At 39.2% G+C, this 115,343-nt stretch carries 121 protein-coding genes, 3 rRNA genes, 6 pseudogenes and 2 other annotated features (2 of these 132 cut by a window edge); of the genes and pseudogenes, 116 read left to right on the top strand and 14 right to left on the bottom strand.

Annotated elements, in window-relative coordinates:
• From LO754_RS22990 to LO754_RS22970, 5 genes and pseudogenes are all read left to right on the top strand, one after another.
• Positions 1 to 434, top strand: partial view of an amino acid ABC transporter permease gene (locus LO754_RS22990; RefSeq protein WP_227665391.1) — the 3' portion only. Its footprint begins 271 nt before the window's first position; only the last 434 of its 705 coding nucleotides appear in the window; its start codon lies beyond the left edge, outside the window; it ends in the stop codon at positions 432 to 434.
• A gap of 13 nt (positions 435 to 447) precedes the next feature.
• A complete protein-coding gene (locus LO754_RS22985) occupies positions 448 to 1,203 on the top strand; it encodes an amino acid ABC transporter ATP-binding protein (RefSeq protein ID WP_231785323.1) in 756 nt (251 codons plus the stop codon).
• A 243-nt stretch (positions 1,204 to 1,446) separates the two neighbouring features.
• Positions 1,447 to 2,184 (top strand): annotated as a pseudogene (locus LO754_RS22980) (DUF4184 family protein).
• Between the two features lie 293 nt (positions 2,185 to 2,477).
• Positions 2,478 to 3,890 carry a TIGR00366 family protein gene (locus LO754_RS22975; RefSeq protein WP_231785322.1) on the top strand — a complete coding sequence of 471 codons (1,413 nt, stop codon included), beginning with the start codon at positions 2,478 to 2,480 and terminating at the stop codon, positions 3,888 to 3,890.
• A gap of 27 nt (positions 3,891 to 3,917) precedes the next feature.
• Positions 3,918 to 5,087 carry a M20 metallopeptidase family protein gene (locus tag LO754_RS22970; RefSeq protein ID WP_025220870.1) on the top strand — a complete coding sequence of 390 codons (1,170 nt, stop codon included), beginning with the start codon at positions 3,918 to 3,920 and terminating at the stop codon, positions 5,085 to 5,087.
• Between the two features lie 175 nt (positions 5,088 to 5,262).
• Here LO754_RS22970 and LO754_RS22965 read toward each other — a convergent pair whose 3' ends face one another.
• Entirely contained in the window at positions 5,263 to 6,453 is a 1,191-nt protein-coding gene (locus tag LO754_RS22965; protein ID WP_231785321.1) for a coenzyme F420-0:L-glutamate ligase, read from the bottom strand.
• Between the two features lie 135 nt (positions 6,454 to 6,588).
• Here LO754_RS22965 and LO754_RS22960 point away from each other — a divergent pair, with 135 nt between their 5' ends.
• On the top strand, positions 6,589 to 7,509 hold the full coding sequence (locus tag LO754_RS22960) for a LysR family transcriptional regulator (RefSeq protein WP_029747416.1): 921 nt from the start codon (positions 6,589 to 6,591) through the stop codon (positions 7,507 to 7,509).
• Between the two features lie 36 nt (positions 7,510 to 7,545).
• Here LO754_RS22960 and LO754_RS22955 read toward each other — a convergent pair whose 3' ends face one another.
• Complete coding sequence (locus LO754_RS22955) at positions 7,546 to 8,433, bottom strand: LysR family transcriptional regulator (protein WP_231785320.1); 888 nt, start codon at positions 8,431 to 8,433, stop codon at positions 7,546 to 7,548.
• 113 nt (positions 8,434 to 8,546) lie between these two features.
• Here LO754_RS22955 and LO754_RS22950 point away from each other — a divergent pair, with 113 nt between their 5' ends.
• The gene (locus tag LO754_RS22950; RefSeq protein ID WP_231785319.1) at positions 8,547 to 9,563 is read left to right on the top strand and encodes a YeiH family protein; all 1,017 of its coding nucleotides are present in this window, start codon (positions 8,547 to 8,549) and stop codon (positions 9,561 to 9,563) included.
• Positions 9,564 to 9,688: 125 nt separating this feature from the next.
• Here the strand turns inward: LO754_RS22950 and LO754_RS22945 are convergent, their stop codons facing one another.
• Complete coding sequence (locus LO754_RS22945) at positions 9,689 to 10,024, bottom strand: heme oxygenase (protein WP_024364429.1); 336 nt, start codon at positions 10,022 to 10,024, stop codon at positions 9,689 to 9,691.
• A 327-nt stretch (positions 10,025 to 10,351) separates the two neighbouring features.
• Between LO754_RS22945 and LO754_RS22940 the strand changes: the two genes are divergently transcribed.
• The 7 genes from LO754_RS22940 (at position 10,352) to LO754_RS22910 (ending at position 17,399) form a co-directional block, all read left to right on the top strand.
• Positions 10,352 to 11,038, top strand: coding sequence for a response regulator transcription factor (locus LO754_RS22940; protein ID WP_231785318.1), 687 nt, complete (start codon positions 10,352 to 10,354; stop codon positions 11,036 to 11,038).
• Complete coding sequence (locus tag LO754_RS22935; protein ID WP_231785317.1) at positions 11,022 to 12,452, top strand: sensor histidine kinase; 1,431 nt, start codon at positions 11,022 to 11,024, stop codon at positions 12,450 to 12,452. Before LO754_RS22940 ends, LO754_RS22935 begins: the two co-directional genes overlap by 17 nt.
• A gap of 152 nt (positions 12,453 to 12,604) precedes the next feature.
• Positions 12,605 to 13,468: a peptidylprolyl isomerase gene (locus LO754_RS22930; protein WP_029747415.1), complete on the top strand. Its 864-nt coding sequence runs from the start codon at positions 12,605 to 12,607 to the stop codon at positions 13,466 to 13,468.
• Positions 13,469 to 13,485: 17 nt separating this feature from the next.
• Entirely contained in the window at positions 13,486 to 14,187 is a 702-nt protein-coding gene (locus LO754_RS22925; protein ID WP_024364426.1) for a polyphosphate polymerase domain-containing protein, read from the top strand.
• A gap of 17 nt (positions 14,188 to 14,204) precedes the next feature.
• Positions 14,205 to 14,888, top strand: coding sequence for a DUF4956 domain-containing protein (locus LO754_RS22920; protein WP_024364425.1), 684 nt, complete (start codon positions 14,205 to 14,207; stop codon positions 14,886 to 14,888).
• 35 nt (positions 14,889 to 14,923) lie between these two features.
• Positions 14,924 to 16,711, top strand: coding sequence for a CotH kinase family protein (locus LO754_RS22915; RefSeq protein WP_231785316.1), 1,788 nt, complete (start codon positions 14,924 to 14,926; stop codon positions 16,709 to 16,711).
• A gap of 91 nt (positions 16,712 to 16,802) precedes the next feature.
• A complete protein-coding gene (locus tag LO754_RS22910; RefSeq protein WP_025220862.1) occupies positions 16,803 to 17,399 on the top strand; it encodes an SAM-dependent methyltransferase in 597 nt (198 codons plus the stop codon).
• 217 nt (positions 17,400 to 17,616) lie between these two features.
• Here LO754_RS22910 and LO754_RS22905 read toward each other — a convergent pair whose 3' ends face one another.
• A complete protein-coding gene (locus tag LO754_RS22905; RefSeq protein WP_231785315.1) occupies positions 17,617 to 19,044 on the bottom strand; it encodes a cryptochrome/photolyase family protein in 1,428 nt (475 codons plus the stop codon).
• Between the two features lie 74 nt (positions 19,045 to 19,118).
• On the opposite strand from LO754_RS22905, the gene LO754_RS22900 reads away from it, so the two are divergent.
• The 7 genes from LO754_RS22900 (at position 19,119) to LO754_RS22870 (ending at position 25,223) form a co-directional block, all read left to right on the top strand.
• Complete coding sequence (locus tag LO754_RS22900) at positions 19,119 to 19,547, top strand: hypothetical protein (protein WP_231785314.1); 429 nt, start codon at positions 19,119 to 19,121, stop codon at positions 19,545 to 19,547.
• Between the two features lie 317 nt (positions 19,548 to 19,864).
• The gene (locus tag LO754_RS22895; RefSeq protein WP_024364420.1) at positions 19,865 to 21,085 is read left to right on the top strand and encodes an ABC transporter substrate-binding protein; all 1,221 of its coding nucleotides are present in this window, start codon (positions 19,865 to 19,867) and stop codon (positions 21,083 to 21,085) included.
• A 205-nt stretch (positions 21,086 to 21,290) separates the two neighbouring features.
• A complete protein-coding gene (locus tag LO754_RS22890) occupies positions 21,291 to 22,166 on the top strand; it encodes a branched-chain amino acid ABC transporter permease (RefSeq protein WP_024364419.1) in 876 nt (291 codons plus the stop codon).
• Positions 22,167 to 22,179: 13 nt separating this feature from the next.
• Complete coding sequence (locus LO754_RS22885; RefSeq protein ID WP_024364418.1) at positions 22,180 to 23,115, top strand: branched-chain amino acid ABC transporter permease; 936 nt, start codon at positions 22,180 to 22,182, stop codon at positions 23,113 to 23,115.
• Complete coding sequence (locus tag LO754_RS22880; RefSeq protein ID WP_024364417.1) at positions 23,115 to 23,894, top strand: ABC transporter ATP-binding protein; 780 nt, start codon at positions 23,115 to 23,117, stop codon at positions 23,892 to 23,894. The genes LO754_RS22885 and LO754_RS22880 overlap by 1 nt, the downstream gene beginning before the upstream one ends.
• Positions 23,894 to 24,601 (top strand): ABC transporter ATP-binding protein, encoded by a 708-nt coding sequence (locus LO754_RS22875; protein WP_024364416.1) that lies wholly within the window; start codon positions 23,894 to 23,896, stop codon positions 24,599 to 24,601. Before LO754_RS22880 ends, LO754_RS22875 begins: the two co-directional genes overlap by 1 nt.
• Before the next feature lie 124 nt (positions 24,602 to 24,725).
• Entirely contained in the window at positions 24,726 to 25,223 is a 498-nt protein-coding gene (locus tag LO754_RS22870) for a cupin domain-containing protein (protein WP_024364415.1), read from the top strand.
• Here LO754_RS22870 and LO754_RS22865 read toward each other — a convergent pair.
• The 4 genes from LO754_RS22865 to rluF are packed head-to-tail and all read right to left on the bottom strand — an operon-like array spanning position 25,216 to position 26,997.
• Positions 25,216 to 25,524, bottom strand: a complete 309-nt coding sequence (locus LO754_RS22865) for a hypothetical protein (protein ID WP_231785313.1) — start codon at positions 25,522 to 25,524, stop codon at positions 25,216 to 25,218. The two genes, LO754_RS22870 and LO754_RS22865, sit on opposite strands and share 8 nt — an antisense overlap.
• A gap of 31 nt (positions 25,525 to 25,555) precedes the next feature.
• A complete protein-coding gene (locus tag LO754_RS22860; RefSeq protein ID WP_231785312.1) occupies positions 25,556 to 26,032 on the bottom strand; it encodes a DUF6904 family protein in 477 nt (158 codons plus the stop codon).
• Positions 25,947 to 26,273 carry a DUF6904 family protein gene (locus LO754_RS22855; protein ID WP_231785311.1) on the bottom strand — a complete coding sequence of 109 codons (327 nt, stop codon included), beginning with the start codon at positions 26,271 to 26,273 and terminating at the stop codon, positions 25,947 to 25,949. Before LO754_RS22855 ends, LO754_RS22860 begins: the two co-directional genes overlap by 86 nt.
• 22 nt (positions 26,274 to 26,295) lie before the next feature.
• Complete coding sequence (gene rluF / locus LO754_RS22850; RefSeq protein ID WP_069514256.1) at positions 26,296 to 26,997, bottom strand: 23S rRNA pseudouridine(2604) synthase RluF; 702 nt, start codon at positions 26,995 to 26,997, stop codon at positions 26,296 to 26,298.
• Positions 26,998 to 27,239: 242 nt separating this feature from the next.
• Here rluF and adh point away from each other — a divergent pair, with 242 nt between their 5' ends.
• From adh to LO754_RS22815, 7 genes are all read left to right on the top strand, one after another.
• A complete protein-coding gene (gene adh, locus LO754_RS22845) occupies positions 27,240 to 28,760 on the top strand; it encodes an aldehyde dehydrogenase (protein WP_024364412.1) in 1,521 nt (506 codons plus the stop codon).
• A 21-nt stretch (positions 28,761 to 28,781) separates the two neighbouring features.
• On the top strand, positions 28,782 to 29,144 hold the full coding sequence (locus LO754_RS22840; RefSeq protein ID WP_024364411.1) for a DUF779 domain-containing protein: 363 nt from the start codon (positions 28,782 to 28,784) through the stop codon (positions 29,142 to 29,144).
• 326 nt (positions 29,145 to 29,470) lie between these two features.
• A complete protein-coding gene (locus tag LO754_RS22835; RefSeq protein ID WP_231785310.1) occupies positions 29,471 to 29,686 on the top strand; it encodes a hypothetical protein in 216 nt (71 codons plus the stop codon).
• 194 nt (positions 29,687 to 29,880) lie between these two features.
• Positions 29,881 to 30,225 carry a DUF3969 family protein gene (locus LO754_RS22830; RefSeq protein ID WP_024364409.1) on the top strand — a complete coding sequence of 115 codons (345 nt, stop codon included), beginning with the start codon at positions 29,881 to 29,883 and terminating at the stop codon, positions 30,223 to 30,225.
• A 37-nt stretch (positions 30,226 to 30,262) separates the two neighbouring features.
• Positions 30,263 to 30,598, top strand: coding sequence for a hypothetical protein (locus LO754_RS22825; protein WP_024364408.1), 336 nt, complete (start codon positions 30,263 to 30,265; stop codon positions 30,596 to 30,598).
• Between the two features lie 40 nt (positions 30,599 to 30,638).
• Positions 30,639 to 32,066 carry an aldehyde dehydrogenase family protein gene (locus LO754_RS22820; RefSeq protein ID WP_108031062.1) on the top strand — a complete coding sequence of 476 codons (1,428 nt, stop codon included), beginning with the start codon at positions 30,639 to 30,641 and terminating at the stop codon, positions 32,064 to 32,066.
• 69 nt (positions 32,067 to 32,135) lie between these two features.
• Positions 32,136 to 32,615: an acyl-CoA thioesterase gene (locus LO754_RS22815; RefSeq protein ID WP_024364406.1), complete on the top strand. Its 480-nt coding sequence runs from the start codon at positions 32,136 to 32,138 to the stop codon at positions 32,613 to 32,615.
• 49 nt (positions 32,616 to 32,664) lie between these two features.
• Here the strand turns inward: LO754_RS22815 and LO754_RS22810 are convergent, their stop codons facing one another.
• Positions 32,665 to 33,975, bottom strand: a complete 1,311-nt coding sequence (locus tag LO754_RS22810) for a globin-coupled sensor protein (RefSeq protein ID WP_024364405.1) — start codon at positions 33,973 to 33,975, stop codon at positions 32,665 to 32,667.
• A gap of 320 nt (positions 33,976 to 34,295) precedes the next feature.
• Here LO754_RS22810 and LO754_RS22805 point away from each other — a divergent pair, with 320 nt between their 5' ends.
• Entirely contained in the window at positions 34,296 to 34,505 is a 210-nt protein-coding gene (locus LO754_RS22805) for a hypothetical protein (RefSeq protein ID WP_024364404.1), read from the top strand.
• Between the two features lie 198 nt (positions 34,506 to 34,703).
• Here LO754_RS22805 and corA read toward each other — a convergent pair whose 3' ends face one another.
• Both corA and LO754_RS22795 read right to left on the bottom strand, forming a co-directional pair.
• Positions 34,704 to 35,666, bottom strand: a complete 963-nt coding sequence (gene corA / locus LO754_RS22800; RefSeq protein ID WP_024364403.1) for a magnesium/cobalt transporter CorA — start codon at positions 35,664 to 35,666, stop codon at positions 34,704 to 34,706.
• A 160-nt stretch (positions 35,667 to 35,826) separates the two neighbouring features.
• On the bottom strand, positions 35,827 to 36,504 hold the full coding sequence (locus tag LO754_RS22795) for a class I SAM-dependent methyltransferase (protein WP_231785309.1): 678 nt from the start codon (positions 36,502 to 36,504) through the stop codon (positions 35,827 to 35,829).
• 124 nt (positions 36,505 to 36,628) lie between these two features.
• On the opposite strand from LO754_RS22795, the gene LO754_RS22790 reads away from it, so the two are divergent.
• The 83 genes and pseudogenes from LO754_RS22790 (at position 36,629) to LO754_RS22380 (ending at position 106,265) form a co-directional block, all read left to right on the top strand.
• A complete protein-coding gene (locus LO754_RS22790) occupies positions 36,629 to 36,934 on the top strand; it encodes a DUF4870 domain-containing protein (RefSeq protein ID WP_024364401.1) in 306 nt (101 codons plus the stop codon).
• A gap of 248 nt (positions 36,935 to 37,182) precedes the next feature.
• Entirely contained in the window at positions 37,183 to 37,653 is a 471-nt protein-coding gene (locus tag LO754_RS22785; RefSeq protein WP_024364400.1) for a CtsR family transcriptional regulator, read from the top strand.
• Between the two features lie 13 nt (positions 37,654 to 37,666).
• On the top strand, positions 37,667 to 38,209 hold the full coding sequence (locus LO754_RS22780) for a UvrB/UvrC motif-containing protein (RefSeq protein WP_024364399.1): 543 nt from the start codon (positions 37,667 to 37,669) through the stop codon (positions 38,207 to 38,209).
• Entirely contained in the window at positions 38,206 to 39,315 is a 1,110-nt protein-coding gene (mcsB, locus tag LO754_RS22775; protein WP_024364398.1) for a protein-arginine kinase McsB, read from the top strand. The genes LO754_RS22780 and mcsB overlap by 4 nt, the downstream gene beginning before the upstream one ends.
• Positions 39,305 to 41,749, top strand: coding sequence for an ATP-dependent Clp protease ATP-binding subunit (locus LO754_RS22770; protein WP_231785308.1), 2,445 nt, complete (start codon positions 39,305 to 39,307; stop codon positions 41,747 to 41,749). The genes mcsB and LO754_RS22770 overlap by 11 nt, the downstream gene beginning before the upstream one ends.
• Before the next feature lie 110 nt (positions 41,750 to 41,859).
• The gene (gene radA / locus LO754_RS22765) at positions 41,860 to 43,236 is read left to right on the top strand and encodes a DNA repair protein RadA (protein WP_231786375.1); all 1,377 of its coding nucleotides are present in this window, start codon (positions 41,860 to 41,862) and stop codon (positions 43,234 to 43,236) included.
• A gap of 301 nt (positions 43,237 to 43,537) precedes the next feature.
• The gene (locus tag LO754_RS22760; protein ID WP_024364395.1) at positions 43,538 to 44,623 is read left to right on the top strand and encodes a PIN/TRAM domain-containing protein; all 1,086 of its coding nucleotides are present in this window, start codon (positions 43,538 to 43,540) and stop codon (positions 44,621 to 44,623) included.
• Positions 44,624 to 44,635: 12 nt separating this feature from the next.
• The gene (gene ispD, locus LO754_RS22755; protein WP_024364394.1) at positions 44,636 to 45,331 is read left to right on the top strand and encodes a 2-C-methyl-D-erythritol 4-phosphate cytidylyltransferase; all 696 of its coding nucleotides are present in this window, start codon (positions 44,636 to 44,638) and stop codon (positions 45,329 to 45,331) included.
• Between the two features lie 194 nt (positions 45,332 to 45,525).
• Entirely contained in the window at positions 45,526 to 46,002 is a 477-nt protein-coding gene (gene ispF / locus LO754_RS22750) for a 2-C-methyl-D-erythritol 2,4-cyclodiphosphate synthase (RefSeq protein ID WP_024364393.1), read from the top strand.
• Between the two features lie 124 nt (positions 46,003 to 46,126).
• A complete protein-coding gene (gltX, locus tag LO754_RS22745; RefSeq protein WP_231785307.1) occupies positions 46,127 to 47,587 on the top strand; it encodes a glutamate--tRNA ligase in 1,461 nt (486 codons plus the stop codon).
• Between the two features lie 49 nt (positions 47,588 to 47,636).
• Positions 47,637 to 47,855, top strand: a binding site (T-box leader).
• A gap of 182 nt (positions 47,856 to 48,037) precedes the next feature.
• Positions 48,038 to 48,688, top strand: coding sequence for a serine O-acetyltransferase EpsC (gene epsC, locus LO754_RS22740; protein ID WP_024364391.1), 651 nt, complete (start codon positions 48,038 to 48,040; stop codon positions 48,686 to 48,688).
• Positions 48,685 to 50,085, top strand: a complete 1,401-nt coding sequence (cysS, locus tag LO754_RS22735) for a cysteine--tRNA ligase (RefSeq protein ID WP_025220848.1) — start codon at positions 48,685 to 48,687, stop codon at positions 50,083 to 50,085. The genes epsC and cysS overlap by 4 nt, the downstream gene beginning before the upstream one ends.
• A gap of 5 nt (positions 50,086 to 50,090) precedes the next feature.
• On the top strand, positions 50,091 to 50,510 hold the full coding sequence (locus tag LO754_RS22730; RefSeq protein WP_024364389.1) for a Mini-ribonuclease 3: 420 nt from the start codon (positions 50,091 to 50,093) through the stop codon (positions 50,508 to 50,510).
• Positions 50,510 to 51,262 (top strand): 23S rRNA (guanosine(2251)-2'-O)-methyltransferase RlmB, encoded by a 753-nt coding sequence (rlmB, locus tag LO754_RS22725; RefSeq protein WP_024364388.1) that lies wholly within the window; start codon positions 50,510 to 50,512, stop codon positions 51,260 to 51,262. The genes LO754_RS22730 and rlmB overlap by 1 nt, the downstream gene beginning before the upstream one ends.
• A gap of 2 nt (positions 51,263 to 51,264) precedes the next feature.
• Positions 51,265 to 51,777, top strand: coding sequence for an NYN domain-containing protein (locus tag LO754_RS22720; protein ID WP_024364387.1), 513 nt, complete (start codon positions 51,265 to 51,267; stop codon positions 51,775 to 51,777).
• 68 nt (positions 51,778 to 51,845) lie between these two features.
• On the top strand, positions 51,846 to 52,493 hold the full coding sequence (sigH, locus tag LO754_RS22715; RefSeq protein ID WP_024364386.1) for an RNA polymerase sporulation sigma factor SigH: 648 nt from the start codon (positions 51,846 to 51,848) through the stop codon (positions 52,491 to 52,493).
• Between the two features lie 77 nt (positions 52,494 to 52,570).
• The gene (gene rpmG / locus LO754_RS22710) at positions 52,571 to 52,717 is read left to right on the top strand and encodes a 50S ribosomal protein L33 (protein ID WP_080653390.1); all 147 of its coding nucleotides are present in this window, start codon (positions 52,571 to 52,573) and stop codon (positions 52,715 to 52,717) included.
• A gap of 48 nt (positions 52,718 to 52,765) precedes the next feature.
• The gene (gene secE / locus LO754_RS22705) at positions 52,766 to 52,951 is read left to right on the top strand and encodes a preprotein translocase subunit SecE (RefSeq protein ID WP_004233589.1); all 186 of its coding nucleotides are present in this window, start codon (positions 52,766 to 52,768) and stop codon (positions 52,949 to 52,951) included.
• 311 nt (positions 52,952 to 53,262) lie between these two features.
• A complete protein-coding gene (gene nusG, locus LO754_RS22700; protein ID WP_024364385.1) occupies positions 53,263 to 53,796 on the top strand; it encodes a transcription termination/antitermination protein NusG in 534 nt (177 codons plus the stop codon).
• A gap of 231 nt (positions 53,797 to 54,027) precedes the next feature.
• Complete coding sequence (gene rplK / locus LO754_RS22695; RefSeq protein WP_004233593.1) at positions 54,028 to 54,453, top strand: 50S ribosomal protein L11; 426 nt, start codon at positions 54,028 to 54,030, stop codon at positions 54,451 to 54,453.
• Between the two features lie 118 nt (positions 54,454 to 54,571).
• Positions 54,572 to 55,270 (top strand): 50S ribosomal protein L1, encoded by a 699-nt coding sequence (rplA, locus tag LO754_RS22690; RefSeq protein WP_024364384.1) that lies wholly within the window; start codon positions 54,572 to 54,574, stop codon positions 55,268 to 55,270.
• 57 nt (positions 55,271 to 55,327) lie between these two features.
• Positions 55,328 to 55,474 (top strand) — a sequence feature (ribosomal protein L10 leader region).
• A gap of 32 nt (positions 55,475 to 55,506) precedes the next feature.
• Positions 55,507 to 56,007, top strand: coding sequence for a 50S ribosomal protein L10 (rplJ, locus tag LO754_RS22685; RefSeq protein WP_024364383.1), 501 nt, complete (start codon positions 55,507 to 55,509; stop codon positions 56,005 to 56,007).
• A 72-nt stretch (positions 56,008 to 56,079) separates the two neighbouring features.
• Complete coding sequence (rplL, locus tag LO754_RS22680) at positions 56,080 to 56,439, top strand: 50S ribosomal protein L7/L12 (RefSeq protein WP_010860618.1); 360 nt, start codon at positions 56,080 to 56,082, stop codon at positions 56,437 to 56,439.
• 74 nt (positions 56,440 to 56,513) lie between these two features.
• Positions 56,514 to 57,116, top strand: a complete 603-nt coding sequence (locus LO754_RS22675) for a class I SAM-dependent methyltransferase (protein WP_024364382.1) — start codon at positions 56,514 to 56,516, stop codon at positions 57,114 to 57,116.
• A 241-nt stretch (positions 57,117 to 57,357) separates the two neighbouring features.
• Positions 57,358 to 60,933: a DNA-directed RNA polymerase subunit beta gene (gene rpoB / locus LO754_RS22670; RefSeq protein ID WP_172583030.1), complete on the top strand. Its 3,576-nt coding sequence runs from the start codon at positions 57,358 to 57,360 to the stop codon at positions 60,931 to 60,933.
• Positions 60,934 to 61,133: 200 nt separating this feature from the next.
• Complete coding sequence (gene rpoC / locus LO754_RS22665; protein WP_305068877.1) at positions 61,134 to 64,820, top strand: DNA-directed RNA polymerase subunit beta'; 3,687 nt, start codon at positions 61,134 to 61,136, stop codon at positions 64,818 to 64,820.
• A gap of 137 nt (positions 64,821 to 64,957) precedes the next feature.
• On the top strand, positions 64,958 to 65,206 hold the full coding sequence (locus LO754_RS22660) for a ribosomal L7Ae/L30e/S12e/Gadd45 family protein (RefSeq protein ID WP_024364379.1): 249 nt from the start codon (positions 64,958 to 64,960) through the stop codon (positions 65,204 to 65,206).
• A gap of 98 nt (positions 65,207 to 65,304) precedes the next feature.
• Positions 65,305 to 65,724, top strand: coding sequence for a 30S ribosomal protein S12 (gene rpsL / locus LO754_RS22655; RefSeq protein ID WP_010860613.1), 420 nt, complete (start codon positions 65,305 to 65,307; stop codon positions 65,722 to 65,724).
• A 149-nt stretch (positions 65,725 to 65,873) separates the two neighbouring features.
• Positions 65,874 to 66,344 (top strand): 30S ribosomal protein S7, encoded by a 471-nt coding sequence (rpsG, locus tag LO754_RS22650; RefSeq protein ID WP_024364378.1) that lies wholly within the window; start codon positions 65,874 to 65,876, stop codon positions 66,342 to 66,344.
• Between the two features lie 42 nt (positions 66,345 to 66,386).
• Positions 66,387 to 68,465 (top strand): elongation factor G, encoded by a 2,079-nt coding sequence (fusA, locus tag LO754_RS22645; RefSeq protein WP_024364377.1) that lies wholly within the window; start codon positions 66,387 to 66,389, stop codon positions 68,463 to 68,465.
• Positions 68,466 to 68,600: 135 nt separating this feature from the next.
• Positions 68,601 to 69,787: pseudogene (gene tuf / locus LO754_RS22640) on the top strand (elongation factor Tu).
• Between the two features lie 100 nt (positions 69,788 to 69,887).
• Complete coding sequence (locus LO754_RS22635; RefSeq protein ID WP_025220844.1) at positions 69,888 to 70,571, top strand: response regulator transcription factor; 684 nt, start codon at positions 69,888 to 69,890, stop codon at positions 70,569 to 70,571.
• Positions 70,572 to 70,577: 6 nt separating this feature from the next.
• Positions 70,578 to 71,594 carry a sensor histidine kinase gene (locus LO754_RS22630; RefSeq protein WP_229389902.1) on the top strand — a complete coding sequence of 339 codons (1,017 nt, stop codon included), beginning with the start codon at positions 70,578 to 70,580 and terminating at the stop codon, positions 71,592 to 71,594.
• A gap of 96 nt (positions 71,595 to 71,690) precedes the next feature.
• Complete coding sequence (locus LO754_RS22625; protein WP_024364373.1) at positions 71,691 to 72,452, top strand: ABC transporter ATP-binding protein; 762 nt, start codon at positions 71,691 to 71,693, stop codon at positions 72,450 to 72,452.
• Positions 72,442 to 74,421: an ABC transporter permease gene (locus LO754_RS22620; protein ID WP_231785306.1), complete on the top strand. Its 1,980-nt coding sequence runs from the start codon at positions 72,442 to 72,444 to the stop codon at positions 74,419 to 74,421. Before LO754_RS22625 ends, LO754_RS22620 begins: the two co-directional genes overlap by 11 nt.
• A gap of 166 nt (positions 74,422 to 74,587) precedes the next feature.
• Complete coding sequence (locus LO754_RS22615; protein WP_231785305.1) at positions 74,588 to 75,904, top strand: Na+/H+ antiporter NhaC family protein; 1,317 nt, start codon at positions 74,588 to 74,590, stop codon at positions 75,902 to 75,904.
• Positions 75,905 to 76,254: 350 nt separating this feature from the next.
• Entirely contained in the window at positions 76,255 to 76,563 is a 309-nt protein-coding gene (rpsJ, locus tag LO754_RS22610; RefSeq protein ID WP_004233624.1) for a 30S ribosomal protein S10, read from the top strand.
• Between the two features lie 49 nt (positions 76,564 to 76,612).
• Positions 76,613 to 77,241 (top strand): annotated as a pseudogene (gene rplC, locus LO754_RS22605) (50S ribosomal protein L3).
• Positions 77,242 to 77,267: 26 nt separating this feature from the next.
• Positions 77,268 to 77,891 carry a 50S ribosomal protein L4 gene (gene rplD, locus LO754_RS22600; protein ID WP_010860604.1) on the top strand — a complete coding sequence of 208 codons (624 nt, stop codon included), beginning with the start codon at positions 77,268 to 77,270 and terminating at the stop codon, positions 77,889 to 77,891.
• A complete protein-coding gene (gene rplW / locus LO754_RS22595) occupies positions 77,891 to 78,175 on the top strand; it encodes a 50S ribosomal protein L23 (protein ID WP_036205532.1) in 285 nt (94 codons plus the stop codon). Before rplD ends, rplW begins: the two co-directional genes overlap by 1 nt.
• A gap of 47 nt (positions 78,176 to 78,222) precedes the next feature.
• The gene (rplB, locus tag LO754_RS22590) at positions 78,223 to 79,053 is read left to right on the top strand and encodes a 50S ribosomal protein L2 (protein WP_024364368.1); all 831 of its coding nucleotides are present in this window, start codon (positions 78,223 to 78,225) and stop codon (positions 79,051 to 79,053) included.
• 60 nt (positions 79,054 to 79,113) lie between these two features.
• On the top strand, positions 79,114 to 79,392 hold the full coding sequence (rpsS, locus tag LO754_RS22585; RefSeq protein WP_231785303.1) for a 30S ribosomal protein S19: 279 nt from the start codon (positions 79,114 to 79,116) through the stop codon (positions 79,390 to 79,392).
• Positions 79,393 to 79,414: 22 nt separating this feature from the next.
• Entirely contained in the window at positions 79,415 to 79,759 is a 345-nt protein-coding gene (gene rplV, locus LO754_RS22580; protein WP_004233639.1) for a 50S ribosomal protein L22, read from the top strand.
• Between the two features lie 3 nt (positions 79,760 to 79,762).
• Positions 79,763 to 80,416: a 30S ribosomal protein S3 gene (rpsC, locus tag LO754_RS22575; protein ID WP_024364367.1), complete on the top strand. Its 654-nt coding sequence runs from the start codon at positions 79,763 to 79,765 to the stop codon at positions 80,414 to 80,416.
• A 1-nt stretch (position 80,417) separates the two neighbouring features.
• A pseudogene (gene rplP, locus LO754_RS22570) lies at positions 80,418 to 80,851 on the top strand (50S ribosomal protein L16).
• The gene (gene rpmC, locus LO754_RS22565; RefSeq protein WP_004233646.1) at positions 80,841 to 81,041 is read left to right on the top strand and encodes a 50S ribosomal protein L29; all 201 of its coding nucleotides are present in this window, start codon (positions 80,841 to 80,843) and stop codon (positions 81,039 to 81,041) included. Before rplP ends, rpmC begins: the two are co-directional and overlap by 11 nt.
• A gap of 18 nt (positions 81,042 to 81,059) precedes the next feature.
• Positions 81,060 to 81,323, top strand: a complete 264-nt coding sequence (rpsQ, locus tag LO754_RS22560; RefSeq protein WP_024364366.1) for a 30S ribosomal protein S17 — start codon at positions 81,060 to 81,062, stop codon at positions 81,321 to 81,323.
• Between the two features lie 43 nt (positions 81,324 to 81,366).
• Positions 81,367 to 81,735, top strand: coding sequence for a 50S ribosomal protein L14 (gene rplN / locus LO754_RS22555; RefSeq protein WP_004233650.1), 369 nt, complete (start codon positions 81,367 to 81,369; stop codon positions 81,733 to 81,735).
• A gap of 35 nt (positions 81,736 to 81,770) precedes the next feature.
• The gene (gene rplX / locus LO754_RS22550) at positions 81,771 to 82,079 is read left to right on the top strand and encodes a 50S ribosomal protein L24 (protein WP_004233652.1); all 309 of its coding nucleotides are present in this window, start codon (positions 81,771 to 81,773) and stop codon (positions 82,077 to 82,079) included.
• A gap of 29 nt (positions 82,080 to 82,108) precedes the next feature.
• Entirely contained in the window at positions 82,109 to 82,648 is a 540-nt protein-coding gene (gene rplE / locus LO754_RS22545; RefSeq protein ID WP_024364365.1) for a 50S ribosomal protein L5, read from the top strand.
• 21 nt (positions 82,649 to 82,669) lie between these two features.
• The gene (locus LO754_RS22540) at positions 82,670 to 82,855 is read left to right on the top strand and encodes a type Z 30S ribosomal protein S14 (protein WP_004233656.1); all 186 of its coding nucleotides are present in this window, start codon (positions 82,670 to 82,672) and stop codon (positions 82,853 to 82,855) included.
• A 29-nt stretch (positions 82,856 to 82,884) separates the two neighbouring features.
• Positions 82,885 to 83,283, top strand: coding sequence for a 30S ribosomal protein S8 (gene rpsH, locus LO754_RS22535; protein ID WP_231785302.1), 399 nt, complete (start codon positions 82,885 to 82,887; stop codon positions 83,281 to 83,283).
• A 30-nt stretch (positions 83,284 to 83,313) separates the two neighbouring features.
• Entirely contained in the window at positions 83,314 to 83,853 is a 540-nt protein-coding gene (gene rplF / locus LO754_RS22530) for a 50S ribosomal protein L6 (RefSeq protein ID WP_024364364.1), read from the top strand.
• 32 nt (positions 83,854 to 83,885) lie between these two features.
• Positions 83,886 to 84,245, top strand: coding sequence for a 50S ribosomal protein L18 (gene rplR, locus LO754_RS22525; RefSeq protein ID WP_024364363.1), 360 nt, complete (start codon positions 83,886 to 83,888; stop codon positions 84,243 to 84,245).
• 21 nt (positions 84,246 to 84,266) lie between these two features.
• The gene (rpsE, locus tag LO754_RS22520) at positions 84,267 to 84,770 is read left to right on the top strand and encodes a 30S ribosomal protein S5 (protein WP_024364362.1); all 504 of its coding nucleotides are present in this window, start codon (positions 84,267 to 84,269) and stop codon (positions 84,768 to 84,770) included.
• A gap of 13 nt (positions 84,771 to 84,783) precedes the next feature.
• Complete coding sequence (rpmD, locus tag LO754_RS22515; protein WP_024364361.1) at positions 84,784 to 84,966, top strand: 50S ribosomal protein L30; 183 nt, start codon at positions 84,784 to 84,786, stop codon at positions 84,964 to 84,966.
• 34 nt (positions 84,967 to 85,000) lie between these two features.
• Complete coding sequence (gene rplO / locus LO754_RS22510) at positions 85,001 to 85,441, top strand: 50S ribosomal protein L15 (RefSeq protein ID WP_024364360.1); 441 nt, start codon at positions 85,001 to 85,003, stop codon at positions 85,439 to 85,441.
• Positions 85,441 to 86,736: a preprotein translocase subunit SecY gene (gene secY, locus LO754_RS22505; RefSeq protein WP_024364359.1), complete on the top strand. Its 1,296-nt coding sequence runs from the start codon at positions 85,441 to 85,443 to the stop codon at positions 86,734 to 86,736. Before rplO ends, secY begins: the two co-directional genes overlap by 1 nt.
• A 68-nt stretch (positions 86,737 to 86,804) precedes the next feature.
• Positions 86,805 to 87,458 (top strand): adenylate kinase, encoded by a 654-nt coding sequence (locus tag LO754_RS22500; protein ID WP_069514342.1) that lies wholly within the window; start codon positions 86,805 to 86,807, stop codon positions 87,456 to 87,458.
• Between the two features lie 250 nt (positions 87,459 to 87,708).
• A pseudogene (locus tag LO754_RS22495) lies at positions 87,709 to 87,786 on the top strand (type I methionyl aminopeptidase); the annotation flags it as partial.
• Between the two features lie 88 nt (positions 87,787 to 87,874).
• On the top strand, positions 87,875 to 88,093 hold the full coding sequence (infA, locus tag LO754_RS22490) for a translation initiation factor IF-1 (protein ID WP_004233690.1): 219 nt from the start codon (positions 87,875 to 87,877) through the stop codon (positions 88,091 to 88,093).
• A gap of 37 nt (positions 88,094 to 88,130) precedes the next feature.
• A complete protein-coding gene (rpmJ, locus tag LO754_RS22485) occupies positions 88,131 to 88,244 on the top strand; it encodes a 50S ribosomal protein L36 (protein WP_000868344.1) in 114 nt (37 codons plus the stop codon).
• Positions 88,245 to 88,268: 24 nt separating this feature from the next.
• On the top strand, positions 88,269 to 88,634 hold the full coding sequence (gene rpsM / locus LO754_RS22480) for a 30S ribosomal protein S13 (RefSeq protein ID WP_024364357.1): 366 nt from the start codon (positions 88,269 to 88,271) through the stop codon (positions 88,632 to 88,634).
• A gap of 25 nt (positions 88,635 to 88,659) precedes the next feature.
• On the top strand, positions 88,660 to 89,049 hold the full coding sequence (gene rpsK / locus LO754_RS22475; RefSeq protein ID WP_004233731.1) for a 30S ribosomal protein S11: 390 nt from the start codon (positions 88,660 to 88,662) through the stop codon (positions 89,047 to 89,049).
• A gap of 139 nt (positions 89,050 to 89,188) precedes the next feature.
• Positions 89,189 to 90,133 (top strand): DNA-directed RNA polymerase subunit alpha, encoded by a 945-nt coding sequence (locus LO754_RS22470; protein ID WP_004233733.1) that lies wholly within the window; start codon positions 89,189 to 89,191, stop codon positions 90,131 to 90,133.
• A gap of 56 nt (positions 90,134 to 90,189) precedes the next feature.
• Positions 90,190 to 90,570, top strand: a complete 381-nt coding sequence (gene rplQ / locus LO754_RS22465; RefSeq protein WP_010860588.1) for a 50S ribosomal protein L17 — start codon at positions 90,190 to 90,192, stop codon at positions 90,568 to 90,570.
• 398 nt (positions 90,571 to 90,968) lie between these two features.
• Positions 90,969 to 91,803, top strand: a pseudogene (locus tag LO754_RS22460) (energy-coupling factor ABC transporter ATP-binding protein).
• Positions 91,779 to 92,651, top strand: a complete 873-nt coding sequence (locus LO754_RS22455) for an energy-coupling factor ABC transporter ATP-binding protein (protein WP_231785301.1) — start codon at positions 91,779 to 91,781, stop codon at positions 92,649 to 92,651. The pseudogene LO754_RS22460 and the gene LO754_RS22455 overlap by 25 nt, the downstream one beginning before the upstream one ends.
• Complete coding sequence (locus tag LO754_RS22450; RefSeq protein ID WP_231785300.1) at positions 92,648 to 93,445, top strand: energy-coupling factor transporter transmembrane component T family protein; 798 nt, start codon at positions 92,648 to 92,650, stop codon at positions 93,443 to 93,445. The genes LO754_RS22455 and LO754_RS22450 overlap by 4 nt, the downstream gene beginning before the upstream one ends.
• 12 nt (positions 93,446 to 93,457) lie before the next feature.
• Complete coding sequence (truA, locus tag LO754_RS22445) at positions 93,458 to 94,198, top strand: tRNA pseudouridine(38-40) synthase TruA (protein ID WP_024364353.1); 741 nt, start codon at positions 93,458 to 93,460, stop codon at positions 94,196 to 94,198.
• 268 nt (positions 94,199 to 94,466) lie between these two features.
• Positions 94,467 to 94,904 (top strand): 50S ribosomal protein L13, encoded by a 438-nt coding sequence (gene rplM / locus LO754_RS22440; protein ID WP_024364352.1) that lies wholly within the window; start codon positions 94,467 to 94,469, stop codon positions 94,902 to 94,904.
• A gap of 25 nt (positions 94,905 to 94,929) precedes the next feature.
• Positions 94,930 to 95,322, top strand: a complete 393-nt coding sequence (rpsI, locus tag LO754_RS22435) for a 30S ribosomal protein S9 (RefSeq protein WP_004233744.1) — start codon at positions 94,930 to 94,932, stop codon at positions 95,320 to 95,322.
• A gap of 928 nt (positions 95,323 to 96,250) precedes the next feature.
• Positions 96,251 to 96,505: a MurR/RpiR family transcriptional regulator gene (locus LO754_RS22430; RefSeq protein WP_231785299.1), complete on the top strand. Its 255-nt coding sequence runs from the start codon at positions 96,251 to 96,253 to the stop codon at positions 96,503 to 96,505.
• A gap of 140 nt (positions 96,506 to 96,645) precedes the next feature.
• Positions 96,646 to 98,001, top strand: coding sequence for an ABC transporter substrate-binding protein (locus LO754_RS22425; protein WP_229388027.1), 1,356 nt, complete (start codon positions 96,646 to 96,648; stop codon positions 97,999 to 98,001).
• A 216-nt stretch (positions 98,002 to 98,217) separates the two neighbouring features.
• Positions 98,218 to 99,102: a carbohydrate ABC transporter permease gene (locus tag LO754_RS22420; protein WP_029747412.1), complete on the top strand. Its 885-nt coding sequence runs from the start codon at positions 98,218 to 98,220 to the stop codon at positions 99,100 to 99,102.
• Position 99,103: 1 nt separating this feature from the next.
• Positions 99,104 to 99,940 carry a carbohydrate ABC transporter permease gene (locus LO754_RS22415; RefSeq protein ID WP_024364346.1) on the top strand — a complete coding sequence of 279 codons (837 nt, stop codon included), beginning with the start codon at positions 99,104 to 99,106 and terminating at the stop codon, positions 99,938 to 99,940.
• A 21-nt stretch (positions 99,941 to 99,961) separates the two neighbouring features.
• Positions 99,962 to 102,043, top strand: coding sequence for a sialidase family protein (locus LO754_RS22410; protein WP_024364345.1), 2,082 nt, complete (start codon positions 99,962 to 99,964; stop codon positions 102,041 to 102,043).
• A gap of 19 nt (positions 102,044 to 102,062) precedes the next feature.
• A complete protein-coding gene (locus LO754_RS22405; protein ID WP_231785298.1) occupies positions 102,063 to 103,166 on the top strand; it encodes a Gfo/Idh/MocA family protein in 1,104 nt (367 codons plus the stop codon).
• A gap of 194 nt (positions 103,167 to 103,360) precedes the next feature.
• Positions 103,361 to 103,753, top strand: coding sequence for a YxiG family protein (locus tag LO754_RS22400; protein WP_488209315.1), 393 nt, complete (start codon positions 103,361 to 103,363; stop codon positions 103,751 to 103,753).
• A gap of 33 nt (positions 103,754 to 103,786) precedes the next feature.
• Complete coding sequence (locus tag LO754_RS22395; RefSeq protein ID WP_231785296.1) at positions 103,787 to 103,993, top strand: hypothetical protein; 207 nt, start codon at positions 103,787 to 103,789, stop codon at positions 103,991 to 103,993.
• Positions 103,994 to 104,015: 22 nt separating this feature from the next.
• Positions 104,016 to 104,246, top strand: a complete 231-nt coding sequence (locus LO754_RS22390) for a YxiG family protein (RefSeq protein ID WP_231785295.1) — start codon at positions 104,016 to 104,018, stop codon at positions 104,244 to 104,246.
• Between the two features lie 177 nt (positions 104,247 to 104,423).
• Positions 104,424 to 105,137, top strand: coding sequence for an N-acetylmuramoyl-L-alanine amidase (locus tag LO754_RS22385; protein WP_024364341.1), 714 nt, complete (start codon positions 104,424 to 104,426; stop codon positions 105,135 to 105,137).
• A gap of 72 nt (positions 105,138 to 105,209) precedes the next feature.
• Positions 105,210 to 106,265, top strand: a complete 1,056-nt coding sequence (locus LO754_RS22380; protein ID WP_024364340.1) for a P-loop NTPase — start codon at positions 105,210 to 105,212, stop codon at positions 106,263 to 106,265.
• Between the two features lie 51 nt (positions 106,266 to 106,316).
• Here the strand turns inward: LO754_RS22380 and gerD are convergent, their stop codons facing one another.
• The gene (gerD, locus tag LO754_RS22375) at positions 106,317 to 106,928 is read right to left on the bottom strand and encodes a spore germination lipoprotein GerD (protein WP_024364339.1); all 612 of its coding nucleotides are present in this window, start codon (positions 106,926 to 106,928) and stop codon (positions 106,317 to 106,319) included.
• A gap of 151 nt (positions 106,929 to 107,079) precedes the next feature.
• Here gerD and LO754_RS22370 point away from each other — a divergent pair, with 151 nt between their 5' ends.
• Positions 107,080 to 107,754, top strand: a complete 675-nt coding sequence (locus LO754_RS22370) for a KinB-signaling pathway activation protein (RefSeq protein WP_024364338.1) — start codon at positions 107,080 to 107,082, stop codon at positions 107,752 to 107,754.
• Positions 107,755 to 107,799: 45 nt separating this feature from the next.
• Here the strand turns inward: LO754_RS22370 and LO754_RS22365 are convergent, their stop codons facing one another.
• Positions 107,800 to 108,456, bottom strand: coding sequence for a hypothetical protein (locus LO754_RS22365; protein ID WP_229388017.1), 657 nt, complete (start codon positions 108,454 to 108,456; stop codon positions 107,800 to 107,802).
• 270 nt (positions 108,457 to 108,726) lie between these two features.
• Here LO754_RS22365 and LO754_RS22360 point away from each other — a divergent pair.
• The 3 genes from LO754_RS22360 to rrf all read left to right on the top strand — a co-directional run bounded on the left by LO754_RS22360 (position 108,727) and on the right by rrf (position 113,668).
• Positions 108,727 to 110,263 (top strand): 16S ribosomal RNA (locus LO754_RS22360).
• Positions 110,264 to 110,570: 307 nt separating this feature from the next.
• A 23S ribosomal RNA gene (locus tag LO754_RS22355) occupies positions 110,571 to 113,487 on the top strand.
• Between the two features lie 66 nt (positions 113,488 to 113,553).
• Positions 113,554 to 113,668 (top strand): 5S ribosomal RNA (rrf, locus tag LO754_RS22350).
• Together the 16S, 23S and 5S rRNA genes form the textbook arrangement of a ribosomal RNA operon.
• Positions 113,669 to 113,821: 153 nt before the next feature.
• Here the strand turns inward: rrf and mbcS are convergent.
• Positions 113,822 to 115,343, bottom strand: partial view of an acyl-CoA synthetase MbcS gene (gene mbcS / locus LO754_RS22345; RefSeq protein ID WP_024364065.1) — the 3' portion only. The gene runs 56 nt beyond the window's last position; only the last 1,522 of its 1,578 coding nucleotides appear in the window; its start codon lies beyond the right edge, outside the window — the gene reads right to left on this strand; it ends in the stop codon at positions 113,822 to 113,824.

Below are 115,343 nucleotides of genomic sequence, written 5' to 3'. Positions count from 1 at the left end.
CCTATGACATTTATAAAATCAATCCAATTTGGTATGCATTTATCGTGTTTGCTTTTAGTACAACAGCTATTTTAATAGAGGTATTCCGTTCGGCACTTGGTACTATTGAAAAGGGTCAGCTAGAGGCGGCACATGCAGTGGGTTTAACGACATTTCAAGCTTATCGCCGAATTATTATTCCACAAGCATTAGTAGTGGCGATGCCGAATATTTGTACAGCAACAGTAAACCTAATAAAAGCGACGTCATTGGGATATGCGATGTCCTTACCAGAAATTACATTGAAGGCAAAAGTTGCTGCAAATGTGGGCTACAATTATGTGGAAGCATATCTTGATATATTCATCGTGTATTTAATTTTATGCAGTACGGTTGAATACTTGTTTAAGCGATACGAGCAACATTTGAGCAAATACAAAGTGGCAAATGCCTAAGGGGTGAATCTTTATGTTAACAATCAAAAATATTCATAAATCATTTGGCGATAATGAAATTTTAAAAGGTGTAGATTTATCGATTGATAAAGGTGATGTAGTTGTTATTTTATACTCGAGTGGCTCAGGTAAAACGACTTTATTGCGTTGCATTAACTTTTTAGAAAAGGCAGACCAAGGGCATGCGACATTCGGTACAATCGATGTGGATTTTCAAAATGTCAAAAAGAAGGACGTCCATGCTATTCGTCAACGTGTAGCGTTTGTATTCCAAAATTATAATCTTTTTACGAATAAAACAGCTTTAGAAAATGTGACAGAAGGACTTGTTATTGGCCGAAAAATAGCAAAGGCTGAAGCGATTGAAATCGGTAAAAAAGCGCTTGATAAAGTAGGGCTGTCAGAAAAATATGATGCTTATCCAAGTCAGTTATCTGGCGGTCAACAGCAGCGTGTTGGTATTGCCCGTGCAGTGGCCTTGAACCCAGATATTATTTTATTTGATGAGCCGACTTCTGCCCTTGACCCAGAACTAGTGGGAGAAGTATTGACGGTTATGAAGAACATTGCGAAAGAGGGCACGACAATGCTTGTTGTAACGCATGAGATGGGCTTTGCAAAGGATGTAGCTAACCGCGTTATTTTTATGGATGGTGGGGTTGTTGTCGAAGAAGGAAGCCCACATGATATATTCGTTAGCCCGAAAGAAGAACGGACGAAAAAGTTTTTAAAGCGTGTGATACCAGAGGATTATACATTTTATATTTAAGGTTTTCATTGGAACTAGTGAAACGTTATTAGTTGCAGGGATGTAGCTCTAGTTGTTGTAATATCTTTCTTCGGACAGATGATTTACGTTTTTATTTGTCATTGCGTCCTATAGAATTTATACTTTTACTTGAAAAAAGGTTCAATTCTTGTAGGCATAACAAGGAGTTGAGCAACAGTTTTATTCGGAAAGTTTTTGAGAACTTACAGTAAAAGCTAAATTTTCAAAAAGGGGTTTACAACAATGCCACTTACTTTTGCACATCCCGCTGCCGTATTACCGTTCTCAAGAAAAAGTAAGTATATTCATTTTTCTGCCATGGTTATCGGTAGTATGGCGCCAGACTTTGAGTATTTTCTAAGAGGCTAACCTAAGGGTGAAATAGGTCATACTTTTATGGGGTTTATTACGTTCAATCTACCGTTAGTAGCTTTCATCTACTTTATCTATCATTTCTTTATACACCAAACCTTCGTTCATTATTTGCCTAATATACTACAAGATACTTCTACAAATAGAGTAGATTCCAATAAATTGTTGAAATTAGTCGTGTTTATTTATTCTGCCTTGTTTGGCATGCTTACTCATGTCGTATGGGATTCCTTTACACATATAAATGGTTATATGGTGCTTACTTTCCCTACAGTATTTACTAAAATCTATCGTATTTATGGTTTTGATCTACCTTTGTATAAGTTTTTGCAACATGGTAGTACATTACTGGGATTCATTTTGATATTTGGTTATATGTATTTCAGAGCATTATCTCAGAGACATAGAAATGCTACCGTTGGTGTTACACATAAAATTATTTATTGGTCATCCTTATTCGTAATGACATGTTCATTAGTAATTAGTTGGTATGTCATTGACCATGTTCCTTTTTTAAATTATGGCATTCTTGTTGTAAGAATAATCGATTCTTTTTTTATTAGTTTATTCGTCATATCAATCTACTTAAAATATTGGCTAAAAAGGTAAAGTACTGAGATTTATCTTTAAAGAGACTGTTCTGGTAAATGGGACAGTCTTTTTTGTTGCTGAAAGGAGCGTGGGATTTTGGCTATATGAAGGGAGCATCTTTCAATTTTTTATTAAACAGAATTATCAAAAAATATTGACATTTAAGTTTTCTTTTTTTATATTTTTACTAATATATTTCCGTTTATCGGAATTAATTTCCGTATAGTGGAAATGTATATGGTGGATTTTTTGTCTTATGTAGCAAGTTGCTACTTTAAGGTTTTGTACTACGAATGCAAAGGGGAGAGAGGATGGCAAATCTACAAGAGAATCATAATGTTGAAGAGCCGAAAATCAAGGGGATTAATGCGTTTGTTTTAATGTTTATTATTATTTTAGTTATGAGTGTCCTTACGTATATTATTCCAGCTGGTCAGTATGATCGAGTTGAAATAAACGGGCGTATGGTTGTAGACCCTGAATCATTTCACTATATAGATTCGAGTCCAGTCGGTTTCCTTGAAATATTCAATAGTGTCCATTTAGGGATGCTAGAAGGTGCTTCCATTATTTTATTTGTTTTCTTATTTGGGGGAGCGCTTGGTATTATGCAAAAAACGGGAGCGATCGATTCATTTATTAAAGTAATGGCTTCTAAATTTGGTCAGAAGGAGTACGTGTTAATTCCAATTCTGATATTAATCTTTGGTAGTTTAGGAACATTAATCGGTTCAGCAGAGGATACACTTGTGTATATTGCCATCATTATTCCATTAACGATGGCTCTAGGAATGGATGCCATTACAGGCTTTGCAATTGTCATGTTAGGGACATTAGCAACTGGTTTTACATCTGGCATTACCAATCCATTTAACATCGGCGTTGCTCAAACGATAGCTGAATTGCCAATGTATTCAGGTATGTCTTATCGCATTATTGTATTTGTTGTGTTCTATCTTTTAACAGTAATTTATATTATTCGGCATGCAAAAAAAGTGAAAGAAGACCCAGCGAAAGGAATCTACGGAAAGTTTAAGAGAGAAGAAACGGTGGAACTATCTTTAGACTTTAAAATGAGCGGTCGTCATTTATTGGCTTTGCTGGTGTTGTTAGCGAATTTTGTTGCATTAATTGTCGGGGTTATTAAGTTTCAATGGTATATCAGTGAAATTGGTGGCGTATTCTTATTAAGCAGCATTATTATGTCGGTAATTTGTAAAATGAGTCCAAATCAAATGGCTGAAGGCTTTATTTCAGGAGCGCGAGATATGGTGGAGGGTGCTTTAATTATTGGCTTTGCTCAAACAATCCTCGTTATTACGACATCGGGTGGCTTAATTGATACTATTTTACATTTTGTAGCGAATGCAGTCAGTGTACTACCTGCTTCTATTAATGCAGTAGGCATGTTCTTGCTACAACTGTGTTTAAATTTCTTAGTGCCATCAGGTAGTGGACAAGCTGCTTTAACAATGCCCATTATGACACCATTAGCTGATTTAATTGGTGTAACAAGACAGACAGCCGTATTGGCTTTCCAATTTGGAGACGGTATATCGAATATGGTCATTCCTACAAGTGGTGTTTTGTTAGCAGGTTTAGCAATCGCAGGTATTCCATTTTCCAAATGGTTTAAATGGGTTTTCCCATACTTCGTTATTCAAACGACGTTAGCCATTATTTTATTAGTTATTGCGCACGTTATGAATTACGGCTCGTTTTAATTTAGAGAATGATAGGAGGATTTACAAATGATAAAAACAAAAGATTTACATCAACAGGTCATTGCTTGGAGACAGCATTTACATATGTATCCTGAATTATCACATCAAGAGCATCAAACAGCACAGTTTATCTATGAGCAATTAATAACATTCCCACATTTAGAAGTAAAACGGTTAACAGAAACGAGTGTTTATGCATGTTTAAAAGGGACGAAGACGGAGGGGCAGGGTCATACGATTTTATTGCGTGCAGATATTGATGCATTGCCAATTGAAGAAGAGACCGATTTGCCATTTAAATCAAAAAATCCAGGGGTGATGCATGCTTGTGGGCATGATGCACACCCAGCGATGTTATTAGGTGCTGCGAAAGTATTAGCTGAACGGGGTACAGATTTCAATGGTGAAATCCGTTTTATTTTCCAGCATGCTGAGGAGGTAACGCCAGGGGGAGCTGCTCAACTTGTGTCATTAGGTGTTGCGGATAATGTAGATTATGCATTTGCATTACATGTAAGCCCGGATTATCAAGTCGGTCAATTTGCCATGAAGGATGGAAAGTTTACGGCAGCTGCAGATGATTTTGAGATTAAGATTTACGGTCGAGGTGGACATGCTTCGACGCCAGAGGTTGCAATTGATCCGTTATTGATTGGGTCAGAAATGGTTGTGGCATTGCAAACTATTGTGTCGCGTAAAGTACCAAGCATTCATGCTCCGGTTTTAACGGTAGCAAAATTTCATTGTGGTACAGCTTTAAATATTATTGCGGATACGGCTGAGCTTGGTGGTACAATTCGTTCGCTTGATGCGACAGTACGTGTGGAGGCTCGTCACCATTTAGAGAAGATTGTCAATGGTATAGCGTCCATGCATGGGGCTAGAGTAGATATTAAATGGGAACTTGGTTGTCCTTCTGTAACCAATGACAAGGAGCTTACAGCTTTATCTCGTCAAATAGCGGGGGATATTGTAGGGGCAGAAGGTGTACAGGAATTACCTGCACCAATGTTTGGAACAGAAGATTTTGCCGATTTTTCAGAGATTGTTCCTTCTTCAATGCAGTATATAGGGGTGCATAATGAGGATTTTGGTGAAGCCTATCCTTTGCATCACCCTCGCTTTAAAATTGATGAGGATGCCTTGATTTATGGTGTTCGCTATTTTGAAAAAATCGCACGGACATTATGCCCTTAAAACCATCACCAGTGTGGGTGTTTGAGTGTATTGGTGTAAAGTATCTAGTAGTTAATTGGAGTGATGTATGGAGACGCCCGCGGAAAGCGCCCGCAGCGGAAATCAACGGCAGTAACTATCTACAACAATAAACACCCACCTTATGCAGGCGGGTGTTTATCGTTGTTATCGCGTATTATTTTGTATAGTTATCAAAATAACCTTGAATATAAATCATTGGTGTTCCTTTATCGCCTGAGCCTGAAGTTAGGTCAGAAAGAGAACCGATTAAGTCTGTTAATTTACGAGGTGTTGTACCTTGAGCGGCCATTTGACCAGTTAAATCTTCGTCTTTATTTTGAATATATTCAGAGATAGCTGTTTTTAATTCTTCTCCGCGAAGATCAGCAAAATCATTATCTGCTAAGTATTTTAATTTTACTTCATTCGGTGTACCGTCTAAGCCTGCAGTGTAGGCAGGTGAAACAACAGGGTCAGCAAGCTCCCAAATTTTACCCACTGGATCTTTGAATGCACCATCTCCATAAACCATTACCTCTACTGTTTTACCAGTAGCTTCTTTGATTTTTGCTTGGATGCCATCAACGATTGGTTGGCAAGTATGTGGGAATAGTTTTACACTTTCCTCAGTTGCTTTGTTTGAGCCAAGTAGACCGTATTCTGCATTAAAGCCAGAACCATTAATAGATTCAGCTAAAATATTATCTAACGAAAATACCTTTTCAGCACCATTCGTTGTTAAAATACGTTTTGTACGGAAGCGAGTGTGAATATCGCAAGTTAGTACACTTTTTGTATAGGCTAAAATTGTTTTTGGATTGTTTGAGAAGATGACTTCACAAGCTGCACCTTCAGCTTCGATTAATTCTTTGTAGTATTGAATATAATCTACACCTGTAAATGTGTGTTTTTTATAGCCGAAATGCTCGCGGAACTCAGCTTCTGTTAAGGTATCAGTCCAAGGATTAATACCTTTAACATCTAGTTCGTCGATATCAACTAAGTGGTTGCCAACTTCATCCGATGGGTAGCTTAGCATTAAAACGACTTTTTTTACCCCTTTCGCAATACCACGTAAGCAGTTTGCAAAGCGATTACGGCTTAAAATTGGGAAGATCACACCAATTGTATCATCACCAAACTTAGCAGCTACATCCGTTGCAATGTCATCGATTGATGCATAGTTACCTTGTGCACGGGCTACAACAGATTCTGTTACTGTCACAATATCTCGATCCTCAATTGAATAGCCTTCCACTTTAGCAGCGTTTAGTACTGTATCGACAACGATTTGTTCGATGTTATCGCCTTCGTTAATAATCGGACCACGAAGACCTCTTACCACTGTTCCAACTACACGTTCCAAAATAATCTCTCCTTATTAAATAGCTATATGTTAATTTTTAATGAGATGAATAAAACCAATATGATTTTACTATACGCTCAGTTAATGATATAAGTAAAATTAATAGTTTAAATAATAGCTATAAGGAGAGCTTATATGATAGGGAAATTAGATTTATATCGTGTTTTTAGTGTCGTTGCAAAAAATAGTAGCTTTTCTAGGGCGGCTAAAGATTTATTTATGACACAACCCGCCGTTAGCCAAGCCATGATGCAGCTCGAAAGGGAGCTAGGCACTAGACTCTTCAACCGAACACCAAAGGGCGTCACATTAACGACAGAAGGAAAGTTGCTATTTGAATATACTAACTCGGCATTAGGTCTTTTAGATGCAGGGGAAGAAAAGCTGCTAGAATTTAAAAATTTAACGACAGGCCAATTGAAAATAGGGGTAGGAGATACAATTTCCCGCTTCTTTTTAATGCCATATCTTGAATCTTTTCATACGATGTATCCAAATATAAAATTGCAAATGTTAAATGGCACTACTTCGGAAATATGTAACTTTATAAAATCGGGTGAGGCTGATGTCGGGCTTTGCAATTTCCCGATAGAAGATGTCAGTTTACAATTAACCGCGTGCACGGAAGTTCAAGATATTTTCGTCTGTGGAGAGAAATATAAAACGCTCAAGTCAAAAAGCTTAAGTTTTGCGGATTTATTAAAGTTCCCCCTTATTTTTCTTGAGAAGAAATCGAACTCGAGAAACTATGTTGAAACTTATTTAATGTCAAAAGGTATTCAAATTGCACCGGAGTTTGAGCTCGGTTCACATGATTTAGTGCTTGAATTCGCACGTAGTAATTTAGGAATCGCATGTGTAACAAAGGAATTTTCAAAGGATTATTTACAGCGAGGGCTACTTTATGAATTACCACTTGTAGAAAGCATTCCAAATCGTAGTATTGGGATGTGTTATTTAAAAAGTGTTCCATTGTCCCGTGCTGCTACAAAATTTATCGAGATTATTGAACGTAAACAAGCTCGGAAGCAGATAAACCCCCGAACTTTAAAATAAGCTTAGCGACTAGATGATAGCCTGCTAAGCCTTTTTTTATGCTTCGCTTTTCTTTGTAATCAATTCAATCAGTGCATCAACATTTCGTTTGTTTTTCATTGTAGGAGAGTGTAGATAGGAAAATGTCCGGATAAATCGTTGTTCAGCAAGTGGCAAAATAGCAAGATCACCATTTCGAAGGTCGCGCTCAATTACACTGCCAGATAGTAAAGATAGGCCTAGTCCTTCAATCACACTTTCTTTCACACCTTGGTTGCTACTAATGGTTAAGAGTGATTGCACTTGAAGTCCGTTTGTTCTAAATAGATGATCTAAATAATTACGTGTACCTGAACCAACTTCACGTGCAACCCAATTTTGCCGTTGTAATTGTGGGATCGTGATAGCAGATTGTTGAACAAGAGGGTGGTCGTTTGCGCTAACTATAAATAACTCATCTTCCATAAAAGGATGAATAATAAGCTCGTTGTCATGTGCCTGACCTTCAATAAGCCCTATATCTACTTGTAATAGTTTAGTAAATCGAATAATTTCATCGGTATTGCCAATAATAACTTGTAGCTCTAATTGAGGGAATTTGTTCTGAAGTTTCGATAACATGACAGGCAATATATTTTCTCCAATTGTAAAGCTAGCCCCTATTACGAGCGTGCCTTGAATCGAATGATGATAAGCTAATATATCTTCCTTCGCTGCCTCAGCAATAGCCATAATTTGTTTGGCACGCTTATATAAAATCTCACCAGTTGGTGTAATTTGCACAGACTTTGGCGAGCGGATAAATAAAGTAGTTTGCAACGCTTGTTCAAGGTTTTTAATATGCAGACTGACACTAGGTTGGGAAATATGGAGAATTTCTGAGGCTTTCGTAAAGTTATTGACTTCAACTAATGTAACGAACGTTTTTAACGCATCGTATTGCATCGTATCACCCCTTATTATTAGAAAAATTAATAATTGTAATTATATATATGTATTTTACTGATGATTAACTTTTTTATAAAGTATAATCATCAAGAATGAAAGAAGTGGACAGCATGAATCAACAACAGGGGATAAAGAATTTACTAGCGCCACCATTTATGAAGGGGATTATCTTGACATTAGGTCTTGCCTTAGTGGCTAAGTATATTTCGACATTTCCTTTTTTCTCAATATTAGGTAAGCTTGTAATAGCAATCATACTTGGGATGGTATGGCGAGCAATATTTACTGTACCTGATGTCTGGCAAACAGGTATATCTTTTTCGAGTAAAAAACTATTGCGATTAGGTATTATTTTGCTGGGGATGCGCTTGAATTTAGCTGATATTTATCATGCAGGAGCGAGCGTCTTTTTGATTGCCTTTCTCAATTTAGTATTTGCTTTCTTTGTTGTTTACTGGTTAACTAAGGTATTTCATGTCGATAAAAAGCTCGGCATTTTAACGGCTTGTGGAACAGCTATTTGTGGAGCTGCGGCTGTTGTAGCGATTGCCCCTCAAATTAAGGCGAATGAAAAGGAAACTGCTGTAGGTGCAGCGATTGTCGCCTTGCTTGGCACAGTATTTACACTTATTTATACAGTGGTGTATTCACTTATTGGCTTAACACCGACACAATATGGCATTTTTGCAGGAGGTACATTGCATGAAATAGCTCACGTTATTGCAGCAGCGGCGGCGGGTGGCGATGAGGCTGTAGATATGGCGGTCATTGTAAAATTAACGCGTGTCGCTTTGCTCGTACCAGTAGCGATTGTAATTGGAATTATGTATCAAAGAAGAAACAAAGAACAAGGAAACAAAGCATTTTCGTTATCTATAATTCCTTGGTTTATTCTAGGTTTTTTAGTTATGAGCGCTATTAATTCGTTAGGAATAGTACCACCAGCATTTGCACAAACAGTCGTAAATTGCGCATATATTTTAATTGCTATGGCGATGGCAGGCTTAGGATTGAATGTAGAAATGAAAACATTTAAGCAATTAGGCATTAAAGCCTTTATCGCAGGACTGATTGGTTCGGTATGTTTATCAATAGTCGGTTATTTCTTAGTAGTAGTATTTCAATGACTAAGAATTGTTTGAGAATTGTTTGAGTGCCTGACACCAAGAAAAAACCATGCATATTTTCTAGAAATATGCATGGTTTTTTAGATAGAATCAGAAGATAATTTAAATAGGTTTACAATTTGTTATTAACGTTGTGCTTCGATAGAAGAAGCTAGCTCAGCAACGACAATTTTACTGCCGATAATTGGGCTGTTCTCAGGTTTTGCGCCTTCAGAGCCAGGCTCAGGACGGTGATGCGCCGCCGCAAAAGCATCGCTATTACGCCACGCTTGGAAATGCTCTTTCGATTCCCAGTACATATTAACGCTCATTTCGTCATATGTAGGATCGTCTGTAGAAATTAATACTTCTACTTTGTGAAAGCCCTCAAACTGTTGCAGTGGACCTGGCTTCGTAAAGTTTGGAGCCATTTTCGCAGCAAAGCCAGGCTTTACTTGAATACGATTGGTAACAATAATCATACTAATACCCCCTAATCATTTTATTGAAGATAAATTAAAGCAAAATCGAATGAATTATCAATGATTATCATTCGCAATCAATGATAAGTGTCCTAGGAAGTCATTGTCAACAAAATTGCAAAGGAAAACGATATTTCAAATGACGATATTGACTTCTATTCTTTATTATATCTCAACCAGTAGTTGTAGGCATTCTATAACTATCGTTACCATCTTGTTTTCAAATATACATACATAGGGTTCTTTTGTAGCGTGTGCTGACATTTTGTTGACATAAATAGATGCTATTATAAAAAATCAACAAGCAAGTGGCGAGGTGAGAAAGTGATGATAAAAATATTAGTGGTAGAAGATGAGTTTGCAATTAGCCAAGTACTGAAGGCTTATTTGCAAAAGGTTGGCTATGAAGTTATACAATGCTTTACTGGTGGTCGTGCATTGGAATTGTTTCTGGAGCACCAGCCAGATTTAGTGTTATTAGATATTATGTTACCTGAAAAAAACGGTTGGACAATTTTGCATGAAATTCGCAATGAGGGCTCTTGTCCAGTTATTATGTTAACGGCTTTAGGCGATGTAAATTACCGCTTAGAAGGGTTCGATCAAGGTGTGGATGATTATATTGCGAAACCATTTATAGCGGACGAAGTTGTTGCGCGAGTAAAAGCTGTTTTAAGACGATCTGAAAGCAAGCGAGAATCATCTTTAACGAAGCGATTTGGACAGTTGGAAATTGATATGCAGGCACATCAAGTGTTCCTCAATGGTCAAGAAATTGTGTTAACACCACGAGATTTATCGGTATTATTATTTTTAGCTGAGCATCCAAATCAAACATTCACTCGTGACCAGCTTATTGAACATGTGTGGGGATGGGAATACGAGGGCAGTGATCGAGCTGTCGATTTAGCAGTGAAGCGATTACGGAAGGCACTTACAGACTGGGATGAGGCAGAAGGAGAGATAAAAACATTACGAGGATTGGGGTATCAGTTAAGTGTTCAAAAAAAATAAGCGAATCTCCTTACTTCAATATTGGACGAGCCGTTACTTACTCACACTCTTTATAGGGCTAGCTATTATTTCTTTTATTTCTGCTAGTTGGATACGTCACACAACTTTGGAGAATCGACTAGACTTAATGAATTTTATAGCAGAGGAAACGGTTTATCGTTTGTCGGATTCAGCTGCTCCAAATAATAATACGCCCTCAGAAGGTATACCAGGCTTTATCGGCAATCGTGAACGCTTGAACATGAGGGAAATTGACCCAATCTTATATGTAGTTGATGGGAAAGGCAATATCTTGACAAGAAATCGTCCCATGCCACCGGGAAGTAGTGATAATGTGACTAACTTATTAGATGGAGAAGAGGGAACGAAAAAAATTGTTGTGGAAGCTGAAGGAAAAAAGATGGTTCATTATGTGGTGAAAAAGAAAATTGTAAAAGAGAATAAGGTTGTTGGCTGGGTGCTTGTGTTAGAGAAGAAGGAAAACTTGACGAAAGTTCAACAAGCATATGGACAACTAGCCATCATAATTGGAGCACTTGCTATCCTCGGCTGGGGAGCTATCTATTTTTTATCGAAGCGCTTAGTGCGTCCGATTAAGCAAGTAGCGGAAGCGGCTAAACAAGTACAAGAAGGCAATTATACATTTGAGTTACCTCAAAATAGTAAAGAGGAAGAAGTATTTGAACTTGTTACATCCTTTAAGGACATGGCCAATAAGTTACAACAACTCGAACGAACGCGAACGGAGCTGTTAGCAGGAGTTACCCATGAGTTAAAAACGCCCGTTACATCTATTAGTGGGTTGTTGCAGGCTGTAAGAGATGGCGTTGTAACGGGGGAAGATGCCAAAGAATTTATTCAAATGGCTCTTATAGAAACGACGAAAATGAAAACAATGGTTGGGGATTTATTAGCTTTTAACAGTTTTGCGGTGGATGCGATTCCTGTTAAGCTCGTAGCGCTCAATGTCAATCACATTGTACGGGATGCAGTGGCACAGTGGGAAGTGATGGAGGATGAGCAACATATTAAGATACAGGTGCACTATCTTCCGGAGCCGGTAAATGTGCAAGCTGATGTTGTACGTATACAGCAAATATTCACCAATCTTTTAACTAATGCAAAGCAAGCCATGCAGGCTGGTTACGTGACGATTACATTAAGGGAAAATCTTGATTGTGTTATTATTGCTGTACAGGATTCAGGAAACGGAATATCACAAGAAAATCAGGCATTTATTTTCGAGCGCTTTTATCGAGGTGAGAATAAAAAATATACTGTTCGAGGGCTAGGCTTAGGGCTTCCATTAAGTAAAATGATGGCTCAATCAATTGGCGGCGATTTACGATTAGTTGAAAGTAACCCTTCTGGAACATGTTTTGAAATAATAGTATTGAAAGCTACTACGCAGTAACGGCGTGGTAGCTTTTTGTTATGCCGTAAGAGTAAGGGTTGGGCAATGTAAAAATTTATTGAAGGAATTGTAAAGCTGACATCTGACTGACACATTAGCCCTTTATAGTAAGCAATGTAAACGAGGACATACACGAAAGGATGTTATAGAGAATGGCTATATATTCAAGGTTTACCAATATCATTGCCGTTCCTGTTGCCTTCGTGCTGCTGTTAACGGGATGTGGTGATAGTAGCGATTATGTGGCAACGGTGGACGGTGAAAAAATTCTTCAGACAGAGCTAGATCAGGCATTGCGCGAACAATATGGCGCAGAAGTGTTAGACACACTTATAAACAATAAAATCATTGCGCTTGAGGCAGAAAAAGAAGGTATTACTGTATTGGATAATGCTATTCAAGCGGAATATGATGAGCTGGTCGAGTCTTATGGCGGAAAGGCAGCTTTACAAGAGGCACTCGATGCCAATGGTCTAACTGTGGAAAGTGTTAAAGATAATATTCGCATGTATCAGTTGACAAAAGATGTTATGGCGAAAAGCATAGATATTTCGGATGAAGAATTACAGCAATATTTTGAAGAACACAAGGATGACTACGGTCAACAGGAGCAAGTGGCGGCTAGTCATATTTTCCTTGAAGATGAAGCAACTGCAAAAGAGGTTGAAGAGAAGTTAAAAGCGGGTGAAGACTTTGCAGAGTTGGCGAAAGCCTATTCCGTTGATACAGATACAAGAGAAGATGGTGGCGATCTAGGTTATATTCAGCGTGGTCAGATGGATGAGCAGTTTGAAGCGGCAGCATTCGCTCTTGAAAAAGGGGCTGTAAGTAGTGTCGTGCAGTCAGTAGAAGGTTATCACATTATTAAAGTAACAGGTAAAGAGCCTGCACAACAAGCTGTTTTTGAAGACGTTCAAGATGAAGTGTATGAAACCGTTTTAGAATCACGTATCAACGAAGAATATATGACATGGCTAACAACGAAACAAGAGCAATACAAGATTGAAAAGCAATAAAGGAAGGAGCGCTAATCATGCCTAAAGTAACATCTTTTAACCCAAATGGTCGGAAAGAAATTAAACAGGCAATCTCCTATCCGGACTATGCACTGTTAAAAAGTAAAATCCAGCATTTGATGAAGTTAGATCGTAACGCTGGTCCAGATGGAAAGTATTTAATTCGAAGCACATACTTCGATAATTTTGCGAACAAAGTATTGAATGAAAAAAAAGAAGGGTTTATTAATCGCGATAAATATCGGGTACGTATTTATGGGAAATCGGCTGCTTTAGTAAATTTAGAGCGTAAAAGTAAGCGCAATAATTTAACGTTTAAAACGAAATGTGTGATTTCACAAGCGGAGTACGAAAAGATGCGTATCGGGGACATAGATTGGATGGAAAATGATGACCGCCTATTAATACGGGAATTATTTTATGAGATGAAATATAACCAACTAAAGCCGACGACAGTTGTCGATTATGAGCGCGAGGCGTACATTTACCCTTTTGGTAATGTGCGTGTAACGTTTGATAGTAAGGTGCAGTCAAGCCTGCGCAATACCGAAATGTTCAATCAAAATCTGCCAATGGTGGATGTACTTGAGCCGAACCTTGTTATTTTAGAAGTGAAATATGATTCGTACTTGCCAGACATTATTAAGTATTTACTTCAATCTGTAGATACCCGTGCTGAAGCTTATTCGAAATACCAGCTTAGTCGTATGCACGTATAACAAAGGAGAAATAAAAAATGGATAATATGAATTTTAGTGATATTTTTAAATCAAATTTTCTAGAGAAAACGACCTCATTTTCATTAACCGATTCCATTATTGGATTAGTTGTTGCTTTCTTTGTTGGGCTATTTATTTACGCTGTTTATAAGAAAACCTTTAATGGTGTAATTTATTCCCACTCGTTTAATATTTCGTTGCTCATTATGACCATGGCAACAGCGCTCGTTATTATGGGGATTAGTTCCAACGTCTTGTTGTCACTTGGTATGGTAGGGGCATTATCCATTGTTCGTTTCCGTACACCGATTAAAGACCCAATGGATTTAGTGTATATTTTCTGGGCAATCGTATCAGGTATTCTTTGTGGAGCAGGATTTATTCCACTCGTTATTATCGGTGCTATATTAATAGGCTTAGTTCTACTAGTATTAGTAAATAAAATTACGATTGAAAATCCTTATTTATTAATTGTGAAATTTGAAGAAGATGTAGCTTGTGAAGAAGTTGAACGTATCATTGCTGCACAATCTAAAAAATTCGCGTTAAAATCAAAATCAATTATTCAAAATGATGAAGTTGAAACCACTTACGAAATTCGCGTAAAGCAAAATGATGCAAAGTTTATGGACAATGTAACAAAAGTACCTGGTGTCAAATCAGCAATTATGCTGAGCTACGATGGTAATTTCACAGCGTAATGGTTTTCTAACGGCGAACAAGAGAGGTGCAGTCAATGATTAAAAATCGCATTGTCTATACTAGTATGGCGATTCTCCTTCTACTCTTTGGCGTGATGGTGGCTCTGCTTCCAAACTTAAATATCGAAACAAAAAACACGGAATTTTCCTATGAGACGCTTGTGTTCAATAAAAGCAAAGTAACAACTGTAGATATTGAAATAGCTCAAGAGGATTGGGAGGACATGCTAGAAAATGCTGCTGATGAGGAGCTAAAGCAAGCCAATATTACGATAAATGGTAAGACAATAGAAAATGTGGCGATTCGTACAAAAGGAAACTTATCGTTACGTTCTGTTGTGAATAGTGACTCCGACCGTTATAGCTTGAAAGTCGATTTTGACTATTATGATGATACGCAAAGCTTATATGGACTGAAGAAATTAAATTTAAACAATAATTACAGTGATTCAACTTTAATGCGCGAATATATTTCGTATGAGCTGATGGAAAAAATGGGCTTACCGACGCCTGCTCACGCCTATATGTATGTCACGGTAAATGGTGAAGAGCGGGGTCTATATTTAGGTATAGAAGCGGTCGACGAAACATTTTTAGCGAATCATTACGGAGCCAACGATGGATTTTTATTTAAACCAGATGGTACAGGCAGTGATTTAAAATATATTAGCGATGATCTGGCCTATTATACGGGAATTGGTTTAAAAACGAATGAAGATAATGTTGAAAACTCAAAGCTAATTGATATGCTCGATGCCATTAATAATGGTGGAAATATCGAAAAATATTTAGATGTCGATGAGATGTTACGTTACTTTGCTGTAAATACAGCGCTAGTAAACTTAGATAGTTACCAAGGGAATATGAAGCACAACTACTATTTATATGAGGATAAGGGTGTGTTTTCAATTATACCGTGGGATTATAATATGTCATTTGGTGGCTTTGGTGTTGGTGGTGGAATGGGTGGTAATCCAAATCAAATGCAGACAAATGCAGTTGAGGAGGAAAATGGAGCTACCCCAGCGATAAAGCAACCACAAGGTGACCAGTCAAATGCTGAACAAATTCAAGAAAGACAAGCAAATGCCAACCGCAATAAAGGAGACTTCAATATGTTGGGCGGAATGACTGGAGATTTAATGGCGGATAGTGCCATTAATTTTAGCATTACGACACCAGTATCTGGGACAACTTTAGAAGAACGCCCACTATTAAATGCATTATTGTCTAATGAAGCGTACCGCGCTAAGTATGAAGGGTACTTAGAAAAATTAGCAACAAGCTATTTAACAGAAGATTATATTCAGTCGCTTACGAACAATTTAGCGTTGCTATTAACAAGCTATGAGGAAGCCGATCCTACAAAATTTTTCACAACAGAGCAGTTTTTAGAAGGTGTGGAGGGGGACAACAGTCTACCTGAATTTGCAAAACAACGTTCTGCATCGATTTTAAAGCAACTATCTGGTGAACTAGTTGTCGAAACAAGTGCAACTGCACAAGGAAATATGATGATGCCAAATGGTGATGTAAATGGCAACCCAATGCAAATGCCTGATGACTTTGACCCGAGTCAATTACCCGAAGACTTCGACCCTGCACAAGCACCTGAAGCTGGCGAGGGCAATGAACAGGGAGAAGGGGCGCGAGGTGGTCCAATGCAACGTCCAGAGGGAATGGGCAATCCAAATAAGGGCAATGAGCAGACGATGCAAGCAACAGGAATCGATCAAAGTACAGTGTTAACAGCAACCGCTTCGTTTTCATTTTTAGTAGCTGCTCTCCTCTTTGTTTTTAGATTTAATCGTAGAGGACGCTAAAAATACACGATATCCAAATTTTTTGGATATCGTGTTTGCTTTTTTACATGCTAAAATAAAGCATTCTTTTTTTTCGAGGAGTATCTAACTGATGAATGAACAACAATTTGATAAATTTTTGCATATTAATACGGTCGGTGAACAATATGGATTTCCTAAACTGGCTCACTACCATCGCTACGAGCCAACGCCCTATACTGGCTTAGAACAATTATTTTCCCAATATGAGATGCCGAAAAATCCAGTTTTTATTGATATGGGCTGTGGGAAAGGCAGGGTTCCTATTTATATTCATCATAAATTTCACATTCCGACAATTGGAGTTGAAATGGACGCAGGTTTTTATAAAGAGGCAGAGCATAACAAGGAAAGTTATTGCCGAAAAAAGGGCTCACAAGCGAACATTTCTTTTGTTCATACAATTGCGGAAAACTATAACATACAGCCACATGATAATGTTTTTTTCTTTTTTAATCCATTTTCCATTAATATATTCCGTACGGTTATTCATAATATATGGAAGTCTTATGAGCAACAGATGCGCGAAATCCATATTATTTTATACTATCCACCATACGATTATTTGCAGTTTTTACATCACGGTACCCCTTTTGAATTGATACATGAGGTGCATCTAGAACATGAAACAAATATAAATGAACGCCTTTGCGTGTTTGCAATAAAGTAATTTCCGTGCAAGAAGCGCCCTTTCCACAGGCACGGCTCCAACTAATTTTTGTGGCGGACGCTTTTTCCGCTCGTGTTATTCCTACAGGAGTGTTGCGCTTTCCACTCCAATCAACGGGAACAGCCCACTGGCAGCAAAGTTTGCTCCTAGTACAGTAAAAATATGTTTATTGATTATTTTTATTCAATCTAATTCGACGCTTAGAGCACGGGTAGCTCTAAGCTTTTTTTATAGCGTTGTATCGTTCTAATGCACGGGCTCGTGCTGTTTTATGATCTACGATTGGCAATGGATAGGTATCACCTAATGTGATTCCGGCTTGTTCCAAGATAGTAGTTGGTGCTGTTTGTGGCGCGTGTATATACTTTGCAGGGAGAAGTGCTAATTCAGGCACCCATTTTTTTATATAAGCACCATCTGCATCAAATTTCTCTCCTTGTAACGAAGGGTTGAAGATACGAAAATAAGGAGCAGAGTCGATACCCGTACCGCTTACCCATTGCCAACCCATAGCATTATTTGCTGCATTAAAGTCGACAAGCGTATGCTCAAACCATGCATAACCTTCTTGCCAAGGTTGTAATAAGTGTTTCACTAGAAAAGATGCAACAACCATTCTTACACGGTTATGCATATAGCCGGTTTCCCAAAGCTCACGCATCCCTGCATCAACAAGAGGATACCCCGTTTGTCCAGTTTTCCATGCTTCAAGACGAATGGAATGAGGCTCCCACTCAAAATGTTGAAAATTACTGCGTAATGAATCGGTAGAAAATGTAGGATAGTTCAATAGTTGATAAATCGAAAACTCTCGCCATATAAGTTGTCTTAAAAAGCTTTCTATCTGCTGACTAAATATTGTGTTGTCCTCATCATCTATTAGCTCTTGGCATGTTGCCCAAAGCAAGCGAATGCTAATGTTACCCACTGCAAGAAATGGCGACATTTTAGAAATGGTTTCTTTGGCAGGGTAATCTCGCTTATCTTGGTAGTCAAATAAACCTTGTTCTACGAAAAGTTCCCACTGCTCCATTGCCCCATCTATCCCAGGGTTCCAATAATGGTGAAACTTGTGATACCAATTACCATGCAGTAATTGCAATTGCTCTAAGGCTAGAGAGGATACCTTCGTAGCAAAAGCTCTAATATTAGTAGGTTGACCAAGCGGTTTACGCACGGGCTCCTGCAAACAACGCTTATAAAATGATGTAAAAATGGCATAAGGCTTGTTTTGTTGATTTTGAATGTTCGATAAGTTGAATAATGAATCACCATAGAATGCTTTTACTTCAATATTATTAGCCTGTAATATATTGGTTAGCTGCTCATCTTCATTTTGTTCAGTTGGAAGAAAACGCTCGTTAAAATATACAGCGTCCGCTTCAGTATCTAAAGCTAACTGTAGTACTTCTGAAATGACTTCACCCTTTCGTAAAATCAGTTGCGTGTTATAGTCATCAAGTGTCGCTTGTAGATTCTGAAGTGAATAGTACGTCCAAAAACTTTGAGCGGTATTGCACATTGAAAATTGCTCATTATGAATATAAACCGGTAAAATGACCCCTGATTTAGCTGCATGCCAGAGCGCGGGGTGATCATCTAGTCGTAAATCATTACGAAATAGTACAATTATTTTTTTATTCATTTTGAATCATCCTTTTATAGTTTAAAAATATACGTTAGTACAATAAGTCGTTGGATTAAAGCAAGGAGGACATTATGAAAACACTATTCAATCGTCAAGTAATGATAGCATCCTTAGTTGCGGGTTGCTTATTTGGTATTTTCTTTAAAGTTGTTGAAAATCTAACAGGAAGCCGCGTTTATACATTACTATTAAATGTCGATTATATACCGATTTTAAAAAATTATCGATTTCCAGAAGTGATTGAATTTTCCTTTCATCTCGTGATTTCGTGGTTCATAACAGCCATATTATATACCCTTCGTAATAAGTATAAGTGGAATAATGGTACGTTAATCAGAAATAGCATCGTACTTCAAATGATTATAGGATGTATGTTGTTTCCTACAACAACCTTCTCAACACGAACACCTAACTTTACAGATTTCTACGCATTTAGTTGGTGGCTTGCATGCCATATTTTGTATGGAGTATTGGTAGGGGTTCTTTTGAAAAAAAGATAAGCAGTTAAACTATAAAAGGAAAGCAATTTTTGCAAAATGGACATTATTTTTCTAACATCGAAAAAAATAGGATAAGAGGTTTCTGCTAATTTATACCAACAATTGATAGATAATTCACAAATAACTAATTATACTGAAAAATCACTCTAGACTAAATATAAAGAATGTTTTACAATGTAAAAGGCTTAATTGAATATTATCTAGCTTCAAAATTAGATAGTTATAAATAATTATTTTTGCTATTGAGGATTAGCCTTAGATTGTTTATAATTATCAGAAATATCTAACATTTGAGAATTTTCAGGGGGAATTAAATTATGAAAGAGAACAACAAGCTTAAAAAGTTCGGTTCACTTCTAGTCGCTTCTTCACTTCTTGCAGGCGTACTGGCAGGTTGCGGTGCTGGAGATAGTGATACAAGTTCGGGAGGCGGCTCATCATCAGGCGGCTCAAAAGATGGCGATACAATTAAAATCGGTGCAAACTTGGAGCTTTCAGGTAACGTAGCTTCTTACGGTTCTTCAATCGGATTAGGTGCAGAGTTAGCTGTTAAAGAAATTAACGATGCAGGCGGTATTGATGGCAAGAAGATTGAGCTTATTAAAGTAGATAACAAATCAGAAAACTCAGAGGCAACAGCAGCGGCTATTAAACTAGCGACGCAAGATAAAGTAGTAGCGATGATGTCTCCAGCAACTTCTGGTAACACCATTGCAACAGTTCAAATTGCGAATGATAACAAAATTCCTTTAGTTGGTGCAGCTGCTACAGCACCAAACGTAACAGTAAATGATGACGGTAGCGTTAATGAATATGCGTTCCGTACATGCTTTATTGACCCATTCCAAGGGATTGTCGCAGCAAACTTTGCAACGGGTGAGCTGAAAGCGAAAAACGTAGCCATTTTTGCTGATAACGCTTCTGACTATGCAAAAGGATTAGCAAAGTCATTTAAAGATACGATTGCTGAAAATGGCGGAAAAGTTGTGAAAGAAGAAGCTTATGTTGCGAAAGATACAGATTTCCGTACGCAATTAACAAACATCAAATCATCAAATCCTGACTTCATCTTTATCCCTGGATATTATGAAGAAGTGGGTCTAATTGTTAAACAAGCGCGTGAAATGGGCATTACAGTGCCACTTATGGGAGCAGATGGTTGGGATTCTCCAACTTTAGTTGAGTTAGCGGGCGCAGATGCACTGAATAATACGTACATCACAAACCACTATTCTGCAGAAGACCCAGATCAAAAAATTCAAGACTTTGTAAAAGCATTTAAAGCTGCCAATGGCGATAAAGCACCAGATGCATTTAACGCACTTGGCTATGATACGGTTTATTACATTGCAGATGCAATTAAACGTGCAGGGTCTACTGACGGTGAAGCAATTAAAAAGGCATTAGCTGAAACAAAGGATCTTTCTTTAGTAACAGGTACTTTCTCAGTTGACGAAAACCATAACCCAATTAAAACAGCAACAGTTCTTGAATTTAAAGACGGTAAACAAGTGTTCAACTCTAAAGTAAATCCTTAATTTTTAAGCAAGGGGGAGGCGGGCAACCTGCCTTCTCTTTTATTTTTTCATAGACAACTAGACTAATAAAAAAGCATAGATTCTAGCATAAGGAATCGGAAATACTTTTTATGAGGGACACGAGTTTTTCTGCATTCACTTTCACTATGTAGAAATAGGTCCCATTTTTGCATGCTTTAAAAAAATAATAAAGGAGTGAACGCTCATGGAATGGATACAACAGCTTGTGAATGGTATTTCACTAGGTAGTATCTACGCGTTAATAGCGTTAGGGTATACGATGGTATACGGTATTATTAAGCTCATTAACTTCGCCCACGGTGATGTTTTCATGATTGGGGCATTTATTGGCTTTTACGCAATTGCTAAATGGGAGCTGGGCTTCTTACCAGCATTATTATTAGCGATGGCAGTTTGCGCAATTTTTGGTGTATTAATAGAACGTATAGCATATAAACGGTTACGAAATGCGACGCGTATTGCTGCTTTAATTACAGCAATCGGGGTGTCGCTATTAATCGAATATACGACAATTTTCTTCAGAGGGGCACAGCCTGCAGCATATCCTGAAGTCATTAAAAATACAACATTTGATGTCTTCGGGGTTCAAATTAGTAGTACATCTATTTTAATTTTATCTGTCTCTATCGTACTGATGATTCTTTTACAATTCATCGTACATAAAACAAAAATTGGCAAGGCGATGCGCGCAGTTTCACATGATGCAGATGCGGCACGCCTAATGGGAATTAACGTAGATAATACCATTTCAGCAACATTTGCTATAGGTTCGGCATTAGCTGGAGCTGCGGGTGTAATCTTCGGTGTGTATTATACGAAAATTGACCCGTTAATGGGTGTTATTCCAGGGGTTAAAGCGTTCATCGCCGCGGTTCTTGGTGGTATTGGTATTATTCCAGGGGCAATGGTTGGCGGTATGCTACTAGGTGTCGTGGAATCATTTGTAAGTGCACTTGGATTCTCTTTATGGCGCGATGCAGCAGCATTTGTCATTTTAATTTTAATCTTGATTTTCAGACCATCGGGTATCTTCGGTAAAAACGCCCGCGAGAAAGTGTAGGTGAGCGGTAATGATGAAGAAGTCTAAAGTTTTCTGGGGCTATGCAGTATTAGCGCTAGTCATCTATGTGGTTGTTCAGGCACTAATTACAACAGAAGTAATTGACTTGTACTATAAAAATATGTTAATCACCATGTGCATTAACATCATGCTAGCTGTCAGCTTGCACATCGTTATCGGGGTTACGGGGCAATTCTCTATTGGACATGCCGGTTTCCTTGCAGTTGGTGCTTATATTTCAGCTATTATTACTACAAAGCTAATGCTGCCGTTCCCGTTAGCTATTTTCCTAGGGGCGCTTGCAGCAGCAGTAGCTGGTTTAATCGTAGGTATTCCAACACTACGTTTAAAAGGGGATTATTTAGCCATTGCAACACTTGGCTTTGCTGAGATTATTCGTATTGTCTTTTTAAATACGGATTACGTCGGTGGGGCAGCGGGGATGCAAGTGAAATATTTATCGAATTGGACATATGCATTCGTAGGAGTGGTATTGACGATTTTAGTTATTTCTAACTTTACAAATTCTCGCCATGGACGTGCTTGTATTTCGATTCGAGAAGATGAAATCGCTGCGGATGCCATGGGTATTAATACAACTTACTATAAAGTAGTAGCATTCGCGATTGGCTCTTTCTTTGCCGGTCTTGCAGGGGCTATTTTTGCACATAACTTCTACATTATTCAACCGACTACGTTCGGTTTCTTAAAATCATTTGATATATTAATTTACGTTGTGCTTGGAGGCTTAGGAAGTCTGTCAGGTTCTGTTATTGCAGCAGTATTTTTAACGTTGATTTCAACATACTTAGCGAACTTCCCAGAAACACGAATGATTATTTACAGCTTAGTATTAATCATTGTTATGCTATACCGTCCAACCGGTTTAATGGGGACAAAGGAAATTACGCACTTATTTAAGTTTGGTAAAAAAGGAGGTACAAAATAATGACTGGAAACCTTCTTATCAAAGTAGAGAACATGGGTATTCAATTCGGTGGTTTAAAGGCGGTACAGGGCGTTAATATGTACCTAAATCAAGGTGAATTAGTAGGGCTTATCGGGCCTAATGGTGCAGGTAAAACAACAAGCTTTAATATGCTAACTGGTGTGTATACGCCGACTGAAGGAACGATTACATTTAACGGATTAAAGTTAAATGGCCTTGCACCCTATCAAGTAACGCAAAAAGGTATTAGCCGTACGTTCCAAAATATTCGTCTCTTTAAAGAACTATCTGTATTAGATAATGTAAAAGTAGCGAACCATTCTTTAGCAAAACACTCTATGTGGTCATCTATTTTCCGTTTGCCAAGTCACTTTAAAGGTGAAGCGGCAATGGAACAGCAATCAACGGAATTCTTAAAAATATTTGGTTTAGATATTTATAAGAATGAGTTAGCAAAAAACCTTCCGTATGGTATGCAGCGTCGTCTGGAGATTGCACGTGCATTAGCGGCAAATCCAAAGCTATTGTTACTCGATGAACCAGCGGCAGGAATGAATCCACAAGAAACACACGACTTAATGGAACTAATTGCGTTTATTCGTAAAGAGTTTGGATTAACGATTCTACTAATTGAGCACGATATGAGCTTAGTAATGGGGATATGTGAACGAATTTACGTACTCGACCACGGGCAATTAATCGCTGATGGGACACCAGAAGAAATTCGCAACAATCCAAAGGTCATTGAAGCGTACCTTGGTGAGGAGGTTATCAGCTAATGCTAAAAGTACAAAATATTGATGTATTCTATGGAAATATTCAAGCATTGAAAGGCGTCTCTTTAGAAGTTAACGAAGGGGAAATTGTCACATTAATCGGTGCCAATGGTGCTGGTAAAAGTACATTGTTAAAAACTTTGTCAGGCTTATTAAAACCTAAAGGGGGCATCCTTGAATATGAGGGTTTCTCGATTGCAGGTAAGGCTGCACAAACCATTGTAAAATCAGGTATTTCACACGTGCCTGAAGGTCGCCGTGTATTCGCTAATATGTCAGTAGAGGAAAACCTTGAGCTTGGCGCATACTTGCGTAACGATAAGGCTGGCATAAAGAAAGATATGGATCATGTCTTTGAGTTATTCCCGCGTCTACTGGAGCGTCGTAAACAGCAATCTGGCACATTATCTGGTGGTGAGCAACAAATGTTGGCGATGGGTCGTGCATTAATGGCAAAACCAAAGTTGTTGTTAATGGATGAGCCTTCAATGGGGCTTGCACCACTTATGGTAAAAAATATCTTCAATATTATTGAACAAGTGAATAAAGAAGGTACAACGGTATTGCTGGTAGAGCAGAATGCCAATATGGCATTATCGGTAGCTGACCGCGCATATGTACTTGAAACAGGACGCATTGTATTATCAGGTACAGCGAAAGAGCTACAAGAAAGTGAACAAGTAAAAGCGGCATATTTAGGTGGTATGTAATCGGAAGGGGTGTCTCGGAATTGATTCGAGATACCCTTTTTCATGTTGTAGAACGACGATAATAGATGGAAGTAGCGCGAAACCTTTCTTTTTTGGTAAGGTGGGAAAAAGGAGTGAGGTTAGCATGCACTATTCAGCACAATATTTTATAGAAAAATTAGCATTGGCACAACATCCTGAGGGCGGATACTATATTTCTACGTTTAAATCGACAGAGGAAATAGCTGTAAGAGATGTAGAACGACCGATTTATACAAGCATTTATTTTTTATTACGTTCGCAAGATATCTCTCATTTACATCGGTTAAAGTCAGATGAGCTTTGGTATTATCATGCAGGTAGCCCATTAACGGTTCATATGATTTTCCCTGATGGTACATATGAGGCAAAAAAATTAGGCTTAAATATAGAAGCGGGTGAGGTGCCACAGGTGGCGGTGCCGAAAAATACGATTTTCGGTTCGTCTGTTGAGGATGCCAATACATTTAGTTTAGTAGGCTGCATGGTAGCACCAGGTTTTGATTTTGAGGACTTTGAGCTATTTACACAAGATGAGCTTTTAGCTGATTATCCGCAACATGAAGCGATTATTCGTAAAATGGCTTACGAGACGATTAAATAGTCACAAAGAGTTTAGCAAAGAGCACTAGGTACACCGCAGAAAGCGACTGCGCAGTAAAAAGTGGCTCCATACATTTTTGCTTTATGAAGAACTTATCTATTCTTGCTTTTGCAATAAATAAAACATTAGAAGGGTTCACTAGTTGTTGGTAGCGGAGGCGGTGACTCCTGCGGCAGCACACATCGTAAGACGCTGGCATTCCGCGCGTTAGCGAGGGTTGCGGCTTACGTGTGTGACCGCGGAAAGTACCGTCGAAGCCAACAACAACGGCGAGCAAAAAAGGTGTTAGATTGACTGCCATTAATCTAACACCTTTTCTCTTTTGTCCTAGATTACCATAAAATTTCTTCAGGGTAACTTGCATTGATTGGAATTTCATGTAGTGCTTTTTTTGTCGTACTGGCAACTTCGATTAATTGCGATTTAAGTGCAACGTATTCCTCATCCTCTAACATTAAACGAAGTGCAAAGGAGGCTAAATGCGCTTTGCGTGTTTGCGTATTTAAATCTATGTATTCTAAATTTAGTACATCTACATACTGCGTAGCATAGCGGAAGGTTAAAGGGCTCTTAGAATGAATCATCCTTAAAAATACTAAAAATTCATCTTCCGTAAGCTCTTGCTCCAGACAGTCAGCAACCGCTGCTTGGAATTTACGAATCGTTGCCACATCACCATTCCAATCGGAAGAATCAATCAATTCCTGATGTAAGCGAATGAAATCATTTAAAGCAATCGCTGTAAAAGAAGCTCCTACACAGTACCTCTGTCCCGTAGTAGACATTTTTAGTTGGAAAAATCGTTTCATGTCGAGAAAGTATACTTTTGTTCAGTCCATTACTGACAAATGCAAGCTGATGCTCACCTTGCATTGCTTGATGGAGATTACGGCAAATACCAAGAATGCGAAGTCGCGCACCTTGGTAATCATAGTATTTGTTTTCATCTCCAGTTACTTGATAAATCGCTTGAATAAGGGCATCTAAATCCCAAAAGTCACCGCTTATTCGTACACCCGTAAGTTGTTCAGTACTTTGAATAGAAAGCATCTTTCCAATCCTCCCAATTGCTTTATTTTACTGTGTAATGAAGTAGTTTAAATAATTCTGCTCGCTCTTTATCAGTTAAATCGCGCCATTGACCAACCTTTAAATTGCCAAGCTTAATATTCATAATGCGTATGCGCTGTAATCGTTTAACGGAATACCCTAATGCTGAACACATACGGCGTATTTGGCGATTTAAGCCTTGCTCTAAAATAATTTTAAACACTTTATCTGAAATTTTTTCAACGTAGCAAGGTAATGTCGTTGTATCTAAAATATCAACGCCTGCAGCCATCTTTTTAATAAATTGTTCTGTTATCGGCTTATCAACTTGTACGATGTATTCTTTTTCATGGTGGTTTTCTGCACGTAGAATTTTATTTACAATATCGCCATCATTGGTCATTAATAATAATCCTTCAGATTCCTTATCCAGTCGACCAATATGGAAAATGCGTAGAGGATGATTGATAAAATCAACGACATTTCCTTTGATATGACGCTCTGTTGTACTTGTAATACCAACTGGTTTGTTTAAGGCAATATAAACTAGTTGCTCTTCTTTTTTTACCTCTTTGCCATCCACACAAACAATATCGCCCGCTTCTACTTGGCTGCCCACAGTAGCAAGTACGCCATTGATTGTTACTTTACCTTCTTCGACCCATTTATCAGCACCACGACGAGACACGATGCCCGCTTCACTTAAATATTTGTTAATTCTCATATAGTTCTCCTAAACATTTTATCGTAGCTTAAGTATACCCTATCGTTGTTTATAGCGTGAATTCTAGAAGCTTTTCTACTAAAAATAAATATTACAAAATTTTAATTTAAAAAGTTGAAATAATCATGCATTTCTGACAATATAGTGGGTAAGAAGGTTTCTATGAAAATATCGTTATTTCGATATATAATTACGATTTTTCTAGATATTTTCTATTATTTTGTGTAAAGGGGAGAAGTAAAATGGTTTATGCATTTCCAAACACTGAAGGATCGGTAGTTCAATTCAAAGAAAGATACGATAATTACATTGGTGGAGAATGGACACCCCCAGTGAAAGGTCAATACTTCGATAATGTCACTCCTGTTACTGGACAAGTTTTTACACAAGCAGCGCGTTCCTCTGCTGAGGATATTGAACTTGCACTTGATGCAGCACATGCCGCAAAAGATGCATGGGGACAAACATCCGCTACAGAGCGTGCTAACATTTTACTTAAAATTGCGGACCGTATTGAACAAAACTTAGAAAAGTTAGCTGTTGCCGAAACATGGGATAACGGTAAGGCAGTACGGGAAACGTTAAATGCAGATATCCCTTTAGCCATTGATCATTTCCGTTATTTTGCTGGTGCATTACGTGCACAAGAAGGCGCGCTAAGTCAAATTGATAATGATACGGTTGCTTACCATTTCCATGAGCCAATTGGGGTAGTGGGTCAAATCATTCCTTGGAACTTCCCAATATTAATGGCTGTATGGAAACTAGCTCCTGCCCTTGCTGCTGGCAACTGTGTTGTGTTAAAGCCAGCAGAGCAAACACCAGTATCTATTATGGTATTAGTAGAGTTGATTGGTGATTTATTGCCACCAGGCGTACTAAACGTGGTGAACGGATTCGGTTTAGAAGCAGGAAAACCACTTGCATCTAACCCTCGTATTGGCAAAATTGCCTTTACAGGTGAAACGACAACAGGTCGTTTAATTATGCAATATGCTTCTCAAAACCTTATTCCAGTTACGTTAGAATTGGGCGGAAAGTCTCCAAATATTTTCTTTGAAGATATTATGGATGAAGATGATGCCTTTTTAGATAAAGCGGTAGAGGGCTTCGTATTGTTTGCCCTGAACCAAGGTGAAGTTTGTACATGCCCTTCACGTGCATTAATTCAAGAATCGATTTATGACAAGTTCATGGAGCGTGTATTACAACGTGTTGAAGCGATTCAAGTTGGGAATCCGTTAGATCCAAATACAATGATGGGTGCACAGGCTTCAAGTGAGCAAATGGAAAAAATTCTGTCTTACTTAGATATTGGTAAACAAGAAGGTGCACAATGTCTAATTGGAGGCGAGAAAAATAATGTAGGGGCAGGCTTTGAAAATGGCTACTACGTTAAACCAACTGTCTTCAAAGGGCACAATAAGATGCGTATCTTCCAAGAAGAAATTTTTGGCCCAGTTGTTGCAGTGACAACATTTAAAACAAAAGAAGAGGCATTGGAAATTGCCAATGATACATTGTATGGATTAGGTTCGGGCATTTGGACACGTGATATGAATACAGCTTATCGTTTTGGACGTGGTATTCAAGCGGGGCGTGTTTGGACAAACTGCTACCATGCATATCCTGCACATGCAGCGTTCGGTGGCTATAAAATGTCAGGAATCGGTCGTGAGACACATAAGATGATGCTATCGCATTATCAACAAACGAAAAACTTATTAGTAAGCTATAACGAAAACAAACTTGGTTTCTTCTAATTAGTAAGGAGGTGCTAACGCGTGGTTGAACGTGTTTTAGCAACAGAAGAAGCGCTGGCACTAATCGAATTATTGAAGGAAAAGCATGGACCGGTTATGTTTCATCAATCAGGGGGATGCTGCGATGGCTCCTCTCCGATGTGTTATCCTGACGGTGACTTAATATTAGGTGAGCAGGATATATGTTTAGGTAAGGTGGGGGGCACACCATTTTATATGCACAAAAACCAATATGATTATTGGAAGCATACACAAATTATTTTAGACGTAGTTGACGGCAGAGGCGGTATGTTCTCTCTTGAAGGCGTAGAAGGTAAGCGGTTTTTAACAAGGTCTAGAGCTTTTTCGACAGAAGAGTTAAAAGAGCTAGGTTTAATCGAATAGTTAGGGACAGCGGCAAAAAGCATTTTTGTCGCTGTTTTTTTATGCTAATTTTTTTGGAAAAGAGTATGTAGACTTACGTTAGTTGTGGAATTTCGCAATAATAAATAAAGTTGTATTCGGTGTTGTAAAGTTTGAGTGAATAAGTATTTTTTTATGGTTCTTTCAATCATAATAAAGCCCCCCATTCATCGTGTATTATCGTTATTTAACCATATAATACCTAATTCTTACATTAATTTAAGTTTACTTTTTATGTTTTTTGTTACAAAATGATTGAATCTTTACAACAGAATATTACGTAAATAGTGAAAAGGAGTGTGCGGAAGATGGATATTGTTATAATTGAAAACCAATTTACACAAACGGTAGAGGCTGTATCGAAGGTTGCAGGAAGGGCAGTTGATCGCAAAATTATCTTAGCTATTGCCAGCACATATGTTGCAGCAGGGAAAATGTTTGATACAGAAAAGTTTAAAGCTACTATAGAAGAAATTAAGAATCAAACATCGTGGATGTCGCCATTGCGTACATCAATCGGGTAGCAAATATGATGGAGCAAGATCGTACGGAGCAAGCAGTAAATACGCTATTGAAAAACGAAAAGATATAATGGAGGAATGCCAACTTATCCAGATTGTTATCACATTATTGAAGAAATGAAGGATCGTCATCCAATTACGTGTGTTACATGATAGATGTTAAAGTTAAGCAAGGTTGGAGTGTAAAATAATTAAATATGAATAAATTATTATTGAATACTACAAATAACGAAGAATTAGAAAAACTACTACTCATAAATGTAATAGGTTTAATTGAGGCGTTAAAAAAAGATTTATTAACAATCGAAGAAACTGAAAAAGTTTTATTTAACCCTTATACTATGGATTTATTACAGTCTAAAGGAATTTCAAAAGAAATATTAGAAATTATTCATCTAGGCACTGAATTAGAAGATATAGTGAGTCTAATGCCTGAAAAATTATTTGAAAGTTTAAGCGAAATTGAATATGAAAGTATTGCTCAATTAGAACAAAGAAAAGCATATAAATTTCGAAATAAAGTTATTGAATCAATAAATTGATTCATTTGATTTTAAGTAGTAGTAGAAAGAGGACAATGTGTACTTCTCTAGAGCAGCTCGTTTTATCATGCTAAACGAGCTGCCTTTTTTTATACTGTGTTATACAAAGATTAATTTTCAAATGAATAAAGGTCAACTTCAGCAAATTATTGATTTGTCTCATGAATTAAAGGGAATGAAATTATTGAAGTGGCATCAAGAATTTGTGTTGTTTATGGCGGTTCAAATGGCTATTTATGATATGGCTAAAGTGCAACAATCATTATCTATGGCAATTATGTCATCTATTGAATTACTAATTCAGGCACAACAGGCGGCGATGATATCCGCCATGACCGCAGCAGCAGTAGCGTCAAATTCCAGCACTTCATGATAAACTAAAGAGGAACAGAATATTCGGAGGTGTATTGAAAATGAACGAAACAAAGCTTTGGATAAATGGACAATGGCAAGAAGCGAAGGAAACCTATGAATTAACTTCGCCTTATAACGGTGAGATTATTGCAAAGGTTGCCAAGGCATCTGTTTCAGATGTTGAGCAAGCAATTGAAGGTGCCCAAAATGCTTTTCTTTCATTTAAACAAACTACTGCATACGACCGTGCCGAAATTTTATATAAAGTAGTCGACATTATGCGACGTCGAAAAGACGAATTGGCCGAAATTTTAGCACAAGAGGCGGGTAAACCTATTTCAGCAGGTTTACCTGAAATAGAACGCACGATTGCAACCTATCAGTTTGCAGCCGAAGGAGCGAAACAGGTGAAAGGGGAAACGGTACCGATGGATGCTGCGCCTGGAGCTGGCGACCGCATTGGCTGGACAAAGCGTGAGCCATTAGGCGTTATTTCTGCCATTACACCGTTTAACTTTCCTTTTAATTTAGTTGCGCATAAATTGGGACCTGCCTTTGCTGTGGGGAATACGGTCGTGTTAAAGCCCGCAACCCAAACACCGCTCAGTGCAATTGTAATGGCGGAAATATTTAAAGAAGCAGGATTACCAGATGGCGCTCTACAAATCGTTACGGGTAGTGGAGGTGAGCTAAGTGACACACTTGTGACTCATCCATTCGTGAAAAAAGTGACCTTCACTGGAAGTGGTAAGGTTGGATTAGGCATAAAAGAAAAAGTAGGCTTGCGCAAAGTAACGTTAGAGCTAGGCTCAAATGCGGCGGTGATTGTTGAGCCATCGACCCCTATTGAAAAAATTGTCGCGCGTTGTGTTAGCGGAGCGTTTAGCTTTGCAGGACAAGTGTGTATTTCGCTTCAGCGTATTTATGTACATGCCTCGATTGTTGATGCTTTTACAAAAGCATTTGTAGCTCAAACGGAAAAGTTAGTTGTCGGTGATCCACTCGATAAAAATACAGATGTCAGTGCCATGATTAATCCGAATGAAGTTAGTCGTATTCGTGCATGGATTGAGGAAGCGAAGGCTCAAGGTGCAGTGGTTGCTACGGGTGGAACATTTACTGAACGTACATTAACGCCAACAGTAATGACAAACGTGACTGCCGATATGAAAATTGTTTGTCAGGAAACATTCGCGCCAATCGTGTCAATTGTTTCATATGAAACATTAGACGACGCAATTCGACTAGTGAATGAGTCGGAACTTGGCTTAAATGCAGGAATTTTTACGAATGTCTTGCCAGATGCATTACGTGCAGCCGATGAATTACAAGCAGGTGCTGTTATTATTAATGATATTCCAACATTCCGAATCGATAATATGCCATATGGCGGTGTGAAAATGAGTGGCTACGGTCGAGAGGGTATTAAATGGGCGATTGAAGAAATGACGGATATGAAGTTTATAACGATGAAAAAATCATTCTAAATTTGCATCCATTCTTTTTCTACGATACGATGACGAAAGGACATTACATGAAAGGAAGTAACTAGAACTATGACAACCAATGCTGTACCCATGAGCCAATCACGTACGGTTCAGACGCGTCTCGTATTACCACCGGATACTAATAATCATAATTCCATTTTTGGTGGAAGAGTGTTAGCTTATATTGATGAAATTGCGGCAATTACAGCGATGAAGCATGCAAAAGGGCATGTTGTCACTGCCTCCATTGATTCTGTTGATTTTTTATCAGCAGCGCATGTGGGTGATATTCTTGAAATTGAAAGTATTGTGTCATCTACAGGACGTTCATCTATGGAAGTCTATGTCCGTGTTATTTCTCGTAACATTGAGACGGGTGAAGAAAAATTAACAACCGAATCATTTGTAACGATGGTTGCAGTAGATGATGATGGTAAACCGAAGGCTGTTCCTGCTATTTTCCCAGAAACGGATGCAGAAAAACGGTTATTTGAAACAGGTCCGGCTCGACGAGAGCATCGCAAGCAAAAACGTGCTTTGGCACATTAAAACGAAAAGGAAATTGATACGATGTGATCAATTTCCTTTTTTTGTTGTGTTATATGTTTAATTCATTTACAACATTAATGAGTGAGTCAGAAGAAGAGGAGACGAGTGTTGCCCCTTGCGATAGCTCTGTAATTAAATTTGAAATGGCTGAAATATCCTTAGCCGTGTTTACATATTGTTGTTGAATACCTGATACTGCTTCAGCAATATCATTAAATGATTTCGAGAGGCTTGTTTGTGTATCAACGCTATGTTGGATTTTTTGATCCACATTGATAACTGAATTCGCCATTGTTGAAATATTACTTTCTGTTTCTTTTATCAGGTGTGACACGTTTTGCACAGCGCTTTTTGTTTCTTCTGCAAGCTTGCGGACTTCCTCTGCTACAACAGCAAAGCCTTTGCCATGCTCACCAGCACGAGCGGCTTCAATGGAAGCATTCAGTGCTAATAAATTTGTTTGGTCTGCAATACCGGTAACAAGTCCAACAATTTCAGAGATTTTTTGAGACGACGTACGCAATTGGTTCATCGTTACTTCAAGGCCATTAACACTTTGCAAAATAACATGTATTAAGTCATTTTGTTCTTGTAATTGCTGCTGTCCGCGTTTAGATTTGTCTTGTGTATCGGCAACGAAGTTCAAACCTTGTTTAGTGGCTACTGCAATATCATCCGTTTGAGAGGAGATGACTAAAAGGGAAGCGGCTGTTTCTTCGCTGATTGCATTTAACTCTTCTGCCGTACTTTGAATTGTAGTAACAAGTGCGTGCTTCGTTTTATCTGCAACGCTACGAATGCGTTCTTCTTCTTTTTCATAAGCCTCAATCACAAGTTGTTGTTCAAAGTTAATAAGTTTACAAAAGGCATTGATGGCACGGATAGCGTCATGCTTTGAAATATCTAAATCATTCGTAAAGTTTGTAAAAGTCGAAGTTAATGATTGGAATGAAGCGATATACCACTTTGATTGGAGCCCAATTCGAACATGTGTCTCAGCGATTGCCTTTCTTTCTTTAATGTAGTCGTCATTAATACGACTTTCGAACATATCACTTAGATGCTTATGTAAAGTAACTTTTAAACGGTCGATTTGTGATGTTCTGTTAATAATATCTAATAAATTTTGGCTTAAGCTAATCGCTGCATAAAATTGATCGACCATTTCAGGAATAACATTTTTCACTAATGGCTGCAATTGTTTAATGATGGCTAAATCTTCAGTAGTTAAGTCTAATAGTTGTAATTGTTTTTGTAACTTAGGATGATTAGAAACATCTAATTGTACTTGTTGTATAAACGCTTCTGGTGTTAGTGTAATTGAATAACCATAATTGTTCTTTTTTGAAAACCAACTCATTGTTGTCTGCTCCATTCTTTATAAATCCATAATAATATAGGTATCGAAGACGCTTTGTGTATATATTGTTAGGTTTGTAAATTTGGTGAATATATGGTATTTAATCTATTCTACTATTTTTTGTAGTGTATTTGGTTAAAAATTTCGTTTATTTCTATAATTTTTCACATTCTTGGCGGACATATTTCAGATTTACCTTTAAGCATTAGCGTTTCGCTCATAAAGCGTAATTTGAATTTCATTTAGGAAACATGTAAAATACGAACTGTTTAGCGTAACAAAAAATGTATGTGAAAGAAATCGTATTGAGGAGGTATTACATGGAGAAGAAGCGTTTTAAGTTTGTGATTCCTGTGATGGTAATTGTAGCAATTGGATCTGTTTATATGTTAACGAACTATTATGCAGAGGTACCTGACTTAAACCAACTATTAATAACGATTTGTGCAACACTAATATCGGGCGTACTGGCATACTTTTTATTCCCGCAGCAAGGTGAAAATAAAGTAGATGATCGAGGTCCCTATTAATTATAGTGGAGACATTTAAAAGTTCCCCAAGTAAAACCAACTATTTTTTAAAATTAAAAATCCGCGTTTTGCCTTCTGTGGGTAAAGCATGAGTTGCAACATGTACGAATGTAAGATGTTGTTCCTCATGTCTATTTTCCCTAGAGAGCTATGCGCGGATTTTGTTTTTCAAAAAAATTGTTTTGTTACTGCTTTAAGTTACGGTTTAAACAATTTGAACCAGCCTTTATATTTGAAAAATACCAACATAAATAGCCCAATCAATAGCATAATACCGAGAACGATAAAGTAGCTGTAACGGCCATGTAGTTCAGGCATATTATCAAAATTCATGCCATAAACTCCTGCTATAAATGTTAATGGAATGAAAATGGTGGAGACAATTGTAAGCATCATCATAATGCCATTCATTCGGCTAGAGTTCATAGCCATATAGCTATCACGCATATCTGCGGTCAGCTCACGATTAGATTCGACCATTTCCGTAAGTTTGACTAAATGGTCGTGAATATCCCCAAAGTAGGCTCTTTCTGATTTTTTTAGGGCAAAGCGATAAGAATTAAGTATACGGTATAATAGGTCGCGCATTGGTAAAATGGTGCGCCGTAAATGGAGTAAATCACTGCGGAATTCAAAAACAATTTGCATCGCATTTACATTACTTTGATAAGTTAATTCATCTTCAAGCGCATTCAAATGGTCCTCAATTTTATAGACGAGAGGGAAATAACTATCAACTATTTTATCAATCGTTTGATAGGTAAGGAAAAAAGTACCGCGTTCCCAATATTTCGGTTGCTCTTCTAAAAGCTTCTGTACTTTATCGATTTCAGGTGCTTCATTTTTGTGGAATGTCACAATAAAATGATCGGAAACGAAAATATTTAATTCCTCAGCAATTAACGTTTCTTCATTCAGTTTATGAATAACGAAAAAGTGATAGTCTTCATAAAAATCCAACTTTGGTCGTTGTAAACGCATTAAGCAGTCTTCAATCGCAAGCGGATGAAAGTGGAAAAATGTATCAAGCAATAGTTCTTCTTCAGTAGTTGGGCAACTAAAATCTACCCAATACCATTCGTAATGGTTTTGCTTAATGTTTTCAAGTGGAAAGTCCTTTATTAATTGTTGATCTTTCGTCATGGCCATCGTGCGAATCACGGCATTCACCTCAAATCTGTTTATCTCATTTTAAATAAGCACGAAGTCTCCCTTCAAAGCGTGAGAAGTAAAAGAAGACATGGGAAACGTCAGATCAAATACCCGTAGTACTTATAGTACACCACTAAGTTGCTAGGATGCATCAGGAAGGGATGGAACCTTACTCTTTATAGCATATCCAACCACCAAATAATGTCGTTGCAAAAAATCGTGATGGCTGTGTAAAGCCTGCCTGCTGTAGAAGCGTAACAATGTCATCTTCACGCATAAATGAAAGCGAGCGAATGGACTGCTCCATGCTAGCTAAATCAGTAGTGGAAAGTTTTGTGTGCTGCTGCCAATATGCGCGCCATAGGTCAAATTGTAGCTCTGTTTCAGAAGAGTTAAGCTGTCCATATTTAGAAACAAGCACAAATGGTGCCCCTGATTTTAAATGGCTTGCAATCCCTTTTAATGTAGCAAGCTTCTCCTCATAGGAATTAATAAAATGAAGTACAAGTATACAGCTAGCAGCATCAAACTTTGTTGCAGGGATTGGTGCAGTTAGCATGGTGCCTTGTAGTAATGAAATCGCATTTGGTAGTGAATGTAGACGGTTTTCTGCAATTTCCAACATGGCTTCAGATGGATCGATACCGACAAAGGACCACTGTGGCCTTTGTTCAGCTAACTGTAGTATTTCATTGCCACTGCCTGAACCAACAACTAAAAAACTAGCATTCTCTTGTAAAGCGGATTGATAAAAAGTTTTCGTTAAACGTAGCATCGTATCGTAACTCGGTAAAGTACGACGAATGCCTTTTTCATATTCGTTCGCAAGTGTGCTGTTAAATTCCATCTGTGTATCACATACCTTTCAAAATAATTTTAAAATTGTCGAAACGATTTGAAACTATTTAGCGTATTGCTCCGTAAATAATAGTATTAATAAAAAGACATATTAAAAAGGGAAGGTTGAATAGATGGAAACAAAATGGTCTAAGGTCATCATACATGCCAGTGCGTTTTTTGCGCCATTTTTAGTGCCGATTATATTTTTCTTAATTAGTTCGGAAGAAGAAGTGAAAAACGTTTCTGTGCAAGCTTTATTGTTCCAAATCGCAATGGGCGTACTAATTGTCATTGCCAGCATTTTAAGTATTGTATTAATTGGTTTACCTTTCTTACTAATATTTATCGCTATGGTATACATCGTACCAATTATCGGAATCGTAAAGGCTATTTCAGAGGAACCTTGGCGTTATCCGATTGTCGGTCGCTGGGTATAATTGATAAAGACGCAAGTATATGCAAAAAGCATATGCTTGCGTTTTTTCTATAAGCAAAAAGGGTACATTAAACGATAAGTACGTTTTCGAGTGGTTAAAATTTTTTTACAATCAATCAACGATAAAAATTGCTTTAGACATTTCTCTGTGCGAATTAATTGCAATTATTTTTAAGCGTTTTGTATAATATACTCAAAGATAGTCAAAGATAGTCAAAGTCAGTGAGGTAAGCGAGGTGTATTCCTAACATGCGTAATATTTCAGACATCATAGAAGGCTACTTAAAGCAAGTACTTGAATTAGGTGGAGAAGGGCATATTGAAATTAAACGAAGTGAAATTGCTGATAAATTTCAATGTGTGCCCTCACAAATAAATTATGTAATTAATACAAGATTTACAGCCGAGCGGGGTTACCTTGTTGAAAGTAAACGAGGTGGGGGTGGATACATTCGAATTTTACGTGTCCGTGCAAACTCACAAATTGATTTGATTGATGATGTGCTCCTACAAATTGAAGGTGGAGCCTCGCAAACAGTGGCGGAGGATTTAGTATATCGTTTAATTGACGAGCAGGTTATTTCAAAGCGAGAAGCGAAATTAATGTTAGCAGCGGTTGACCGTTCGACTTTAGATTTGCAGCTACCTTTACGGGACAGCATTCGAGCGAAAATTTTGCGAGCGATGTTAACCACTATAAAATACGAAAAGCAAAAGTAAAGAGGTGAGGGAAATGATTTGCGAACATTGCAAGCAGCGCAATGCGACAGTAACTGTGACACAAGTTCAAAATGGGCAGAAGGTGGAGCACCATTATTGCGATGTCTGTGCCTCGCAGTTCCATCCGTTCCATGCAGAGTTTAAACAAGAGCCTGTATCGATTCAACAATTGTTATCCAATTGGTTTGGCTCACCTACATGGCAAAAAGTTGGTGAAAAACAGCAAGCGCCACCTCAGCAACAAACATGTCCACAATGTGGATTTACGTATAAGCGATTTTTAAAAGAAGGTAAATTTGGATGTACCAGTTGCTATGACACATTTAGTGAGCATTTGCCAAAGCTATTTAATCGCATTCAAGCGGGGCCACAGCATATAGGAAAAATGCCTGGTGCTCGAAGCAATGTTTTTGTCATTAAAAAGCAAATTGAAGATATTCGAAAACGCATGAAGGCCGCTGTTGACGAGGAGCAGTTTGAAGAAGCAGCGAAGCTTCGCGACGAAGCAAAAAATCTCGAACAGCAGCTACAATTCGAAGGTGGTGATGTGTCATGATGATTGAATCGTTTTTAGCGCGAGCTACACCTGCATGGATGGAAATGGAGGATGATTATTCAGATATCGTCATCAGTACACGCATTCGGCTTGCTCGAAACTTAGACGGCTATCGTTTCCCTTTAGTTTTTTCAGAAAATGAAGCGTTACAAGTAGAGCAGGCTGTGACACATGCCATTCAAGACAGTCCGAAACTTCAAGAAAGATATTCTTATTTTTCCATAAAAGATTTAACACCGTTACAACGTCAAATTTTAGTTGAAAAGCATTTAATTAGTCCACAGCTTGCGAAAAAAGAGCAAGTCGGCTCCATGTTGCTATCTGAAGATGAATCAATTTGCATTATGGTGAACGAAGAAGACCATTTACGCATTCAATGTATGACGGCGAGTTTTCAACTTCAGAAGGCATACGAGGAAGCAAATAAAATTGATCGTGCCTTAGAAGGAGCCTTGCCATATGCATTTCGAGATACTTTCGGCTATTTAACAAGTTGCCCAACGAATATTGGTACTGGCTTACGTGCTTCGGTTATGATGCACCTTCCCGCACTTACACTGACAGGTCAGATGAATCAAATTATCAATGCAATGACACGTTTAGGGATGACTGTCAGGGGTATATACGGTGAAGGTAGCGAAAATTTAGGTAATGTTTACCAAGTATCGAATCAGATTACACTAGGTAAAACAGAAGAAGATATTTTAGCAGACATTCAAAGTGTTGCAGAAAAAATTATTCAAAAAGAACGGCAGGCAAGAAATAAGCTAATGGAAAAAGCGGAACTTGCCTTAGAAGATCGGATATACAGAGCTTTAGGTACATTAACGCATGCACGCATTTTAACAAGTGAGGAAGCGGCAACCTGTCTATCGAATGTTCGTTTAGGTGTAGATTTACAGTTGATTCAAAATATTAAAGCAACCACATTGAACGAGTGTGTGGTCAGTATGCAACCAGGGTTTTTACAGCACTATGCAGGAGAAGCTTTACCACCTGCTGAACGAGATCGAGTTCGAGCAAAAATGCTCCGAGAGGCATTATTTCTTGAAACAATGAGTAAGCCTACTATAGGGGGAAAAGGAGAGGATTCATATGATGTTTAATCGTTTTACACAACGCGCACAAAAAGTATTACAACTTGCACAGGAAGAGGCAATTCGTTGGAAGCACGAATCAATAGGAACAGAGCACATTCTTTTAGGGCTTATTCGTGAAGGCGGTGGTATTGCAGCGAAAGCATTAGAAGCCATCGATATTAGCCCTCAAATGATTGAAGCGGGGATTGAAGAGTTAGTTGGAAAAGGAACAGAGGATGTTGGACCAATCGTTCATTACACACCACGTGCCAAAAAGGTAATTGAACTATCTGTCGATGAATCACGTAAATTAGGTCATTCCTATATCGGTACGGAGCACTTACTGTTAGCGCTTATTCGTGAAGGTGAGGGGGTAGCCGCTCGTGTGTTAAACAATGCAGGTGTAGGCTTAAACAAAGCTCGTCAGCAAGTATTACTGTTGTTAGGCAATAATGATAACGCACAATCTGGACAACAAGCGACGCAGGCTGCAAATACGCCGACTTTAGATAGCTTGGCGCGCGATTTAACTCAAATTGCTCGTGAAGGTTCGCTAGACCCAGTGATTGGTCGCAGCAAGGAAATTACACGCGTTATTGAAGTACTATCACGCCGTACGAAAAATAACCCTGTGCTAATTGGTGAGCCTGGTGTAGGTAAAACGGCAATCGCTGAAGGCTTAGCACAACAAATTATTAACAACGAAGTACCAGAAATTTTGCGTGATAAACGTGTTATGACGCTTGATATGGGGACAGTTGTAGCCGGTACTAAATACCGTGGTGAATTTGAGGATCGCTTGAAAAAAGTGATGGATGAAATTCGACAAGCAGGTAATGTTATTTTATTCATTGATGAATTGCATACATTAATCGGTGCTGGAGGAGCAGAAGGTGCAATTGATGCATCAAACATTTTAAAACCATCCCTAGCACGTGGAGAATTACAATGTATTGGTGCTACAACATTAGATGAGTACCGCAAGTACATCGAAAAGGATGCAGCGTTAGAGCGCCGTTTCCAACCAATTCAAGTGGATGAACCAACTGTTGAAGAAGCAATTCAAATTATTCACGGTTTACGCGATCGCTATGAGGCGCATCACCGTGTGAAAATTACAGATGAAGCAATTGAAGCAGCGGCAAAAATGAGTGATCGTTATATTTCAGACCGTTTCTTGCCTGATAAAGCCATCGACTTAATCGATGAAGCAGGGTCAAAAGTTCGCTTACGTTCATTTGCGGTGCCACCAAACTTAAAAGCACTAGAAGATAAACTTGAAAATGTTCGTTCTGAAAAAAATGCGGCTGTGTCTGGTCAGGAATTTGAAAAGGCTGCTTCGTTAAGAGATACAGAGCAAAAGCTAAAAGACGAAATTGAAACGACACGTAAAACATGGAAAGAAGAACAAGGCAAAGCAGAATCGAAAGTGACAGTTGACGATGTGGCAGCAGTCGTTTCTATGTGGACTGGGATACCAGTAGCTAAAATTGCCCATGAAGAATCAGCTAAACTATTACAACTTGAAGAAGAGTTACACAAGCGTGTTGTTGGTCAAGGCGAGGCAGTCGAGGCAATTTCTCGTGCAATTCGACGTGCAAGAGCTGGTTTAAAAGATCCAAAACGTCCAATCGGTTCATTTATTTTCCTTGGTCCTACAGGGGTGGGGAAAACAGAACTTGCTAGAGCGCTGGCAGAAGTAATGTTCGGTGATGAAGATGCGATGATTCGCGTTGACATGTCTGAATATATGGAGAAACATTCGACTTCACGTTTAGTCGGCTCACCTCCTGGTTATGTAGGTTTTGATGATGGTGGTCAGTTAACAGAAAAAGTTCGACGTAAACCATATTCTGTTGTGCTTCTTGATGAAATTGAGAAAGCTCATCCAGATGTTTTCAATATTTTACTTCAAGTGCTGGAAGATGGTCGTTTAACAGATTCTAAAGGACGTGTCGTTGATTTCCGTAATACGGTTGTTATTATGACTTCAAACGTCGGTGCGGATGCGCTAAAATATCAAAAAAATCTTGGCTTCAGCTTAGGAAGCTCAGAGTCGAAACATAAAGATATGAAGGGCACAATGCTTGAAGAATTGAAAAAAGCATTCCGTCCTGAATTCCTAAACCGTATCGACGAAATGATTGTGTTCCATTCATTAGAAAAAGAACACTTAAAAGAAATCATTTCAATGATGGCCAATACGCTAACAAAACGTCTGCAAGAACAAGATATTACGTTAGAGTTAACAGATGCAGCACTCAATAAAATTGCAGATGAAGGCTACGACCCTCAATATGGTGCTCGTCCACTCCGTCGTGCATTGCAAAAACAAGTGGAAGACCGTCTATCGGAAGAACTGCTGAAAGGCAATGTAGAAAAAGGAAACCAAGTCGTCATTGATTATGTGAATGATGAATTCGTCGTGAAGAAAAAAGAAGGCGTTTCAATTTCCAAATAAGCGGTTAGCCTATTTAACAAGCATAAATTCGGAAGACAGCGAGGCATATCGTGCCAAGCTGTCTTTTTTTATGTAAAATGAAAATAAGAACAAATATTCGAGGTGGTATGATGGCGAAGAAAAAAACTAAATTTGTCTGTACAGGTTGTGGCTATGAATCGGCAAAGTGGATGGGACGCTGTCCAGGATGTGGCGAATGGAATAAAATGGTTGAGGAAGTGGAGGTTGTAGCGAAAGGTCCTAGAGGAGCATTCCAACACTCTGCAACCGTCACGCAAAAAGCTGTACCTATTATCCAAGTAGAAGCGGCAGAGGAGTCCCGTGTAGCTACAGAAATGGGTGAACTCAATCGTGTCTTGGGCGGAGGAATTGTTCCGGGATCTCTAGTGTTAATCGGGGGTGATCCGGGTATCGGAAAATCGACATTGCTATTACAGGTGTCTGCGTTATTGTCCAATAAAGGTCATCGTGTGCTCTATATTTCTGGTGAGGAATCCATTCGACAAACGAAACTGCGTGCAGAGCGTTTAGGGGTTGTATCTCAAGAGCTGTATATATATTCGGAGACGAATTTAGAATTGTTAAATCAAACAATCGACGATGTACAACCAAAGTTTGTTATTGTGGATTCTATCCAAACGGTGTTCCATCCAGAGGTGACAAGTGCGCCAGGTAGTGTATCGCAAGTACGTGAATGTACAGCGGAGCTAATGCGGATAGCGAAAACAAAAGGCATTGCCATTTTCTTAGTTGGACATGTGACGAAGGAAGGGCAAATTGCGGGACCGCGTATTTTAGAGCATATGGTAGATACAGTGCTGTATTTCGAAGGAGAACGACATCACAACCACCGTATTTTACGGAGCCAAAAAAACCGCTTTGGCTCTACAAATGAAATAGCTATCTTTGAAATGCTTCAGGGGGGCTTAAAGGAAGTTTTGAATCCGTCTGAGCTATTTTTACAGGAACGTTCACAAGGTGCAGCAGGTTCAACAATCGTGGCATCGATGGAGGGAACAAGGACAATTTTAGTAGAAATCCAATCACTTGTAACCCCTACAAGCTTTAATTATCCGAAACGGATGGCAACAGGGGTGGACCAAAACCGTGTGCAATTGCTTATGGCAGTGCTTGAAAAGCGCATGGGCCTAATGTTACAGGCACAAGATGCATATATTAAAGTTGCTGGCGGAGTAAAGCTAGATGAACCTGCCATTGACTTAGCTGTCTTGACGAGTATTGTGTCTAGCTTTAAGGATCAGGCAGTACGGGGAACAGATTGCTTTATTGGAGAAGTAGGGTTAACAGGAGAGGTTCGTCGTGTCACACGAATTGAACAACGTGTGCTAGAGGCGGCAAAGCTAGGGTTTAAGCGAGCATTTATCCCTGCTTCTAATATTGGCGGTTGGGATTTCCCACAAGGTATTGAAATAGTTGGTGTGGAAACAATTAAAGATGCATTAAATGCCTGCTTTAGAGAGCTTTAAAGACATGCAGTAATGCGTCACCATGTTGCGTCACACTAGGCGTCTGTTGCTAGATGATGAAGTAATTTCAACTAAAATAAATGCATGTTGGGCGACATCCTAGCATGCATTTTTACTTCATAGGTGCAACAATCATTAATTTCATGAAATTGGATAACAATTATTGTGGAAATTAGGCATCTCTTAAGCCTTCCATAACGTCCAATAAACTGAAGGAAATTTAATAATGTTTTGATGAGCTCAAAAAAGATTTTCTACAGTAAAATATGTATAATCGAATATAAGAATTGGAGGTGACAGTATGAAAAAATTTATTCAAATTGCTTTTTTACTGATTGGAGGAGCTTTAGGCCTTGTTTTCTTACCGCCATTATACGAATTGCTTCATTTATCATCTAATCCTTGGCTTGATAATCCTTACGTATCAGTTGCTTTAGGTGCGTTTTTACTATTTACATTATCATTTGCTTTTTCCGATTATTTTGTTCGGCTAATTAGCTGGATGGAAGAGGTGCTTTTTAAAGTGCCGGTTGGAGATTTATTATTTGGTACGCTTGGGTTAATTGTAGGACTTATCGTAGCCTATTTCCTAGGCTTTGCGATTGATAGCGTTCAAATTCGCGGTATTTCAGAAGTAATTCCAATTATCTTATCTTTTGTACTTGGATATTTGGGATTCCGTGTAGGTTTTAAAAAGCGAGATGAGTTACTTCAGTTATTTACCTTACGTGGGAATAATGCAAAGAAAAAAGCTGCTGAAGGGATTGACGTACCAGAAAATCGCGGTAGTTATAAATTGCTAGATACCAGCGTTATTATTGATGGGCGTATAGCGGATATTTCGGAAACAGGTTTTATTGAAGGCGTTTTGGTTGTACCGCAGTTTGTATTAACTGAGCTACAGCATATTGCAGATTCCTCAGATACATTAAAACGTACAAGAGGTCGCCGTGGTTTGGATATATTAAAGAAACTGCAAGATGAACGTATGACAAAAGTAGAAATTACCGAAGAAGATTTTGAAGATGTGCAGGAAGTGGATTTAAAACTTGTACGTCTTGCAAAGAAAATGGATAATGATACACAAATTGTGACGAATGACTTCAACTTGAACAAAGTATGTGAATTACATCAGGTGAAAGTACTGAACATTAATGATTTGGCAAATGCAGTGAAACCAGTTGTGATTCCTGGAGAAGATATGCAAGTGGTCGTTATTAAAGATGGGAAAGAGCATAACCAAGGTGTGGCTTATTTGGATGATGGCACGATGATTGTTGTAGAAGGAGGCCGCAATTATATCGGACAGGCCATTACTGTAACGGTAACGAGCGTTCTACAAACATCTGCAGGTCGAATGATTTTTGCTAAGCCAAAGGACGATTAGGAAGTGGACAATGTGCAGTATGAAGTAGTGCTTCCGGCAGCTGGCAGCGGCAAGCGAATGGGAGCAGGTCAAAATAAATTATTTTTAGAGCTTTTAGAGAAACCGATTTTAATACACACATTAGAGGTATTTGAGCAAGATGAAAACTGTACTGGCATTTGGCTTGCGGTGAAACCTGAAGAACGTGCTGTTATTCAAAAGATGCTAGCAAACTATGGAATCTCTAAGGTCAAAGGCTTGCCTGATGGTGGAGCAGAGCGACAGCATTCAGTGCATGCTTGTATGAAAGAAATGGAGCAGGTTGATATTGTTTTAGTGCATGATGCAGCCCGCCCATTTATTACGCACGATATTATTGCAAACCTTGTACAAAGTGCGAATAATTTTGGTGCTGCAATCGCTGGTGTTCGTGCAAAGGACACAATGAAAAAAGTGCGTAATGGCATCATTGAAGAAACGGTGGACCGTGAAAGCTTATGGATGATTCAAACGCCTCAAGCCTTCCGCTTCGATTTGATAGTAGAAGCGGAAGATGTGGCTGAGAAAGTGGGCTTCCTCGGAACAGATGAGGCGATGTTAGTCGAGCGACTTGGTCATGAGGTGCACATTGTTGAAAGCAACTATGAAAACGTAAAGATGACAACAAAAGAAGATTTACTTTTTGGTGAAGCTATTTTACGTAAACGAGCGTTGAAGAATAATGTATAATCGCTTTAAAATCTCATCAGCAGAAGTAGCTGATGAGGTTTTTTTATACGATGGTAAACAAACTATAATATGTGGACTATAGTCGTTACGGACAGCTCAATTTCCTAGGAAATATGTTAAACTGTCTATAAATAGAAAATAAAAAAGGCAGGTGAATGCTGTTGCAATGGTCACTGTTGTAACGGCAGTATTGTATGTTTCGAGTAGGACAAGGTTTTGACGTACATGCATTTGAAGAAGGGCGTCCATTAATTATTGGTGGTATTACAATACCGCATGAAAAGGGTCTAGTAGGGCATTCGGATGCGGATGTCTTATTGCACACAGTAACTGATGCTGCGCTGGGGGCGATTGGAGAAGGGGATATTGGGCGACATTTTCCAGATACAGACCCAGAATGGAAGGATGCTGATTCAGCAAAGTTGCTAGAGTATATTTGGAAAATCGTTGAGGACAAAGGCTATGTGCTTGGCAATGTTGACTGCACAATTATGGCGCAACGTCCGAAAATGGCGCCTTATATTGAACAAATGAGAAATCGCATTGCAACTCTATTAAACGCTGATGCATCACAAGTAAATGTAAAAGCGACAACTACTGAACGACTTGGCTTTACAGGACGTGAAGAAGGCATTGCTTCAATGGCAACAATTTTACTGATTAAAAAATAAAAAAATGGCGCGTGTCCACTTGAAAAACACGCGTTACTTTAATTTCCTATACTACAGTGGTAAAATGAACAAAGTTAATAAGGTCGGAATTATTTTCAGACGAATATTTAGGAGGCATTTAATTATGACGAAAGAAGTTCGCGTTCGTTACGCGCCATCACCAACTGGATTTTTACATATTGGCGGTGCACGTACTGCGTTATTCAACTATTTATATGCAAAACATCATAACGGTAAATTCATCGTGCGTATTGAAGATACGGATATTGAGCGTAATGTAGAAGGTGGAGAAGCGTCTCAGTTAGATAACTTAAAATGGTTAGGTATCGAATATGACGAATCCATCGACATTGGTGGGCCTTATGCACCTTATCGTCAAATGGAACGCTTAGATATTTACAAAGAGCATGCTGAAAAGTTATTACAACAAGGCACAGCGTATAAATGTTTCTGTTCATCAGAAAAATTAGAAGCATCTCGTGAAGAACAAAAAGCTCGTGGTGTTGCAGCACCTACTTATGATGGAACTTGCCGTCATTTATCAGCGGAAGAAGTAGCGGCTAAAGAAGCGGCTGGCGAACAATATACAATTCGTATGCGTGTACCTGAAAACGTAACATATGAATTTGATGATTTAGTACGTGGACATGTAGCGTTCGAATCGAAAGATGTGGGCGACTGGGTACTTGTGAAAGCAAACGGTATTCCAACTTACAATTACGCAGTAGTATTAGATGACCACTTTATGGAAATCTCTCATGTGTTCCGTGGTGAAGAGCATTTATCAAACACACCAAAACAAATGATGATCTTCGATGCATTTGGCTGGGAGTATCCTCGCTTTGGACATATGACATTAATCATCAACGAAAATCGCAAAAAGCTATCAAAACGAGACGAATCCATTATCCAATTCGTAACGCAATATAAAGACCTTGGTTACTTACCAGAAGCGATGTTCAATTTCTTTGCTTTACTTGGTTGGTCTCCAGAAGGTGAAGAAGAGATTTTCTCTAAAGAAGAATTTATTAAAATCTTTGATGAGAAGCGTTTATCGAAATCACCATCTATGTTTGATAAGCAAAAGCTGACTTGGATGAATAATCAATACATCAAAAAATTATCTTTAGAAGAAGTAGTGGCATTATCTTTACCGCACTTACAAAAAGCAGGCTTATTACCAGAAGCGTTAACAGCAGAAGAGCGCGCTTGGGCAACAGATTTAATCGCACTTTACCATGAACAAATGAGCTTTGGTGCTGAAATCGTGGAACTGTCAAGCCTATTCTTTAACGATCATATTGAATATGATGAAGAAGCAAAAGCCGTTTTAGCTGGCGAGCAAGTACCAGAGGTAATGGCTGCATTTAAAACACAACTTGAAAATTTAGAAGAATTTACACCTGAAACTGTCAAAGCAGCTATCAAAGCTGTACAAAAAGAGACAGGTCATAAAGGTAAAAATCTATTTATGCCAATCCGTGTTGTGACGACTGGTGAAACACACGGTCCAGAGTTACCAAATGCGATTTGTTTAATTGGTAAAGAGAAAACAATTGACCGTGTAGAAAAATACGCGAAGTAATAGAATTTTATTGACAATTTATATTGTCGATGTAAAATGAATGTACATTGTGAAAGCGTTGATAAGGAGAAGTACGTAGCGCATGCTCTAAAGAGAGGACCATCACCGGCTGAAAGTGGTCTGAGCCAAGGCAAAACCGAAATGCACCTTTGAGCATAGAGCTGAACATTAGTAGGCTCTATCGGTTCGTTCCCGTTATAGGACGTCCAAAGTGGAAGGCTTTTGCCTTCAATCAGAGTGGAACCGCGCAAATTTCAGCGTCTCTGTCATTCCTTTATGGGAATGATAGGGGCGCTTTTTATTTTTTTAAAAAAATTCATGTGTTAGATGTAAGAGGGCAATCATTACTAATAACAATAGGTTTTAAGGCTATTCATTGTGCGGGGTGTAGGATTTAAGGTCGCAAGTTTGAGGTCATGACACACATTGTAACGAAAAGGGGGAGTTTTAATGTTTAAAAGAATGAAGGAAGATGTAGATACTATTTTTGAGAATGACCCAGCGGCGCGCAGTGTACTGGAAGTCGTGTTAACATATTCAGGCTTGCATGCTACATGGGCGCATCGTATTGCACACTGGTTTTTTAAAAGACGTTTTTATTTTATCGCACGTGTAATTTCACAAATTAGTCGTTTCTTTACAGGAATTGAAATACATCCTGGTGCTAAAATTGGTCGACGCTTCTTTATCGACCATGGGATGGGAGTAGTTATAGGGGAAACGTGTGAAATAGGCGATAATGTTACCCTTTATCAAGGTGTTACACTAGGTGGTACAGGGAAAGAAAAAGGAAAGCGCCATCCGACATTAGAAGATAATGTGTTAGTTGCCACTGGTGCCAAAGTATTGGGTTCTATTACAATTGGTGAGAATAGTAAAATTGGCGCAGGTTCAGTCGTTTTAAAAGAAGTGCCACCGAACGCTACGGTAGTAGGGATTCCTGGTAAAGTTGTGATGAAAGATGGCGTTCGTTTAGAGAAAAAACTAGACCATCAAAATATTCCTGACCCTGTAGAGGAACGTTGTCAAGGTTTCGAGAAGCAAATCGCAGCATTGCAAGAAGAAATCGGGCGCTTACAAAAGGAGAGAGAAAAACAATGAGTATTCAAATTTTTAACTCATTAACAAGACAAAAAGAAACGTTCGTACCGCTAGAAGAAGGAAAAGTTAAAATGTATGTTTGCGGTCCGACGGTTTATAACTATATTCATATTGGGAATTCACGTCCTGTCATTGTTTATGATACGGTTCGACGCTATTTCCAATATAAAGGTTACGATGTGAAATTCGTCTCTAATTTCACGGATGTCGACGATAAGATTATTAAAGCAGCTAATGAGCTCGGTGAAGAAGTTCATGAACTTACAGATCGTTTCATTGCCGCATATTTTGAAGATGTGACTGCATTAGGTTGCAAAAAGGCAGATGTCCATCCTCGTGTAACGGATCACATGGATGATATTATTGACTTTATTAAAGTGTTAATCGACAAAGGTTATGCATATGAGTCAGCGGGCGATGTCTATTACCGAACTCGAAAATTCAATGGTTACGGTAAATTATCACATCAATCGGTAGATGATTTGAAAATTGGTGCACGTATCGAAGCGGGCGAGAAAAAGGATGATGCATTAGATTTTGCATTATGGAAAGCAGCAAAGCCTGGCGAAATCTATTGGGAAAGTCCTTGGGGCAACGGCCGTCCAGGATGGCATATTGAATGCTCTGTGATGGCGCGTGAGCATTTAGGTGATACAATTGATATACATGCAGGTGGTCAAGATTTAACATTCCCGCATCATGAAAATGAAATAGCGCAATCCGAAGCGCATAATGATACAACATTTGCGCGTTACTGGATGCATAATGGATATATTAATATCGATAATGAAAAAATGTCAAAATCCCTTGGTAATTTTGTGCTCGTGAACGATATCCGTAAACAAATCGACCCGCAAATTTTACGATTCTTTATGTTATCTGTTCACTATCGCCACCCAATTAACTTTGCAAAGGATTTAGTAGATGCTGCAGCAACAGGTTTAGAGCGTATTCGTACTGCATACAACAATGTTAAGTACCGCCTATCTGCAACTGCAAGTCTCGGCGATTGCTCAGAGGAATGGCTCCGTCAAATTGCTCAACAAAAGGCGCAGTTTGAGGAAGCGATGGATGATGATTTCAATACGGCGAATGCTATTTCAGTATTATTTGAATTAGCGCGTATTGCAAATATTTACTTGAATGAAACAAATACGGATGAGAAAGTGTTATTAACTTTTATTGAAACTTTTGAGGTATTAGGTGACGTCTTAGGTATTGAATTTGCTAAAGAAGCTGAACTACTGGACGAAGAAATTGAAGCATTGTTACAAGAACGCGTAGAAGCGCGCAAAAACCGTGACTTTGCCCGTTCAGATGAAATTCGTGACCATTTACAAGCGCAAGGTATCATTTTAGAAGATACACGCCAAGGGACAAGATGGAAACGAGGGTAAGTAACTTGGATAAACTCCGAAATGAAGATGTGAAGCAATTAAATGCATTAGCGCTTGCATATATGGGAGATGCGGTTTTAGAACAGAAGGTACGGGAGTATTTACTGCGTAGCGGACGCGTAAAACCGAACACACTCCATAGAGAAGCAACGCATTATGTATCAGCAAAGGCACAGTCAACAATTGTACATCGCATGATGGATGAAAACTTTTTAACAGAGCAGGAATTGGCAGTGTTCCGACGTGGACGCAATGCCAAATCCGGTTCTGTTCCCAAAAATACAGATGTACAAACTTATCGCAATAGTTCAGGCTTTGAAGCGGTACTTGGAAGCTTGTACTTACTAGGTGAATTAGAACGCGTTTATGCCATCATTGCATACGCTATTCAAATAATCGAGGAATTAAAAGGAGTGTCAAAATAATGGCAGAACAAAATGGTGAAATTATTGCCGGTAAAAACCCAGTGTTAGAAGCACTTCGTTCAGGCCGCGATATGAATAAAGTATGGATTGCAGAAGGTGTAAAAAAATCAGGGGTCAATGAACTGCTTGATTTAGCGCGCGAACGAGGCATCATTGTACAGTTTGTACCGAAAAAAAAGGTCGATCAATTATCAGATGCTAACCATCAAGGAATTGTGGCATCTGTAGCAGCATATAGCTATGCAGAACTAGACGATTTATTTGCAGCGGCACAAAACAAACAAGAAGATCCATTTTTCTTAATTTTAGATGAGTTAGAAGACCCGCATAATTTAGGCTCTATTATGCGAACTGCAGATGCAATTGGCGTACATGGTATTATTATTCCAAAGCGTCGCTCAGTGAGCTTAACAGCAGTTGTGGCGAAAGCGTCAACAGGCGCCATCGAGCATGTACCTGTCGTGCGTGTTAATAACCTAGCCCAAACAGTCGATGAGTTAAAAGAACGGGGCGTATGGATTGCTGGTACGGATGCAAAAGGCTCTGCGGATTATCGCAAAATGGATGCAACTCTACCGCTTGCTATTATTATTGGTAGTGAGGGTAAAGGGATGGGGCGCCTACTAAAAGAGAAATGTGACTTTTTATATCATCTGCCTATGGTTGGGCATGTCACATCATTAAATGCTTCTGTAGCTGCGGCGCTTTTAATGTATGAAGTGTATCGTAAACGTCAAGAAGCGAATGACTAACGATGAAGAACATTTTGCTTGTTGACGGCTATAATATGATCGGAGCTTGGAAAGAGCTACGTCCATTACGTGACACGAACTTTGAAGATGCACGTAAGCGTCTAATTGAGCTTATGGCAGAATATAAAGCGGCGATAGGGTGGCGCGTGATAGTTGTTTTTGACGCCCATCTTGTGCCGGGCGTGGAGCAATCTTATATAGAAAATGGCGTCGAGATTATTTATACAAGGAAAAATGAAACAGCAGATGAACGCATTGAAAAGATGACACAAGAACTAAAAGCAAGACATATTCAAATTCACGTGGCGACTTCCGATATGGCTGAACAAAGTGTTATTTTTGGCAATGGTGCACTACGCAAATCGGCAAGAGAGCTTGAAATTGATTTAAGCATTATTCAACATAAAATTTCTCATGATGTAAAACGTAAGCAGGATAGCAAGCCACCTTCACGTATAGAGCTAAAGCCAGATGTGGCACTTGCTTTTGAAAAATGGCGCCGTGGTTTGAAATGATTGATTGACTGATATTTTCCAATTCCGTTATACTGTTCCTAATTATCTGTTGCAGCTGAGGTGATACCATGTTTAAAAATAGTATTGTACAAGTGACACAAGATTTTGAACGATTCAATGATGAAGAGCTTATTGAAATGGTGCATCAAGGTAATACAGATGCGTTGGATTTTTTAATTACAAAATACCGTTTGCTAGTAAGAGCAAAGGCGAGATCCTATTTTTTAATTGGTGCTGATAAAGAAGACATAGTACAAGAAGGAATGATTGGCTTGTATAAAGCTGTCCGTGATTTTAAAGGGGACAAGCTAGCTTCTTTTCGAGCTTTTGCGGAGTTATGTATTACAAGACAAATTATTACTGCAATTAAAACAGCAACAAGGCAAAAACACATTCCACTGAATTCCTATGTTTCGTTAGACAAGCCTATTTTTGATGAGGAATCTGATCGTACATTAATGGATGTATTAACAGGGGCGATTATGGATGATCCAGAAGAGTTAATGATTCATAGAGAAGAGTTTGGTTATTTAGAAGAAAAAATGAGTGAGATTTTAAGTGAATTAGAGCTACAAGTGCTAGCTCTCTATCTAGATGGGCAATCCTATCATGAAATTTCTGCAAAACTGAATCGCCATGTGAAGTCAATTGACAATGCTTTGCAACGAGTAAAGCGGAAATTAGAGCGACATTTAGTGCTCGAGGAAATGTCGTAGAGGTCACTTACCCTTGTTGACATTGACAATTTTAGGTGTTAGTCTTTAAAAGACAAAGTGCCAAAAAAGGTGATTACATGACAAAGAAAGTCGTGCTAAATTGTGAAAAATGCGGTTCGAGAAATTACACATTTCCTGCTAAGGGAGATTCTACTGTACGCCTCGAATTAAAGAAATTTTGCTCGCATTGCAATGAACATACAGTGCATAAACAAACGCTATAAAATATTTTGTAAATAGACAGATATGATTGATTCGGAGGTTAGGCTAGAATGGGTAAGATTAAAAGTTTTTTCAGCGACGTAATGTCGGAAATGCGAAAAACTAGCTGGCCAAAAAGTAAAGAACTGACGAAATATACAGTCGTTGTAATTTCAACTGTAGTAATTATGGCTTTATTTTTTGTGTTAGTAGACTTAGGTATTTCATCATTATTCCGCTGGTACTTAGATTTATAATTAGAAAAGAGCATGTTAATACTTTTGAAAATAGCCCGTCCTTTCCAATAACGGGTTTTTTCGTTTGTTTTATGAAGTAAAGAGCAGTAAAATGTTCTCATTATGATAAGCGTGCTACTAGTAAAAGTATGCTGGTAGCAATAGATGACTATGCTAATTAGGTATTTATCATCGGGCTTTCGCTTGCTATGGCGAAAGCTATGTTTTTCTATTGAGAAGCTTGTGAAAAGAATAAAGGATGCAAAATTGCATATCGCGATCATTTTCACTTTTATTAGTAAGGGAGGGACGGACGAGTAGTCCTAGCAGTTATGGAGAAAAATTGGTATGTTGTTCATACGTATTCAGGGTATGAGAACCGTGTAAAAGCAAACCTAGAAAAACGTGTTGAAACAATGGGGATGCAAGATAAAATCTTCCGTGTTATCGTGCCTGAGCATGAGGAAACAGAAATGAAAGACGGCAAAAAGCGCACAATGATGCGTAAAGTTTTCCCTGGTTATGTCCTAGTAGAACTCATTATGACAGATGATTCTTGGTATGTTGTACGTAATACACCAGGAGTAACTGGCTTTATCGGTTCATCAGGTGGTGGAGCAAAACCAACACCGCTATTACCAGAGGAAGCGGATCGTCTATTACAACAAATGGGCATGACAGATAAAGTTGTTGAAATCGATATCACAGTTGGTGAAGCGGTTGAAGTATTAGAAGGACCGTTTGCGCACTTCCAAGGGCGTGTTGAAGAAATTGACGCTGAAAAAGGAAAACTGAAAGTATCTGTAGATATGTTTGGTCGCGAAACGATTATGGAACTGGATTTTGAGCAAATTCAAAAATTATAACTTTAAATTCTAGTAACTAATTAGTGTATGGTTGAGCGTATAACGCAAATTTTGTTAATTACTACTTGCTTAAAAAAATTAAAAGTGGTATCATTTCAAAGGTCAGACTGTCAAACTTCGGTTGACGTCTGTAATGATAATTTTAATGTTATCGGCACTTAGCTGACAGACAGATATTGAGTGGGAGGGGCAACCCAATTACCACATCACGGACTTAAGGAGGTGTGTCTCGTGGCTAAAAAAGTTATTAAAGTTGTTAAACTTCAAATCCCTGCTGGTAAAGCAAACCCAGCTCCACCGGTTGGTCCTGCATTAGGTCAAGCAGGTGTGAACATCATGGGATTCTGTAAAGAGTTCAATGCGCGTACTGCTGATCAAGCTGGTCTTATTATTCCGGTTGAAATTTCAGTATTCGAGGACCGTTCTTTCACTTTCATTACGAAAACTCCACCTGCAGCAGTTTTACTTAAAGTAGCAGCTGGTATCCAATCTGGATCTGGTGAACCAAACCGTAAAAAAGTTGCAACGGTTAAACGTGATAAAGTTCGCGAAATCGCTGAAACTAAAATGCCAGACCTTAACGCTGCTTCAGTTGAAGCTGCTATGTTAATGGTTGAAGGTACTGCACGAAGCATGGGTATTGTTATCGAAGACTAATTCCCATTTACTTGATGTTTTTGTTTTTTGGAAGGTTGCGGAGTTTCTTTGTGAACGCGCAACCTTTATTCGTGGGAGGTAAAATCCGCTATAACCACAATCAAGGAGGAAATATATAATGGCTAAAAAAGGTAAAAAACTGCAAGATGCAGCGAAATTAATCGACCGTAACAACGTATACGGCGCACAAGAAGCAATCGAACTTGCTCAAAAAACTAGCACAGTAAACTTCGACGCTACTGTAGAAGTTGCTTTCCGTTTAGGAATCGATACTCGTAAAAACGACCAACAAATCCGTGGTGCAGTAGTGCTACCAAACGGTACTGGTAAAACTCAACGCGTATTAGTATTCGCTAAAGGTGAAAAACTTAAAGAAGCAGAAGCTGCTGGCGCTGACTATGTAGGCGATGCAGAGTACATCCAAAAAATCCAACAAGGTTGGTTTGACTTCGATGTAATCGTAGCAACTCCTGACATGATGGGTGAAGTTGGTAAACTTGGTCGCGTATTAGGACCTAAAGGCTTAATGCCAAACCCTAAAACTGGTACAGTTACATTTGACGTAACAAAAGCAATCGAAGAAATCAAAGCTGGTAAAGTAGAATACCGCGCTGACAAAGCTGGTATTATCCACGCTCCTATCGGTAAAGTTTCTTTCGCAACAGAAAAACTTGTAGAAAACTTCTTAACTGTATTTGACGTTGTTCAAAAAGCAAAACCTGCTGCAGCTAAAGGTACTTACATGAAATCTGTAAATGTTACAACTACAATGGGCCCAGCTGTTAAAATTGACGCTGCTAACGTAGTAGTAAAATAATTTATTTATATAAATCGGTTGACAGCTATCCGCATCTTTGGTATGATGGATGCTGTTGTGAATCATCCATTTGTACCGTAGACAGTAGGAGTGACTTGTCACTTAATGTTCCTACCGAGGACATCGGAATTCGGATTCTTATTTTAAAGATGATGACTTTCAGCCTCTGTGTCTATATGACTCAGAGGCTTTTCTTTTGTCGGTATAAATGACCCATTCTAATAGGAGGTGTCATCATGAGCAAAGCAATCGAAAACAAACAATCTCAAGTGCAAGAAATCACAGAAAAATTCCAAAGCGCTGCTTCTGTAGTGGTAGTGGATTACCGTGGTCTTAATGTTGCACAAGTGACTGAACTTCGTAAACAACTTCGTGAAGCTGGTGTTGAGTTTAAAGTTTACAAAAACACTTTAACTCGTCGTGCTGCTGAAGCTGCTGGTGTTGAAGGGATCAACGAAGTATTAACTGGTCCTAACGCAATCGCGTTCTCAACTGAAGATGTTGTAGCTCCTGCTAAAATCATCAACGAGTTCGCTAAGAAAAACGAAGCTTTAGAAATTAAAGCAGGTATTATTGAAGGTGCAATCTCTTCTGTTGAAGATGTTAAAGCACTTGCAGAACTTCCATCACGCGAAGGTCTTCTTTCAATGCTTTTATCTGTACTTCAAGCTCCAGTGCGCAACTTCGCACTTGCAACAAAAGCTGTTGCAGAACAAAAAGAAGAACAAGGCGCGTAATTTCTTACGTAGCATAACTTCCGCGGCTTGACCGCAAAAAACTAAAACATATCCAATTAGGAGGAAATTATAATGAACAAAGAGCAAATCTTAGAAGCTATCAAAGCTATGACAGTTCTTGAATTAAACGATTTAGTAAAAGCTATCGAAGAAGAATTCGGTGTAACAGCTGCTGCTCCAGTAGCAGTAGTTGCTGGCGGTGCTGCTGCAGCTGAAGAAAAAACAGAATTCGACGTAGTATTAGCATCTGCTGGTGCTGAAAAAATTAAAGTAATCAAAGTGGTTCGCGAAATCACTGGTTTAGGTCTTAAAGAAGCTAAAGAAGTTGTAGATAACGCTCCTAAAGCTCTTAAAGAAGGCGTTTCTAAAGATGAAGCTGAACAAATCAAAGCTAAACTTGAAGAAGTTGGCGCATCTGTAGAAGTTAAGTAATCTCGTATTACTTTTATACAAAAGGAAGCTCGTCATTATGGCGAGCTTTTTCTTCATTCTGAGGAGGCGTGAAAATGTCAGATCACTATTATACAAGTAAGCCTCAAACTGAAAGTAAACCTCGTCACTGGACGTTCAAGTTACTTGGGCATACGTTTTCCTTTGAAACGGATGCAGGTGTATTTAGTAAAAGCGAAGTAGATTTTGGATCCCGTGTATTAATAGATGCGTTTCAAATGCCGGATGTGGATGGTGCTATTTTCGATGTGGGTTGTGGGTATGGACCGATTGGGTTGTCTATTGCCAAAGCAAATCCTGAGCGAACAGTATTCATGATGGATATTAATGAGCGGGCAGTTGCGCTTTCACAAAAAAATGCGCAAGTAAACGGTGTTCAAAATGTACGTATATTTGTAAGTGACGGACTATCGAATGTTGATGATGAGGCGAAAGCTGCAGCTATTTTAACCAATCCTCCAATTCGCGCAGGAAAGGAAACGGTTTTCCGCTTTTACGACGGTGCTTATGATAAGTTAGTGACTTCTGGAGAGCTTTGGGTAGTAATTCAGAAGAAGCAAGGTGCACCATCAACGGTTAGCTATTTAGAGGAAAAATTTTCTGTAGTGGATATTGTGGAAAAGAAAAAAGGCTACTGGATAGTGCGTGCAAAAAAATAAATGAAATATGTATAAAATATTGACTTGACAAAACGGCTATGATAATATGATACAATGCAAAAATATTATTTTGAGGTCGTGTGCCCTTTTGGTATATGAATGATTTAATATGGGTATACTTGCCAAGATAAGTTTAGTTAACCGAAAATGAGATCTTTTGAAGACTCGTTTTCTTTTTGTCTTTCGAAATCATACACTATTTGGATGATTTTGCAAAGACCTAATATCGCTTTATTGAGGGGTGAATGAGTTGACAGGTCAACTAGTTCAGTACGGACAACACCGCCAGCGTAGAAGCTTTGCGCGTATTAAAGAGGTGCTTGAGCTTCCAAATCTGATTGAGATTCAAACGGCGTCTTACGAGTGGTTCCTTGAAGAAGGTTTACGTGAAATGTTCCGTGACATTTCGCCGATCGAGGACTTTACAGGTAATCTTTCATTAGAATTCATCGATTATTCATTAGGTGATCCTAAGTATGATGTCGATGAGTGTAAAGAGCGAGATGTTACTTACGCAGCTCCATTACGTGTGAAAGTACGTCTTTACAACAAAGAAACTGACGAAGTGAAAGAACAAGATGTATTTATGGGTGACTTCCCATTAATGACAGAAACAGGTACGTTCATTATCAATGGTGCTGAACGTGTTATTGTTTCGCAATTAGTTCGATCACCGAGTGTGTATTTCCATGATAAAACTGATAAAAACGGTAAAAAAGGCTTCGGTGCAACAGTAATTCCAAACCGTGGTGCTTGGTTAGAATATGAAACTGACGCGAAAGATGTAGTATATGTGCGTATTGATCGTACTCGTAAGCTACCAGTAACAGTGTTACTTCGCGCACTAGGCTTCGGTTCAGATCAAGAAATTATCGATATTATCGGTGATAACGAGTATTTACGTAATACGCTAGAAAAAGATAACTCTGAAAGTACAGAAAAAGCACTTTTAGAAATCTATGAGCGTTTACGTCCAGGTGAGCCACCAACAGTAGAAAGTGCGAAAAGTTTATTATACTCTCGTTTCTTCGATGCTAAACGCTATGATTTAGCGAATGTTGGTCGTTACAAAATGAATAAAAAGCTTCACATCAAAAATCGTTTATTCAACCAAACGATTGCTGAAACGCTTGTTGATCCAGAAACAGGCGAAATTTTAGTAGAGAAGGGCACTGTGCTTGATCGTCGTACTTTAGATAAGATTTTACCTTACCTAGAGGATTCTTCTAAAGGTATTGGCTACCGCACTTTATCACAAGTTGGCGGAGTACTTGAAGATGACGTAACAATCCAATCTATTAAAATTTATGCTCCGAAAGATGAAGCACAAAAAGAAATCAATGTAATTGGCAATGCCTACATTGACGAAGAAGTGAAGAACATTACACCTGCTGACGTCTTATCTTCAGTAAGTTATTTCTTCAACTTACTTTACCAAGTAGGGGCAACAGATGATATTGACCATTTAGGTAACCGTCGTCTACGCTCTGTTGGTGAATTATTACAAAATCAATTCCGTATCGGTTTATCTCGTATGGAACGTGTAGTGCGCGAGCGTATGTCTATCAATGATACAGCCGCTATCGTACCGCAACAATTAATCAATATTCGTCCAGTAATTGCGTCTATTAAAGAATTCTTTGGTAGCTCTCAATTATCTCAATTCATGGACCAAACAAACCCACTGGCAGAGTTAACGCACAAACGTCGTCTATCTGCATTAGGACCTGGTGGTTTAACACGTGAACGCGCTGGTTTCGAAGTGCGTGACGTTCACTATTCTCACTATGGTCGTATGTGTCCAATCGAGACACCTGAGGGTCCAAACATTGGTTTAATTAACTCATTATCTTCTTTCGCTAAAGTAAATAAATTTGGTTTCATTGAAACGCCATATCGTCGTATTGACCACGAAACTGGCCGAGTAACAGATCAAATTGATTACTTAACAGCTGACGAAGAAGATAACTACTATGTAGCGCAAGCGAACTCACTATTAAATCCTGATGGTACATTCGTAAACGATGAAGTTGTAGGTCGTTTCCGTGGGGATAATACTGTTTTCAACAAGTCTCAAATGGACTATATGGACGTATCGCCTAAACAAGTAGTTTCTGCAGCGACTGCATGTATTCCATTCTTAGAAAACGATGACTCTAACCGTGCGCTTATGGGTGCCAACATGCAACGTCAAGCGGTTCCTCTTTTAAATCCAGAAGCTCCGTTTGTCGGAACTGGTATGGAACACGTAGATGCACGTGACTCAGGTGCTGCTGTAGTAGCAAAATACGATGGTATTGTTGAGCATGTAGAAGCTCGTTCAATCCACGTACGTCGCATTGAAACAATCGACGGTAAAGAAGTTAAAGGCGATTTAACAAAATATAAATTACAAAAATTCATTCGTTCAAACCAAGGTACTTCATACAACCAACGTCCACTTGTAAAAGTTGGCGAACGTGTGAAACCTCGTGATATTTTAGCTGACGGTCCATCAATGGAAAAAGGTGAACTTGCATTAGGTCGTAACGTACTTGTTGCATTCATGACTTGGAACGGGTTCAACTATGAGGATGCTGTTATCATGAGTGAACGCCTTGTAAAAGACGATGTATATACTTCAGTTCATATTGAAGAATATGAATCAGAATCTCGTGATACAAAATTAGGACCTGAAGAAATTACACGTGACATTCCAAACGTTGGGGAAGATGCACTTCGTAACTTAGACGAACGTGGTATTATCCGTATCGGTGCGGAAGTACGCGATGGTGATATTCTTGTAGGTAAAGTAACGCCTAAAGGGGTTACAGAGTTAACGGCTGAAGAGCGCTTATTACACGCAATCTTTGGTGAAAAGGCACGTGAAGTTCGTGATACTTCATTACGCGTACCACATGGTGCGGGCGGTATCATCCTTGACGTGAAAGTATTTAACCGTGAAGACGGCGACGAGTTACCACCAGGTGTTAACCAATTAGTTCGTGCTTACATTGTTCAAAAACGTAAAATCCGCGTTGGGGACAAAATGGCCGGACGTCATGGTAACAAAGGGGTTATCTCTCGTATCTTACCGGAAGAGGATATGCCATTTATGCCAGATGGTACTCCTGTCGATATCATGTTAAACCCACTAGGCGTACCTTCTCGTATGAATATCGGACAAGTTTTAGAACTACATTTAGGTATGGCTTCTCGTTACTTAGGTGTTCATATGGCAACGCCAGTATTTGATGGTGCCAACGAAGAAGATGTATGGGAAACAATGGAAGAAGCAGGGATGAACCGTGACGGTAAAACAATCCTGTATGATGGACGTTCAGGTGAACCATTCGATAACCGTGTATCTGTAGGGATTATGTACATGATCAAACTTGCACACATGGTTGATGATAAACTTCACGCACGTTCAACTGGTCCTTACTCACTTGTTACACAACAACCACTTGGTGGTAAAGCGCAGTTCGGTGGACAACGCTTTGGTGAGATGGAGGTATGGGCACTTGAAGCATATGGTGCTGCATACACACTTCAAGAAATTTTAACTGTTAAATCTGATGACGTTGTTGGTCGTGTGAAAACATACGAAGCTATCGTTAAAGGTGAAAGCGTTCCAGAGCCAGGCGTTCCAGAATCATTTAAAGTATTGATTAAAGAACTTCAGTCTCTTGGTATGGATGTTAAAATGTTAACAATCAATGATGAAGAAGTAGAGCTTCGCGATTTAGACGAAGAAGAAGATCTTCAACCTGCTGACGCACTTAACATTGCGCCACAACCAGAAACAGAAGAAGAGCCAGTAGAGTCTTTTGAATAATGGATAAGTTCACATTCGTGTGAATATGGTCAAACTTATTTTTCAAATTAGTCGGGCAGGATTTAACGCCCTGCCCGACTTTCTTTACGAATGAAAACAATCTATTTTTAATCTTTTGTCAAAAGGTATTTTGGCAAACGATTGTCGAGCTGCGTAAAAGAGTCTTTATAAAGACCTATAACTAGAGGGAGGTAGGCTCCTTGATAGACGTTAATGAATTTGAATATATGAAAATTGGTTTAGCTTCCCCTGACAAGATTCGTTCTTGGTCATATGGTGAAGTAAAAAAACCAGAAACAATTAACTATCGTACATTAAAACCAGAAAAAGATGGTTTATTCTGTGAACGTATTTTCGGTCCTACGAAAGACTGGGAATGTCACTGTGGTAAATACAAACGCGTTCGTTATAAAGGCGTAGTTTGTGACCGTTGTGGTGTTGAAGTAACACGTGCAAAAGTTCGACGTGAACGTATGGGTCATATCGAATTAGCAGCCCCAGTTTCTCATATTTGGTACTTCAAAGGTATACCAAGCCGTATGGGTCTTATCTTAGATATGTCTCCACGTGCTTTAGAAGAAGTAATTTACTTCGCATCTTACGTTGTCATCGAACCAGGTGCTACAAACTTAGAAAGTAAACAATTACTTTCTGAAAAAGAGTATCGTGCATACCGCGAAAAATTCGGTAACACATTCGAAGCTGCTATGGGTGCAGAAGCCATTAAAAAGCTTCTTGGTAAAATCGATCTTGAAGATGAAACACATTCTTTAAAAGAAGAGTTAAAATCTGCACAAGGTCAACGCCGTACACGTGCGATTAAACGTCTTGAAGTGGTAGAGTCATTCCGTAACTCAGGTAACTCTCCAGAGTGGATGATTTTAGATGTACTACCTGTTATTCCACCGGAGCTTCGTCCAATGGTTCAACTAGATGGTGGTCGTTTTGCAACTTCTGACTTAAACGATTTATATCGTCGTGTCATTAACCGTAATAACCGTTTAAAACGTTTATTAGATCTTGGTGCACCAAGCATCATCGTTCAAAACGAAAAACGTATGTTACAAGAAGCAGTTGATGCATTAATCGATAACGGTCGTCGTGGTCGTCCTGTAACTGGACCAGGTAACCGTCCGTTAAAATCACTTTCTCATATGTTGAAAGGGAAACAAGGTCGTTTCCGTCAAAACTTACTTGGTAAACGTGTAGACTATTCTGGTCGTTCCGTTATCGTAGTAGGTCCAAACTTAAAAATGTACCAATGTGGTCTACCGAAGGAAATGGCGATTGAGCTATTTAAACCTTTCGTTATGAAAGAATTAGTAGAACGTGGTCTTGCACATAACATTAAATCTGCTAAACGTAAAATCGAACGTTTAAACAACGACGTATGGGACGTTTTAGAAGATGTTATCCGTGAGCATCCGGTCCTATTAAACCGTGCTCCGACGCTTCACCGTCTTGGTATCCAAGCATTTGAACCAACACTAGTTGAAGGTCGTGCAATTCGTCTTCACCCGTTAGTATGTACAGCTTACAACGCTGACTTCGATGGTGACCAAATGGCGGTTCACGTACCATTATCAGCAGAGGCACAAGCTGAAGCTCGCCTTCTAATGCTTGCTGCACAAAACATCCTAAACCCGAAAGATGGTAAACCAGTTGTTACACCATCTCAAGACATGGTATTAGGGAACTATTATTTAACACTTGAGCGTGAAAATGCTCGTGGTGAAGGTTCGATTTTCTATGGACCAAACGAAGTGCTAATCGCATATGATACTGGCCATGTTCACTTGCATACTCGTATCGCGATCAAAGCAAGTTCACTGCACAATCCAACGTTTACAGAAGAACAAAATAATATGTTCTTACTAACAACGGTTGGTAAAGTAATCTTTAACGAAATCTTGCCTGAATCATTCCCGTTCATTAACGAACCGACTGATTTCAACTTAGAGCAAGTAACACCAGATAAATACTTCGTAAACTTAACAATTGACGAAGAAACTCTAGCAGAGCTTGAAGCAGATGCTGCTTACAACGAATTAGATGAAAAAGGTAAAGTTGACGCACAACGTTCAGCGGTACTTCGCAAATACTTTGCATCTGTACCTGTTGTAAACCCATTCCGCAAGAAATTCTTAGGAAATATCATTGCAGAAGTGTTCAAACGTTTCCACATTACTGAAACATCTAAAATGCTTGACCGTATGAAAAACTTAGGTTTCAAATATTCAACTCGCGCTGGTATCACTGTTGGTGTATCTGATATCGTGGTATTACCAGATAAAGGTGACATCTTAGCAATAGCACAAGAGAAAGTAGATAAAGTTCAAGCGCAATTCCGTCGTGGTTTCATCACAGAAGAAGAGCGTTATGACCGTGTTATCTCTAGCTGGAGTGCGGCGAAAGATGAAATTCAATCAAAACTGATGAAGTCGCTTGAGAAAACAAACCCAATCTTCATGATGTCTGACTCAGGTGCCCGTGGTAACGCATCTAACTTTACACAGTTAGCAGGTATGCGTGGTCTGATGGCCAACCCGGCTGGTCGTATTATCGAACTTCCAATCAAGTCTTCATTCCGTGAAGGTTTAACAGTATTGGAATACTTCATCTCAACACATGGTGCGCGTAAAGGTCTTGCCGATACAGCCCTAAAAACTGCCGATTCAGGTTACTTAACACGTCGTCTTGTAGACGTTGCACAAGATGTCATTGTGCGTGAAGATGACTGTGGAACAGACCGTGGCTTAACAATCGGAGCGTTAATGGAAGGTACAGAACTAATCGAAGCGTTAGACGAACGTATTGTTGGTCGTCATACGAAGAAAACGATTTTCCATCCAGAAACAGGCGATGTTATTTTAGAAAAAGACGGCTTAATCGACCAAGATATCGCTCGTATTATTACGGAAGCTGGTATCGAAGAAGTAACAATCCGTTCTGCATTTACATGTAATACAAAACATGGTGTATGTAAAAAATGTTACGGCATGAACTTAGCAACTGGTGAAAAAGTAGAAGTTGGGGAAGCAGTTGGTATTATTGCGGCTCAATCAATCGGTGAACCAGGTACTCAGTTAACAATGCGTACATTCCATACAGGTGGGGTAGCCGGAGACGATATTACACAAGGTCTTCCACGTATCCAAGAGATTTTCGAAGCACGTAATCCAAAAGGTCAATCTGTTATTTCTGAGATTGCTGGTACGGTGTCAGATATCACTGAAATCCGTGAAGGTCTAAAAGAAATTACCGTTCAAGGTGATGTAGAAACTCGTAAATACCAAGCACCTTATAATGCACGTCTAAAAGTCATCGAAGGTGACGCAATCGAACGTGGTCAAGTATTAACAGAGGGTTCTATCGATCCAAAACAATTATTAAAAGTAAAAGACGTTTCAACAGTTCAAGAATATTTACTAAAAGAAGTACAAAAAGTTTACCGTATGCAAGGGGTAGAAATTGGAGATAAACACATCGAAGTAATGGTACGCCAAATGCTTCGTAAAGTGCGCGTAATCGAAGCTGGTGATACAGAATTATTACCAGGCTCATTATTAGATATTCACCAATTCTCAGAGGCAAATGCAGATGCTGTGCTAAACGGCAAAAACCCTGCAACATGTCGCCCTGTAATTCTAGGTATTACAAAAGCTTCATTAGAAACAGAATCATTCTTATCTGCTGCATCATTCCAAGAAACAACTCGTGTGTTAACGGATGCTGCAATTAAAGGTAAACGTGATGAACTTCTAGGATTAAAAGAAAACGTAATTATCGGTAAACTTGTTCCTGCAGGTACTGGTATGCAACGTTACCGTCAAATCCGCATTGAAAAAGATGAGCTTGACGCAGAAGATCTAGTTTCTGCTGAATAACTTAAATGAAAGCTCCGAAGAGATGACACAAGCGCATCTCTTCGGACTTTTTAAAGATATTAGTTGACAGTAGAAATTGATAATGATAATATATTGAAGGTTGATAGTTAACTGTCTGTACTTCGGAGGATATGAAAATGTCTTATGATAAAGTAAGGGCTAGTCAAACAATCATTGGTACAAAGCAAGCAGTAAAAGCAATGCAAGCTGGTTTAGTGAAAGAGCTTTTTGTGGCACTTGATGCAGACAATTGGGTAACCGATTCGGCCATATCTTTCGCGAGAGAAATCGGTATACCAGTTATTCTTGTCGAGTCCAAAAAGGAACTAGGCAAAGCCTGTGGAATCCATGTTGGAGCTGCGGTAGTTGCTATTGCTGTAGATTAGTTTTTGTGTATAAAACACAAAGACTTTGTTTTTACCCAAAAAATGAACCACCTGGATGTGTGGTATTAATAGTGAATGAATGAAGGGAGGAAAAACCGATGCCTACAATTAACCAATTAGTACGTAAGCCTCGTCAATCTAAAATCACGAAATCAAAATCACCAGCGTTAAACAAAGGATATAACTCATTTAAAAAATCTTTAACTGATGTTAAGTCTCCTCAAAAACGTGGTGTTTGTACTCGTGTAGGTACAATGACACCTCGTAAACCAAACTCAGCGTTACGTAAATACGCTCGTGTGCGTTTAACTAACCAAATTGAGGTTACAGCTTATATCCCAGGTGAAGGCCACAACTTACAAGAGCACAGTGTTGTTCTTATCCGTGGCGGACGCGTAAAAGACTTAGCGGGTGTTCGTTACCATATCGTACGTGGTGCTCTTGATACAGCTGGTGTAAACGGTCGTTTACAATCACGTTCTAAATACGGAACAAAACGCCCTAAAGAAAAAAAATAATTTAACACGCTAAGTGTTAATAAATAACGAGCCTGATGTTGGTATCACCGATTTCCAATCATGCTAGCTGATGTGGAAATTTAGTGATAACGACATTTTAGGCGAAGTTTATAAAAAAAATCGATAATTATTCGAAAGGAGGAAAACACATGCCTCGTAAAGGTCCTGTTTCCAAACGTGACGTGTTACCAGATCCAATTTATAATTCAAAACTAGTAACTCGTTTAATCAATAAAATGATGGTTGATGGTAAAAGAGGTACTTCTCAAAAGATTTTATACGGTGCGTTCGAACTAGTTAAAGAACGTTCTGGTGAAAATCCAATTGAAGTATTCGAAGCTGCTCTAAACAACGTAATGCCAGTTCTTGAAGTACGCGCTCGCCGTGTTGGTGGTTCAAACTACCAAGTACCAGTTGAAGTACGTCCAGAACGTCGTACAACTTTAGGTCTTCGTTACCTAGTTAACTATTCTCGTCTTCGTGGTGAAAAAACTATGGAAGAGCGTTTAGCTAACGAAATTCTAGATGCTTCTAACAACACTGGTGCATCAGTTAAAAAACGTGAAGATATGCACAAAATGGCAGAAGCGAACAAAGCATTCGCTCACTACCGTTGGTAATCTAAACATAGCATAAGCCCAATATGGAAGGAGAAATACCTAATGAAACGCGAATTCTCTCTAGAGAATACTCGTAATATTGGGATCATGGCTCACATTGATGCTGGTAAAACAACAACAACTGAGCGTATCCTTTATTACACAGGTAAGATTCACAAAATCGGTGAAACTCATGAAGGCGCTTCTCAAATGGACTGGATGGAGCAAGAGCAAGAACGTGGTATTACAATCACTTCTGCTGCAACAACAGCTCAATGGGCAGGCCACCGTGTAAACATCATCGATACTCCTGGACACGTAGACTTCACTGTAGAAGTAGAACGTTCTTTACGCGTACTTGATGGTGCTGTAACAGTACTAGATGCTCAATCTGGTGTTGAGCCTCAAACAGAAACTGTATGGCGTCAAGCTACAACTTACGGTGTTCCACGTATCGTATTCATTAACAAAATGGATAAAACAGGTGCAGACTTCTTGTATTCAGTAGGTACTCTACACGAACGTTTACAAGCAAACGCTCACCCAATCCAATTACCTATCGGAGCTGAAGATCAGTTCTCTGCTATCATTGACTTAGTTGAAATGAAAGCAACTTTCTACGGCGATGAAAAAGGTACTGCAGTAACTGAAGGTGAAATTCCTGAAGAGCACCGCGAAATCGCTGAAGAATACCGTGAAAAATTAATCGACGCTGTTGCAAGTGTTGATGAAGAAATCATGGAAAAATATTTAGAAGGCGAAGAAATCACTGTTGCTGAGCTTAAAGCGGCTATCCGTCGTGCTACAATCGCAGTAGAATTCTACCCAGTAATCTGTGGTACAGCATTCAAACACAAAGGCGTACGCCCAATGTTAAATGCAGTTATCGATTACTTACCATCTCCAGTTGATGTACCAGCAATCAAAGGTACTTCAGTTGATGGTGACGAAGAGTTAGAACGTAAATCTTCTGATGACGAGCCATTCTCAGCTCTTGCATTCAAAGTTATGACTGACCCATTCGTAGGTAAATTAACTTTCTTCCGTGTGTACTCTGGAACATTAGATGCAGGTTCATACGTACAAAACTCTTCTAAAGGTAAACGTGAACGTGTAGGTCGTATCCTACAAATGCACGCTAACTCTCGTGAAGAGATTTCTAAAGTGTTCGCTGGGGACATCGCAGCAGCAGTAGGTCTTAAAGATACTACTACTGGTGATACTCTATGTGACGAGAAAAACCTAGTTATTCTTGAATCAATGGAATTCCCTGAACCAGTAATTTCTCTTTCTGTAGAACCAAAATCAAAAGCTGACCAAGACAAAATGGGTCAAGCTTTACAAAAACTTCAAGAAGAGGATCCAACTTTCCGTGCTCACACTGACACAGAAACTGGACAAACAATCATCTCAGGTATGGGTGAGCTTCACCTTGATATCTTAGTTGACCGTATGCGCCGTGAATTTAAAGTAGAAGCTAACGTAGGTGCTCCAATGGTATCTTACCGTGAAACATTCCGTAGCTCTGCAAAAGTTCAAGGTAAATTCACTCGCCAATCTGGTGGTCGTGGACAATATGGTGACGTAACGATTGAGTTCTCTCCAAATGAAGAAGGTAAAGGCTTCGAATTCGAAAACGCTATCGTTGGTGGTGTAGTTCCTCGTGAATACATCCCTGCAGTTGAAGCAGGTCTTCGTGACTCTCTTGACCGCGGTGTAGTAGCTGGTTACCCACTAATCGACATTAAAGCGAAATTAGTATTCGGTTCTTACCATGACGTTGACTCGAATGAGATGGCGTTTAAAATCGCAGCTTCTATGGCTCTTAAAGAAGCAGCTAAACAATGTGATGCTGTAATTTTAGAACCAATGATGAAAGTAGAAGTTGTAATTCCAGAAGAGTACCTTGGTGATATCATGGGTAACATCACTTCTCGTCGCGGACGCGTTGAGGGTATGGATGCTCGCGGTAACTCTCAAGTTGTTCGTGCAATGGTTCCGCTTTCGGAAATGTTTGGTTACGCAACAACTCTTCGTTCAGCAACTCAAGGTCGCGGTGTATTCTCAATGACATTTGATCATTATGAAGAAGTACCAAAATCAATTGCTGCTGACATCATCAAAAAAAATAAAGGTGAATAATTGAATTTTCATCTTGCATAAAGTATAACTAATTTGTAAGCTATGATTGCAGGATAGAGGATGGGCTCGTTCTCTATCAGCATTCATTCTATAAATTTTTAAATAAAACATACAATTTCGAGGAGGCAATCTCTAATGGCTAAAGAAAAATTTGACCGTTCAAAAACGCATGCTAACATTGGTACAATCGGACACGTTGACCATGGTAAAACAACTTTAACTGCTGCAATCGCTACAGTTCTTTCTAAAAAATGGGTGGTACAGCTAAATCATACGCTGATATCGATAACGCACCAGAAGAAAAAGAACGTGGTATCACAATCAATACTTCTCACGTAGAATACGAAACAGAATCTCGTCACTATGCACACGTTGACTGCCCAGGACACGCTGACTATGTTAAAAACATGATCACTGGTGCTGCACAAATGGACGGCGGTATCTTAGTAGTATCTGCTGCTGACGGCTCAATGCCACAAACTCGTGAACACATCCTTTTATCTCGTCAAGTAGGTGTTCCATACTTAGTAGTATTCATGAACAAATGTGATATGGTAGACGACGAAGAATTATTAGAATTAGTAGAAATGGAAATCCGTGACCTACTTTCTGAATATGACTTCCCAGGCGACGATATCCCAGTAATCAAAGGTTCTGCTCTTAAAGCTCTTGAAGGTGAACCAGAATGGGAAGAAAAAATCGTTGAATTAATGGACGCTGTAGATTCTTACATCCCAACTCCAGAACGTCAAACTGACAAACCATTCATGATGCCAGTAGAGGACGTATTCTCTATCACTGGTCGTGGTACAGTTGCAACTTACCGTGTTGAACGTGGTCAAGTTAAAGTTGGTGACGTAGTTGAAATCGTAGGTATCGCTGAAGAAGCTAAATCTACAACTGTAACTGGCGTTGAAATGTTCCGTAAATTATTAGACTACGCTGAAGCTGGTGACAACATCGGTGCTTTACTTCGTGGTGTAGCTCGTGAAGAAATCCAACGTGGTCAAGTATTAGCTAAACCAGGCTCAATCACTCCACACACAAACTTCAAAGCTGAAGTTTACGTTTTATCAAAAGAAGAGGGTGGCCGTCATACTCCATTCTTCTCTAACTACCGTCCTCAGTTCTACTTCCGTACAACTGACGTAACAGGTATCTGTAACTTACCAGAAGGCGTTGAAATGGTAATGCCTGGCGATAACATCGAAATGACAGTAGAACTTATCGCTCCAATCGCTCTTGAAGAAGGTACTAAATTCTCTATCCGTGAGGGTGGCCGTACTGTAGGCGCTGGCGTAGTTGCTTCTATCCAAAAATAATATTTAGCTTAGGCTAATTTTAAAACCAATCTGTAGGGACGCTTACAGATTGGTTTTTTATGTTAAAATATATAAGTGAAAGGAGCGTCAGCGTATGGAAATGAAGGTTTTATTGATAGAAGATGATCCATCAATTTTTGCAATGATCGAAGAACGCTTTTTGCAATGGTCATTACGTGTTGTAGGTCCAACTGATTTTCAAAAGGTGATGGATGATTTTATCGAAGAGAAGCCACAGCTAGTTTTAATAGATATTCAACTACCGGCATATGATGGCTTTCATTGGTGCCGTGAAATACGACATATTTCAAAGGTGCCGATCCTCTTTCTATCTTCACGAGATCATCCAATGGATATGGTAATGGCGATGCAGATGGGTGCCGATGATTTTATACAAAAACCCTTCCATATGGAGGTGTTACTTGCAAAAGTTCAAGCTATTTTACGCCGTACTTATGACTATGTTGAAGAAACAATGGATGTCACGCGTTTCAATGGTGCCGTTTTGGATTATGCGCGTAGTGAGATTATGTATAATGGGCAGCTTGTTTCGTTAACTAAAAATGAACTGTTTATTTTACGAGTTTTATTGGAAAAGGCTAATCATATCGTTTCTAGAGAGGACTTAATGAGAAAACTATGGGACGATGAGCGCTTTGTGAATGATAATACATTATCAGTCAATGTTAATCGATTACGTGCTAAGCTAGAGGATATCGGCTTACAGGAAGTTATTGTGACAAAAAAGGGGCTCGGCTATATAGCAGTGACGCAGGTGACGTGAGTGAAAATGCTATTTTTATTTATAAGAGAACGACTAGCGTGGATTGGCTTTTTTGTTTTTCTTCTTGTCGTGCTTAACATATTATTTTCTTTAGACGTTGGTTTAGTTGGCATCTCCATTTGGTATGTCAATATGATTATGATTGTGGCGTTTTTCATTTTTTTATTATGGCGGTATACAAAGGAAATTGGTCAACTGAAAGATTTCCTGGGAAATGTAGATAGCAGGCTGGATGATGCTCATGCTAGAAGTTTAGCTCTATCACCTTTTCAGGAGGCATACTACCTAAAAATTGAAGACGTCTTCTATGATAAGGACGCAGAGCTGAATCATGCGAAGGTGCAGCTACAGGAGTATTCAGATGAGCTGTTAGCATGGGTACATGAAGTGAAGGCTCCTTTAACAACTATAAATTTAATGTTAGATCGTATCGAAGACTCAACTTTGCGTAGGAAGCTAGAGACCGAATGGTTAAGGTTGCATCTGCTTGTCGATCAGCAATTACACCAAACACGTCTTGCAACGATTGAAAAGGATAATTTTTTAAGTGAGATAGAACTGCGCGATGTTGTTTACAAAGAAATCCGTGCGATGCAAGCATGGTGCTTAGAAAAGGATATCGGCTTTGATGTCGGTGAATTAACAGAAGTGGTTTTAACTGATAGTAAATGGATAGCGTTCATTGTAAGGCAAATACTATCAAATGCTATTAAATATAGCCCTAGCAATACAGAAATCTTTATTTTTACAGAGGTTGATTCATCTGGTGCAACGTTGTTACATATTAAGGATAATGGTATTGGAATAAGAACAGATGATATGCCACGGATTTTCCAGAAATCGTATACAGGAACGGCAGGTAGAGAATCTGCACAGTCAACGGGGATGGGCTTGTATTTAGCACATAACATTGCTCAAAAAATTGGCGTTCGTATTAGTGTACAATCAGTAGTAGGGGAAGGATCAATCTTTACGCTACGATTCCCATTACAAAATGAATATGCCAAACTAACAGGTAGATGACGAAATTGTCACCTACCTTTTTATATTGTCATGTAAAACGCACGAATTGAACGTGTAGACAGGGTACACTTGTAGTATAGAAAGGGGCGTTAACCTGTGGCAGTTTTAATTGGACGTAAAGTAAAAAAAGTATATGGTAAAAAATCGACGGCACAAGAGGTGTTGAAAGGTATAGATTTAGAAGTGAATGAAGGAGAGTTTGTTGGCATTATGGGTCCGTCAGGCTCAGGGAAGACGACATTATTAAATGTGTTGTGTTCTATTGATTTTGCAACGGAAGGTGTCATTGAAATAAATGGACAAAGCTTACGAGGGATGAAAGAAAAAGCTTTAGCTAATTTCCGTCGCGAACAGCTTGGGTTCATATTCCAAGATTATAATTTATTGGACACTTTGACAGTGAAGGAAAACATCTTGCTGCCATTAGCGATTAGCAAGTTACCGAAAGCTGTAGCAGAAAGTCGTGTCAAAGAGCTTACTTATTTACTTGGTATTGGAGATATATTAAATAAATACCCAAATGAAATATCTGGCGGTCAAAAGCAACGTACATCGGCTGCGCGTGCATTAATTACAAATCCATCAATGGTCTTTGCGGATGAACCTACAGGTGCACTGGATTCGAAATCAGCAACAGCTCTGTTGAAGAATTTGCAAAGTATTAATGAAACCAAGAAAGCGACAATTATGATGGTAACGCATGATGCAGTGGCAGCGAGTTTCTGTACACGTGTTTTGTTTTTAAAAGATGGGCTAATTTACAGTGAACTATACAAAGGTGATAAAACAAGACAGGCATTTTTCCAAGAAATCATGCATACGCAAAGTGTGCTAGGCGGTGACGGTTATGAGTCTTAGTAAGCTTGTATTCCGAAGTATGAAGAAAAATATGAAACATTATTATTTATACTTCTTTGCACTTATTTTTAGTGTGACACTCTATTTTTCTTTTGTGACATTACAGCATAATGGTGAAGTTTTTGATTCCGTTCAAAAGAGTGGCACAGCATCAGCAGGATTTAAGGCTGCAACTTATATTTTGTACTTTATTATTTTATTTTTCGTGTTATATGCAAACCACTTATTTATGAAGCGTCGTAGCAAGGAAATTGGCTTGTATCAGCTAATAGGAATGACAAAGGGATTAATTGTACGCTTATTGGCTTTAGAAAGCATTCTATTATTTGTAGGAGCTGTCGCTGTAGGGATAATTGTTGGTTTCTTTAGCTCTCGCCTAATCGCCATGATTTTATTGCGTATCATTGAAAAAGAGACGCTTGTGAAAATGACCTTTAGTACTCAAGCATTGCAACAATCTATCGTTGTTTTCGCTATCTTATTAGTTATCGTCTTGTTCCAAATGACGTGGATGATTCACCGTGTATCACTATTATCCTTATTTAGCGCGGCTAAACAAGCAGATGAGCGTGTAAAACGATTCAGCCCATTACAAATGGTTATTGGCTTTTTAGGGCTTGTCCTCATTGCATATGGCTACTATGCATCAACGAAATTATTTGATATTAATAATGCAGGCAATCTATTTAATAATATGATTATTATTTTGGCTACAACAATTGGGGGAACATTCCTAGTTTTCCGTTTCTCTGTAGCATTTATAATGAATACTGTTCGTTTAAAGAAAAATGGACATTTGACTGTCCATGATGTATTAGCGTTAACACCAATTATGCATCGCATGAAAAGTAATGCTAAATCATTGACACTGATTACAGTTTTAACGGGTGTATCACTTGGGATTACCACTTTATCATATATTTCGTATTATTCTTCAGAAGCTGATGCCTATAGTCAAATCCCTGGCGATTACATTTTGCATGAAGATCAAGGACAGGATTTTTTAAAGAAACTAGAGGAAAATAATATCGCTTATGATAAGGTTGAATATCGTTTACAAGGGGTTACAGCTACCATCGCTCAGTTAATGGCTAAAGAACAAAAAGATAGTCCATTTTATAACATGGAAGGCACGATTTATACCATTCCACTTTCTGATTATCAACGTAGAAACCCAAATACAACAATTGCGGGTAATGATGTTATTTTAACGAACTATGGTGGCTATATGGCGGAGATGTTCCCATTAGAAAAGGATCGTAATCTAGTCGTATCAGCAGGTAAACTTAAAGAAACACTGCATGTCAAAGCTATTCATGATGAAAGTATTGTTGGTGGAACAGTAACGTCTGGTGGCGGAGGTCCAATTTTTGTAGTGTCTGATGCATTGTTTGAAAAATTGTCAACGCAAGCAAAACTATTCCCTTGGCATAAACAAACTTCGATTACATTACAGTCAAAGAAAGACCTTGCACTAGCTGAAAAATTGTATGAAGAATCAGGCGCAGATGCCATTACTATTTTTGATAATGATGGCAATACGCAAAACTTTAAAATCAAGTCATTTGAAGCTGAACGTAAAGGAAATATTGAATCACTTGGGTTAATAATTTTTACGACAGCATTTTTAGGCTTAGCATTTTTAATGACGACTGGTAGCATTCTGTACTTTAAACAAATGTCTGAAGCAGAAGAAGAACGAGGAGCATATACAATTTTAAGAAAGATTGGCTTCTCAGAACGAGATATCATGAAGGGAATCTTTATGAAACAGGCGTTCAATTTTGGTGTTCCTTTACTGATTGGTCTACTTCATAGTTATTTTGCAGTGAAATCAGGATGGTTTTTATTTGGTTCAGAATTAACAACACCGTTATGGATTGCTATGAGCTGTTACGTCGCTTTATATGCAATTTTTGCAGTCCTTTCGGTTGGTTATTATAAAAAAGTAATAAGAGAATCATTATAACTATTAAATAGGAAGAAACTCCGAAAAACAGTATGATCTAATACAGGTCATACTGTTTTTTGAATTTTACATTTAATGAAATATTTCATAACAGCTTGACTTTCGTTTGTCAGAATATTAAAGTTTAACATATTAATAATCTAGTGTACGAAAGTGAAGTGTCTTTATGAATGCGGTAATTGTGGCAGTAGCTGTCATGTTAATATTAAGTTTGCTTCGAATCAATGTTGTCCTTTCACTTGTTTTAGGAGCCTTTGCAGGGGGCTTAACAAGTGGTATGGGTATTCAAGCAACTGTCGAGTCGTTTACAGAGGGGTTAGGGGCAGGTGCTACTATTGCACTTAGTTATGGTCTACTTGGTGGATTTGCTATAGCTATCTCGAAGACAGGTATACCTGACTTATTCATTGCAGGTATGTTAAACGTGTTAAATAAAAATGGTTCAAGTAATAGGAAGGGCTTAGTAAAAGTATTAATTTTTCTTCTTATTTTTATCATGGCCATTTTTTCTCAAAATTTAATTCCAATTCATATTGCTTTTATCCCTTTACTAATACCACCGATTTTAAAGGTTTTAAATATGCTTGAAGTGGATCGTAGAATAATAGCAACATTGATTGCGGTTGGCTTAATTGGCACCTATAGTTTTGTACCAGCAGGCTTCGGGGTCATCTTCCAAGAAATTGTGTCAACGCAAGTTACAAATGCCGGAATGGTTGCACAAGCAAGTGATGTGCCTGTAGCAATGGCTATTCCTATCCTAGGTATGTTAGTAGGACTAGGGATTGCCTTCTATGTATATCGCAAACCACGTATATACAAAAATACAGATGTAGAAACAGCAACTTTAAATGTGAATGTCAGTAAATCAGTTATTATTTCTACGGCACTAGCATTAATTGTTTCCCTTATCGCGCAAATCGCAACAGATTCCATGATTGTCGGAGCCTTTGCAGGGATCATGATTATGTATTTTACGGGTGCTCTTAAATGGAGAGAGGCCTATGAAATTCTATCAGAAGGTATGAAAATGATGGCGTTCATTGGCTTCGTCATGATTGCTGCCAATGGATTCGCCTCAGTAATCAATGCTACGGGTGATGTAGATAGCTTAATTACAAGCTCTCTGACGTACCTTGAAGGCAATAGAAGTTTGGCGGTATTTATTATGCTGGTGATTGGATTAGTTGTAACAATGGGCATTGGTTCTTCTTTTGCGACAGTACCGATTATTGCGACTTTATTTGTTCCGTTAGCACAAGGATTAGGAATGAGCCCTTTAGCGATATTGTGCTTAATCGGAACTGCGGGCGCATTAGGTGACGCAGGTTCACCAGCATCAGATTCAACATTAGGACCAACTGCTGGCTTAAATGTTGATGGACAACATAATCATATTTGGGATACATGTGTACCAACGTTTATCTTTATTAATATTCCACTCGTCCTATTTGGTTGGATTGCCTGTGTATTCTTTCTATAATATTGAGAAGCAGTTTCTAATTTTAGAGACTGCTTTTTTTATTAATTGTTCGAAATGTTCGAAAACGTAGATAGCACAGGTTATGTGTTGCAAAATACACGAAAATTATATATACTAGTAAACGGCTTAAATAAGCGAGAAATATTAGTAGTAAAGAATATCTACAACATTTAAAAGAATTTAGCGAAAAGACTTGCTTATTCTTTTTTTATTGTATATAATGTTGAATGTTGGTCTTTGACTGCGATGAAACGAGAGGTTGCCGACACACCCTACCGCTTTGCCATGGCGGTGCGTTGGAGAATTTTCGTGGAGAATGTCTAGAAAATAGGCGAGAAGGAGGGAAAATAATGGCAAAACAAAAGATTCGTATTCGTTTAAAAGCGTATGATCACCGTATTTTAGATCAGTCTGCTGAGAAAATTGTGGAGACTGCAAAACGTTCAGGTGCAAGTGTATCAGGTCCGATTCCACTTCCAACTGAGAAGTCTGTGTACACAATTCTACGTGCTGTTCACAAGTACAAAGATTCTCGTGAACAATTCGAGATGCGTACGCATAAACGTCTGATCGATATCGTTAACCCAACACCACAAACTGTTGATGCGTTAATGAAACTTGATTTACCATCTGGCGTTGATATCGAAATCAAACTTTAATGGTAAAAACAATATAACAACTTTTTAAAACTTACAGGAGGTGTGACAAATGGCTAAAGGAATCTTAGGTAGAAAAATTGGTATGACACAAGTTTTCGCTGAAAACGGCGATTTAATCCCGGTAACAGTTATCGAAGCTACTCCAAACGTAGTTCTTCAAAAGAAAACTGTTGAAACAGACGGCTACGAAGCAATTCAAGTTGGTTTCGAAGATAAGCGCGTTAAGCTTTCTAACAAACCAGCGCAAGGTCACGTAGCAAAAGCGAATACTGCTCCTAAGCGCTTCATTCGTGAATTCCGCAACGTGAACGTTGAAGAATACGAAGTTGGTCAAGAAGTCAAAGTAGAAATTTTCGCAGAAGGCGATGTAATTGATGTAACAGGTGTTACTAAAGGTAAAGGTTTCCAAGGTGTTATCAAACGCCACGGACAATCTCGTGGTCCTATGGCCCACGGTTCTCGTTACCACCGTCGTCCTGGTTCAATGGGTCCAGTTGCTCCGAACCGCGTATTTAAACAAAAGAAATTACCTGGTCAAATGGGTGGCACAGTAGTTACAATCCAAAACTTAGAAATCGTAAAAGTTGATGCAGAACGTAACTTACTACTTGTTAAAGGTAATGTTCCTGGTTCTAAAAAGCTCTAGTTACAGTTAAAACTGCAATTAAAGCTAACTAATCACTTCAAGAAAGGAGGAAACAGGAATGACAAAAGTATCTGTACTTAGTCAAACAGGTGCTTCAGTTGGTGAAATCGAGTTAAACGAAGCGATCTTCGGAATCGAGCCAAATGAAGCAGTATTATTCGACGCTGTAGTTGCACAACGCGCTTCTCTTCGTCAAGGTAATCATAAGGTGAAAAACCGTTCTGAAGTTGCTGGTGGTGGTCGTAAACCATGGCGCCAAAAAGGAACTGGTCGTGCTCGTCAAGGTTCTATCCGTTCTCCACAATGGCGCGGCGGTGGTATCGTATTCGGTCCAACTCCACGTAGCTATTCTTATAAATTACCTAAAAAAGTTCGTCGTTTAGCTCTTAAATCTGCTTTATCAGCTAAAGTAGTAGAACAAAACTTCTTAGTTCTTGATGCTCTTACACTAGCAGCACCAAAAACAAAAGAATTCACTAAAATTCTTAAAGATCTTTCTTTAGAGAAAAAATCTTTATTCGTAACTGCTGACCTAGATGAAAACGTAGCATTATCTGCTCGTAACATCCCTGGTGTAACAGTGTTAACTGCAAACGGAATCAACGTTCTTGATCTTTTAGGTCACGAAAAAGTTGTATTCACTAAAGCTGCAGTAGAAAAAGTTGAGGAGGTGCTTGGATAATGGAAGCACGTGATATTTTAAAACGTCCGGTCATTACTGAGCGTTCTTCAGAACTTATGGCAGAGAAAAAGTATACTTTCGAAGTAGACACTCGCGCTAACAAAACTCAAGTAAAAGACGCTGTAGAAGAAATCTTTGGCGTAAACGTTGAGAAAGTAAACGTTCTTAACTACAAAGGTAAATTCAAACGCGTTGGCCGTTACGGTGGTTACACAAACAAACGTCGTAAAGCGATTGTTAAACTAACTGCGGACAGCAAAGACATCGAATTATTCGAAATGTAATCCTTTAAGGATTTATGATTTGAACAATCAAGAAGGAGGGAAACACAATGGCGATTAAAAAGTATAAACCTACCTCTAATGGTCGTCGTAATATGACGTCTTTAGACTTTGCGGAAATTACAACTAACAAGCCTGAGAAATCATTGCTTGAACCAACTAAACGCAAAGCTGGTCGTAACAACCAAGGTAAAATCACTGTTCGTCATCATGGTGGTGGTCATAAGAAGCAATATCGTGTTATCGATTTCAAACGTGTTAAAGATGGCATTCCAGCGAAAGTTGCTACTATCGAATATGATCCAAACCGTTCTGCGAATATCGCATTAATCAACTACGCTGATGGAGCAAAAGCTTACATCTTAGCACCAAAAGGTCTAGAGGTTGGTCAAACAATCGTATCTGGTCCAGATGCTGATATTAAAGTAGGTAACACATTACCATTAGCAAACATTCCAATGGGTACAACAATCCATAACATCGAGTTAAAACCTGGTAAAGGTGGACAATTAGTACGTTCTGCTGGTACTTCTGCGCAAGTACTTGGTCGTGAAGACAAATACGTAATCGTTCGTCTACAATCTGGTGAAGTACGTTTAGTTCTTGCTACTTGCCGCGCTACAATCGGTCAAGTTGGTAACGAACAACATGAACTTGTACACATCGGTAAAGCAGGTCGTAGCCGTTGGTTAGGTAAACGCCCAACTGTTCGTGGTTCTGTAATGAACCCTAACGATCACCCACACGGTGGTGGTGAAGGACGTTCTCCAATCGGACGTAAATCACCGATGACACCTTGGGGTAAACCAGCACTTGGTTACAAAACTCGTAATAAGAAAAACAAATCGGATAAATTCATCATCCGTAGTCGTAAAAAATAAAGTGGTTAAACTACGGTTCTATGTGAGAGCCGTGGTGGAATCACAGAGGGAGGTTCCTACATGGGTCGCAGTTTGAAAAAAGGACCTTTTGTTGACGACCACTTAATGAAAAAAGTGGAAGCACAAGAGGCTTCTGAGAAGAAACAAGTTATTAAAACTTGGTCTCGCCGTTCTACAATCTTCCCGAACTTCATCGGACTAACAATTGCTGTATATGATGGACGTAAACATGTTCCTGTATACGTAACAGAAGATATGGTAGGCTACAAACTTGGTGAATTCGCACCGACACGTACTTACAAAGGTCACGGTGCAGACGACAAGAAAACAAGACGCTAATTTTGAGAGGAGGTAAATCCTAATGACACAAGCTAAAGCTATCGCTCGCACAGTACGTATCGCTCCTCGTAAAGTTCGTCTAGTTGTAGACTTAATCCGAGGTAAGCAAGTAGGTGAGGCAGTTGCAATTTTACGTCATACTCCAAAAGCGGCGTCTCCAGTCGTTGAGAAAGTATTAAAATCTGCAGTTGCTAATGCTGAGCACAACTACGATCTAGATATCAACTCTTTAGTAGTTTCTGAAGTATTCGTTGATGAAGGTCCAACATTAAAACGTTTCCGTCCACGTGCACAAGGACGTGCAAGCGCAATTAACAAACGCACAAGCCACATCACTTTAGTGGTATCTGAGAAGAAGGAGGGTTAATCCGTGGGTCAAAAAGTACATCCAATAGGACTGCGCGTTGGTATTATTCGTGACTGGGAGTCAAAATGGTACGCTGAAAAAGACTATGCAACTCTACTTCACGAAGACATCAAAGTGCGTAAATATATTGAAACGGCTCTTAAAGACGCTTCTGTTTCTAAAGTTGAAATCGAACGTGCTGCAAACCGTGTAAACATTACAATTCACACTGCTAAACCAGGGATGGTAATCGGTAAAGGTGGTACTGAAGTTGAAAATCTTCGTAAATACCTTGGCGAATTAACTGGTAAACGTGTACACATCAACATTATCGAAATTAAACGTGCTGATCTTGACGCTCGTCTAGTAGCTGAAAACATCGCTCGTCAATTAGAAAACCGTGTTTCATTCCGTCGTGCACAAAAGCAATCAATCCAACGCACAATGCGTGCTGGTGCAAAAGGAATTAAAACACAAGTATCTGGTCGTTTAGGTGGCGCTGATATCGCGCGTGCTGAACACTATAGTGAAGGAACTGTTCCACTTCATACTCTACGTGCTGACATCGACTATGCACACGCAGAAGCTGACACTACTTACGGTAAATTAGGCGTTAAAGTATGGATCTACCGTGGTGAAGTTCTTCCTACGAAGAAATCTGTGGAAGGAGGCAAATAATATGTTATTGCCTAAACGCGTAAAATACCGTCGTGAACACCGCGGAAACATGCGTGGCGAAGCGAAAGGCGGTAAAGAAGTATCTTTCGGCGAATGGGTATACAAGCTCAAACTGCTAGCTGGATTACTAACCGTCAAATCGAATCTGCACGTATCGCGATGACTCGTTACATGAAACGTGGCGGTAAAGTTTGGATTAAAATCTTCCCGCACAAACCTTACACGAAAAAACCTCTAGAAGTCCGCATGGGTTCTGGTAAAGGTTCTCCTGAAGGTTGGGTAGCAGTTGTTAAACCAGGAAAAGTAATGTTCGAAATTGCTGGTGTATCTGAAGAGATCGCACGTGAAGCACTTCGTTTAGCATCACATAAGCTTCCTGTTAAATGTAAGATCGTAAAACGTCAAGAAACTGGTGGTGAATCTAATGAAAGCTAATGAAATCCGTGACCTTGCCACTTCTGAAATTGAATTAAAAGTGAAATCACTGAAAGAAGAGCTTTTCAACCTTCGCTTCCAATTGGCGACTGGTCAATTAGAAAACACAGCTCGTATTCGTGAAGTGCGTAAAGCAATCGCGCGTATGAAAACTGTTATTCGTGAAAGAGAAATCAGTGCAAATAACTGATAAAGGAGGTTTTCAAGTATGACTGAGCGTAATCAACGCAAAGTTTACACGGGCCGCGTTGTTTCAGATAAAATGGACAAAACAATTTCTGTTTTAGTTGAAACTCACAAAAAGCACAAGCTTTATGGTAAACGTGTAAAGTACTCTAAAAAGTTTAAAGCTCATGATGAGCAAAACCAAGCGAAAATCGGTGATATCGTACGTATCATGGAGACTCGCCCGCTATCAGCTACTAAACGTTTCCGTCTAGTTGAAGTTGTAGAAAAAGCGGTTATTATTTAATAACTATTTCGGAACAACCAATTTCCGAAGGGAGGTAACCTAAGTGATCCAACAAGAAAGTCGTATGAAAGTTGCTGACAACTCAGGTGCACGTGAAGTTCTTACAATTAAAGTGCTTGGTGGCTCTGGCCGTAAAACTGCTAACATCGGTGATATCGTTGTTTGTACAGTTAAGAAAGCAACACCAGGTGGCGTTGTCAAGAAGGGTGACGTTGTTAAAGCTGTTATCGTTCGTACTAAATCAGGCGTACGTCGTAAAGACGGTACTTACATCAAATTTGATGAAAATGCTTGTGTAATTATTCGTGATGATAAATCACCACGCGGAACTCGTATTTTCGGACCTGTTGCACGTGAATTACGTGACAGCAACTTCATGAAAATCGTTTCTCTAGCTCCAGAAGTTCTTTAATTTCATGACAGTGCCAATCAAGGAGGTGCGACAGCATGCATGTAAAAAAAGGTGACAAGGTTAAGGTTATCACTGGTAAGGACAAAGGCAAAGAAGGAGTAATCCTAGCTGCTTTCCCTAAACAAGACCGCGTTCTTGTTGAAGGTGTAAACATCGTGAAAAAACACGTTAAACCTAACCAATTGAATCCACAAGGTGGGATTGTAAGCCAAGAGGCTGCAATTCACGTTTCGAACGTAATGCTAATCGATCCTAAATCTGGCGAGCCGACTCGTGTAGGTTATAAAATCGAAAACGGTAAAAAAGTTCGTGTTGCAAAAAAATCAGGTGCAGTAATCGACTAATTAGTAAATAAAAGAAGGGAGGTACACACATGAGCCGCCTAAAAGAAAAATATTTAAATGAAGTTTCTCCTGCTCTAATGAGCAAATTTGGATATAAATCAGTTATGCAACTTCCAAAAGTTGATAAAATCGTTATCAACATGGGTGTTGGCGATGCAGTTCAAAACTCTAAAGCGCTTGATGCAGCTGTAGAAGAATTGACAATTATCACTGGTCAAAAACCAGTAGTAACTAAAGCGAAAAAATCGATCGCAGGTTTCCGTCTACGTGAAGGTATGCCTATCGGTGCTAAAGTTACATTACGCGGTGAGCGTATGTATGAATTCTTGGATAAATTAATCGCAATCGCATTACCTCGTGTACGTGACTTCCGTGGTGTTTCTAAAAAAGCATTCGATGGTCGCGGTAACTACACTCTTGGTGTTAAAGAGCAATTAATTTTCCCAGAAATCGATTACGATAAAGTTTCAAAAGTACGCGGTATGGACATCGTGATCGTAACGACAGCGAACTCTGACGAAGAAGCTCGCGAGTTATTGACACAATTCGGTATGCCGTTCCAAAAGTAATTAAACAAGGAGGGCGAAAACGTGGCTAAAAAATCTATGATCGTTAAACAACAACGTAAGCAAAAGTTTAAAGTGCAAGAGTATACACGTTGTGAACGCTGTGGTCGTCCACACTCAGTATATCGCAAATTCAAACTTTGCCGTATTTGTTTCCGAGAACTTGCATATAAGGGACAAATTCCTGGCGTTAAAAAAGCCAGCTGGTAATCCCCTAATTTGGGAAGGAGGTAAATGTAATGACAATGACTGATCCGATTGCAGATATGCTTACTCGCATTCGTAATGCGAACATGGTTCGTCACGAGAAGTTAGAAGTACCAGCTTCCAACGTGAAAAAAGAAATCGCTGAAATTTTAAAGCGTGAAGGTTTCGTACGTGACGTAGAATACGTGGAAGACAACAAACAAGGTATCATCCGTATCTTCTTAAAATACGGTAAAGATAACGAGCGCGTTATCACTAGCCTAAAACGTATTTCTAAACCTGGTCTACGTGTATATGCTAAAACAAATGAAGTTCCTAAAGTACTGAACGGTCTTGGTATCGCTTTAGTGTCAACTTCACAAGGTTTATTAACAGATAAAGAAGCTCGCGCTAAACAAGTTGGCGGCGAAGTTCTAGCATACGTTTGGTAATTAGCAATAAATGAATGGAGGTGCAACTAAATGTCTCGTGTAGGTAAAAAAATTATCGAGGTACCAGCTAACGTAACTGTTACTGTCGCAGCTGACAACACTGTTACTGTTAAAGGTCCTAAAGGCGAACTTGTTCGTTCTTTCCACCAAGATATGAAAATTGAGCAAGAAGGAAATGTGATCTCTGTATCTCGTCCTTCTGATTCAAAAGAACACCGCACAAACCACGGTACTACTCGTGCGCTTTTAGCGAACATGGTTACTGGTGTTTCTGCAGGTTTCGAAAAATCATTAGAACTTATCGGTGTCGGTTACCGTGCGCAATTACAAGGTAAAAAGCTTGTACTTAACGTAGGTTACTCTCACCCAGTTGAGTTCACACCAGAAGATGGTCTTGAAGTAGAAGTTCCGACTAATACAAAAATCATCGTTAAAGGTATCAGCAAAGAACGCGTTGGCGCTCTTGCATCTAATATCCGTGACGTTCGTCCACCAGAGCCTTATAAAGGTAAAGGTATCCGTTACGAAGGCGAATACGTTCGTCGTAAAGAAGGTAAAACAGGTAAATAATGCTGCTTAAGCATTAGAAAGGAGTGACCCTTGTGATTACGAAACAGGATAAAAATCAAGTTCGTAAAAAACGTCATGCGCGAGTTCGTTCTAAAATTTCGGGTACTGCTGAGCGTCCACGCTTAAACGTATTCCGTTCTAACAAGAACATCTACGCTCAACTTATCGATGACGTAGCAGGCGTAACACTTGTTAGCGCATCTTCTCAAGAAAATGGTTTTGAAGGTGCTGGTAACAACGTAGAAGCTGCATCAAAAATCGGTGAAACAATCGCGAAACGCGCTGCGGAAAAAAACATTACTGCAATTGTATTTGACCGTGGTGGTTACTTATATCATGGACGTGTAAAAGCTTTAGCTGAAGCTGCACGTGAGAACGGTTTAGAATTTTAATAAGAAGGAGGGACACATTTCATGAGTCGAATTGACGCAAACAAACTTGGAGAACTTGAAGAACGCGTAGTTACTATTAACCGTGTTGCTAAAGTTGTTAAAGGTGGACGTCGCTTCCGCTTCACAGCATTAGTTGTTGTTGGCGATAGAAACGGACATGTTGGTTTCGGTACTGGTAAAGCTCAAGAGGTGCCAGATGCTATCCGTAAAGCTGTTGAAGATGCGAAGAAAAACTTAATCGAAGTGCCACGTGTAGGTGGAACAACTCCACACTTAGTGCTTGGTCGCTTCGGTGCAGGAGAAATCCTAATCAAACCTGCTGCTCCTGGTACAGGGGTTATCGCTGGTGGTCCAGTACGTGCCGTACTAGAACTTGCTGGTATTACTGATATTCTTTCAAAATCACTTGGATCTAACACACCAATCAATATGGTGCGTGCTACTGTTCAAGGTTTAACTGAATTAAAACGCGTAGAGGACGTTGCAAAATTACGTGGCAAATCAGTGGAAGAAATATTAGGATAAGGGGGGAATAATAATGGCTAACAAATTAGAAATCACCCTTACAAAATCTGTGATCGGTTCTAAACCGGCACAACGTAAAACTATTGAAGCTCTAGGATTACGTAAATTAAATCAAACTGTTGAGAAAGCTGATAACGCTGCTACTCGCGGTATGCTTGATAAAGTAGCTCACTTAGTTACTGTAAAAGAAAATTAATTTTTAATTAATGAACAAGGAGGTGCCACCCACTATGAAACTGCATGAGTTAAAACCAGCAGAAGGATCTCGTAAGCAACGCAATCGCGTTGGTCGTGGTATCGGTTCTGGTAACGGTAAAACATCAGGTAAAGGTCATAAAGGTCAAAACGCTCGTTCTGGTGGCGGTGTACGCCCAGGCTTTGAGGGCGGTCAAAACCCGTTATTCCGTCGTTTACCTAAACGTGGATTTACGAACATTAACCGTAAAGAATACGCTATCGTTAACCTTGACACATTAAACCGTTTCGAAGACGGTGCAGAAGTAACAACTGCATTATTACTTGAAACTGGTCTTGTGAGCAATGAAAAAGCTGGAATTAAAGTTCTAGGCAATGGAACACTTAACAAAAAGCTTACAGTAAAAGCTCATAAATTCTCAGCTTCAGCAAAAGAAGCAATCGAGAATGCCGGCGGAACTACTGAGGTGATTTAATGTTTCAGACAATCTCTAACTTTATGCGTGTTCGAGATATAAGAAATAAAATCATCTTCACTCTTTTAATGTTAATTATTTTCCGTATTGGTACATTCATACCAGTACCGAATGTTGACGCAACTGTATTAAAGGCAACTGATGAGTTTAACCTCGTTGGTTTCCTCAATACTTTTGGCGGTGGTGCGTTGCAAAACTTCTCTATCTTCGCGATGGGAATTATGCCATACATCACAGCCTCAATCATTGTTCAGTTATTGCAAATGGACGTAGTACCGAAGTTTGCTGAATGGGCAAAGCAAGGTGAAGTCGGAAGACGTAAACTTGCACAATTTACTCGCTACTTTACAATTATTCTTGCTTTTATCCAATCATTCGCCATGTCATTTGGCTTCAACAAAATGTACGGTGGATCTTTGATTAAAGAAGAGGGAATTCTAACTTATATTACAATTTCAATTGTATTGACAGCAGGTACAGCATTCCTTGTATGGCTTGCTGAACAAATTACCTCACATGGTGTTGGTAATGGTATTTCTGTTGTAATCTTTGCTGGTATCGTGGCAGCATTACCTACAGGAATAAACCAAATCTATGCACAACAAATTGAGGGTGCAGGCGATAAACTGTTTATCAACATTATCATCCTTGCATTACTTGCTTTGATTTTACTTGCAATTGTCGTTGGGGTTATTTACGTGCAACAAGCACTTCGTAAAATTCCAATTCAATATGCAAAACGAGTTACTGGACGCAACCAACAAACAGGTGGTCAGCAAACGCACTTACCGTTAAAAGTAAATGCTGCAGGGGTTATTCCGGTAATCTTCTCAGTAGCGTTCCTTGTCACACCTCGTACGTTAGCAGCGTTCTTTGGTCAAAACGATATCACAGCATTCATTGAAAACACGTTCGATTATCAGAAACCTGTTGGAATGTTGATTTATGTTGCATTGATCGTCGCATTCACATATTTCTATGCATTCGTACAAGTGAATCCAGAAAATGTGGCAGACAACTTGAAAAAACAAGGTGCTTACATTCCAGGTATTCGCCCGGGTGAAAACACTCAAACGTATTTAACAAGCGTGTTATATCGACTAACATTTGTTGGTGCGATATTCTTAACTGTAATTGCTGTAATGCCGATTATATTCATCAACCTTATGAATCTACCTGCCTCAGTGCAAATCGGTGGTACTAGTATTATTATCGTAGTCGGCGTAGCGCTAGAAACGATGAAACAGCTAGAATCACAACTTGTTAAACGTCACTACAAAGGCTTTATGAAATAATGTTGATTTTTAGGGAACGTTCTTCGTTTCCTGAAATCAGCAAACCTTTTGTGGGAGGACTATTTCCGATGAATATCGTTTTAATGGGTCTGCCAGGTGCTGGTAAAGGTACACAGGCAGATAAAATTGTAGAGAAGTACGCAATTCCTCATATTTCTACAGGAGATATGTTCCGTGCCGCTATTAAAGACGGTACAGAGCTAGGCTTACAGGCTAAATCGTTTATGGATCAAGGTGCTCTAGTACCTGATGAAGTAACGATTGGTATTGTTCGTGAGCGACTTGCTAAAGCTGATTGTGATAAGGGTTTCCTATTAGACGGATTCCCACGTACAGTTCCTCAAGCGGAAGCGTTAGACAGCATTTTAGCTGATCTTGGTAAAGCTATTGAACATACGTTAAACATTCAAGTTGAAAAAGATGAGCTAATTGCTCGTTTATCAGGTCGTCGTATTTGTAAAACTTGCGGTACATCATATCATTTAATTTTCAATCCACCAGCTGTGGAAGGTAAATGTGATAAAGATGGCGGCGAATTATACACACGTGCGGATGATAATCCTGAAACGGTTGCAAACCGTCTTGAAGTAAATATGAATCAAGCACAACCTTTATTGGACTTCTATGAAGCAAAAGGTGTGTTAACAAATATTGATGGACAGCAAGATATTAATAAAGTGTTTGCTGATCTTGATGCTCTTTTACAGGGCAGCCGCAGCTGATACCCGGCTCCGGGCGCAGAATACTGCTTCCGCGGGAGGCATGCGGGAGCAACACCGAAACATAATTTTTTTGAGAGTTGCAAAAGCATATTGTGCCCGGTATATATTTCTTTTAAAAAGTGCAACATGACTTTTGAGAGAGTATAATGGGTTTCGTGGAAGCATCTGTGTAACGGGTATGAATATCTCATCAAAGACATTTCCGGTATTCGTGTAAACATGGGAGATTCAGTGCCCATACTGGTCCTGTATATTCCGTGGATTGTGTGAAGCGAAACCAGACGAGCGTCTTTCAAACATCTCTCATACAATCCAAACATATGTTGAAACGAGGTTGCTTCTATAGTTGCAGCAGATATCCGTTTGATGTAACGATGAGAACTTTAATTTGCATATAGAGAGGAGAGACAGAGTAGATGGCGAAAGATGATGTAATTGAAGTCGAAGGGACAGTTGTTGAGACTTTGCCAAACGCGATGTTTAAGGTAGAATTAGAAAATGGACATGTGATTTTAGCACACGTTTCTGGTAAGATTCGTATGCACTTTATCCGTATTCTACCTGGAGATAAGGTTACTATCGAGTTATCTCCTTATGATTTAACTCGCGGTCGTATCACATACCGTTTTAAATAATCTTTTGCGCTCCGGACTATTAAGGAGGTTAGGTTAGATGAAAGTGAGACCATCTGTGAAACCGATCTGCGAAAAATGTAAAGTAATTCGCCGACGCGGTAAAGTAATGGTAATCTGTGAAAATCCTAAACACAAACAAAAACAAGGTTGATTCTAAAGGAGGTGCACAACGTACATGGCACGTATTGCTGGTGTTGACATTCCTCGCGACAAACGCGTGGTAATTTCATTAACTTACATTTACGGTATTGGTAAAACTACAGCTCAGAAAGTATTAGCTGGCGCAGGTATTTCAGAAGATACACGCGTACGCGACTTAACTGAAGATCAGTTAAACCTAATCCGTGAACAATTAGATTCTTACAAACTTGAAGGTGACTTACGTCGCGAAACTTCATTAAACATTAAACGTCTGATGGAAATCGGTTCATTCCGTGGTATCCGTCACCGTCGTGGTTTACCTGTTCGTGGTCAAAATACGAAGAACAATGCGCGTACGCGTAAAGGTCCTCGTAAAACAGTTGCGAACAAGAAAAAATAATACGTAAAGGAGGTTCCTTCTTAACATGGCTCGTAAACAACAAACTCGTAAACGTCGTGTGAAAAAGAATATCGAATCTGGTATTGCACACATTCGTTCTACATTTAACAATACAATTGTAACGATTACAGATATGCAAGGTAACGCTGTATCTTGGTCAAGTGCTGGTGCTCTTGGTTTCCGTGGTTCACGTAAATCTACACCATTCGCTGCTCAAATGGCTGCAGAAACTGCTGCTAAAACATCCCTTGAACATGGTCTGAAAACGTTGGAAGTAACTGTTAAAGGTCCTGGTGCTGGTCGTGAAGCTGCAATTCGTGCACTTCAAGCTGCTGGTTTAGAAGTAACTGCTATTAAAGACGTTACTCCAGTTCCTCACAATGGTTGCCGTCCGCCAAAACGTCGTCGCGTGTAATGGGTGCTTCTCATAGTGTATGAGAACATCATTTTTTGTACAGACTGTCTTGTGCAGATAATAAACGATACGTCAATGACGATCGAATCTATGATGGAAAGAACCTATACATTCGATGTTTTGAAGGAGGGTAAATGAAATGATCGAAATTGAAAAACCAAAGATTGAAACGGTGGAGATCAGCGAAGATTCCAAATATGGAAAGTTTGTTGTAGAACCGCTTGAACGCGGATATGGAAACACTTTGGGTAATTCTTTACGTCGTATCCTTCTGTCTTCATTACCAGGAGCTGCTGTCACTTCAATCCAAATTGATGGCGTTCTTCACGAATTCTCAACTGTAGAAGGCGTTGTGGAAGATGTAGCTTCAATTATTTTGAACGTGAAAAAGCTTGCTCTTAAAATCTACTCTGACGAAGAAAAAGTTATTGAGATTGATGTAAAGGGCGATGGAACAGTTACGGCTGCTGACATTACACATGACAGTGACGTAGAAATTTTAAACCCAGATCTATATATTGCAACAATCGCTAAAAACGGTCATTTACGTATGCGTATGTACGCTCAACGCGGCCGTGGTTACACTCCTGCTGATCAAAACAAACGTGAGGATCTTCCTATCGGCGTGATCCCGATCGACTCTATTTACACTCCAGTATCACGCGTCAATTTCCAAGTGGAAAATACTCGTGTAGGTCAGTCTTCTGACTACGACAAACTTTCTCTTGATGTGTGGACAGATGGTAGCATCGGTCCGAAAGAGGCGATTTCGCTCGGAGCAAAAATTTTAACCGAGCATCTAAACATCTTCGTTGGCATGACAGATGAGGCTCAAACTGCTGAAATCATGGTCGAAAAAGAAGAAGATCAAAAAGAAAAAGTTTTAGAGATGACTATCGAAGAACTTGATCTTTCTGTTCGTTCTTACAACTGCTTAAAACGCGCTGGTATTAATACAGTACTAGAACTTGCGAATAAGTCAGAAGACGATATGATGAAAGTTCGTAACCTTGGACGTAAGTCATTAGAAGAGGTAAAAGCGAAGTTAGAAGAGCTTGGTTTAGGGTTACGCAAAGAAGACTAAGCGATTTAAACAAAACTTATAAGATCAGATATTTTTTATAAAGGAGGGAAACATCCATGGGTTACAGAAAACTTGGTCGTACAAGTTCTCAACGTAAAGCGATGTTACGTGACTTAGCTACTGATTTAATCATCAACGAGCGTATCGAAACTACTGAGGCTCGCGCTAAAGAAGTACGTAAAGCTGTTGAAAAAATGATTACTTTAGGTAAACGCGGAGATTTACACGCACGCCGTCAAGCTGCTGCATTCATCCGTCGTGAACTAGTAACAACTACTGACGAAGAAGGTAACGAAACAACTTCATTTGCGCTACAAAAGCTATTTGATGATGTTGCACCACGTTACGCAGAACGTCAAGGTGGTTACACTCGTATTCTTAAAGTAGGTCCTCGTCGTGGTGACGGTGCACCTGTTGTTGTGATTGAATTAGTTTAATCATAAGAGAAAACAAGTGGTGAAGAGGGTGGAACCACCACCCTCTTTCTTTATAAACGATTTATACGACAAATAATTAAGCTGAGCGTTATGATGAGCGGGCACTGTTGTGTGGCGTCTCGTTTAGCTCTCCGCACCTCATTCAAAAGAGGCAAGGGCTTGAGCACCCATGTTTCTTGTAAATGTAACGACTAGCGCATTTCTATCGAATGAGGTGCGCGCTTTTTTATTATTTTAATGAACAACGAAACAGCGCCAATTGATGGTGCTTTTTTTAATATAAAAGAAAAAGCGCGTAGGCATTTTTCTTATACCGACATATTGATTGTAGTAGAATTCATACATAAAAAAGTGTAAGTTAGTTAGTATAGCTGAGCATGTAGAGAGGAGTGCTAGAAATGCCCGAAATTTTATCGTTAAATAATGTGACATTTTCATATACACCTGAAAATCAAGAGCTGCGAAATGCTGTTGAAAATGTAAGCTTTGCCGTCCAAGAAGGTGAGTGGATTGCATAATGGTTCTGGGAAATCGACGATCGCCAAATTAATGAATGGTTTATTATTCCCGCAACAAGGAGACGTTCGTATATTACGTGAAGTATTAAATGAAGACAACCTATGGGCATGTCGCTCTCAGATGGGCATGGTGTTTCAAAATCCAGACAATCAATTTGTAGGGGCAACCGTACAAGATGATGTTGCCTTTGCGCTTGAAAATAACGGCATACCGTTTGAAGAAATGGTAAAACGTGTACATTCCGCGTTGGAACAAGTGAAGATGAGTAACTTTGTGGATCATGAGCCACATCATTTATCGGGCGGACAGAAGCAACGTGTTGCGATTGCAGGGGCATTAGCACTGAAGCCAAAGTTGCTTATTTTAGATGAAGCCACATCTATGTTAGACCCACAAGGCCGTGTTGAAGTATTACAAACTGTCCAAACATTACGTGCAGAAACAGGGCTAACGGTGATATCGATTACCCATGATTTAGAAGAGGCCATGTTGGCTGATCGTATACTATTTATGAACGATGGTAAGAAGTTTGCGGAAGGATCTCCTGCTGAAATTTTTTCACTGGGGGACAAGTTAACGGAGCTAGGGCTTGATTTACCATTTGCCATGAAGTTATCAAAGCTATTGCAAAAGGAAGGTGTTCCGCTAATGGGACAACATATGACAGAAGAAGAGTTGGTGAATGATTTATGGACATCAAACTTCAACAAGTAAGCTATGCCTATTCTCAAGGCACACCTTTTGAAAAACGGGCATTATTCGATGTCAATTTTGAAATTCCATCCCATACGTACCAAGCAATTATTGGACATACGGGTTCCGGTAAATCGACCATTCTTCAACATTTTAATGCACTGTTAAAGCCAACAACGGGCATTGTGCAATTAGGCGATCGCACAGTGGAGGCAGGTAAAAAAGCTAAGGATTTAAAAGCAGTTCGCCAACGTGTGGGTATTGTATTTCAATTTCCAGAGCATCAGTTGTTTGAAGAAACGGTATTAAAGGATATTATGTTCGGGCTAATGAACTTTGGTGTATCTGCAACAGAGGCTGAGGCGCGTGCTAGAGAACTTGTCCGTCTAGTTGGCTTACCTGAAAATGTGCTGGAAAAGTCACCATTTGATTTATCTGGCGGACAAATGCGACGTGTGGCCATAGCGGGTGTTTTAGCAATGGAGCCAGAAGTTATTGTTTTAGATGAACCAACAGCTGGGCTAGACCCCCGTGGTCAAAAGGAAATTATGGATATGTTTTATACATTACATCAAGAGCGTAATTTAACGACAATTCTTGTGACACACAGTATGGAAGATGCAGCTCGTTATGCGGATAATCTTATCATTATGCATGAGGGCAAAAATGTATTGAGTGGAACACCGCGAGAGATTTTTAAGGATATTGAGACATTGAAACAATTTCGTTTAGAGCCGCCTCGGATTGTGCGCTTTCAACAAAAAGTTGAAAAGATGATTAATACATCTTTGGCAAAGGTCTGTTTAACTGAAGAGGAGCTAGCGATTGAAATGGCTCGATTATTGAGAGAGGAGCGTGCAGAGTCATGATGGAGAAAATGATATTCGGGCGCTTCCTGCCAGGAGATTCTCCTGTTCATAAGCTTGACCCACGTTCGAAACTCGTTTTCGTATTTGCATTTATCATTATCGTATTTTTAGCGAATAATACGATAACATATGCAATGCTCTTAGCTTTTACGTTATTCATTGTTTTAGTATCGCGTATACGCTTGTATTTTTTAATAAATGGACTAAAGCCGGTGCTGTTTTTAATGGCGTTTACATTTTTACTGCATATTTTTATGACCAAGGAAGGCGACCTACTATTTCATTGGAAGTTTATCTCCATCTATGAGGGCGGTGTTCGCCAAGGGATTTATATTTCCACACGTTTCCTTGTACTAGTGTTTATGACATCCATTTTAACGCTGACAACATCACCAATTTCCATTACAGATGGGATTGAAGTATTGCTCAATCCATTGAAAAAAATCAAGGTTCCTGTCCACGAGCTAGCATTAATGATGTCCATTTCACTGCGCTTTATTCCAACGTTGATGGATGAGACAGATAAAATTATGAAGGCGCAAATGGCGCGTGGTTCGGATTTATCTTCCGGCTCAATAAAAGACCGAATTAAAGCCGTTGTTCCATTGTTAGTACCGCTCTTTGTAAGTGCCTTTAAACGTGCAGAGGACTTAGCAACCGCGATGGAGGTACGAGGATATCGAGGTGGCGAGGGCCGTACGCGTTATCGACAGCTCAAATGGGATATGGGCGATACATTTGCGCTTGCCTTACTGGCGGCAATGGCGGTTTTATTATTTTTCTATAGAAGTTAAAGGAGTAGCTTGATGCGACGATTAAAAGCAATTATTAGTTATGATGGAACGCAATTTTCTGGTTATCAAGTGCAACCAGGAGAGCGTACAGTACAAGCTGAAGTAGAGCGTGTACTTGCCGTTATGCATAAAGGTAACAAGGTCAAAGTAACAGCAAGTGGTCGCACGGATGCAAGAGTACATGCAACTGGACAAACACTGCATTTTGATACGCCGCTTACAATACCGGTAGAAAAATACATGAAAGCGTTAAATGTACAGCTTCCTAGAGATATTCGTGTCTTATCCATTGAGGAAGTGGCAGCTGACTTTCATGCGCGTTATAGTGTAACAGGAAAACGCTATCGCTATATATGGTCGTGTGAGCCTGTACAAAGCCCGTTTCGTCGATATTACACAGTAGAGACCAATGGGGTTAAACCAGACGTTACAGCGATGCAGGAGGCGGCTAAGGCGATTATCGGGACACATGATTTCTCATGCTTCTGTGCAGCGAATACAAGTGTCCAAGATAAAGTGCGAACTGTTCATAAGCTCGATTTTGAATGGCATGGTGAAGAGCTACATATGGTCATTGAAGGTAGTGGCTTCTTATACAATATGGTACGCATAATTGCCGGAACTTTATGGGAAGTGGGCATAGGACGTCGAGAAGTGCAAAATGTCGAGCTAGTCGTTGCTTCAATGAATCGCGATAAGGCTGGCAAAACGGCGCCACCACAAGGTTTATACCTTGAAAAAGTGTTTTATTAAGGTCGATTGTTTAATAGAATACGGTATGTTTTATAGAAGCGGCAATTCGCTTTAAAGAGAAAAAATATTAAGTGGAAAGGGACAATGTAAATGCCAAACGTTACCCTGTACAACTTCACCAGGTGTTTAATGAAATTACTTGACTTTAAAAGTCATTCATTATATGATAACAGATGGTATTTTCATTACCACCACAAATAAGCCCCGAAACTTATAGTGTAGACTAATGAAAAATAACGGTAATCGAATCGATTAGGAGGATATATACATGCGTACAACATTCATGGCTAAAGGTCACGAAGTAGACCGTAAATGGTTAGTAGTTGATGCAGAAGGCCAAACTCTTGGACGTTTAGCTTCTGAAGTAGCTGCAATCTTACGTGGTAAACATAAACCAACATTCACACCAAACGTTGACACAGGTGATCACGTAATCATCATCAACGCTGACAAAATCCATTTAACTGGTAACAAATTAGAGGGTAAACTTTACCGTCACCACACTCAATTTGCGGGTGGTTTAAAAACTCGTACTGCTGGCGAAATGTTAGAAAAGTACCCAACACGTATGATCGAATTAGCTGTAAAAGGGATGCTTCCTAAAAACTCTTTAGGTCGTAAAATGTTCGGTAAACTTAACGTTTACACTGGAACTGAGCACCCACATGCTGCACAAAAACCAGAAGCATATGAGCTTCGCGGATAATATAAATTAAGAGGAGGATATTACTTTGGCACAAGTTCAATACATCGGCACTGGTCGCCGTAAAAGCTCTGTAGCTCGCGTACGTTTAGTACCAGGTACAGGTAAAATTGTTATCAACAAACGTGAAATCGAAGAATACGTACCATTCGCTGCATTACGTGAAGTAATTAAACAACCATTAGTAGCTACTGAAACTACAGGAAGCTATGATATCCACGTAAACGTTAACGGTGGTGGATACACTGGTCAAGCTGGAGCTGTACGTCATGGTATCGCTCGTGCTCTACTTCAAGTAGACCCAGATTTCCGTGCTGCACTTAAATCAGCTGGATTACTTACTCGTGATTCACGCATGAAAGAACGTAAAAAACCAGGTCTACGCGGCGCTCGTCGTGCACCTCAGTTCTCAAAACGTTAATCAACCGATTCTATACGTTTTCAAAACCCTTTCCCACTTTTGTGGGGGAGGGTTTTTTGTGTTTAGAAAATTGTATACAAAATTGAATTATTAAAAATATTGAAAAATATTAGCTACCTTTAGTAAAATCTAAAAAAGAATAGTAGATGCTAAGCATTTAGGGATTTAAAAATTACATATGCAAAGGATGTGTAAACATTCTTATGAATATGGAAAAGAAGCAAGACCTTGCTTTTAAGTTTATTCTCGCCTACTTTATCGTTTTCATTATCTTAAAAGAAATATTTACTTTTTCAAGGCTGGTTAATTATTCCGTACCCATCATTGGAGTCCTCATCGCAGCATTTTTACGTTATAAATTGAAAGATAAAAAATCGGACTAACTTTATTTAAAATTTAGAACACATCGTTATAATCTACGTGTTGACCCTCTGTTTGGATTACGTTTATTTCTGCACTTACATTTTTCATGAATAAACAAATAGACAAGGATGTGGAAACATTCTTATGAATATGGAAAAGAAGAGAGACGTTGCTGCAAAGTGTTTACTCGGCTGCTTTATTATTTTTTATATCTTAACTGAAATTTTTGCTGCGTCAAAACAGTTTAGATTTACAGGCTACTTTATTGGCTTCCTCATCGCCATATTCTTACATTATAAATTTAAAGATAAAAAATCGGACTAACTTATATAAAAGTACAAAAACCATCTTTCAAAACTTTTTTAGTGTTTGAGGGGTGGTTTTTGGTGTTTACATTACTTGTAATAGCGTTGAGACAAACAACTATTATCTGAAATATATTCAAAATGTATTAATGAAAATTTTTTTCATACAATTCTAATTATTGAAAATTATTTCTTTTTATATTATTTTAATTTTGAAAGCACTTTTATGTAATGAATGTTTAGATAGGGGGTGTATACATATGAATCTTTTGGATAGAATGCGAGATCAATTTCATTCCTTTACGGAAAAAGAACAAGTTATTGCGAGTTACATCATTCAGAGAACAAGCATACAGAATGAAAATATAACTGTATTGGCAAAAGAATTGAATACTTCACCTGCAACTATAACTCGCTTTTGTAAAAAGGTAGGCTGTAAAAGTTTTATTGAGATGAAGATGGAGTTAGAAAGAGGAGCTGCTATACACAAAAGTTTAAACAATCAACGAATATAAAAATGTATCTTAATTTGTATGAAACTTTGGCTTGGGCATTTTTCATCCGTAAATTTATGGGCATATGGTGTGAAAACAATTGTTGATGAAAGCGTTTTAATCGTCTTAAATAATACTACGAAAAAGTGAGGTTAAGCAAAATGAAAAAAATATTATTCTGCTCAATACTACTTATTTCAATTATTATAGCAGCGGGCTGTAAATCTAAAAGTGAAAGTGAAGCGACAGAATCCTCTGAAGAAGCATCAGTAGAATCCTCCGAAGAATTATCAGGAGATATTGTGATGTGGCATTCATTTACACAAGGACCTAGACTAGAAAGCATACAAAAAACAGCAGATCAATTTATGAAGGATCATCCAAAAGTAAACATAAAAATTGAAACATTTTCATGGAATGATTTTTATACAAAATGGACAACAGGTTTAAACTCAGGAAATGTACCGGACATAAGCACAGCGCTACCTAATCAAGTTATAGAGATGGTAAATTCAGATGCATTAATCCCGCTCAACGATACGATTGACAAAATAGGTAAAGAAAAATTCAGTAGCAATGCATTAGATGAAGCAAAAGTGCAAGACAACTACTTTTCAATACCACTGTACTCACATGCACAAGTAATGTGGGTTAGAACTGACTTATTGGAAAAATATAATTTAGAAGTGCCCAAAACTTGGGATCAATTATATGAAGCAAGTAAGAAAATGAAGGAAGACGGAGTTTATGGAGTATCTGTTCCGATGGGGACGAATGATTTTATGGCGACAAGATTCCTCAACTTTTATGTAAGAAGTGCTGGCGGAAGCTTACTAACGAAAGATTATAAAGCTGATTTAACAAGTAAGATTGCACAGGACGGTATTAAATACTGGATCAAAATGTATGAAGAAATATCCCCGAAAGACTCCTTAAACTTCAATGTTTTACAACAAGCTACGTTATTTTACCAAGGAAAAACAGCATTTGATTTCAACTCAGGTTTCCATATTGGTGGCGTTCAAGCTAATAGCCCACAATTGTTAAATTCTATTGATGCGTACCCTATTCCAAAAGTAAATGAAGCTGATCCTGATTACGGGATTGAAACATCCAACGTACCTTTGGTTATTTGGAAAAACTCAAAGCACGCTGATGTCGCGAAAGCATTTTTAGAAAAGCTATTTGAAGAGGGCAACTATCTTGAGTTTTTAGATGCAACACCTGTCGGCATGTTACCAACGATTGATAATATTACAGATAATCCTGCTTATAAAGAAAATGAAATAAGAAAGCAATTTGAACATGCTGAAGAAGTAATTACTAAAGCTGTGAATGAAGGAACAGCTATTGGCTATGAGAATGGTCCAAGTATTCAAGCGGGTATTATGACGAACCGACATATTATTGAAGAAATGTTCCAAGATATTATTTCAAATGGCACAGATCCGATGGAAGCAGCAAAAAAAGCGGAAATGAAGCTCAATGATCTATTCGAAACAGTAGCTGTAAATTAGAGGGAAGTATAAGAAGGCGACGACTCAAGTGGGACAAGCAAGGAAAGAAAATCTGCGGCTAAGTTAGCAAGAAAGTGGCTCTGCTTGCCCACAATCGTCTGCCGATTTCCAATAGACATGTTGGAAAGAAAAATGGAGTTGAATGTTCGTTGGACATAGTAGTCACGCAAAAGTAAAAAGGCGTTTCACTTTTTGCTTTAAAAGAAAGGAGTCAACATGCTAATAAAGAAATTTGATTACGCCCGCTGGCTATTTGTAATGCCAGCAATAATAATTGTTGGTTTACTATTTGTTTACCCATTTTTATCTAGTATTTATTTCAGCTTTACAACGAAAAATTTATTATCACCGAACTATCAATTTGTCGGTCTTGAGAATTATAGAAAAGTATTAGCTGACCCAGATTTTTGGAACTCATTTTTTAATTCATTAAAATGGACTTTCTTTTCTTTAGTCGGTCAAGTTTTAGTTGGCTTTATTTTAGCTCTAGCTATACATAGAATAAAGCGATTTAAATGGTTATATCGAACACTGCTTATTATACCCTGGGCATTTCCAACGATAGTTATCGCCTTTTCATGGCAATGGATATTAAACGGAGTGTACGGTTATTTGCCAAATCTAATCGTCAAATTAGGATTGATGAATAATCCACCTGCATTTTTTACCGATAGTACGTGGGCGTTTGTTTGTTTAGTAGGAATCAATATTTGGTTTGGTGCACCTTTAATCATGGTGAATGTATTATCGGCATTACAAACCGTTCCTCAAGAACAATTTGAAGCGGCTAGAATTGATGGTGCTTCCTCTTGGCAAGTATTTAGGTTTATCACGTTACCCCATATTCGGGTAGTCATTGGCTTATTAGTCGTATTAAGAACAATATGGATTTTTAACAACTTCGATATTGTGTACTTACTAACAGGAGGGGGACCTTCAAATGCTACAACGACACTCCCTATCTTTGCCTATAACCTTGGTTGGGGAACACAGTTATTAGGACGTTCCTCTGCAGTAACGGTATTGCTATTTTTATTCCTTTTAACAATTTGTTTACTTTATTTCTATATTATTAGGAAATGGGAAAAGGAGTCGAAATAAAATGGTTAAAAATAAAAAAACAATTGTAAGTTCATTTCTGTCTCATGCTTTGCTAATAATAGCTACTATTCTTGCCGTATTCCCTTTAGTATGGATTTTCCTCTCCTCGGTTAAAGGCAAAGGTGAGTTAACGCAATTCCCAACAAGATTTTTTCCAAAGGACTTTACATTAGAGTATTTTATCCACGTAATTAGAGATTTACATTTTATAGATAATATCAAAAATAGTGTGTTAATCTCCTTAAGTACAACGGTCATTGCTATTATTATTTCCTCAACCGCAGCGTATGGAATAGTGAGATTTTTTCCGAAATTGGGTTCGATTATGTCGAAATTATTAATCACTACCTATATATTCCCACCTATATTATTAGCCATTCCATACTCTTTAGTAATGGCAACCATTGGTCTAAGTAATAGTCTAATTGGTTTAATTATCGTTTATCTATCATTTAGTGTCCCGTATGCGGTATGGCTATTAGTTGGTTTTTTTCAAACAGTACCCATTGGCATAGAAGAGTCTGCCCAGATTGATGGAGCAAATAAATTTACTATATTTTTTAGAGTTGTGTTACCTATCGTAGCTCCTGGGATTGTCGCTACTGCCATTTATACGTTTATCAATGCATGGAATGAATTTTTGTATGCCTTAATCTTAATTAATGATACTAGCAAAATGACCGTTGCAGTTGCTTTAAGATCATTAAACGGTTCGGAAATTTTGGATTGGGGAGATATGATGGCAGCTTCTGTCATCGTTGTGTTGCCATCGATTATCTTTTTCATTTTTATTCAAAATAAAATTGCAAGTGGGCTTTCGGAAGGTGCCGTTAAATAATTAGATGGAGGTGGTATTTTAATGTTTAAAGTCGGCACATTTAAAATAATGATTATCGTATTATTTTTCGTTTTTAGTACTTTAGGAAGTGCTCCAGTATATGCGAAAGATAGTTCAAATCCTGCTAAATTAGTTTATCAGACAGATAATTTGGAATTGAAGAACCAAGGCAAAGATATTACGAATGATGTGAAAGACGTATTGGATAGTGAATCTACGACCATTATCATCAAGTTTAAAACCGATAATCAAAATGCATTACAAGCTTTGTTTAGCTCGTCTAATAATAATCCTTATTTTAGAAATAACTATTTTGATATTTTTATGAGAAATAATGGAGAGTTAGGAATTGAGGTAAGGGATGCGACGGAACATATCAATTATTTATTTGCTAGACCAGCATCATTATGGGGGAAGAGTAAGAATAAAACAGCATTAAATGCGATAGCATTCGTTGCAAATGCAGAAGAGAAATCGTATAAGTTATTTGCAAATGGAGATAAGATTTTAGAGGAAAACGTTTCAAACTATAAGTCGTTAACGGACATTTATGGAGTAAATACGTTCTTGATTGGTGGCGTGAATCGTGAAGGAAAACTAGAGTTCGGCTTTGATGGAGAGATTTACACGTTAGCAATATACAATGGTGTACTGACTAACGATGTATTATTACATGAAACGAGCAATGCACTAAATAAAATGATATTTACATCAGGTGATGCGTCCAAGGCGAATTATTTTAGAATTCCTGCTTTGTATACATTAAATTCAGGGAGGGTCTTAGCAAGTGCAGATGCAAGATACGGGGGGACACATGATTCGAGAAGTAAAATTAATATCGTTACGTCCTATAGTGATGATAATGGTAGAACGTGGACTCCTCCGAAGTTTGCATTGAAATTTGATGATTATGAAGAACAGACAATCGAATGGCCAAGAGATAATGTTCGTAAAAACATACAGATTAGCGGTAGTGCTTCATTTATAGATTCAGCATTAGTGCAAGACAAGCAGACGAATAAGGTTATTTTAATGGCCGATTTTATGCCTGCGGGGATAGGGAACCATAATGCATTAAAAAATGACTCTGGTTATAAAGAAATAAATGGGGCGTATTATTTGAAGTTAAGGAAATCTAATGAATCTACCTATCATTACTCAATTAGAGAAAATGGAGTCATTTTTAATGATACGGTCAATCAGCCTACAGAATATAAAGTTGATGGCTATTACAATTTAATGAAAAATGATGATTATTTATATGTACCACAATATTCAGTGAGGTTTGATAACGACAGGCTAATCGAATATCAAAATGGAAAAAATGTCAAAATGAATATTTTTTATAAGGATTCACTCTTTAAAATCACCCCGACCAATTATTTAGGTTTTACTATAAGCGATGATTTGGGAGAAACTTGGGGCGCTCCTAAATTACTACCACCATTTAATGGTCTAAACAAAAATGCCACATATTTGAGTCCTGGACAAGGTATCGTGCTTAGTAATATGAACCGAATAATTTTTGCCACATATACAAATGGGCAGATGGTGTATTTAATTAGTGATGATCATGGTAACTCGTGGTCGCATCGCACGGCATCATTACCTTTTGCCAATGCTACAGCAGAGGCGCAAATGGTAGAGCTAAGCCCAGGAGTTATTCAAACATATTTAAGAACTTCAACAGGGAAAATCGGCTATATGACAAGTACCGATTATGGTGATACATGGAGCGCAGTGCAATATCTTGAGCATGTTCAAAATCCTTTTTATGGTACGCAACTATCGATTATAAAATACTCTCAAAAGGTAAACGGTCACGATATTTTATTGATGAGTACCCCAAATTCAAAAAATGGTAGAAGAAGCGGTCAAATTTGGGTGGGTATCGTAAATGAAACAAATCCTTCTGTCAATTGGCAAAAGAAATACGATGTTGATTTTAGCAACTATGGATATTCGTATTCCGCAATAACGGAATTACCGAATCAAGAAATTGGGCTTCTATATGAGAAATATGATTCTTGGTCGCGCAATGAGCTGCATTTAAAGAACGTTTTAAAGTTTGAAATATTAACATTGGAAGATATATATCAATAATAATTAGGAGGGAATACTCGTGGTGAATTATGCAATAGTGGGTACTGGATACTTTGGTGCGGAATTAGGAAGGTCCATTCTAAAAAACAAGGATGCTAACATTGTTGCCATTTATGATCCTGAGAATGCTAAAGAGGTAAGTGTAGAGTTAAAGGCAGAGGTTTCAACCTCCTTGGATGACTTAGTAACAAGAGAAGATGTGGATTGTGTTGTTGTAGCTTCGCCAAATTATTTGCATAAGGAGCCGGTTGTGAAGGCTGCTGAAAATGGCAAACATGTATTTTGTGAAAAACCTATCGCTTTATGCTATGAAGATTGTAAAGACATGGTGGAAGCTTGTAAAAAGAATAACGTGATATTTTTTGCTGGTCATATTATGAATTTCTTCAATGGTGTGCAGTATGCAAAGAAACTAATCAATGAAGGGGAAATCGGGGATATTTTGTTTTGTCATGCGGCAAGAAATGGTTGGGAAGAAAAGCAGCCTGAAGTGTCTTGGAAAAAAATAAGAGAAAAATCAGGCGGTCATTTATATCATCATATTCACGAATTAGATTGTATTCAGTTTATTATGGGGGGGCTTCCTCAAAAAGCAACAATGATTGGCGGAAACGTTGCTCATACAGGTGAGCAATTTGGAAATGAAGATGATATGATTTTTGTCAATTTAGAATTTGAGAATAAAAAGTTTGCGCTGCTAGAATGGGGTTCAGCTTTTCGATATGGCGAACATTATGTTTTAATCCAAGGAACTAAGGGATACATAAAATTGGATATGTACAATGTAAAAGGAACGTTAAAGGTGGATGGCAAAGAGAAGCATTTTCTTATCCATGAAACACAAGAAGAAGATGACGATCGGACAAGAATTTACAATAGTTCCGAAATGGATGGTGCTATCCAATATGGGAAACCAGGGAAAAGAACGCCTTTATGGCTTTCTTCTGTAATAGACAAAGAAATGAAGTACTTACATCAAGTGCTACAAGGAGCGGAAGTAAGCGAGGAGTTTCAAAAACTTTTAAACGGACAAGCCGCTTTAGAAGCCATTGCAACAGCGGATGCTTGTACACTTTCAATCATCGGAGATCGAAAAGTAGACCTTTCAGAAATTGTAAAGTAGACAGAAAGCCTGTGATGTCCAGCACAGGCTTTTAGTGAAATACTTGGCAGGTGTTTTTGGAAATAGAATTAACACGGGAAAGGATGTGGAAGTTTCCTATGACTATGCAGAAGAGAAAGATTGCTACAAAGTATTTGCTCGCATGCTTCATTATTTTTTATGTCATAAAAAGGATTATAAAGTAGGGAGATACTATAACAAGAGAAAAAATATTTAAAGAAATAGAATCACTTTTATTTACAGAAGCTGAGTTTGGAGCACTTACAAGTAGAAAACGTATTAAAAAGACCATTCTATTATTTGAACAAGTACTTTCTTTGTACGTGTGTAAGTCTGAGGATGCAGAGGGCTTTCGTTTAAACGAGCTAAATGATACAGACGTTGCATTATTATCAGAAATTAGCTACCACCCCTATGGCTTCGGTAAAATTAAAGCGGAGACCATAAGTGCAAAATTTAAAGGTATTAAAGAAATTACTTCAAATACCAATTTTTATTTCCAAGTAAACAATAAAGATTATTTCTTTTTGGAAGCGAATCGTTTAGTCATCAATAATAAAGTGTTTAATAATTTGTTAGTTCCTTAAAAAACGTGAATTCTTTTAAATCAAGGAGATATTATGGAACAAGAAAAAATAATGGAAGAAATTCAAACACTACTATCGGAAGAAACAGCGTTCGGTGTGGTGACGAATGTCGATATCGGTTATTTTGGAGAAACCGTTAAATTAGTTGTCGCTAAAAAATACAAACAAGAAGTGTTGAAAAAGGTTGTTTTCTTTGAACAAGTACTTTCCCTATACATGTGTCAGCTTGAAGATAAATGACTACGATTATGGAGATGAGTTATTGCTAACAGGAATCAGTTATCATCCAGATGGCTTTGACAAAATTACAATCGAAAGTTTAGATTCTGAATTAAAAGGCATTGAAGAAATTTCATCTACTACAAATTTTAGCTTCCACATCAACAATAAAGATTATTTCTTTATAGAAGCGAATCGTTTAGTTTTTGAGGGCAAGGTTTTTAAAGATTTAATTGCTCCAGAAAATAAGCTGAAATGGGAAGATGAAAGTTAATTGTCTATAGAAAGATGCGATTGTACGCTGTAATGCAAGAAGCGCATTAGAGGCCTACATTAATTAAATAAAAAATTTTCAAACACTCAAGCCAATTGCTTGGGAGTTTTTTGTTTACTTTCTAGCATAGTTCCAACACGAACTTCGTACACTATAACTAAAGGGTGGTGGATATGGGTGAAGCGCTGGCTTGCACTAGGAGTAATTATGCTAATGAGTATAGTGGTCGTGGCATATGAAACGAATGCTTCGGACCGCAACTTCTTCTTACCTGACCCACTTGGTGGCACGAAAATTGTCATTGATGCGGGACATGGTGGTCAGGATGGAGGTGCTTCAAAGGGCGAAGTAATTGAAAAGGACATTACACTTGCAATTGCTCAGCACGTGGAGAAGCAATTAAAGAAGAAGGGCGCAACAGTCGTGATGACGCGTACACAGGATGGAGATGTTATTGATGAACACGCGCCATCAGAAAAATTTGGCACACTAAGGGAACGCAAAAAGCAAGATATCTTTTTAAGGAAGGATATTGTTGCAAAAGAACAGCCGAATATTTTTATTACGATTCATGCCAATGCAATTCCAGAGACAAAATGGCGTGGAGCACAGGTGTTTTATCATAAAGACGGACATGCTGATGGGGAATTGCTAGCCAATAGCATTCAGCAATCGATTCGTACGAAATTACAAAATACAGATCGTGAAGCGTTAGCAATTAAACAAATCTACTTGCTGAAAAAAGCGGAAGTACCTGCCGCATTAGTCGAGACTGGATTTATCAGTAATGATGAGGAACGTGCGCTATTAGTCGATAAAAAATATCAAGAAAAAATGGCAGATGCTATCGTTGAAGGTATTGAAGACTACTTACTTGGGAAAATTGAATAGAGCAACAGCTACTATGTAAATCAAAGCATTATGATATACTAACATTGACAGAAAATAAGGGGAGTGTTCGTCGTGATAACAGAACAACAAGTGCGAGAAATACTGGGACAACTACAAGATCCATTTTTACATAAATCATTAGCAGAAACTGACGGTATTACAAATGTGGCAATTAAAGAAGAAAAAAACCATGTCAGTGTAAAAATTGCGATTGCTAAAACAAATACACCGGAGCAAATGCAACTTCAAATGAAGATTGTAGATGTATTAAAAGAAGCGGGAGCTAACACGGTTGGTATTCGCTTTGAAGAATTATCAGCAGAAAAATTACAAAGTTTCCGTGGCACAGCAACAGAAGCTGAAGCGCAAGATATTTTATCACCACTAAGTACAGTACAAGTGATTTCAATTGCTTCCGGGAAAGGTGGCGTAGGGAAATCTACAGTATCTGTTAACTTAGCGGTAGCGCTAGCCCGTCTAGGAAAAAAAGTAGGTTTAATTGATGCTGATATTTATGGATTCAGTGTACCTGACATGATGGGTGTTACAGATATGCCAAAGGTAGTAGACAATCGTATTTTCCCAGTTGACCGTTTTGGTGTAAAAGTGATCTCAATGGGATTCTTCGTTGAAAATAATGCACCAATCGTTTGGCGTGGACCAATGCTAGGGAAAGTATTAGATCAATTCTTCCGCGATGTAGAATGGGGCGAGCTGGACTATCTTCTATTAGACTTACCACCAGGAACAGGTGATGTAGCTTTAGACATTCATCAAATGTTACCTTCTTCAAAAGAAATTGTTGTAACTACGCCTCACCCAACAGCAGCATTTGTTGCCGCTCGTGCAGGGGCAATGGCTCTACAAACTGACCATGAAATTCTAGGTGTTATTGAAAATATGGCATGGTTTGAGTCGAAATCAGGGGAACGTGAATTTGTATTTGGTCAAGGTGGCGGTGCAAAATTAACAGAAGAGCTACGCACAGAGCTACTTGGACAAATTCCACTTGGTCAGCCAGATTGGACGGATGAGGAATTTGCGCCTTCCGTATATGCAGAAAAGCATCCAACAGGACAAACGTATATCAATATTGCGACGAAAATCATTCAAAAATTAAATAAATAAACAAAAAAGATTTCCTCAAATTGCTGAGGAAATCTTTTTTGTTTTGTGAAGTTATTGGCCGCTCTGCTTTTTTTCTTTATCTGAGCTGCCGCCACCGTCAGCGCTAGCCTCTTTTTTGTTGCCGCTCTCAGATGAAGTACTCTCACCACTTTTTTTGATAAGCTCCAGCCATTTCGCCTGCATTAGTGGACTTTCAATCGTTTCCTTTACGACTTCCTCCATTTGCTTGCGCAAAGTAGAGGATTTTAAAATCGTCTCCATTTGCTTTTGCATATCAGGCTGACCAAAGAATGATTCCAAATCCTTTTGGTAAGTAGGATCTTTCATGAGTTCCTTCATAATATCCTGTTGTTGCTTTTGCATACTTTTGGCTACAGTTTCTTTGAATTTTGGATCTTCAAAAGTCTTTTTCCAAAAATCCTCTGCTTCTTTTGAAAGCAATGTTTCCTCTGTCGCCTTTTTTACTTCGTCATGTTCTAATATCAATAATTCACGAAAACTCGGCTCCTCTAAAAGCTGTCGCAACGCCTTTTTACCATCCTCTGTTTGTAGAGAGTCAATCATAATTTTTTTTATCTCATCATAAGACATGGTAGAGGTTTTATCTTGTGAACAGGCAGCAAGAAAAAGCGTTAAAATCAGTAATAAAGTCAATTTTCGCATGTAACATCAGCCCTTTCTATAGATAGACTCTTTCAATTATTGTTCACATTTATGATGACTTTATGTATTGCTTGCGAAGAGAAATAGCTTTTTTAACAATGCATTGTTAAAATGATTACAGATATATGAAGAAATTGGGGGACTTTGAGTTGTGACGATACGAAATTGGGCAAAGTTTTTCTTCTTTGCAATGCTCGTTGGTGGCGTAGTCAACGGAATTTTTAGTTTATTTATTCGATGGAGCTTCTTTCAACCATATGTAGCAAATGGTCAATGGGGTGAATTTTTCGCAGGGCTTTTATGGATGGTATTCCTAGGGTTTACAATGAGTGTTATTGCACAAGCAGGGTTTTTCGCCTATCTAACACTGCATCAAGTAGGTGTTAACATTTTTAGAACGCTAACGCTATGGAATTGGGTACAGCTATTATTGATTGCTGTTACCATCTTTGATATTGTGTTCTTCCGTTTTGTACCGGGTGTTAAAGATGGACAAAGCTGGGTATTCTATTTGGGACTTTTAATCGTTTTAATTTTTGCATCAGTAGCAACAGCCATGCAAAAAGTGAAAATGACTGGAAAAAAACATGTTTTAGTGTCCGCATTATTTTTTATGATTGTTATTACAACATTAGAGTGGACAATCGCATTAATGGGACGTGATGAAAATATTAACGAATATGTTGCCTTATTATTATTCCCATTACTAGCTGTAAATGCATATCAATTATTAGTATTACCAAAATACAATGCAAAATCTGACGAAGATCGCCGAAAATTAGAAGAGCGTCGAAAAGCGCGCCTTAATCAAGCAAAAAATGCATAATGAATAAAAAATTGAGTAGCCTCAAAGATAGATGAGGCTACTTTTTTATGGGGTTTTTTTAGATTGAACTGAGTAACCGAATATATTTTCTTCAATAGACATAAATTTATTTTGCTGCAATAAAGTATTTAATGCTTTAAAAGAAACATTACTGTCTTGATGCAATGAAGTAAATAAGAAATCTCCTTTCTGTAATTGAGGCGTTTTTTCTCCTTGCCAAATGAGGGATGGCGACAGAATGTTTACTTGTTTTTGAAATAAGCTCTTTTGCAATTCCTGAGAATATTGATGATTTCTTGTGGCAAACCAAAGTGGTGTAGCCTTTAAATATTTTTCATAAGTTTCAACATCCTTTTGTATTAAGGCAATATCTATTGGTTTTTCTACTGAATCTTCAGGACCTAATAATCCTGTAGGTAGTTTCCTCTCTTGTATCACTTTAATATGCTCTGGTGAGCGTTCAATCCATGCAGCATCTAAAAGTAGAAGCGGATAAGGTGCTTTTACGTTTTTTAACCAATCTAACAACGCGTCATCAGAAAAAGAAATTTCGACAATAAGAGAAGTACCATAATGTCCTTTTGTTACAACAGTTGGTGCATTAGCGATATTAAATACAGAAATCATCGTAGAATTTAGCGGTTTGATAAAGATAAATAATATTACTATTAAACCCAGTGATATCAACGTTTTACGAATCATATTAAAGACCCCATTTCTATATTTTTAAAACGACAAAATAACCTCTTTAAAAAAACTTATGATTTTATGTTGACTTTCATGATTAATCGATGTTATTATGTATAAGTCGCCAAGAGATGACGCGACAAACGAAACAAAATGAACCTTGAAAACTGAACAAGCAAAACGTAATCAATATAGTTTTTACTAGCTAACTTTGTTAGTGAAGGAAACAAAATTTTGGACATCAAAATTGATGCCAGCAAAACAATTTGAGCTAATCAAATTTCTTTTATGGAGAGTTTGATCCTGGCTCAGGACGAACGCTGGCGGCGTGCCTAATACATGCAAGTCGAGCGAACAGAGAAGGAGCTTGCTCCTTTGACGTTAGCGGCGGACGGGTGAGTAACACGTGGGCAACCTACCCTATAGTTTGGGATAACTCCGGGAAACCGGGGCTAATACCGAATAATCTATTGTCCCTCATGGGACAATACTGAAAGACGGTTTCGGCTGTCGCTATAGGATGGCCGCGGCGCATTAGCTAGTTGGTGAGGTAACGGCTCACCAAGGCAACGATGCGTAGCCGACCTGAGAGGGTGATTACACTGGGACTGAGACACAGACTCCTACGGGAGGCAGCAGTAGGGAATCTTCCACAATGGGCGAAAGCCTGATGGAGCAACGCCGCGTGAGTGAAGAAGGATTTCGGTTCGTAAAACTCTGTTGTAAGGGAAGAACAAGTACAGTAGTAACTGGCTGTACCTTGACGGTACCTTATTAGAAAGCCACGGCTAACTACGTGCCAGCAGCCGCGGTAATACGTAGGTGGCAAGCGTTGTCCGGAATTATTGGGCGTAAAGCGCGCGCAGGTGGTTTCTTAAGTCTGATGTGAAAGCCCACGGCTCAACCGTGGAGGGTCATTGGAAACTGGGAGACTTGAGTGCAGAAGAGGATAGTGGAATTCCAAGTGTAGCGGTGAAATGCGTAGAGATTTGGAGGAACACCAGTGGCGAAGGCGACTATCTGGTCTGTAACTGACACTGAGGCGCGAAAGCGTGGGGAGCAAACAGGATTAGATACCCTGGTAGTCCACGCCGTAAACGATGAGTGCTAAGTGTTAGGGGTTTCCGCCCCTTAGTGCTGCAGCTAACGCATTAAGCACTCCGCCTGGGGAGTACGGTCGCAAGACTGAAACTCAAAGGAATTGACGGTACCGCACAAGCGGTGGAGCATGTGGTTTAATTCGAAGCAACGCGAAGAACCTTACCAGGTCTTGACATCCCGTTGATCACTGTAGAGATATGGTTTTCCCTTCGGGGACAACGGTGACAGGTGGTGCATGGTTGTCGTCAGCTCGTGTCGTGAGATGTTGGGTTAAGTCCCGCAACGAGCGCAACCCTTGATCTTAGTTGCCATCATTTAGTTGGGCACTCTAAGGTGACTGCCGGTGACAAACCGGAGGAAGGTGGGGATGACGTCAAATCATCATGCCCCTTATGACCTGGGCTACACACGTGCTACAATGGACGATACAAACGGTTGCCAACTCGCGAGAGGGAGCTAATCCGATAAAGTCGTTCTCAGTTCGGATTGTAGGCTGCAACTCGCCTACATGAAGCCGGAATCGCTAGTAATCGCGGATCAGCATGCCGCGGTGAATACGTTCCCGGCCTTGTACACACCGCCCGTCACACCACGAGAGTTTGTAACACCCGAAGTCGGTGAGGTAACCTTTTGGAGCCAGCCGCCGAAGGTGGGATAGATGATTGGGGTGAAGTCGTAACAAGGTAGCCGTATCGGAAGGTGCGGCTGGATCACCTCCTTTCTAAGGATATTTTCGGAATACAAACCTTGGGTTTGTAAGATTACGTTTTGCGTTCAGTTTTGAAGGTTCATTCTTCTGAATGAAACACTTCAAAATTTGTTCTTTGAAAACTGGATAAAACGACATTGAAATTGTAACAAACACATTTATTTTTTAATTAAGTTTTTTAGGCTTAATAACTAAATAGGGTTTCAAGACACAAGCAGTTCTAGGAAGCGAACGAGTGAATGAAGGAGCGTACTTACGTACGTGACTGATTGAACGAGAGAAGCTGACAACGAAATGCGCAGTGGATTGGAAGCCGATAGGTTAAGTTATTAAGGGCGCACGGCGAATGCCTTGGCACTAGGAGCCGAAGAAGGACGGCACTAACACCGATATGCTTCGGGGAGCTGTAAGTGAGCTTTGATCCGGAGATTTCCGAATGGGGGAACCCACTACGTTTAATCGCGTAGTATCTTGACGTGAATACATAGCGTCTTGAAGGCAGACCCAGGGAACTGAAACATCTAAGTACCTGGAGGAAGAGAAAGAAAAATCGATTCCCTGAGTAGCGGCGAGCGAAACGGGAAGAGCCCAAACCAAGAGGCTTGCCTCTTGGGGTTGTAGGACACTCTATACGGAGTTACAAAGGAATGAGTTAGATGAAGCGACTTGGAAAGGTCCGCCAGAGCAGGTAAAAGCCCTGTAGTCGAAAGTTCGTTCCCTCCAGAGTGGATCCTGAGTACGGCGGAACACGTGAAATTCCGTCGGAATCCGGGAGGACCATCTCCCAAGGCTAAATACTACCTAGTGACCGATAGTGAACCAGTACCGTGAGGGAAAGGTGAAAAGCACCCCGGAAGGGGAGTGAAAGAGATCCTGAAACCGTGTGCCTACAAGTAGTTAGAGCCCGTTAATGGGTGATAGCGTGCCTTTTGTAGAATGAACCGGCGAGTTACGATTACGTGCGAGGTTAAGCTTTAGAAGGCGGAGCCGCAGCGAAAGCGAGTCTGAATAGGGCGAATTAGTACGTGGTCGTAGACCCGAAACCAGGTGATCTACCCATGTCCAGGGTGAAGGTGAGGTAACACTTACTGGAGGCCGAACCCACGCACGTTGAAAAGTGCGGGGATGAGGTGTGGGTAGCGGAGAAATTCCAATCGAACTTGGAGATAGCTGGTTCTCTCCGAAATAGCTTTAGGGCTAGCCTCGTGATGAGAATACTGGAGGTAGAGCACTGTTTGGACTAGGGGTATCCCGGTTTACCGAATTCAGACAAACTCCGAATGCCAGATATTTATACACGGGAGTCAGACTGCGAGTGATAAGATCCGTAGTCAAAAGGGAAACAGCCCAGACCACCAGCTAAGGTCCCAAAGTAATCGTTAAGTGGAAAAGGATGTGGCGTTGCACAGACAACCAGGATGTTGGCTTAGAAGCAGCCATCATTTAAAGAGTGCGTAATAGCTCACTGGTCGAGTGACGCTGCGCCGAAAATGTATCGGGGCTAAACGATTCACCGAAGCTGTGGATTGACATCTACGATGTCAGTGGTAGGAGAGCGTTCTAAGTGCGTTGAAGTCAGACCGGAAGGACTGGTGGAGCGCTTAGAAGTGAGAATGCCGGTATGAGTAGCGAAAGACGGGTGAGAATCCCGTCCACCGTATGACTAAGGTTTCCTGAGGAAGGCTCGTCCGCTCAGGGTTAGTCGGGACCTAAGCCGAGTAGATAGGCGTAGGCGATGGACAACAGGTTGATATTCCTGTACCACCTCCTCACCGTTTGAGAAATGGGGGGACGCAGTAGGATAGGGTAAGCGCGCCGTTGGTTGTGCGCGTCCAAGCAGTAAGGCGTGTGTGTAGGCAAATCCGCACACTGTAACGTTGAGCTGTGATGGCGAGTCCGTATGGACGAAGTTCCTGATTTCACACTGCCAAGAAAAGCCTCTATCGAGGTGAGAGGTGCCCGTACCGCAAACCGACACAGGTAGTCGAGGAGAGAATCCTAAGGTGTGCGAGAGAACTCTCGTTAAGGAACTCGGCAAAATGACCCCGTAACTTCGGGAGAAGGGGTGCTCTTGAGCGTGCAAGCGCATGAGAGCCGCAGTGAATCCAGGCGACTGTTTAGCAAAAACACAGGTCTCTGCAAAACCGTAAGGTGACGTATAGGGGCTGACGCCTGCCCGGTGCTGGAAGGTTAAGAGGAGTGGTTAGCGCAAGCGAAGCTGCGAATTGAAGCCCCAGTAAACGGCGGTAGTAACTATAACGGTCCTAAGGTAGCGAAATTCCTTGTCGGGTAAGTTCCGACCCGCACGAAAGGCGTAACGATCTGGGCACTGTCTCAACGAGAGACTCGGTGAAATTATAGTACCTGTGAAGATGCAGGTTACCCGCGACAGGACGGAAAGACCCCGTGGAGCTTTACTGTAGCCTGATATTGAATTTTGGTACAACTTGTACAGGATAGGTAGGAGCCAGAGATCTCGGAGCGCCAGCTTCGAAGGAGGCGTCGGTGGGATACTACCCTGGTTGTATTGAAATTCTAACCCATGCCCCTTAGCGGGGCAGGAGACAGTGTCAGGCGGACAGTTTGACTGGGGCGGTCGCCTCCTAAAAGGTAACGGAGGCGCCCAAAGGTTCCCTCAGAATGGTTGGAAATCATTCGTAGAGTGTAAAGGCACAAGGGAGCTTGACTGCGAGACCTACAAGTCGAGCAGGGTCGAAAGACGGGCTTAGTGATCCGGTGGTTCCGCATGGAAGGTCATCGCTCAACGGATAAAAGCTACCCCGGGGATAACAGGCTTATCTCCCCAAGAGTCCACATCGACGGGGAGGTTTGGCACCTCGATGTCGGCTCATCGCATCCTGGGGCTGTAGTCGGTCCCAAGGGTTGGGCTGTTCGCCCATTAAAGCGGTACGCGAGCTGGGTTCAGAACGTCGTGAGACAGTTCGGTCCCTATCCGTCGTGGGCGTAGGAAATTTGAGAGGAGCTGTCCTTAGTACGAGAGGACCGGGATGGACACACCGCTGGTGTACCAGTTGTCTTGCCAAAGGCATCGCTGGGTAGCTATGTGTGGACGGGATAAGTGCTGAAAGCATCTAAGCATGAAGCCCCCTCAAGATGAGATTTCCCATTACGCAAGTAAGTAAGATCCCTCAAAGACGATGAGGTAGATAGGTTCGAGGTGGAAGTGTGGTGACACATGGAGCTGACGAATACTAATCGATCGAGGACTTAACCAAAAAGTTTGAAACATTCAATGCACCGTTTATCCAGTTTTGAAAGAACAATCTTTCAATTAAATACTGTCTAGTGATGATGGCAAAGAGGTCACACCCGTTCCCATACCGAACACGGAAGTTAAGCTCTTTAGCGCCGATGGTAGTTGGGGGCTTCCCCTGTGAGAGTAGGACGTCGCTAGGCGCAAAAAGTCGCTGCTGATACACTCAGTAGTGGCTTTTTTTAATTTCTTTTTAAATATGACTATAGAGTACCATTAAACATGGCAAACTGTAAATTCATATAAAGAATGGAGACATTTCACCATAATGCGTGAAATGTCTCCAAAATTGTTTTTTAAACAGTAGTCGCACGTAATTCAATACGACGAATTTTGCCCGATGTGGTCTTAGGAAGCTCATCTAAAAAGACAATACTACGAGGGTATTTATATGGTGCTGTTAGCGCTTTAACATGCTCTTGAAGTTCTTTTATTAATTCGTCCTCATCACGCCCTCTAAAGCTCTCACGTAAGATTACAAACGCTTTTACTATATGCCCTCTAATTTCATCTGGTGCAGCAACAACTGCACATTCTTGTACAGCCTCGTGTTTGTTTAAAGCATCTTCCACTTCAAATGGTCCAATTGTGTAGCCTGATGAGATAATAATGTCATCTCCACGTCCTTCAAACCAGAAGTATCCATCCTCATCACATTTTGCTTGGTCACCTGTAATATACCACTCACCTCTAAAGGCAGCTTGCGTGCGTTCAGGCTCACGGTAATATTCCTTGAATAAGGCAGGCGATGATTTATGGACAGCGATGTCTCCGACTTCTCCTACGGGTGCTTCATTACCTTCATGGTCTATAATACGTACAATATTTCCAGGTGTAGGAACACCCATAGAACCAGGTCGTAATTCTGTGTTTTCAAGCGTACCTATTAATAATGTATTTTCTGTTTGTCCATAACCATCTCGTACTTTCAGACCAAAATTGTTCATAAATGTTTCAATAACTGGACGATTTAATGGCTCACCTGCAGAAACAGCACTTCTTAATGAAGCTAAGTTGTAATCTTTAAGATTATCAATCTTTGCCATAATACGATATTCTGTCGGCGTGCAACATAGCACATTGACTTTTTCGTCCTGTAGGAGTTGAAGATACGTATGAGGTTCAAAACTACCATGATAGACAAAAGCCGTTGCTCCTAACATAATTGTCGATAAAAATGGACTCCAAATCCATTTTTGCCAGCCCGGTGCTGCAGTAGCCCAGACTAAGTCCCCTTCACGTACACAAAGCCATTTGGAAGCTGCTGTTCGAATATGCGCATAGCCCCAGCCATGAGAGTGAACCACCCCTTTAGGTTTACCTGTTGTGCCTGAAGTATAAGATAGGAATGCCATATCATCGCGTTTTGTCGCAACAGCTGTAAAGCTTGTAGGTTGCTTTTCAGCTAATGCATCTAAAGAAATCCAATTGTTCGTAGCGTTGCCAATTACTAATTTATTATCCAATGCTGCAACGGAAGAAGTAATTTTATCTACTTCACTAGTGAAAGCCTCGTAGGCAATAACAGCAGTTGCAGAAGAGTGTTCCATACGATATTCTAAATCACTTGCGCGTAACATCTCTGAACAAGAGATCGGAACGATACCTGCTTTTAAACAGCCAAGGAAAACAAAATAAGCTTCTGGTAGGCGGGGAATAATCACTAAAACACGATCCCCTTTTTGTAATCCTCTCTCCGTAAAAGCATTCGCGTATTGATTCATTTTTTGAATAAGATCGGCATAAGAAATTGTACGTCGGTTTTGTTGTGCATCCAACCATCTTATAGCTTGGCGATCACTATCTTGGGAGAATTTC

This window comes from Lysinibacillus sp. GJ-1 (genome assembly GCF_021166035.1).
Classification (GTDB): Bacteria; Bacillota; Bacilli; order Bacillales_A; family Planococcaceae; genus Lysinibacillus; species Lysinibacillus sphaericus.
The sequence above is the reverse complement of the archived record's forward strand: the minus strand, read 5'-3'. Positions and strand labels throughout refer to the sequence as shown.

Excerpts from the sequence above, each read along its gene's own strand:
- LO754_RS22985 (WP_231785323.1), top strand. The coding sequence starts at position 448 with ATGTTAACAATCAAAAATATTCATAAATCATTTGGCGATAATGAAATT.
- LO754_RS22975 (WP_231785322.1), top strand. The coding sequence starts at position 2,478 with ATGGCAAATCTACAAGAGAATCATAATGTTGAAGAGCCGAAAATCAAG.
- LO754_RS22970 (WP_025220870.1), top strand. The coding sequence starts at position 3,918 with ATGATAAAAACAAAAGATTTACATCAACAGGTCATTGCTTGGAGACAG.
- LO754_RS22960 (WP_029747416.1), top strand. The coding sequence starts at position 6,589 with ATGATAGGGAAATTAGATTTATATCGTGTTTTTAGTGTCGTTGCAAAA.
- LO754_RS22955 (WP_231785320.1), bottom strand. The coding sequence starts at position 8,433 with ATGCAATACGATGCGTTAAAAACGTTCGTTACATTAGTTGAAGTCAAT.
- LO754_RS22950 (WP_231785319.1), top strand. The coding sequence starts at position 8,547 with ATGAATCAACAACAGGGGATAAAGAATTTACTAGCGCCACCATTTATG.
- LO754_RS22945 (WP_024364429.1), bottom strand. The coding sequence starts at position 10,024 with ATGATTATTGTTACCAATCGTATTCAAGTAAAGCCTGGCTTTGCTGCG.
- LO754_RS22940 (WP_231785318.1), top strand. The coding sequence starts at position 10,352 with ATGATAAAAATATTAGTGGTAGAAGATGAGTTTGCAATTAGCCAAGTA.
- LO754_RS22930 (WP_029747415.1), top strand. The coding sequence starts at position 12,605 with ATGGCTATATATTCAAGGTTTACCAATATCATTGCCGTTCCTGTTGCC.
- LO754_RS22925 (WP_024364426.1), top strand. The coding sequence starts at position 13,486 with ATGCCTAAAGTAACATCTTTTAACCCAAATGGTCGGAAAGAAATTAAA.
- LO754_RS22920 (WP_024364425.1), top strand. The coding sequence starts at position 14,205 with ATGGATAATATGAATTTTAGTGATATTTTTAAATCAAATTTTCTAGAG.
- LO754_RS22915 (WP_231785316.1), top strand. The coding sequence starts at position 14,924 with ATGATTAAAAATCGCATTGTCTATACTAGTATGGCGATTCTCCTTCTA.
- LO754_RS22910 (WP_025220862.1), top strand. The coding sequence starts at position 16,803 with ATGAATGAACAACAATTTGATAAATTTTTGCATATTAATACGGTCGGT.
- LO754_RS22905 (WP_231785315.1), bottom strand. The coding sequence starts at position 19,044 with ATGAATAAAAAAATAATTGTACTATTTCGTAATGATTTACGACTAGAT.
- LO754_RS22900 (WP_231785314.1), top strand. The coding sequence starts at position 19,119 with ATGAAAACACTATTCAATCGTCAAGTAATGATAGCATCCTTAGTTGCG.
- LO754_RS22895 (WP_024364420.1), top strand. The coding sequence starts at position 19,865 with ATGAAAGAGAACAACAAGCTTAAAAAGTTCGGTTCACTTCTAGTCGCT.
- LO754_RS22890 (WP_024364419.1), top strand. The coding sequence starts at position 21,291 with ATGGAATGGATACAACAGCTTGTGAATGGTATTTCACTAGGTAGTATC.
- LO754_RS22885 (WP_024364418.1), top strand. The coding sequence starts at position 22,180 with ATGAAGAAGTCTAAAGTTTTCTGGGGCTATGCAGTATTAGCGCTAGTC.
- LO754_RS22880 (WP_024364417.1), top strand. The coding sequence starts at position 23,115 with ATGACTGGAAACCTTCTTATCAAAGTAGAGAACATGGGTATTCAATTC.
- LO754_RS22875 (WP_024364416.1), top strand. The coding sequence starts at position 23,894 with ATGCTAAAAGTACAAAATATTGATGTATTCTATGGAAATATTCAAGCA.
- LO754_RS22870 (WP_024364415.1), top strand. The coding sequence starts at position 24,726 with ATGCACTATTCAGCACAATATTTTATAGAAAAATTAGCATTGGCACAA.
- LO754_RS22865 (WP_231785313.1), bottom strand. The coding sequence starts at position 25,524 with ATGGCAGTCAATCTAACACCTTTTTTGCTCGCCGTTGTTGTTGGCTTC.
- LO754_RS22860 (WP_231785312.1), bottom strand. The coding sequence starts at position 26,032 with ATGAAACGATTTTTCCAACTAAAAATGTCTACTACGGGACAGAGGTAC.
- LO754_RS22855 (WP_231785311.1), bottom strand. The coding sequence starts at position 26,273 with ATGCTTTCTATTCAAAGTACTGAACAACTTACGGGTGTACGAATAAGC.
- rluF (WP_069514256.1), bottom strand. The coding sequence starts at position 26,997 with ATGAGAATTAACAAATATTTAAGTGAAGCGGGCATCGTGTCTCGTCGT.
- adh (WP_024364412.1), top strand. The coding sequence starts at position 27,240 with ATGGTTTATGCATTTCCAAACACTGAAGGATCGGTAGTTCAATTCAAA.
- LO754_RS22835 (WP_231785310.1), top strand. The coding sequence starts at position 29,471 with ATGGATATTGTTATAATTGAAAACCAATTTACACAAACGGTAGAGGCT.
- LO754_RS22830 (WP_024364409.1), top strand. The coding sequence starts at position 29,881 with ATGAATAAATTATTATTGAATACTACAAATAACGAAGAATTAGAAAAA.
- LO754_RS22820 (WP_108031062.1), top strand. The coding sequence starts at position 30,639 with ATGAACGAAACAAAGCTTTGGATAAATGGACAATGGCAAGAAGCGAAG.
- LO754_RS22815 (WP_024364406.1), top strand. The coding sequence starts at position 32,136 with ATGACAACCAATGCTGTACCCATGAGCCAATCACGTACGGTTCAGACG.
- LO754_RS22810 (WP_024364405.1), bottom strand. The coding sequence starts at position 33,975 with ATGAGTTGGTTTTCAAAAAAGAACAATTATGGTTATTCAATTACACTA.
- LO754_RS22805 (WP_024364404.1), top strand. The coding sequence starts at position 34,296 with ATGGAGAAGAAGCGTTTTAAGTTTGTGATTCCTGTGATGGTAATTGTA.
- LO754_RS22795 (WP_231785309.1), bottom strand. The coding sequence starts at position 36,504 with ATGGAATTTAACAGCACACTTGCGAACGAATATGAAAAAGGCATTCGT.
- LO754_RS22790 (WP_024364401.1), top strand. The coding sequence starts at position 36,629 with ATGGAAACAAAATGGTCTAAGGTCATCATACATGCCAGTGCGTTTTTT.
- LO754_RS22785 (WP_024364400.1), top strand. The coding sequence starts at position 37,183 with ATGCGTAATATTTCAGACATCATAGAAGGCTACTTAAAGCAAGTACTT.
- LO754_RS22780 (WP_024364399.1), top strand. The coding sequence starts at position 37,667 with ATGATTTGCGAACATTGCAAGCAGCGCAATGCGACAGTAACTGTGACA.
- mcsB (WP_024364398.1), top strand. The coding sequence starts at position 38,206 with ATGATGATTGAATCGTTTTTAGCGCGAGCTACACCTGCATGGATGGAA.
- LO754_RS22770 (WP_231785308.1), top strand. The coding sequence starts at position 39,305 with ATGATGTTTAATCGTTTTACACAACGCGCACAAAAAGTATTACAACTT.
- radA (WP_231786375.1), top strand. The coding sequence starts at position 41,860 with ATGGCGAAGAAAAAAACTAAATTTGTCTGTACAGGTTGTGGCTATGAA.
- LO754_RS22760 (WP_024364395.1), top strand. The coding sequence starts at position 43,538 with ATGAAAAAATTTATTCAAATTGCTTTTTTACTGATTGGAGGAGCTTTA.
- ispF (WP_024364393.1), top strand. The coding sequence starts at position 45,526 with ATGTTTCGAGTAGGACAAGGTTTTGACGTACATGCATTTGAAGAAGGG.
- gltX (WP_231785307.1), top strand. The coding sequence starts at position 46,127 with ATGACGAAAGAAGTTCGCGTTCGTTACGCGCCATCACCAACTGGATTT.
- epsC (WP_024364391.1), top strand. The coding sequence starts at position 48,038 with ATGTTTAAAAGAATGAAGGAAGATGTAGATACTATTTTTGAGAATGAC.
- cysS (WP_025220848.1), top strand. The coding sequence starts at position 48,685 with ATGAGTATTCAAATTTTTAACTCATTAACAAGACAAAAAGAAACGTTC.
- rlmB (WP_024364388.1), top strand. The coding sequence starts at position 50,510 with ATGGCAGAACAAAATGGTGAAATTATTGCCGGTAAAAACCCAGTGTTA.
- LO754_RS22720 (WP_024364387.1), top strand. The coding sequence starts at position 51,265 with ATGAAGAACATTTTGCTTGTTGACGGCTATAATATGATCGGAGCTTGG.
- sigH (WP_024364386.1), top strand. The coding sequence starts at position 51,846 with ATGTTTAAAAATAGTATTGTACAAGTGACACAAGATTTTGAACGATTC.
- rpmG (WP_080653390.1), top strand. The coding sequence starts at position 52,571 with ATGACAAAGAAAGTCGTGCTAAATTGTGAAAAATGCGGTTCGAGAAAT.
- secE (WP_004233589.1), top strand. The coding sequence starts at position 52,766 with ATGGGTAAGATTAAAAGTTTTTTCAGCGACGTAATGTCGGAAATGCGA.
- nusG (WP_024364385.1), top strand. The coding sequence starts at position 53,263 with ATGGAGAAAAATTGGTATGTTGTTCATACGTATTCAGGGTATGAGAAC.
- rplA (WP_024364384.1), top strand. The coding sequence starts at position 54,572 with ATGGCTAAAAAAGGTAAAAAACTGCAAGATGCAGCGAAATTAATCGAC.
- rplJ (WP_024364383.1), top strand. The coding sequence starts at position 55,507 with ATGAGCAAAGCAATCGAAAACAAACAATCTCAAGTGCAAGAAATCACA.
- rplL (WP_010860618.1), top strand. The coding sequence starts at position 56,080 with ATGAACAAAGAGCAAATCTTAGAAGCTATCAAAGCTATGACAGTTCTT.
- LO754_RS22675 (WP_024364382.1), top strand. The coding sequence starts at position 56,514 with ATGTCAGATCACTATTATACAAGTAAGCCTCAAACTGAAAGTAAACCT.
- LO754_RS22660 (WP_024364379.1), top strand. The coding sequence starts at position 64,958 with ATGTCTTATGATAAAGTAAGGGCTAGTCAAACAATCATTGGTACAAAG.
- rpsL (WP_010860613.1), top strand. The coding sequence starts at position 65,305 with ATGCCTACAATTAACCAATTAGTACGTAAGCCTCGTCAATCTAAAATC.
- rpsG (WP_024364378.1), top strand. The coding sequence starts at position 65,874 with ATGCCTCGTAAAGGTCCTGTTTCCAAACGTGACGTGTTACCAGATCCA.
- fusA (WP_024364377.1), top strand. The coding sequence starts at position 66,387 with ATGAAACGCGAATTCTCTCTAGAGAATACTCGTAATATTGGGATCATG.
- LO754_RS22635 (WP_025220844.1), top strand. The coding sequence starts at position 69,888 with ATGAAGGTTTTATTGATAGAAGATGATCCATCAATTTTTGCAATGATC.
- LO754_RS22630 (WP_229389902.1), top strand. The coding sequence starts at position 70,578 with ATGCTATTTTTATTTATAAGAGAACGACTAGCGTGGATTGGCTTTTTT.
- LO754_RS22620 (WP_231785306.1), top strand. The coding sequence starts at position 72,442 with ATGAGTCTTAGTAAGCTTGTATTCCGAAGTATGAAGAAAAATATGAAA.
- LO754_RS22615 (WP_231785305.1), top strand. The coding sequence starts at position 74,588 with ATGAATGCGGTAATTGTGGCAGTAGCTGTCATGTTAATATTAAGTTTG.
- rpsJ (WP_004233624.1), top strand. The coding sequence starts at position 76,255 with ATGGCAAAACAAAAGATTCGTATTCGTTTAAAAGCGTATGATCACCGT.
- rplD (WP_010860604.1), top strand. The coding sequence starts at position 77,268 with ATGACAAAAGTATCTGTACTTAGTCAAACAGGTGCTTCAGTTGGTGAA.
- rplW (WP_036205532.1), top strand. The coding sequence starts at position 77,891 with ATGGAAGCACGTGATATTTTAAAACGTCCGGTCATTACTGAGCGTTCT.
- rplB (WP_024364368.1), top strand. The coding sequence starts at position 78,223 with ATGGCGATTAAAAAGTATAAACCTACCTCTAATGGTCGTCGTAATATG.
- rpsS (WP_231785303.1), top strand. The coding sequence starts at position 79,114 with ATGGGTCGCAGTTTGAAAAAAGGACCTTTTGTTGACGACCACTTAATG.
- rplV (WP_004233639.1), top strand. The coding sequence starts at position 79,415 with ATGACACAAGCTAAAGCTATCGCTCGCACAGTACGTATCGCTCCTCGT.
- rpmC (WP_004233646.1), top strand. The coding sequence starts at position 80,841 with ATGAAAGCTAATGAAATCCGTGACCTTGCCACTTCTGAAATTGAATTA.
- rpsQ (WP_024364366.1), top strand. The coding sequence starts at position 81,060 with ATGACTGAGCGTAATCAACGCAAAGTTTACACGGGCCGCGTTGTTTCA.
- rplX (WP_004233652.1), top strand. The coding sequence starts at position 81,771 with ATGCATGTAAAAAAAGGTGACAAGGTTAAGGTTATCACTGGTAAGGAC.
- rplE (WP_024364365.1), top strand. The coding sequence starts at position 82,109 with ATGAGCCGCCTAAAAGAAAAATATTTAAATGAAGTTTCTCCTGCTCTA.
- rpsH (WP_231785302.1), top strand. The coding sequence starts at position 82,885 with ATGACAATGACTGATCCGATTGCAGATATGCTTACTCGCATTCGTAAT.
- rplF (WP_024364364.1), top strand. The coding sequence starts at position 83,314 with ATGTCTCGTGTAGGTAAAAAAATTATCGAGGTACCAGCTAACGTAACT.
- rpsE (WP_024364362.1), top strand. The coding sequence starts at position 84,267 with ATGAGTCGAATTGACGCAAACAAACTTGGAGAACTTGAAGAACGCGTA.
- rpmD (WP_024364361.1), top strand. The coding sequence starts at position 84,784 with ATGGCTAACAAATTAGAAATCACCCTTACAAAATCTGTGATCGGTTCT.
- rplO (WP_024364360.1), top strand. The coding sequence starts at position 85,001 with ATGAAACTGCATGAGTTAAAACCAGCAGAAGGATCTCGTAAGCAACGC.
- secY (WP_024364359.1), top strand. The coding sequence starts at position 85,441 with ATGTTTCAGACAATCTCTAACTTTATGCGTGTTCGAGATATAAGAAAT.
- LO754_RS22500 (WP_069514342.1), top strand. The coding sequence starts at position 86,805 with ATGAATATCGTTTTAATGGGTCTGCCAGGTGCTGGTAAAGGTACACAG.
- infA (WP_004233690.1), top strand. The coding sequence starts at position 87,875 with ATGGCGAAAGATGATGTAATTGAAGTCGAAGGGACAGTTGTTGAGACT.
- rpmJ (WP_000868344.1), top strand. The coding sequence starts at position 88,131 with ATGAAAGTGAGACCATCTGTGAAACCGATCTGCGAAAAATGTAAAGTA.
- rpsM (WP_024364357.1), top strand. The coding sequence starts at position 88,269 with ATGGCACGTATTGCTGGTGTTGACATTCCTCGCGACAAACGCGTGGTA.
- rpsK (WP_004233731.1), top strand. The coding sequence starts at position 88,660 with ATGGCTCGTAAACAACAAACTCGTAAACGTCGTGTGAAAAAGAATATC.
- LO754_RS22470 (WP_004233733.1), top strand. The coding sequence starts at position 89,189 with ATGATCGAAATTGAAAAACCAAAGATTGAAACGGTGGAGATCAGCGAA.
- rplQ (WP_010860588.1), top strand. The coding sequence starts at position 90,190 with ATGGGTTACAGAAAACTTGGTCGTACAAGTTCTCAACGTAAAGCGATG.
- LO754_RS22455 (WP_231785301.1), top strand. The coding sequence starts at position 91,779 with ATGGACATCAAACTTCAACAAGTAAGCTATGCCTATTCTCAAGGCACA.
- LO754_RS22450 (WP_231785300.1), top strand. The coding sequence starts at position 92,648 with ATGATGGAGAAAATGATATTCGGGCGCTTCCTGCCAGGAGATTCTCCT.
- truA (WP_024364353.1), top strand. The coding sequence starts at position 93,458 with ATGCGACGATTAAAAGCAATTATTAGTTATGATGGAACGCAATTTTCT.
- rplM (WP_024364352.1), top strand. The coding sequence starts at position 94,467 with ATGCGTACAACATTCATGGCTAAAGGTCACGAAGTAGACCGTAAATGG.
- LO754_RS22430 (WP_231785299.1), top strand. The coding sequence starts at position 96,251 with ATGAATCTTTTGGATAGAATGCGAGATCAATTTCATTCCTTTACGGAA.
- LO754_RS22425 (WP_229388027.1), top strand. The coding sequence starts at position 96,646 with ATGAAAAAAATATTATTCTGCTCAATACTACTTATTTCAATTATTATA.
- LO754_RS22420 (WP_029747412.1), top strand. The coding sequence starts at position 98,218 with ATGCTAATAAAGAAATTTGATTACGCCCGCTGGCTATTTGTAATGCCA.
- LO754_RS22415 (WP_024364346.1), top strand. The coding sequence starts at position 99,104 with ATGGTTAAAAATAAAAAAACAATTGTAAGTTCATTTCTGTCTCATGCT.
- LO754_RS22410 (WP_024364345.1), top strand. The coding sequence starts at position 99,962 with ATGTTTAAAGTCGGCACATTTAAAATAATGATTATCGTATTATTTTTC.
- LO754_RS22395 (WP_231785296.1), top strand. The coding sequence starts at position 103,787 with ATGGAACAAGAAAAAATAATGGAAGAAATTCAAACACTACTATCGGAA.
- gerD (WP_024364339.1), bottom strand. The coding sequence starts at position 106,928 with ATGCGAAAATTGACTTTATTACTGATTTTAACGCTTTTTCTTGCTGCC.
- LO754_RS22365 (WP_229388017.1), bottom strand. The coding sequence starts at position 108,456 with ATGATTCGTAAAACGTTGATATCACTGGGTTTAATAGTAATATTATTT.